The organism is Staphylococcus sp. 11262D007BW, assembly GCF_053547815.1.
This window is the reverse complement of sequence record NZ_JBPWPJ010000001.1, coordinates 1,845,491-1,960,833: the sequence shown is the minus strand read 5'-3', so window position 1 is coordinate 1,960,833 and position 115,343 is coordinate 1,845,491. Positions and strand designations below refer to the sequence as shown.

At 36.9% G+C, this 115,343-nt stretch carries 87 protein-coding genes, 1 pseudogene and 2 riboswitches (2 of these 90 running past the window's edge); of the genes and pseudogenes, 61 read left to right on the top strand and 27 right to left on the bottom strand.

Annotation, left to right across the window (positions count from 1 at the left end; genetic code table 11):
* The 6 genes from ptsG to ACEE93_RS09505 all read left to right on the top strand — a co-directional run.
* A protein-coding gene (gene ptsG / locus ACEE93_RS09530; RefSeq protein WP_449154373.1) for a glucose-specific PTS transporter subunit IIBC crosses the window boundary here: on the top strand, positions 1–1,139 show its 3' portion. The gene continues 922 nt to the left of window position 1, outside the view; the window shows 1,139 of its 2,061 coding nt (coding positions 923–2,061); the start codon falls outside the window, past its left edge; the stop codon is at positions 1,137–1,139.
* 647 nt (positions 1,140–1,786) lie between these two features.
* The gene (locus tag ACEE93_RS09525) at positions 1,787–2,248 is read left to right on the top strand and encodes a nucleoside deaminase (RefSeq protein WP_449154372.1); all 462 of its coding nucleotides are present in this window, start codon (positions 1,787–1,789) and stop codon (positions 2,246–2,248) included.
* Between the two features lie 198 nt (positions 2,249–2,446).
* On the top strand, positions 2,447–3,352 hold the full coding sequence (rocF, locus tag ACEE93_RS09520) for an arginase (RefSeq protein ID WP_449154371.1): 906 nt from the start codon (positions 2,447–2,449) through the stop codon (positions 3,350–3,352).
* A gap of 181 nt (positions 3,353–3,533) precedes the next feature.
* The gene (locus ACEE93_RS09515) at positions 3,534–5,321 is read left to right on the top strand and encodes a cation:proton antiporter (protein ID WP_449154370.1); all 1,788 of its coding nucleotides are present in this window, start codon (positions 3,534–3,536) and stop codon (positions 5,319–5,321) included.
* A 551-nt stretch (positions 5,322–5,872) separates the two neighbouring features.
* On the top strand, positions 5,873–9,874 hold the full coding sequence (locus tag ACEE93_RS09510) for an SdrD B-like domain-containing protein (RefSeq protein ID WP_449156528.1): 4,002 nt from the start codon (positions 5,873–5,875) through the stop codon (positions 9,872–9,874).
* 146 nt (positions 9,875–10,020) lie between these two features.
* Positions 10,021–11,601, top strand: coding sequence for a poly(glycerol-phosphate) alpha-glucosyltransferase (locus ACEE93_RS09505; protein ID WP_449156527.1), 1,581 nt, complete (start codon positions 10,021–10,023; stop codon positions 11,599–11,601).
* Positions 11,602–11,799: 198 nt separating this feature from the next.
* On the opposite strand, the gene ACEE93_RS09500 is transcribed toward ACEE93_RS09505, so the two are convergent.
* Positions 11,800–12,741 carry a ketopantoate reductase family protein gene (locus ACEE93_RS09500; RefSeq protein ID WP_449154368.1) on the bottom strand — a complete coding sequence of 314 codons (942 nt, stop codon included), beginning with the start codon at positions 12,739–12,741 and terminating at the stop codon, positions 11,800–11,802.
* A 381-nt stretch (positions 12,742–13,122) separates the two neighbouring features.
* Here ACEE93_RS09500 and ACEE93_RS09495 point away from each other — a divergent pair, with 381 nt between their 5' ends.
* From ACEE93_RS09495 to ACEE93_RS09480, 4 genes are all read left to right on the top strand, one after another.
* Positions 13,123–15,414 (top strand): CDP-glycerol glycerophosphotransferase family protein, encoded by a 2,292-nt coding sequence (locus ACEE93_RS09495; protein WP_449154367.1) that lies wholly within the window; start codon positions 13,123–13,125, stop codon positions 15,412–15,414.
* Positions 15,415–15,546: 132 nt separating this feature from the next.
* Positions 15,547–17,127 carry an acyl-CoA synthetase MbcS gene (mbcS, locus tag ACEE93_RS09490; protein ID WP_449154366.1) on the top strand — a complete coding sequence of 527 codons (1,581 nt, stop codon included), beginning with the start codon at positions 15,547–15,549 and terminating at the stop codon, positions 17,125–17,127.
* 801 nt (positions 17,128–17,928) lie between these two features.
* Positions 17,929–21,870 (top strand): SdrD B-like domain-containing protein, encoded by a 3,942-nt coding sequence (locus tag ACEE93_RS09485; protein WP_449156526.1) that lies wholly within the window; start codon positions 17,929–17,931, stop codon positions 21,868–21,870.
* A gap of 147 nt (positions 21,871–22,017) precedes the next feature.
* Complete coding sequence (locus ACEE93_RS09480) at positions 22,018–22,545, top strand: YfiT family bacillithiol transferase (protein ID WP_449154364.1); 528 nt, start codon at positions 22,018–22,020, stop codon at positions 22,543–22,545.
* A 107-nt stretch (positions 22,546–22,652) separates the two neighbouring features.
* Here ACEE93_RS09480 and ACEE93_RS09475 read toward each other — a convergent pair whose 3' ends face one another.
* Entirely contained in the window at positions 22,653–23,279 is a 627-nt protein-coding gene (locus ACEE93_RS09475) for an FMN-dependent NADH-azoreductase (protein ID WP_449154363.1), read from the bottom strand.
* Between the two features lie 305 nt (positions 23,280–23,584).
* On the opposite strand from ACEE93_RS09475, the gene ACEE93_RS09470 reads away from it, so the two are divergent.
* Positions 23,585–24,607: a M23 family metallopeptidase gene (locus tag ACEE93_RS09470; protein ID WP_449154362.1), complete on the top strand. Its 1,023-nt coding sequence runs from the start codon at positions 23,585–23,587 to the stop codon at positions 24,605–24,607.
* 138 nt (positions 24,608–24,745) lie between these two features.
* Here the strand turns inward: ACEE93_RS09470 and ACEE93_RS09465 are convergent, their stop codons facing one another.
* Positions 24,746–25,282, bottom strand: coding sequence for a DoxX family protein (locus tag ACEE93_RS09465; protein ID WP_449154361.1), 537 nt, complete (start codon positions 25,280–25,282; stop codon positions 24,746–24,748).
* A gap of 574 nt (positions 25,283–25,856) precedes the next feature.
* On the opposite strand from ACEE93_RS09465, the gene ACEE93_RS09460 reads away from it, so the two are divergent.
* Positions 25,857–27,287 (top strand): MDR family MFS transporter, encoded by a 1,431-nt coding sequence (locus ACEE93_RS09460; protein WP_449154360.1) that lies wholly within the window; start codon positions 25,857–25,859, stop codon positions 27,285–27,287.
* 183 nt (positions 27,288–27,470) lie between these two features.
* Here the strand turns inward: ACEE93_RS09460 and ACEE93_RS09455 are convergent, their stop codons facing one another.
* The 4 genes from ACEE93_RS09455 to ACEE93_RS09440 all read right to left on the bottom strand — a co-directional run bounded on the left by ACEE93_RS09455 (position 27,471) and on the right by ACEE93_RS09440 (position 30,009).
* Positions 27,471–27,911 (bottom strand): hypothetical protein, encoded by a 441-nt coding sequence (locus tag ACEE93_RS09455; protein WP_449156298.1) that lies wholly within the window; start codon positions 27,909–27,911, stop codon positions 27,471–27,473.
* An 83-nt stretch (positions 27,912–27,994) separates the two neighbouring features.
* Positions 27,995–28,582 (bottom strand): methylhydroquinone degradation carboxylesterase MhqD, encoded by a 588-nt coding sequence (mhqD, locus tag ACEE93_RS09450; protein ID WP_449156299.1) that lies wholly within the window; start codon positions 28,580–28,582, stop codon positions 27,995–27,997.
* Positions 28,583–29,557, bottom strand: a complete 975-nt coding sequence (gene mhqE / locus ACEE93_RS09445; protein WP_449156300.1) for a ring-cleaving dioxygenase MhqE — start codon at positions 29,555–29,557, stop codon at positions 28,583–28,585.
* 26 nt (positions 29,558–29,583) lie between these two features.
* A complete protein-coding gene (locus ACEE93_RS09440) occupies positions 29,584–30,009 on the bottom strand; it encodes a MarR family winged helix-turn-helix transcriptional regulator (RefSeq protein ID WP_449156301.1) in 426 nt (141 codons plus the stop codon).
* A 147-nt stretch (positions 30,010–30,156) separates the two neighbouring features.
* On the opposite strand from ACEE93_RS09440, the gene ACEE93_RS09435 reads away from it, so the two are divergent.
* Positions 30,157–30,435: a GNAT family N-acetyltransferase gene (locus tag ACEE93_RS09435; protein ID WP_449156302.1), complete on the top strand. Its 279-nt coding sequence runs from the start codon at positions 30,157–30,159 to the stop codon at positions 30,433–30,435.
* A 166-nt stretch (positions 30,436–30,601) separates the two neighbouring features.
* Here ACEE93_RS09435 and ACEE93_RS09430 read toward each other — a convergent pair whose 3' ends face one another.
* Both ACEE93_RS09430 and ACEE93_RS09425 read right to left on the bottom strand, forming a co-directional pair.
* Positions 30,602–31,513, bottom strand: coding sequence for a DUF5996 family protein (locus tag ACEE93_RS09430; protein WP_449156303.1), 912 nt, complete (start codon positions 31,511–31,513; stop codon positions 30,602–30,604).
* A gap of 203 nt (positions 31,514–31,716) precedes the next feature.
* A complete protein-coding gene (locus tag ACEE93_RS09425) occupies positions 31,717–32,232 on the bottom strand; it encodes a YceI family protein (protein WP_449156304.1) in 516 nt (171 codons plus the stop codon).
* A 349-nt stretch (positions 32,233–32,581) separates the two neighbouring features.
* Here ACEE93_RS09425 and ACEE93_RS09420 point away from each other — a divergent pair, with 349 nt between their 5' ends.
* From ACEE93_RS09420 to ACEE93_RS09380, 9 genes are all read left to right on the top strand, one after another.
* Positions 32,582–33,025, top strand: coding sequence for a Dps family protein (locus tag ACEE93_RS09420; protein WP_449156305.1), 444 nt, complete (start codon positions 32,582–32,584; stop codon positions 33,023–33,025).
* A 777-nt stretch (positions 33,026–33,802) separates the two neighbouring features.
* Positions 33,803–40,948, top strand: a complete 7,146-nt coding sequence (gene ausA / locus ACEE93_RS09415) for an aureusimine non-ribosomal peptide synthetase AusA (protein WP_449156306.1) — start codon at positions 33,803–33,805, stop codon at positions 40,946–40,948.
* A gap of 149 nt (positions 40,949–41,097) precedes the next feature.
* Positions 41,098–41,577 carry a 4'-phosphopantetheinyl transferase family protein gene (locus ACEE93_RS09410; RefSeq protein ID WP_449156525.1) on the top strand — a complete coding sequence of 160 codons (480 nt, stop codon included), beginning with the start codon at positions 41,098–41,100 and terminating at the stop codon, positions 41,575–41,577.
* 143 nt (positions 41,578–41,720) lie between these two features.
* Positions 41,721–42,770: an ABC transporter permease gene (locus ACEE93_RS09405; protein ID WP_449156308.1), complete on the top strand. Its 1,050-nt coding sequence runs from the start codon at positions 41,721–41,723 to the stop codon at positions 42,768–42,770.
* A gap of 9 nt (positions 42,771–42,779) precedes the next feature.
* Positions 42,780–43,445, top strand: a complete 666-nt coding sequence (locus ACEE93_RS09400; protein ID WP_449156309.1) for an ABC transporter ATP-binding protein — start codon at positions 42,780–42,782, stop codon at positions 43,443–43,445.
* Positions 43,446–43,551: 106 nt separating this feature from the next.
* Positions 43,552–44,337 carry an arylamine N-acetyltransferase gene (locus tag ACEE93_RS09395; RefSeq protein WP_449156310.1) on the top strand — a complete coding sequence of 262 codons (786 nt, stop codon included), beginning with the start codon at positions 43,552–43,554 and terminating at the stop codon, positions 44,335–44,337.
* A 14-nt stretch (positions 44,338–44,351) separates the two neighbouring features.
* Entirely contained in the window at positions 44,352–44,933 is a 582-nt protein-coding gene (locus tag ACEE93_RS09390) for a TetR/AcrR family transcriptional regulator (RefSeq protein ID WP_449156311.1), read from the top strand.
* 750 nt (positions 44,934–45,683) lie between these two features.
* A complete protein-coding gene (locus tag ACEE93_RS09385) occupies positions 45,684–46,241 on the top strand; it encodes an isochorismatase family protein (protein ID WP_449156312.1) in 558 nt (185 codons plus the stop codon).
* 351 nt (positions 46,242–46,592) lie between these two features.
* A complete protein-coding gene (locus ACEE93_RS09380; protein WP_449156524.1) occupies positions 46,593–51,338 on the top strand; it encodes a YPDG domain-containing protein in 4,746 nt (1,581 codons plus the stop codon).
* A gap of 90 nt (positions 51,339–51,428) precedes the next feature.
* Here the strand turns inward: ACEE93_RS09380 and ACEE93_RS09375 are convergent, their stop codons facing one another.
* Positions 51,429–51,665 carry a hypothetical protein gene (locus ACEE93_RS09375; RefSeq protein ID WP_449156314.1) on the bottom strand — a complete coding sequence of 79 codons (237 nt, stop codon included), beginning with the start codon at positions 51,663–51,665 and terminating at the stop codon, positions 51,429–51,431.
* Between the two features lie 235 nt (positions 51,666–51,900).
* Here ACEE93_RS09375 and ACEE93_RS09370 point away from each other — a divergent pair, with 235 nt between their 5' ends.
* Complete coding sequence (locus ACEE93_RS09370) at positions 51,901–52,488, top strand: hypothetical protein (protein ID WP_449156523.1); 588 nt, start codon at positions 51,901–51,903, stop codon at positions 52,486–52,488.
* 43 nt (positions 52,489–52,531) lie between these two features.
* On the opposite strand, the gene ACEE93_RS09365 is transcribed toward ACEE93_RS09370, so the two are convergent.
* Together ACEE93_RS09365 and lqo are read right to left on the bottom strand one after the other, a co-directional pair.
* Positions 52,532–52,633: an SE2200 family small protein gene (locus tag ACEE93_RS09365; protein ID WP_449155202.1), complete on the bottom strand. Its 102-nt coding sequence runs from the start codon at positions 52,631–52,633 to the stop codon at positions 52,532–52,534.
* A gap of 14 nt (positions 52,634–52,647) precedes the next feature.
* Complete coding sequence (lqo, locus tag ACEE93_RS09360; protein WP_449155203.1) at positions 52,648–54,141, bottom strand: L-lactate dehydrogenase (quinone); 1,494 nt, start codon at positions 54,139–54,141, stop codon at positions 52,648–52,650.
* 281 nt (positions 54,142–54,422) lie between these two features.
* On the opposite strand from lqo, the gene ACEE93_RS09355 reads away from it, so the two are divergent.
* Positions 54,423–55,049 carry a DNA-3-methyladenine glycosylase family protein gene (locus tag ACEE93_RS09355; protein WP_449155204.1) on the top strand — a complete coding sequence of 209 codons (627 nt, stop codon included), beginning with the start codon at positions 54,423–54,425 and terminating at the stop codon, positions 55,047–55,049.
* Between the two features lie 565 nt (positions 55,050–55,614).
* Here ACEE93_RS09355 and ACEE93_RS09350 read toward each other — a convergent pair.
* The 6 genes from ACEE93_RS09350 to ACEE93_RS09325 all read right to left on the bottom strand — a co-directional run bounded on the left by ACEE93_RS09350 (position 55,615) and on the right by ACEE93_RS09325 (position 60,714).
* Positions 55,615–56,370, bottom strand: a complete 756-nt coding sequence (locus ACEE93_RS09350) for a sulfite exporter TauE/SafE family protein (protein ID WP_449155339.1) — start codon at positions 56,368–56,370, stop codon at positions 55,615–55,617.
* 188 nt (positions 56,371–56,558) lie between these two features.
* Positions 56,559–57,605: an acyl-CoA dehydrogenase gene (locus ACEE93_RS09345; protein WP_449155205.1), complete on the bottom strand. Its 1,047-nt coding sequence runs from the start codon at positions 57,603–57,605 to the stop codon at positions 56,559–56,561.
* A 6-nt stretch (positions 57,606–57,611) separates the two neighbouring features.
* Entirely contained in the window at positions 57,612–58,373 is a 762-nt protein-coding gene (locus tag ACEE93_RS09340) for an ABC transporter permease (protein WP_449155206.1), read from the bottom strand.
* A gap of 1 nt (position 58,374) precedes the next feature.
* On the bottom strand, positions 58,375–59,313 hold the full coding sequence (locus ACEE93_RS09335; protein WP_449155207.1) for an ABC transporter substrate-binding protein: 939 nt from the start codon (positions 59,311–59,313) through the stop codon (positions 58,375–58,377).
* Between the two features lie 12 nt (positions 59,314–59,325).
* Positions 59,326–60,066 carry an ABC transporter ATP-binding protein gene (locus ACEE93_RS09330; protein WP_449155208.1) on the bottom strand — a complete coding sequence of 247 codons (741 nt, stop codon included), beginning with the start codon at positions 60,064–60,066 and terminating at the stop codon, positions 59,326–59,328.
* A 135-nt stretch (positions 60,067–60,201) separates the two neighbouring features.
* Positions 60,202–60,714, bottom strand: coding sequence for a DUF4242 domain-containing protein (locus ACEE93_RS09325; RefSeq protein ID WP_449155209.1), 513 nt, complete (start codon positions 60,712–60,714; stop codon positions 60,202–60,204).
* A 169-nt stretch (positions 60,715–60,883) separates the two neighbouring features.
* Between ACEE93_RS09325 and ACEE93_RS09320 the strand changes: the two genes are divergently transcribed.
* Entirely contained in the window at positions 60,884–61,348 is a 465-nt protein-coding gene (locus tag ACEE93_RS09320; protein WP_449155210.1) for a peptide-methionine (S)-S-oxide reductase, read from the top strand.
* Positions 61,349–61,355: 7 nt separating this feature from the next.
* Here the strand turns inward: ACEE93_RS09320 and arsB are convergent, their stop codons facing one another.
* Positions 61,356–62,645, bottom strand: coding sequence for an arsenite efflux transporter membrane subunit ArsB (gene arsB / locus ACEE93_RS09315; protein ID WP_449155211.1), 1,290 nt, complete (start codon positions 62,643–62,645; stop codon positions 61,356–61,358).
* Positions 62,646–63,514: 869 nt separating this feature from the next.
* Between arsB and ACEE93_RS09310 the strand changes: the two genes are divergently transcribed.
* The 11 genes from ACEE93_RS09310 (at position 63,515) to ltrA (ending at position 74,946) form a co-directional block, all read left to right on the top strand.
* Entirely contained in the window at positions 63,515–63,982 is a 468-nt protein-coding gene (locus tag ACEE93_RS09310; protein ID WP_449156522.1) for a DM13 domain-containing protein, read from the top strand.
* 93 nt (positions 63,983–64,075) lie between these two features.
* Complete coding sequence (locus ACEE93_RS09305) at positions 64,076–64,537, top strand: DoxX family membrane protein (RefSeq protein ID WP_449155213.1); 462 nt, start codon at positions 64,076–64,078, stop codon at positions 64,535–64,537.
* Positions 64,512–65,201 (top strand): response regulator transcription factor, encoded by a 690-nt coding sequence (locus ACEE93_RS09300; protein WP_449155214.1) that lies wholly within the window; start codon positions 64,512–64,514, stop codon positions 65,199–65,201. Before ACEE93_RS09305 ends, ACEE93_RS09300 begins: the two co-directional genes overlap by 26 nt.
* On the top strand, positions 65,198–66,229 hold the full coding sequence (locus tag ACEE93_RS09295) for a sensor histidine kinase (protein ID WP_449155215.1): 1,032 nt from the start codon (positions 65,198–65,200) through the stop codon (positions 66,227–66,229). Before ACEE93_RS09300 ends, ACEE93_RS09295 begins: the two co-directional genes overlap by 4 nt.
* Before the next feature lie 209 nt (positions 66,230–66,438).
* Positions 66,439–68,289 (top strand): anaerobic ribonucleoside-triphosphate reductase, encoded by a 1,851-nt coding sequence (nrdD, locus tag ACEE93_RS09290; protein ID WP_449155216.1) that lies wholly within the window; start codon positions 66,439–66,441, stop codon positions 68,287–68,289.
* The gene (nrdG, locus tag ACEE93_RS09285; RefSeq protein ID WP_449155217.1) at positions 68,286–68,822 is read left to right on the top strand and encodes an anaerobic ribonucleoside-triphosphate reductase activating protein; all 537 of its coding nucleotides are present in this window, start codon (positions 68,286–68,288) and stop codon (positions 68,820–68,822) included. The genes nrdD and nrdG overlap by 4 nt, the downstream gene beginning before the upstream one ends.
* A gap of 707 nt (positions 68,823–69,529) precedes the next feature.
* Positions 69,530–69,627: riboswitch (SAM riboswitch) on the top strand.
* Between the two features lie 62 nt (positions 69,628–69,689).
* Entirely contained in the window at positions 69,690–70,973 is a 1,284-nt protein-coding gene (locus ACEE93_RS09280) for an O-acetylhomoserine aminocarboxypropyltransferase/cysteine synthase family protein (protein WP_449156521.1), read from the top strand.
* Positions 70,974–70,980: 7 nt separating this feature from the next.
* A complete protein-coding gene (locus ACEE93_RS09275; RefSeq protein WP_449155219.1) occupies positions 70,981–71,145 on the top strand; it encodes a hypothetical protein in 165 nt (54 codons plus the stop codon).
* Between the two features lie 55 nt (positions 71,146–71,200).
* On the top strand, positions 71,201–71,887 hold the full coding sequence (locus tag ACEE93_RS09270; protein ID WP_449155220.1) for a type 1 glutamine amidotransferase domain-containing protein: 687 nt from the start codon (positions 71,201–71,203) through the stop codon (positions 71,885–71,887).
* Positions 71,888–72,048: 161 nt separating this feature from the next.
* Entirely contained in the window at positions 72,049–73,068 is a 1,020-nt protein-coding gene (locus tag ACEE93_RS09265) for a metal ABC transporter solute-binding protein, Zn/Mn family (RefSeq protein ID WP_449155221.1), read from the top strand.
* A gap of 591 nt (positions 73,069–73,659) precedes the next feature.
* A complete protein-coding gene (gene ltrA / locus ACEE93_RS09260) occupies positions 73,660–74,946 on the top strand; it encodes a group II intron reverse transcriptase/maturase (RefSeq protein ID WP_449156580.1) in 1,287 nt (428 codons plus the stop codon).
* Positions 74,947–75,297: 351 nt separating this feature from the next.
* Here ltrA and ACEE93_RS09255 read toward each other — a convergent pair whose 3' ends face one another.
* The 3 genes from ACEE93_RS09255 to ACEE93_RS09245 form a co-directional block, all read right to left on the bottom strand.
* Positions 75,298–76,230, bottom strand: coding sequence for a hypothetical protein (locus ACEE93_RS09255; RefSeq protein ID WP_449155223.1), 933 nt, complete (start codon positions 76,228–76,230; stop codon positions 75,298–75,300).
* Between the two features lie 229 nt (positions 76,231–76,459).
* Positions 76,460–77,632, bottom strand: coding sequence for a peptidoglycan DD-metalloendopeptidase family protein (locus tag ACEE93_RS09250; protein ID WP_449155224.1), 1,173 nt, complete (start codon positions 77,630–77,632; stop codon positions 76,460–76,462).
* A gap of 282 nt (positions 77,633–77,914) precedes the next feature.
* Positions 77,915–78,811 (bottom strand): fructose bisphosphate aldolase, encoded by an 897-nt coding sequence (locus ACEE93_RS09245; RefSeq protein ID WP_449155225.1) that lies wholly within the window; start codon positions 78,809–78,811, stop codon positions 77,915–77,917.
* Between the two features lie 445 nt (positions 78,812–79,256).
* Here ACEE93_RS09245 and ACEE93_RS09240 point away from each other — a divergent pair, with 445 nt between their 5' ends.
* The 5 genes from ACEE93_RS09240 to ACEE93_RS09220 all read left to right on the top strand — a co-directional run bounded on the left by ACEE93_RS09240 (position 79,257) and on the right by ACEE93_RS09220 (position 85,871).
* Positions 79,257–82,046: a type I restriction endonuclease subunit R gene (locus tag ACEE93_RS09240; protein WP_449155226.1), complete on the top strand. Its 2,790-nt coding sequence runs from the start codon at positions 79,257–79,259 to the stop codon at positions 82,044–82,046.
* A 91-nt stretch (positions 82,047–82,137) separates the two neighbouring features.
* Complete coding sequence (locus tag ACEE93_RS09235) at positions 82,138–82,719, top strand: restriction endonuclease subunit S (protein WP_449155227.1); 582 nt, start codon at positions 82,138–82,140, stop codon at positions 82,717–82,719.
* A complete protein-coding gene (locus tag ACEE93_RS09230) occupies positions 82,719–84,275 on the top strand; it encodes a type I restriction-modification system subunit M (protein WP_449155228.1) in 1,557 nt (518 codons plus the stop codon). Before ACEE93_RS09235 ends, ACEE93_RS09230 begins: the two co-directional genes overlap by 1 nt.
* Entirely contained in the window at positions 84,268–85,521 is a 1,254-nt protein-coding gene (locus tag ACEE93_RS09225) for a restriction endonuclease subunit S (RefSeq protein ID WP_449155229.1), read from the top strand. The genes ACEE93_RS09230 and ACEE93_RS09225 overlap by 8 nt, the downstream gene beginning before the upstream one ends.
* A 161-nt stretch (positions 85,522–85,682) precedes the next feature.
* Positions 85,683–85,871 (top strand): hypothetical protein, encoded by a 189-nt coding sequence (locus tag ACEE93_RS09220; RefSeq protein ID WP_449155230.1) that lies wholly within the window; start codon positions 85,683–85,685, stop codon positions 85,869–85,871.
* Between the two features lie 544 nt (positions 85,872–86,415).
* Here the strand turns inward: ACEE93_RS09220 and ACEE93_RS09215 are convergent.
* Positions 86,416–86,649 carry a hypothetical protein gene (locus ACEE93_RS09215; protein WP_449155231.1) on the bottom strand — a complete coding sequence of 78 codons (234 nt, stop codon included), beginning with the start codon at positions 86,647–86,649 and terminating at the stop codon, positions 86,416–86,418.
* Between the two features lie 428 nt (positions 86,650–87,077).
* Here ACEE93_RS09215 and ACEE93_RS09210 point away from each other — a divergent pair, with 428 nt between their 5' ends.
* Positions 87,078–87,545: a pyrimidine dimer DNA glycosylase/endonuclease V gene (locus tag ACEE93_RS09210; RefSeq protein ID WP_449155232.1), complete on the top strand. Its 468-nt coding sequence runs from the start codon at positions 87,078–87,080 to the stop codon at positions 87,543–87,545.
* Between the two features lie 70 nt (positions 87,546–87,615).
* Here the strand turns inward: ACEE93_RS09210 and ACEE93_RS09205 are convergent, their stop codons facing one another.
* Positions 87,616–88,569, bottom strand: a complete 954-nt coding sequence (locus ACEE93_RS09205; protein WP_449155233.1) for a ketopantoate reductase family protein — start codon at positions 88,567–88,569, stop codon at positions 87,616–87,618.
* Positions 88,570–88,885: 316 nt separating this feature from the next.
* On the opposite strand from ACEE93_RS09205, the gene ACEE93_RS09200 reads away from it, so the two are divergent.
* The 4 genes and pseudogenes from ACEE93_RS09200 (at position 88,886) to ACEE93_RS09185 (ending at position 92,852) form a co-directional block, all read left to right on the top strand.
* The gene (locus ACEE93_RS09200; protein ID WP_449155234.1) at positions 88,886–90,118 is read left to right on the top strand and encodes an ArgE/DapE family deacylase; all 1,233 of its coding nucleotides are present in this window, start codon (positions 88,886–88,888) and stop codon (positions 90,116–90,118) included.
* A 211-nt stretch (positions 90,119–90,329) separates the two neighbouring features.
* Positions 90,330–91,730 (top strand): MFS transporter, encoded by a 1,401-nt coding sequence (locus ACEE93_RS09195; RefSeq protein ID WP_449156520.1) that lies wholly within the window; start codon positions 90,330–90,332, stop codon positions 91,728–91,730.
* Between the two features lie 139 nt (positions 91,731–91,869).
* Positions 91,870–92,487, top strand: coding sequence for a CadD family cadmium resistance transporter (locus tag ACEE93_RS09190; RefSeq protein WP_449155236.1), 618 nt, complete (start codon positions 91,870–91,872; stop codon positions 92,485–92,487).
* Positions 92,488–92,505: 18 nt separating this feature from the next.
* Positions 92,506–92,852, top strand: a pseudogene (locus ACEE93_RS09185) (ArsR/SmtB family transcription factor).
* Positions 92,853–92,915: 63 nt separating this feature from the next.
* Here ACEE93_RS09185 and ACEE93_RS09180 read toward each other — a convergent pair.
* A complete protein-coding gene (locus tag ACEE93_RS09180) occupies positions 92,916–94,262 on the bottom strand; it encodes an alanine/glycine:cation symporter family protein (RefSeq protein WP_449155238.1) in 1,347 nt (448 codons plus the stop codon).
* Positions 94,263–94,473: 211 nt separating this feature from the next.
* Between ACEE93_RS09180 and ACEE93_RS09175 the strand changes: the two genes are divergently transcribed.
* From ACEE93_RS09175 to ACEE93_RS09160, 4 genes are all read left to right on the top strand, one after another.
* Complete coding sequence (locus ACEE93_RS09175) at positions 94,474–95,778, top strand: anaerobic C4-dicarboxylate transporter family protein (protein WP_449155239.1); 1,305 nt, start codon at positions 94,474–94,476, stop codon at positions 95,776–95,778.
* Between the two features lie 280 nt (positions 95,779–96,058).
* Positions 96,059–97,663: a xylulokinase gene (locus ACEE93_RS09170; RefSeq protein WP_449156519.1), complete on the top strand. Its 1,605-nt coding sequence runs from the start codon at positions 96,059–96,061 to the stop codon at positions 97,661–97,663.
* A 102-nt stretch (positions 97,664–97,765) separates the two neighbouring features.
* Positions 97,766–98,452, top strand: coding sequence for a 2,3-diphosphoglycerate-dependent phosphoglycerate mutase (locus ACEE93_RS09165; RefSeq protein ID WP_449155241.1), 687 nt, complete (start codon positions 97,766–97,768; stop codon positions 98,450–98,452).
* 422 nt (positions 98,453–98,874) lie between these two features.
* Positions 98,875–99,822 (top strand): mechanosensitive ion channel, encoded by a 948-nt coding sequence (locus tag ACEE93_RS09160; RefSeq protein WP_449155242.1) that lies wholly within the window; start codon positions 98,875–98,877, stop codon positions 99,820–99,822.
* A gap of 478 nt (positions 99,823–100,300) precedes the next feature.
* Here the strand turns inward: ACEE93_RS09160 and ACEE93_RS09155 are convergent, their stop codons facing one another.
* Positions 100,301–101,239: a nucleoside hydrolase gene (locus tag ACEE93_RS09155; protein WP_449155243.1), complete on the bottom strand. Its 939-nt coding sequence runs from the start codon at positions 101,237–101,239 to the stop codon at positions 100,301–100,303.
* Between the two features lie 129 nt (positions 101,240–101,368).
* Here ACEE93_RS09155 and cls point away from each other — a divergent pair, with 129 nt between their 5' ends.
* From cls to ACEE93_RS09120, 7 genes are all read left to right on the top strand, one after another.
* Positions 101,369–102,856, top strand: a complete 1,488-nt coding sequence (cls, locus tag ACEE93_RS09150; protein ID WP_449155244.1) for a cardiolipin synthase — start codon at positions 101,369–101,371, stop codon at positions 102,854–102,856.
* Between the two features lie 56 nt (positions 102,857–102,912).
* Positions 102,913–103,015: riboswitch (TPP riboswitch) on the top strand.
* A 216-nt stretch (positions 103,016–103,231) separates the two neighbouring features.
* Positions 103,232–104,968 (top strand): phosphomethylpyrimidine synthase ThiC, encoded by a 1,737-nt coding sequence (gene thiC / locus ACEE93_RS09145; RefSeq protein WP_449156518.1) that lies wholly within the window; start codon positions 103,232–103,234, stop codon positions 104,966–104,968.
* 138 nt (positions 104,969–105,106) lie between these two features.
* On the top strand, positions 105,107–106,300 hold the full coding sequence (locus ACEE93_RS09140) for a DUF418 domain-containing protein (protein WP_449156517.1): 1,194 nt from the start codon (positions 105,107–105,109) through the stop codon (positions 106,298–106,300).
* 181 nt (positions 106,301–106,481) lie between these two features.
* Entirely contained in the window at positions 106,482–107,072 is a 591-nt protein-coding gene (gene lepB, locus ACEE93_RS09135) for a signal peptidase I (RefSeq protein ID WP_449155247.1), read from the top strand.
* 190 nt (positions 107,073–107,262) lie between these two features.
* Positions 107,263–107,640, top strand: coding sequence for a hypothetical protein (locus ACEE93_RS09130; protein ID WP_449155248.1), 378 nt, complete (start codon positions 107,263–107,265; stop codon positions 107,638–107,640).
* A gap of 251 nt (positions 107,641–107,891) precedes the next feature.
* Positions 107,892–109,319 carry an alkaline phosphatase gene (locus tag ACEE93_RS09125; protein WP_449155249.1) on the top strand — a complete coding sequence of 476 codons (1,428 nt, stop codon included), beginning with the start codon at positions 107,892–107,894 and terminating at the stop codon, positions 109,317–109,319.
* Between the two features lie 287 nt (positions 109,320–109,606).
* Entirely contained in the window at positions 109,607–109,795 is a 189-nt protein-coding gene (locus ACEE93_RS09120) for a hypothetical protein (RefSeq protein WP_449155250.1), read from the top strand.
* 358 nt (positions 109,796–110,153) lie between these two features.
* Here the strand turns inward: ACEE93_RS09120 and budA are convergent, their stop codons facing one another.
* On the bottom strand, positions 110,154–110,861 hold the full coding sequence (gene budA, locus ACEE93_RS09115) for an acetolactate decarboxylase (protein ID WP_449155252.1): 708 nt from the start codon (positions 110,859–110,861) through the stop codon (positions 110,154–110,156).
* A 145-nt stretch (positions 110,862–111,006) separates the two neighbouring features.
* Between budA and ACEE93_RS09110 the strand changes: the two genes are divergently transcribed.
* The 4 genes from ACEE93_RS09110 to ACEE93_RS09095 all read left to right on the top strand — a co-directional run.
* Positions 111,007–111,399, top strand: coding sequence for a (deoxy)nucleoside triphosphate pyrophosphohydrolase (locus ACEE93_RS09110; protein WP_449155253.1), 393 nt, complete (start codon positions 111,007–111,009; stop codon positions 111,397–111,399).
* A gap of 2 nt (positions 111,400–111,401) precedes the next feature.
* Positions 111,402–114,272, top strand: coding sequence for a DUF3427 domain-containing protein (locus ACEE93_RS09105; RefSeq protein ID WP_449155254.1), 2,871 nt, complete (start codon positions 111,402–111,404; stop codon positions 114,270–114,272).
* A gap of 14 nt (positions 114,273–114,286) precedes the next feature.
* Positions 114,287–114,985, top strand: coding sequence for an MOSC domain-containing protein (locus tag ACEE93_RS09100; protein ID WP_449155255.1), 699 nt, complete (start codon positions 114,287–114,289; stop codon positions 114,983–114,985).
* A gap of 336 nt (positions 114,986–115,321) precedes the next feature.
* On the top strand, positions 115,322–115,343 hold the 5' end (the start) of the coding sequence (locus ACEE93_RS09095; RefSeq protein WP_449155256.1) for a BCCT family transporter. Its footprint extends 1,604 nt past the window's final position; the window shows 22 of its 1,626 coding nt (coding positions 1–22); it begins with the start codon at positions 115,322–115,324; the stop codon falls past the right edge of the window.

Here is a 115,343-nt window from a genome sequence, read left to right as displayed (position 1 = left end):
CACGTCCAGAACGTAAAAAAGTAGTCGCTGGTTTAATGTTATCAGCAGGTTTAACGTCATTTTTAACAGGTATTACTGAGCCATTAGAATTCTCATTTTTATTTGTGGCACCAATTTTATATGCAGTACACGTATTATTAGCCGGGTCATCATTCTTAATCATGCATTTATTAGATGTAAAGATTGGGATGACATTCTCAGGCGGATTCATTGATTATGTATTATATGGCATACTCAACTGGGATCGCACGCACGCTTTATTAGTCATTCCAGTTGGTATCGTTTACGCAGTCATTTATTATTTTGTATTTACTTTCTTAATTAAACGTATGAACTTAAAAACACCAGGTCGTGAAGATAAAACATCAGAAACACGTGATACGTCAGTACAACGCTTACCATTTGATGTATTAGAAGCAATGGGTGGTAAAGAAAATATTAAACATTTAGATGCATGTATTACGCGCTTACGTGTCGAAGTCAATGACAAATCAGCAGTGGATGTAGAAGGATTAAAAGCGTTAGGTGCTGCAGGAGTCCTGGAAGTCGGAAACAATATGCAAGCTATTTTTGGACCGAAGTCAGATCAAATTAAACATGATATGGCACGTATTATGTCAGGTGAGATTACAAAACCGAGTGAAACAACGACAGATTTAGAATCAGATATTGTAGAAACAGATACAATCAAAGCAGTGACAATTGCTGCACCTGGAAACGGAGAAATGATTCCGTTAACAGACGTACCAGACGATGTCTTCTCAGGTAAACTGATGGGAGATGGCGTAGGATTTATTCCGCATGACGGACAGATTGTAGCTCCATTTAATGGTGTCGTAAAATCAATCTTCCCAACAAAACATGCGATTGGTTTAGAATCAACAGACGGTACAGAATTATTAATTCACATCGGTATCGATACAGTGAAATTAAACGGAGAAGGATTTGAAAGTCTCGTTAACGTTGATGACGAAGTAGTAGAAGGCCAACCATTAATGAACATCGACTTAGACTACATCAAAGCCAACGCACCAAGCACAGTCACACCATTAATCATAACCAACCTAGGAGACCAAACCATCGAAACCGAAACATACGGCCAAGTCACAAAAGGCCAAAAACTATTCGTAGTAAAATAACAAAGTGCGGACAATTGCGGTTAGGGTTCGAAGTAATACCTAGGGAGAAGCGAAAATCGCTCTTTGATTTTTGCGCGTCACGTAGTATTATCGAGAACCCTGCAATTGGGAGCCGGATTATACAAAGTGCGGACGATTACGTACACTTCGAACGAAAGTGAGTTAGTGTACGTTATGCATGCGAGTGCTAGCGAGCAGGCGAACCTTCATTTACTTCGAACGAAAGTGAGTTAGTGTACGTTATGCATGCGAATCTTCAAAGTGTGGAGTGCTGCGGTCAGAACTCGAGCAAAATCGAGAGTCGAACTCCAACCGGTTTTTGGTTTTAGTGAGGCGACTCATTTTGTTGAGAGTTTTGCAGCGCGAAACCGGATTATTCTAATTTGGGGAGTAATAGAAACAAAAATAGCGAGCAGGTGAACTTTATTAAACGTCTTTAAAATTCATGATGAGATGAATTTTAAGGGCGTTTTTTTATAGAAAAGACGTTATATCAGGACACACCCCGCAGGTTAGTATTCGGGATGTGTGTCCGGTAGTCTAAAGGGTGTCTAAATTCCCTGATTAAATGACGTTGTTTCTTTTGAAAAGTGATGCAAAATCTGTACTATAAGAGGTAATCAATCTTAAGTAAAAGGAGTATGACGATGTCTGAAAAATTTTTAGAACGTGCCGTTACTTTAGCTGAAACAGCATTAAAAGAAGGCAATGAGCCATTTGGTTCGTTGTTAGTAGATGCAGAAGGCAATATATTATACGAAGATTATAATCGGATTAATGACGTCAATGAGATGTATCACCCTGAAATCGCAATTTGCAAGTGGGCAGCGGACCATTTGTCACCAGAAGACCGTCAACAAACGGCAGTATATACATCAGGGGAGCATTGTCCAATGTGTGCTACCGCTCATGCACTGGTGGGGCTTGGTAAAATTGTGTATGCTTCATCTTCTGAACAACTTGCGTCCTGGTTAGATGCTATGGAAGTGCCAGCGCCGCCTTTTAATAGTTTACCTATTACTTCTGTAACTCGAGGCATTGAAACAGAAGGGCCTTTTGAACCCTATGCATCTCAAGTGAAGAAGTTACATGAAGCGTATCATCGTTAATTTTTTTAAATGTATGAAAAAGAGGTTGTTTATACGAAATATAATTGACGATGACGATAACCCGATAATAAATATTCAACAATCGTTATAACTCTACGCACAGACGTAAAGGCGTAAAATAACATTGCTTGCTTTGCCTCATCGTTATATTTAATCTAAAACTAGATTGTAAGAAAAAGGTAGCATGAGGAGGGCAACATGAAGAAAAAGATAGAGATTATTGGAGCACCTACAACATTTGGACAAAAGAAATTAGGGGTTGATTTTGGACCAGATGCGATTCGTTATGCAGGTGCGGTTGAACGTTTAAAACGCATTGGGCATGAAGTGATTGATAGTGGTAACATTCCAACACCTAAAGTAGACTTGGAGAAGTTTTATTCGCAACAAGAGGGATTACAAAATTACGAGGAAATTTTAACTTTTTCACATACATTAAAAGACAAAGTATCTGAAACGATTCAAAATAATCATTTTCCGGTAGTCTTAGGTGGTGATCATTCACTTGCGATTGGTTCTATTTCAGGCGTGGCTGAACATTATCAAGAATTAGGGGTCATTTGGTATGATGCACACGGTGATTTGAATTTACCTGAAGAATCACCTTCTGGCAATGTCCATGGGATGCCTCTGCGGATGCTTGCAGGCGAGGGTGATGATCAGTTAGTGAACCTCGGTGGTTTTGCGCCCAAAGTTAAACCTGAAAATATTGTATTAATCGGTATGCGTGACCTTGACTATGGTGAACGAGAATTTATTAAACAACATGGTATAAAAACATATACAATGGCCGATATTGACGATAAAGGTATTGGCCAAGTCATTCAAGAGACCATTGATTACTTAAAACCACGCACAGATGGCATCCATTTATCGTTTGATGTAGATGCGCTAGATCCTGTTGAAACACCAGGCACAGGAACAAAGGTGTTAGGTGGTTTAACCTATCGAGAAAGTCATTATGCGTTAGAGTTACTACAAAAATCTGGTTTAATTACGTCCTTAGATTTGGTCGAAGTGAATCCATTGTTAGACCAAGGAAATCGGACAGCAGAACAAGCTGTTGCAATTTTAGGCTCTTTCTTTGGCGAGTCGTTACTTTAATCATTCATCACACAACACGCGTTAGCTTAACTAGTGATAAAACTTTGTTAAGTTAACGCGTGTTTCACGTTGAACATTTTAATTTAATAATTCTTTTGATTGTTAATGCTCTACATCTATTTCTAATATTGATATAATATGTTTCATATTAATTTAACGAAAGTGAGGTCGCACGGTTCACATGGAATTGCCATTAACGTTAACGGTTGTCTTATTCCTAGCGCTTGGCATTTTAAGCCAGTGGGTGGCGAATTTATTAAAATGGCCAGCGATTGTCGTCATGGCTATCGTCGGTTTACTTGTGGGTCCAATTTTAGGCATCGTCAATCCAGAAGTAAGCCTTGGCGGAGACGTATTCGACACTATTGTCTCATTAGCTGTTGCTGTTATATTATTCGAAGGAAGTAGTAACCTTGATTTTAGAGAATTAAAAGGTGTGTCTAAAGCCCTTGTACGTATTTTATCTATTGGTGCAGCCATTTCTTGGTTTTTAGGCATGTTAGCCTTGCATTACATTTTAAACTTCCCATTGTCGATTTCTGCAATTTTGGCAGGTTTGTTTTTAATTTCAGGTCCTACTGTTATCCAACCATTATTAAAACAAACGAAAGTTAAAAACAGTGTGGATACCTTATTAAGATGGGAAAGTATTATTTTGGATCCTGTTGGTCCTATGGTTGCATTAGGTATGTTCTTTATTGTGTTTATCTTTAAAGAAGATGCAGGTTTTCAAATTATTTTTATTTTCCTTTTAAAATTAATCAGTTCGGCACTAATTGGTGGCGTCGCTGCATTTATATTTAAAAAACTCATTGAAAAGAATAAGATATCCCAGAATTTAGTAGCACCTCTTCAACTTATTAGCATATTATTGATTTTTGCTATTAGTGATTTTATTTTACCAGAATCTGGCTTACTCGCAGTCACAGTATTTGGTTTAGGTATGGCTATCTTTAAACGTGGCGATTTTATTTATAGTGAACCCGACCACTTCATCGAGCATATGTCGATGATTCTAGTGTCTACGGTATTCATTTTAATTACATCTTCCTTGACGATGGATGTCTTAAAAGAAACGTTTACTTGGTCACTATTGATATTCTGTATTGTGATGATTGTGTTAGTACGACCAATTTCTATCTTTTTAGCTACTATTAACACAGGTATGCCTCTGAACGAACGCGGCTTTTTAAGTGGTGTGATGCCAAGAGGTATTGTGGTATTATCAGTGGCTGAATTCTTTTCAAGTTTATTAATGAAAACAGATATTCCGGATGTTCAATACATTACACCAGTGACATTTGGTTTCGTATTTATTACCGTTGTCTTTTATGGTTTCGGTTTTAAATCAATCGCGAAAGGTTTAAGAGTATCTAGTAAGGAACCACCAGGTGTGCTATTGGTTGGAGAAAATAACTTTTCCAATCATTTAGGGTCAACACTTAAACAACACGGTATTCCGATTATGATGTTTTTACAAAAAGAGCAAAGTCGTAGTCGAGTAGAAGAATTAGGCTTTGAAACGTTTGATGGCAATTTATTCTCAAGTCAAGAACGTGTTTACATCGACTTGACCCGTTATGATTTTAGTTTATTACTTAATTCGTCGTTAATGATTAATGTCTATGCATTTACAGAGTTGATTGAAGAATTTGGATTAAAAAGTGTCTTTATGATTGATAGTCCAAGCAATCAACGAAATTTAAAATATAGTGTAGGTAGACAAATTTCAAATCACGTATTATTTAAAGAAGGCGTGTCTTATCACGATTTAAATCACTTTGTGGATCATCACGAGATTACAGAAATTGAAGCTGCAGAAGAAAATCAAATTACAGATGACGATTTAGTGTTATACCATATCAATGATTCTGGTACGGTTGAGTTTCAAACCGTTAATAACCACGTGTTAGGTAAAGAAGAAGGTATTTATGGTGTTTTAAAAGATTTTCATCAATTTATTAATTAAATACCAACATTTGTTTTACTGATAGAAAAAATAAGTAATTAATAAAATAGATAAATATATGAAATGAATGGCCGGTTTTGTTATAACGCAGAATCGGTCATTTTAATGTCTGTTGTTCGTAATAAAACCTTAATAACTGTATTTACTTATTTAATTTTAATCATTCTATTATATCAATTCATAGTTTTCTACTTCTTATTATTTCAATCTGAAGGGTAGAATATCACCTTCTATTTTAACCAATATTTTATATTAATATTACCTTTTAAATTAGTGTATTTTTAATAACTCCCCCATTTTTTAAGCATATCTTTAATCTATCGTAAAATAACATAATTATAAAATGTCAGATTGATATTAAGCTAATATTTATAGTTAATATCTCGATGAAAAGTATATTATATTTATTATAGTAAATTGCAAACATAGAAGTGCATGTCGTATGAAAAAATATTATGATATAACTATAAATTATGTTGACTAATATGTAATAAATGGTAAAATTCATTTGTAGCAAAACATTGTTTTGTACTAAAAACCGAGGTGATTTTATGAGTGAAAAAAGGAAATCTAAAAATCGACGTTTAGACTTTTTGCCTAATAGACAGAATAAATATTCTATTAGAAAGTTTACAATAGGGACTGCGTCAATCTTAGTGGGGGCAACTTTGATATTTGGTGCTCATAGTGAAGAAGCTAAAGCAGCAGAAAATACAGAAGTTGATATGAAAAATGATGAAAGTAATAAAACACCAGGCGTACCAGTAGAAACAACAAATGAAGAGAAGGCGGTTGAGCCAGAAGCAACAGTAGGTGCTCCAGCAGAAGAAGTAGGAGAAGAGAAGACTGTTGAGCCAGAAGCAACAGTAGGTGCTCCAGCAGAAGAAGTAGGAGAAGAAAAGGCTGTTGAACCAGAAGCAGCAAGTGCTCCGACAGAAGAAGTAAAAGAAGAGAAGGTTGTTGAACCAGAAGCAGCAAGTGCTCCGACAGAAGAAGTAAAAGAAGAGAAGGCTGTTGAACCAGAAGCAGCAAGTGCTCCGACAGAAGAAGTAAAAGAAGAGAAGGTTGTTGAACCAGAAGCAGCAGATGCTTCAACAGAAAAAGTAAGAGAAGAGAAGGCTATTGAGACAAAAGAAGTTGCAGAAGTAGTAGATAAAAACAATGAAGAAAATAAATTAAATGAAACTAATAACTATACAGCTAGTGAAGAAAAAGTTCAACCGGCAAGTGTAAACAATGTTTTTCGTGCAGCAGGCGATAATACAACTAGTGAAGAGCCGTTGTTAGTTAATGATCAAATACAAGTTAGAGACTTTATTCTTGAGAATAGTGGTTTTGATCCAAACAATAGTGAAAATGCAAGTTTTAAAGTGGACTTTCAAGTTGATGGAATAGTTAGAGAAAATGATTATTTTACTTTTGTTTTACCTGAATATCTTACTGTGGATGGGGATATTGATTTTAAAAATTTAAACTATACGTCAAAAATCCCAGATTTAGTAAATAGTACAGGTCAAGTAGTTGCCACTGGTAGCTATAATACAGAAAGTAAAATAGGTACTTATAAATTTACAAATTTTGTAAATAATAAAGAAAACATTTCGGGAAGTTTTAATCTACCAGTCTTTACTGATCGTAAAACAGCTCAGAAGTCTGGACGTTATCCTGTACAATTTAATATAGCAGGAGAATCGTTTGAGTCGGAAGTAAATCTTGATTATTTTAGTCCAATTCAAGGTATGCCTGGACCAGATGGTGCTAATATTTCTTCGTTTATTACTGAAATTGATGTATTTTCTGGAGCGAATGAATACGAACAATCTATTTATGTTAACCCTAAGGGACATGACTTGAGTAATACAATTGTTACTTTAGAAGGGTATCACGAGGACCCAGCAGCAAGTAGTACAGTATTAAACGCTGAAAGTACTAAACTAAAAATTTATAAAGTTCTTGATAATTCTAAACTAACAGATAGTTACTATATTGACACTAATAACCCTAATTATGTTGATATTACAAATGAATTTCAAGATTTCATTAAATATAATAATAATAATACTATCAGTTTGAACTTCGGAAATATAAATGAAACATACGTTGTAACTGTGGATGGTCATTATGATGATAGTAATAATAACGTAAAAACTCGTGTATATTTAGAAAATACAGATAAATCAGGATTTAATCGTAGTTCTTTCTTCTGGGATAATGAAAATGATATTGAAAATGGTTCAGGTCAAGCTGATGGTGATAATATCCGTAGATATATGATCGGTGACTATGTGTGGGAAGACGTAGATAAAGACGGTCTACAAAATACGCACAAAGATGAAAAACCGATTAAGAATGTAACTGTTTTATTGAAAGATAAAGATGGAACAGAAATCGGAAGAACAACGACAAATGAAGTAGGTTATTATGAGTTTACAGGTTTAACGAATGGTGACTATGTGGTTGAATTTGAAACGCCAGAAGGTTATGAAGAAACACCTGTAGGAAGAGGCTTTGATGGAAGTGTTGACTCAAATGCTAGTCGAGTAAATGTTCGAATCAATAATGCAAATAATACAACAATTGACAAAGGATATTATAAACCAACATACAAATTAGAAGACTATGTATGGGAAGACGTGGATAAAGATGGTGTCCAAGGAACAGACGAGAACGAAACACCGATCGCAGGAGTAACGGTAACGTTGAAAAATGCGAACGGAGAAGTTCTTGGAACAATAATGACAGATGACAAAGGATACTACGAGTTCACAGGTTTAGAAAACGGAGACTACGTAGTAGAATTTGAAGCACCAGAAGGATACGAAGAAACACCAGTAGGTCAAGGCGAGGATGAAGGAAAAGACTCGAATGAAAAAGTAGTCAATGTGAAGATCCAAGATGCAGATAACATGACAATTGACAAAGGATACTTCAAACCAGCAGAACCAGCGCCAACATACAAACTAGGAGACTATGTATGGGAAGACGTGGATAAAGATGGTGTCCAAGGAACAGACGAGAACGAAACACCGATCGCAGGAGTAACGGTAACGTTGAAAAATGCGAACGGAGAAGTTCTTGGAACAACAATGACAGATGACAAAGGATACTACGAGTTCACAGGTTTAGAAAATGGAGACTACGTAGTAGAATTTGAAGCACCAGAAGGTTATGAAGAAACACCAGTAGGTCAAGGCGAGGATGAAGGAAAAGACTCGAATGAAAAAGTAGTCAATGTGAAGATCCAAGATGCAGATAACATGACAATTGACAAAGGATACTTCAAACCAGCAGAACCAGCGCCAACATACAAACTAGGAGACTATGTATGGGAAGACGTGGATAAAGATGGTGTCCAAGGAACAGACGAGAACGAAACACCGATCGCAGGAGTAACGGTAACGTTGAAAAATGCGAACGGAGAAGTTCTTGGAACAACAATGACAGATGACAAAGGATACTACGAGTTCACAGGTTTAGAAAATGGAGACTACGTAGTAGAATTTGAAGCACCAGAAGGTTATGAAGAAACACCAGTAGGTCAAGGCGAGGATGAAGGAAAAGACTCGAATGAAAAAGTAGTCAATGTGAAGATCCAAGATGCGGATAACATGACAATCGACAAAGGGTACTTCAAACCAGCAGAACCAGCGCCAACATACAAACTAGGAGACTATGTATGGGAAGACGTGGATAAAGATGGTGTCCAAGGAACAGATGAGAACGAAACACCGATCGCCGGAGTAAAAGTAACATTGAAAAATGCGAACGGAGAAGTTCTTGGAACAACAATGACAGATGACAAAGGATACTACGAGTTCACAGGTTTAGAAAATGGAGACTACGTAGTAGAATTTGAAGCACCAGAAGGATACGAAGAAACACCAGTACATCAAGGCGAAGATGAAGGAAAAGATTCGAATGAAAAAATAGTCAATGTGAAGATTCAAGATGAAGATAATATGACAATAGACAAAGGATATTATTTAGAAGTGGATGAATCAGATGCAGACGCGGATGCGGATGCCGATGCCGATGCAGATGCGGATGCAGACGCGGATGCCGACGCCGACGCAGATGCCGATGCGGATGCCGACGCCGACGCAGATGCGGATGCTGATGCGGATGCCGACGCCGACGCGGATGCCGATGGAGATGCTGACGCCGATGCGGATGCGGATGCGGATGCAGACGCAGATGCCGATGCCGATGCAGATGCGGATGCAGACGCTGATGCCGACGCGGATGCGGATGCCGACGCAGATGCGGATGCCGACGCAGATGCGGATGCCGACGCTGATGCCGATGCGGATGCGGATGCTGACGCTGATGCGGATGCTGACGCCGATGCAGATGCAGATGCGGATGCCGACGCAGATGCCGACGCAGATGCCGACGCGGATGCGGATGCTGACGCCGATAATGATAAACATATGGATGAACTACCAGATACTGGTGGTAACAATAATGGAGAGAATAAAACTTTACTTGGTTCATTATTTGCTGCATTAGGGCTATCTTTCTTAGTAAGACGTCGTCGCAAAGAAGATCAATAATATAGATTGATTATCATATAAAATTAGGAGAGTAATCAGACCTATCGAGGGTCTGGTTACCCTCTTTTTATACATAAAATAAATCATAAAATAGTAGGAAGGTGATTAAAATAAATATACTGGATAATTTATATAAAAATTTAAATATGCTAAAAAAACATGAAAATTTCTCACACATATTTGTTAGTCTAGGAAAGGTTAATATTAAAGCAAAAGTTAAAAGTTTTAAAAATGGTAACTATCTTAATGAAAATATTGAGAAATATATTCAACAGTTTCATCAAAAATCAGGACAGTTACCTCAATGGATAAAAATAGACATTGTTACTCAGTCGCAAACTATATTATTTAAAGATTTAATTACAATAATGGAAAATAAACGACGTAACTATATTGATTTTGGATTTTCTTTGGATAAAAGTTATAACTTTAGTTTTTTACCAGAGGAAATTAATGCAAATGCATTTTTAAAGCCAGACAAAAATAAAAAAAATGCACGTTGTTTTTCAGATTCCAATGTTACTCATTATTTAAAGAATTATAAAAAGTATCGAAAAAAATTTCGATCTGATGTATATGCTAATAAAACAGTTTTTCAATTTTGGACAAAGTCCTATTTTTTTGAAGCTGGAAAATGGATACCATTAGGAGAAGAAGGAGGTAGAAAAGGGTTACGTCATATAGATAATTTAACTACGGAAATTGATAAAATGATAGAAACTAGTACTCACTATTTAAAAAATGAAATACAACCCAATGGACAGTTTCAATATGGTTACTTTCCGCATTTTGACCGTAAAATTCAATTTTATAATATTTTACGGCATTGCTCTTCAACGTATGCCTTAACTGAAGGGTTATCTTATTTAAAGGAAGACATGTCACCTGTTCGTCGAGCTTTACAATATATCACAGATCATTCGTTGTTATTTAAAGGAGACATTGCTTATATTTATGATGATACGAAAGGTATAAATGAAATAAAATTAGGTCAAAATGCTGCTTTTATTTTTGCAGTGTGTGAGTACGTTAAATATCATCCTAATGAAGAAAAATTATTAAAAGTAGCCCAAGCTGTAGCAAAAGGGATTTTAACAATGATTAATCACAATACAATGGAAACGACACATGTTTTAAATTATCCAGATTTATCAATAAAAGAATCCTTTCGTATTATTTATTATGATGGAGAAGCGACACTTGCTTTATTAAGGTTGTATCAGATTGACCAATGTGAAGAATGGCTACATACTGTCAAATGCCTAATGGAACGATTCATTAATGAGAAATATTGGAAATATCACGATCATTGGCTTGCTTATTGTACAAACGAACTAGTTCAAATTGAACCCGAAGAACATTATTTTGAATTAGGAATACGAAATGCATCAAGTTATTTAGAATATATATATCAGCGTGAAACGACTTTCCCAACATTTTTAGAAATGTTAATGGCGACTTACCATCTTGTGCAGAAGGCTAAGCAAGAAGGGTTTAAAGAAATGATAGACGATTTAATTGACGAAGAGATGCTTATTAAAACAATTCATGAACGTGCGGATTATCAACGAACGGGATACTTCTACCCAGAATATGCTATGTATTTTAAAAATCCTAAGCGTATTTTAGGAAGTTTTTTTATCAAACACCATGGATATCGTGTACGTATTGACGATATTGAACATTATCTTTCAGGATATATTCAATATCAGAAAGTATTTAAATAATATAAATAAAGGAGGTGACGATATGACAAAAAATACAGGTAAAATTTCGGGAAAAGTAACTGAAACAATTGATAAAAAAATCAAAGGTACAGTTAAAGAATTAGATAAACAGCGTCCCAAAAAATAAATAATAAATGGTTGGTTTTGTATAGTACAAAATCAACCATTTATTATTTATATTTAATTCTCAAAAACCTACTATTTAATTGCTTTGTTTTTCATCTCTAATTGATGAATTTGATGCGTTAACATGTCATTAATTGGTGTAGGAATATTTAAATCTTTACCATATTTAGAAATTTGACCATTCAAATAATCAATTTCAGTGAGGCGACCTTTTGAATAATCTTGATGCATTGAAGGGTAATGAAGACCCTGTGCTTCTTTTGGATAAGCAGCCTCTACTTTTTGTATTAATTGATCCGTGTTCAAATGAACGTCGCGCGCTTCAGCGACTGTCACAATTTCTTGAATTAATGGCGCAATCATTGCGCGTGCTTGGGTATATGCCCCAAATTCATAAATAGTTTTATCTAAGATGGTACACAGTGGATTTAGGACACTATTTAATGTCGCTTTTGACCAAATTGTTTCAAAAACATTATCGCTGATTGTCGCATTTAAGTTGGCTTTATTAAAAGCATTTAAAATATCTGTTGCGCGTTCGTCTTTGACACCATCTGCACGTTGAAAATCGATTGTACCCGTACCTTCAAGAAGTAATTGCCCTGGACCGCGTAACCCAGCTGTCCACATTGTCACTGCTAGATAGATTTGTGATTTAGGCACAAATTGACTTAATGTTTCTTCGTGACCTAATCCGTTCATCATCGTTAACAAAACCGTATCATTAGTGATCGCTCCTGCTTGTTGAAGTTCCGATAACATCGTCGTTGCGTCCATCGATTTAGTTAGTACGATAATTAAATCAAATGTATCGGATACCTCTTGCGGTGACGTTGCTGGTATATCGACCGTATAGGTTTCGTCCTCCGTCTGAATTTCTACGCCATTCGTATTAATAGCGTCAAGATGCGCTTGCCATCGGTCAATTAAAGTCACCTCATATCCTGCTTGGTGTAAAGCAACACCAACTCTACCTCCCATTGCACCTGCACCCGCAATTGCGATTGTTTTCATATTCCCCACTCCCTTTGAAAATTTCATAAAAGCCATCGTTAGTTGAATTTAATCTATGGCACTAATACTACATATTAAATTCTGAATATTGTTAATTATTCTAACTTTTATAAACTAGGTTGTCAACGTCACGAAAATAATGATGGAGAGAGGGGGATGATTTATGAGAAATTTTTTATAAATGTGATAGTTATAAAAATATAAATGGAATAAGAAGTATTAATTTTTTACTGTATTTGTAACTTAAAAACTATTGACTAAAGCTTTTTGAGTGGTATATTTAAAAATAGTATTAAACATAATGTAATGTATAAAATAAAAATAATGTTCAAAAATAATCGTCTGATGGATATTGAATGATGTTGGAAGGATGTATTCGGTGTGAGAGTTAATATTCTAGGATTTAATATATTCGCAAAAGGTGGCACCTCAAGAAGTAATATTAATTTAATTAAAAGTATGCTAGCAGAAGGGCACGAAGTTGTGTATTTCAATTATCAACCCTTTAATGAAGATGACATTGTTAAATTCATGGTTCATGAAAATATTATCAATGATAAGTTTACTGTATGTCCCTTTGATAATGAGAAAGCCTTATCAAAAGGTGATTATGCCATCATTACACGGGAATCTTTTTTTAAATACGCACAAAATATCAAACATTTTAATAAAACAATCACAGTGGTAGGCGAAATTCATGGGCCTTTAACCTACTTACCAACTGATTTTGAGAAAGAGCTTAAATGGATTGATGCGATACGTGTGAGTACACCAGCGATCAAAAAGACATTTGAAGAACAATATAACGTAGAAAATGTTTTCTCAATGTATGTGAATGCAGAACATATTCATATGTCAGATAAGCCGTCAAATACACGACGCAATATTTTAATCAAATCACGGTTTGAGGATAATATTAAAGATATTTCTTATGCGATTCGTTTGATGAACTATATTGTACAAAATTATCAAGACTTGGATGTGCAGTTATACATAGAAGGCTATGGCCCCTCAAGTATGATGTATCAAAATTTGGTACGTTATTATCAATTGGAAAACAATGTACATATCAATCAAAAACATCCACAAAACTATATTTATATGTCCACCTCTCCATATGAGACATTAGGATATTCGATACTTGAAGCGATTGGAGAAGGAAATCAAGCATTAATATATAGAGGCGATGACCATGTCATGGAAGAAATATATAGTACGTTGAATGGTGTCGCGTTTTTAACGAAAGATTTAGTAGAAGATGCCCAAACCCTGATTCATTGCCTTGATCATAAGTATACACGTGAGATGAGGGCTGAAGACATAGAATTATTACACACATCATTTCTGATGCCGCACTATGCTACAGTATTTTTGGCTAAAGTAGATGAGTGTGTGATGACTCATAAAGGTAAATCGAAAGTGAGACGGGTAAGAAAGCGTAAAAATTTAGATAAAGTTGATGGTTATTATCTATTTTATGAGAAGTTAAAAGAAAAATTCATATTTCGTCAATTGTTGAAAAATAAAGCGGTTAAAAAACTTCTTAAACGTATGTATCATAAAGTATTAACTCAAAAAGTCGAAGTGGATGATAAAACTGTATTTATCGAATCCTTTCATGGTAGTAATTTTAGTGGAGATCCTAAATATATTGCGTTAGCTATAAAAGAGTATCTACCTGATATGACGATATTTGTAAGTTCAAAAAATTCCTTAGTTGATATGGAAATACGTCATTTTGGTTTGATACCTGTACGTTTTGGAAGTCCTCAATATATGGAAGCTTTTAAAATGTCTAAATATATATTTGTGAATGGCAATACATGGGATAAAGTAGGCAAACATCCTGAACAAATCATTGTCCAAACATGGCATGGCTTTCCGTTAAAGAAAATGGTAGGCACATTAAATGATGTAAAAGAACGAGAAAAACAACTCAATGTATTTTTACCTAGAATGATGAAATGGGATTATATACTTACATCCTCTAAAATGAATAAAATGCTTTTAAAGTCAGCTTTTAAAATGGATAAAAATCAAAAATTAGCATGCTTATCGAGTGGGGCACCAAGAAATAGTTACCTTATTACTCATAATACTTCAACAGAACGTTTGAAAATACAGCTTAAATATTTTAATAAGTGTGATGAAACGATTCGTTACATATTATTCTGTCCGACTTGGAGAACTAATAAGCGTAAAAGTGTTTCTAACATAGATTTGAAAAAGTTAATGGCTTATTTACCAGAAAATATTCATGTTATCGTCAAACTCCACCCTAACGAAAGCTACTTAAGAACGAAATATAATCACTTAGACGAAAGAATTCATAGCTTTTATAATGAACTCGTGGATATACAAGAGTTATATATCATTTCAGATTGGATGATTACCGATTACTCTTCAACAATATTTGATTATGCGCATTTGAATAGACCGATCTTTCTATTGACGGAAGATGATGAAACATATAATGAAAGTATTGGCTTTAACTTTGATATTCATCAATTAGGTCATTTTCCTGTTGCGCCTAAAAATGAAGCAACCTTAGCGAAACAAATTTTAATGATTCAAGAGATTGATTACACTAATGTGATTCAAAGATTGATGAATTTTGATCGCAAAGATAGCGATAAAGTCGTTATGGACCATGTTATTACGGATGCACAATAAACAAAATGAAATGATGTCATTATTTAATCGGTGTGTAATTATACATTGTGCATAGGGTTTTTCCTTTTCAACTTTTGACATGCTTTGCTATCATTGTTACATGGTGAGCTGAGTTGAAAGGAAGTTTAAGGGATGAAAAAAACAGATCTACTAGCACCTGAGACATACAATATTATTTCAGAAGTTGAAAAACATGCAGAGTCTGCTGACAAGAAAGCGTTAATTTTTAGAAATGATGAAGGCGACGTCACAACAGTTACGTATCAAGACTTAGTGCGACGTGCGAATCGTGTAGGTCATGTCCTTCAAAATCATGGTTTGAAAATGGGCGACCGTGTTCTAATTATGATGCAGCGTTCAATTGAAACTTACGAGACATACATAGCTGCTTTGAAATTAGGATTAACGATTATTCCAAGTTCAGAGATGCTTCGAACAAAAGATTTACAATACCGTATTACACACGGCGAAGTAGATGCAGTGATTACACTACCTCAATATATTGACGAATTTGAAGGTGTCAAAGAATATCAAACGCTCACAAAATTATTAGTTACAGGTACTGCACCTGATTGGATTTCAATTGAAACTGAGAAAAAAGAACAAAGAGAAGAACTGGAGATCGTCGAAACGCCACGTGACCATTTAGCAATTTTATCGTATACATCTGGTACAACAGGTAATCCAAAAGCGGTCATGCATTCCCATGGTTGGGGATATGCGCATATGCAAATGGCTCCTAAACATTGGCTGGGTATTAAAGAAGACGATATTGTATGGGCCACAGCTGCGCCTGGTTGGCAAAAATGGGTATGGAGTCCATTTTTATCAATAATGGGATCTGGTGCGACAGCTTTTGTATTTAATGGTCGTTTCAATCCAACATTGTATTTAGAGCTATTACAAGACTTCAAAATTAATGTATTGTGTTGTACACCAACAGAATACCGTATGATGTCCAAACTTCAAAATTTAGAGGAATATGATTTATCTCATTTACACAGTGCTGTTTCTGCTGGGGAACCACTTAACAGAGATGTCGTTGAGAAGTTCCAACGTCATTTTGATCTTACTGTGCGAGATGGTTATGGCCAAACTGAAAGTACATTATTAATCGGTTTCCTAAAAGAGACACCATCACGTATCGGCTCAATGGGTAAAGCCATCCCAGGTAGTGGCGTAACGATTGTAGATGATGATGGAGAAGAAGTTGCTGTGAATACGAAAGGTAATATTGCAGTGCCCGTAGACTTACCTGCACTATTTAAAGGCTATTTAAAAGATGAAGAACGAACAGAACAAGCTAAAGTGAATGGCTATTTCTTAACAGGCGATTTAGCCCATCAAGATGAAGATGGTTATTTCTGGTTTGAGGGACGTAATGACGATATTATCATCAGCTCAGGCTATACAATTGGACCATTTGAAGTAGAAGATTCATTGACGAACCATGAAGCGGTCAAAGAATGTGCGGTTGTAGCAAGTCCACATCCTGACCGTGGTAATATTGTGAAAGCGTTCGTTATTTTACAAGATGGTTATGAAGGCAATGAAGATCTAGTTAAAGATTTACAACGATTTGTTAAAAGTGATGTGGCACCGTATAAATATCCACGTGCCATCGAATTTGTAGAAGATTTACCAAAAACTAATTCAGGTAAAATTCGTCGTGTTGAATTACGTGAATTAGAACAACAACGACATAATCAATAAATAAATTAAGGGATTGAGACAAAAGTGTTTAGGATACTGTTAATTAGTTTCTAGCGTATTAATACTTTATGTCTCAATCTTTTTTATTGAGGGAGGACCAATACTATTGAAAACAAAATGTAGTTTTAAAACATTTATGTTTAGGCGCATTAGCTACCCAGGCACACTAACTTTAAATAATGGTCATTTAAACTTTGAATCTGAAAGTGTTTATGGTGGCGAGGTAATAATAGAACGTTTATCTATAAATAATATTAGAGAGGTTAAATTAAAAAATAGATGCTTCAACAAATCGCTTTGTATTTTATATGATAATGAGTGGTATATTTTTCACAAGTTTCAAGATGAAAATTACATAGAAATGGTAAAATGTTTAAAAAACTATAAGTATAAAAAGTAATAACATACTATTTATTAGATATTAAAGCCAATCTGTGTTCTTATACTAGGAGAATTTATAATAATTTTAATGACCTTAAATTAAACCCTGGATGCTTTCAAACATCTAGGGTTATTTATATGGATATAAAGCTTAAAGCTTATAATACTGCGCTAAACCCCCTTTATAGACTGTGAGTTAAAAGATTAAGTAGACGTATTTATTAGAGTAGAATAGATATTATTCTACTTGGGATATAGCTAGTTTTTATACTATCTAATTATAAAAGTTATTCTATTTTATTCTAAAAAGGGTTATCTATTTTATATTTGGGTAAATAAAAATTTTTAGTACCAATATTTACAGGAATGTTATATAATCATATTCCATTTAATTTTTTATATTAAAAGCGTAGGGTTTTTATGAAAGGAAAGTTAGATTTTATACCAAACAAATTAAACAAATATTCTATTAGACGCTTTAGTGTGGGAACAGCATCTATTTTAGTAGGGGCAACGTTACTATTTGGAGCTGCTCACGAAGCAAAAGCGGAAGAAACGACAAAAACGAGTGAATTAAGCAGTGGTGAAGCAACTACACCAGAAGATCCGTCAACTAATACTCAATCACCACAAAATGAAACAATTGATGCACCAGCTGAAGCACAAGCGGTGAATACAAATCAAACAGAAGAAAGTACAGATAATGTACAACCACAACCTGAAGGAACTGTAGACCAAGAGAAAGACGTATCTAATGAAAAACAAGAGACATTAACTCCAGAAACAGCTTCAGAAACAAGTAGTCAAGATGTAGAAATGAAACAAGAAGATCCATCTTCTGCCGAAACACAACCGGCATCTACACCTCAAAAAGATGAGCAATCATCTGGTCAAGAAATACCGGAAGCATCTTCTCCTCAAGAAAATTCGGAAGAGACTACCATTTTAGAGGATCCAAACCAACCAAAAACAGATGAAATTTTAAAACAAAACACAGAAAATGACGGTACTACACAAAAAGAAACACAAACTGCAACAACACAACCACAAACAGACAAGAATGGATCAGCTGAAGCAACGAATGATGTAAAGCCACAAAATAATGAGACAACTTTACAACAAAAGACGGAAACTGACGGTACTGAGGAAACAAAAGCATCAATGCCTGCACCACTTGAAATGAATACAGATGATGCGAACGCACCAACAGGTGAAAAAGACACAACGGCAACTGATGCCAATGCAACAACTGATGAAGCAGATACAACTGATGTAAACTCACAAAATAATACATCCTTATTTGCTGCAGCACCACAAGATGCAACAGCAGCGGATGATACATCAGCGCCAGATTCACAAGTTCGCGACGCAAATGAACCAACTGGAGCATTAGTAAATGATAAAGTGGAATTTAAGAATTTTGCGTTAAATAACGACGGTTTTAACCCTAATAACAGTGGTAATACACGTTTATCTTCAGAATTCCAAGTACAAGGTACAGTCCGTGAAGGCGATTATTTCACATTTATGTTACCTGAAAATTTAACGGGTGATGGCGATGTTGATTATTCTAATGTGAATAACACAATGGTATTACCTGATTTACTTAATGGTTCTGGACAAGTTGTAGCGACAGGTGATTACAATACAGAAAATAAAACAGGTACTTATGTGTTCACAGATTATGTAAACGATAAAGACAATGTCAGTGGTCGTTTTGATTTATCATTATTTACAGATCGTAAAAATACACCTAATAGTGGCACATATCCAGTAGAATTTGATTTAGCAGGTGAAAAATTTAACGCAGATCTTAACATCGATTACGGAAATCCTGCACAAGGTGATGATGGTTTTGATGGTGCAAATGTTACTTCATTCATCACAGATATTGATTTAGATTCTGGTAAAAATGAATATAAACAAACGATTTATGTTAACCCTAAAGGTAATGAATTATATGACTCTACAGTAACATTATTAGGTCATCATGGAGACCCTACAACAAGTAGTACATTAGTAGATTCTGATAATACAAACCTTAGAATTTATGAAGTACAAGATAATTCGAAATTAACAGATAGCTATTATGTTGATCCAAATGATTCAAATTATGTTGATGTTACGAATGATTTCACAAACTGGATCAATGATAATGGTAATAACTCAATGACAATTGATTTTGGTAACATTAATAAATCATATGTTGTATTAGTTGATGGTCATTATGATAATAGTGGTAAAAATGTTCAAACACGAGTGTTTGAAGAGAACTATAGAGAAAACGGTGACTACACTTCATATTACTGGGACAATGAAAACTTCTTAGAACAAGGTTCAGGTTCAGCAGATGGTGACAATCGTCCTAAATACAAATTAGGTGACTATGTATGGGAAGATGTCGATCAAGATGGTATTCAAGGATCAGATGAGCGTGAACAACCACTCTCAGGTGTAAACGTGACATTAAAAAATGCAAATGGTGAATTTATCAGTTCAACTCAAACAGATGAAGAAGGTCGCTATGTATTTGAAGACTTAGACAACGGAGATTATATTGTTGAATTTGAAACACCAGAAGGCTACGAAGAAACACCAGTAGGTCGAGGTACTGATGGCAGTGTAGACTCTAACGCAAAACAAGTCACTGTAAGCATTCAAGATGCTGACGATATGACAATTGACAAAGGTTTCTATAAACCTACACCAGAAGCAGCGCCTACATATAAATTAGGTGACTATGTATGGGAAGATGTCGATCAAGATGGTATTCAAGGTACAGATGAAAAAGAACAGCCACTCTCAGGTGTCACTGTGACATTAAAAAATAATAATGGCGAAGTAATTGGCACGACAACTACAAATGAAGAAGGCCACTATGAATTTACTGGTTTAGCGAATGGAGACTATACAGTAGAATTCGAAACACCAGAGGGCTACGAAGAAACGCCAACAGGCCAAGGTACTGACGAAGGTAAAGACTCAAACGAAAAAGTTGTTAATGTTACTATTCAAGATGCTGATAACATGACAATCGATAAAGGCTTCCACAAACCAACATACAAATTAGGCGACTACGTATGGGAAGACGTTGACCAAGACGGTATCCAAGGTACAGATGATAACGAAAAACCAATTCCAGGTGTAACAGTAACATTAAAAGATGCGAATGGCGTACCTGTTAATAAAACAACAACAGATGATAAAGGCTATTATGAATTCACAGGTTTAACGAATGGAGACTACACAGTAGAGTTCGAAACACCAGAAGGCTATGAAGAAACACCAACAGGTCAAGGTACTGACAAAGGTAAAGACTCAAACGAAAAAGTGGTTAACGTTACAATTAATGGTAAAGACGACGTAACAATCGATAAAGGCTTCTATAAACCAACATACAAATTAGGTGACTATGTATGGGAAGACGTTGACCAAGATGGTATCCAAGGTACAGATGATAATGAAAAACCAATGTCAGGTGTTACTGTGACATTGAAAAATAATAACGGTGAAGTCATCGGTACAACAACAACAGATGACAAAGGTTATTATGAATTCACAGGCTTAGAAAACGGAGACTACACAGTAGAATTCGACACACCAGAAGGTTATCAAGAAACACCAACAGGTCAAGGTACTGACGAAGGTAAAGACTCAAACGAAAAAGTGGTTAATGTTACTATTCAAGATGCTGATAACATGACAATCGATAAAGGCTTCTTCAAAGAAGAACCAACAACGCCAGAAGAACCAGGTACGCCGGATGAGCCAAATACACCACCGACAACACCAGAAGAGCCAGGTACACCGGATGAACCGAACACACCACCGACAACACCAGAAGAACCAGGTACACCGGATGAGCCGAATACACCACCGACAACACCAGAAGAGCCAGGTACACCGGATGATCCAAATACACCACCAACAACACCAGAAGAGCCAGGTACACCGGATGAGCCGAATACACCACCAACAACACCAGAAGAACCAGGTACACCGGATGAGCCAAACACACCACCGACAACACCAGAAGAACCAGGCACACCGGATGAACCAAATACACCACCGACAACGCCAGAAGAACCAGGTACACCGGATGAGCCGAATACACCATCAACAACACCAGAAGAACCAGGTACACCAGGTGATCCAAATACACCAGTAACAACTTCAGGTGAACCAAATCAACCAGGTGTTGAAGGTCAAACACCATCAACAGATGAATCAGGTGACAAAGAAGACGCTTTACCTGAAACAGGTAGCGATAGTACTAGCAAAAATACAACACTATTTGGTGCGTTATTTGCTGGTTTAGGTTCATTACTATTATTTGGTAGAAGAAAACGTAGAAAAGAATAATTCGTTTTAGATTTAGAGCAGGACAGAAATCAATGGATTTCAAGGTCCTGCTCTTTTTTAATGAATAGATAAAGCGAAAAGTGCATAGGGTTTGAGCGATTAGCAAAACGTGAATAATTGATATAAAAGACAAAGGAGGCGTCACAAATGGATGTAAGATTTCCAATAGGTCAATTACAAGTACCAGACAATATTACTACTACTGAAATATCACAATGGTTAGAAGAGATTAACAATTATGCTGATCAGTTAAAACAAGGCGTATCTCATTTGAATGAACATGAATTGCAACAAACTTATCGCGAAGGAGCATGGACAGTGCGACAACTTGTTCATCACATTGCAGATTCACAAATTAATATGTATCAACGATTGAAATTAGCATTAACGGATGATGGTGTGACTGTTCCGGAATTCAATCAGGAATTGTGGGTCGACTTACCTGATAATGAAGCGCCAATTGAGGAATCTATTCATTTATTAGCAGCACTCAATGCACGTATTGTCGCTTTAGGTCGAGGATTGACTGAAAAAGATTTAACCAAATCTTTCAAATTACAAGGTACAGATGTGGTCACAGTAGGAGAGACGATAGCTAAATTGTCATGGCATGAAAAACATCATTTGGCACATATCCAAATAGCATTGGATAAACAAGTTACTGTGGAACAATAATAAGGAAGAAAAAAGGTTCAATCCTTTCTTATCATTCATAAATGAGCAATAAAAAAAGCGAAATGGGCACATTTGAGTTGAACCCATTTCGCTTTAATTGATTTATTTTAGAATTCTTGGCCGACTTTAGCAGCTTCTTCAACTGCATTTTGTTTAATTTCTTCTGCTTTTTCAGGGTTAGCGTTGTGACCTTCAACGATAACTGAATTGTAATCTGTGATGCCATAGAAACCTAAGATTGATTTTAAGAATGCATCGCCATGTTCTAATTCAGCAGTAGGGCCTTCGCTGTAATATCCGCCACGTGCTTGGATATGAAGGGCTTTTTTATCACCTAATAAGCCAACTGGACCTTCTGCAGTATATTTGAATGTTTTACCCGCAACAGATACTGCGTCGATGAATGCTTTTAATACTGGAGGGAAAGCTAAGTTCCACATTGGCGTAACGAATACGTATTTATCTGCATCAACGAATTGTTCTACAAGTTCATTTAAACGGTTTACTTTTTTGCTTTCTTCTTCTGTTAATTCTTCACCGTTACCTAATTTGCCCCAGCCAGAGAATACTTCAGCATCGATTTGAGGGATATATTCTTTAAATAAGTCGATGTGAACGACTTCATCTTCAGGGTTTGTTTCTTTGTATGAATCTAAAAATGATTTACCAGCAGCCATAGAAGCTGATACTAATTCATCTAGAGGGTGAGCTGTAATATAAAGTAATTTTGCCATCTTAAAAATTCCTTTCTTTGCTTTTGTTTAATTTCTTAACGGTACCTATTATAACAAGTATACTAATTATATCAACGAAAAAGTTCGAATTCGTACTAAAATACTCCAAATGGCCGATAATCTATATTCAGAAAATTAAAAACTAGATAACATTTCAAATTAAGTTGTGATATTGATAAACGTTTACGAAGTTTACAGAGATATTACAAAAAAGGGTTAAGTTATTTACATAAGAACTTTCAGCGGATAAATATGCTAGAATTTGTTTAGTTAATATTGCAATACATTTTGGGAGGACTTATTTTATGAAAAAGCTTACAACAGCTACAATCGCTACTTTTGGTTTAGTTACTGCTGGTATTGCTATTCAAGGTGAAGCAGATGCTGCAGAACAACCGCAAATGATTACATCTTACAACACAACTTACTCAGAAATGTCACACGATTACGTTACTATAGATAATTTAGGCAACCGTCACCACACTTTAGATGGTAACTGGACGCCAGCAATGTTCGAAAATCAAGAATATACAACTTCATATGTTGATGAAGCAGGCTATACACACTACATCTACTATTCAACAGATAACGATTATTCACATAATCAATCTCATGAATCAATCCAAGAAAATGGATACCAAGGTTATGTAGGTTCAGCGGCTACTGTTAACAATGTAGAGGCTTCAGACAACACAATAACTTACAACATGAATACAAACAGTGACGCAAATTGGTCAGCAAATAATACAGATCAAACAGGTTATGCGTATCAAGGTGGTTCAAACTACTACAATGAGTCAACATCAGCAACTCAATCAACACAAGCGACTCAAGCACCATCAGCAACACAAGCACCAACTGTATCAGCACCAACAGAAGCTTCAACAACTAACAACGCATCAAGCGAAGTTCAATCTGCACAAGGTCAATCAACAGGTTCAGCAGGTTGGTTAAACAAATACCCTCAATGGCAACCATTCGGTCAATATCATGGCGGTGGCGCACACTACGGTGTTGACTACGGTATGCCAGTAGGTACACCAGTTTACTCTTTCACAAACGGTAAAGTATTAGATAGTGGTTGGAGTAATTATGGTGGCGGTAACCAAATTACAATCCAAGAAGCAGGTACTAACAACTATCAATGGTACATGCACTTAAGCCAATTAAATGTAAGAAAAGGTGACACAGTTACTGAAGGTCAACAAATTGGTTTATCTGGTAGCACAGGTAATTCAACAGGCCCTCACTTACACTTCCAACGTATGTCTGGTGGCGTAGGTAACCAATATGCTGTAGACCCAACAGGTTATTTAGCATCAAAATAAGCAATTCATTAAAGCTATGGAGTTAGGCTCCATAGCTTTTTAATGATATATACTCAAAATTAAAACCTCGAGGGAGGTGAGGTAACAATTTTAGATGTTTGTTATCTTACAACCACTCGAGGTTATTTTTTATATTATTTAAAATTTTTCGATTTTGGTATCTTCAAATTTTGAAAGTTTAGGGTAATAGTTGAAGAATTGGAATATTTTAACAGATAAAAGAGATTTCATAAAGTAATCGATACCAATTTTTCCGCTATTATAACCACCCATGAAAATGAAAATTGCGATTAAAATGTAAAGTGGGTTTACAGAAACTGTTCCTGCAAATAAGAACATAAAGTTTAATCCTAATCCAATAAATGCACCAATTGTTGTAAATAAACCAAGAATTAATGTAATACCTGCTACTACTTCTAGTACTGGAACAAGAATATTAATTAAAGGTGTCATCGGTAAAACAATTGTATCTAAAAACCAAGTGAAAATCGGATACTGTACTCCAGTCTCAGACATTACCGGATTTTCAATTGCATTTTGTAAGTAACCTCCCGCATCGAAACCGCCGCTCATAAACTTACCAATTCCAGATTTTAACCATCCGAATCCCAAGTATAAGCGTAATAATAAGAGAATAACGTTCGCAATTTTGCTTTGTTGTAACCATTTAACCATAATATAGGCCTCCCAATATATTTATCTAACCTCTATAATGAGTATATTTATTATATTTCCTTACATGCTTATTATACTAACTTGTGAATTAAATCACAATACTATTTGGTAAATGTCACAAGATGGACACAATTATATTACGCTCCACAGTGTGTAGATAAATCTTACTTAATATAAAACTAAGAGTGGTCATAGAATATGTAGTGTATGTATAATTTATACACCTATTTAGAGTAGGGAAATAATACATTAAAAGCGTAATAAAGTGTTAGATAAAATATCGAATAAAATAAAAAGGTTAAAAGGTTTTGTGGCGAAAAATGAAGGATAAATAAGTTAATATAAAAAGGTTAACCCTTGATGTGCGTGTCTTTTTCATGGATACAAAAAATTACCATATACACGCTTTTATTCATAATAAAATTCCGTCCAATCAATTAAAAAATTATCATTTCGTGTTTATAATCGATAATATAAAAATTTAACGAAAAAACGATGTAAATCAGTTGAATGTTGAAATTGATAAGCGTAAACTGTCTTAACGTGAAAAAAGAATAAGGTTAGGAGGATTCAATTGAGTGAACAAGTAATGACACCCAAAAAACGAAATATCATCGTTTCGATTATGTTACTAAGTGCATTCGTCGCAATGCTGAATCAAACGATTTTAAATACTGCATTACCTGCTATTATTTCTGATTTAGGCGTTAGTGAAACAATAGCACAATGGCTTATTACAGGTTTTATGCTTGTCAGTGGTATTATGATTCCACTTACAGCGTTTTTGATTGATCGTTATACAACGAGACAATTATATATTTTTTCGATGGTTTCCTTTTTAATAGGTTCCATTATTGCAGCTGCTGCACCGACATTTTCAATATTACTGATTGGCCGTTTAATTCAAGCGGTCGGCGCAGGTATTTTATTACCACTTATGCAATTTATTGTATTTATGGTCTTCCCACAAGATAAAAAAGGATTTGCGATGGGACTGACAGGGGTTGTTGCCCAATCCGCACCTGCGATTGGTCCAACCTTAACAGGTATGCTTATTGATTTTTCAAGTTGGCATTTACCATTTATTATCATTGTTGTCATTTCAATCATCGCATTTGCTGTAGGTATTTTTGCTGTGGACAATGTTGGTACTACAAAAGCAACAACGCTTGATAAACGTTCAGTTGTTTATTCTACAATAGGTTTCGGTTTAATGCTTTATGCTTTCAGTATTTTAGGACAAACTGGACCACTTTCTCCATTATTTATCATTAGTTTAATTTTAGGTATTGTGATTGTCGTAGTATTCACAAGACGTCAATTGCATATCGACAAACCTTTACTAGAAATGCGCGTCTTCAAAAATAAAACATTCACACTTTCAGCTATAGCTTCAGTGATGATCTATATTGGTATCGTTGGTCCTGCACTATTGATTCCAATTTATGTTCAAACAGGCTTAGGCTTATCAGCATTTTTATCAGGTCTCGTTATTTTACCTGGGGCAGTTGTGAATGCCTTCATGTCAATTTATACTGGTAAAATTTATGACAAATATGGTATGAAAGTACTTGTCATTCCTGGATTTACGTTATTAACAATTATGACAATTTTACACGTCTTCTTAACAAAAGATACACCATTCTGGTATGTCGTGTTAATTTATGCAGTGCGTATGTTCTCTGTAGCACTTGTGATGATGCCGATGAATACAGCAGGCTTAAACGCATTAGCTCCAAAAAATGTATCACACGGTAACGCGATTATGAACTCATTACGTATCGTTGCTGGTGCAATGGGTACAGCGTTAAGTATTACGATACTTTCTATGATATCTCGTCAGTTTATTGCTGCTAATGGTGCTTCAGAAATGGTATTAAGAGAAGCAACAATCAAAGGTGTTAACGGTGCCTTTGTCTTTACAACAGTCTTAATTGTGATTGGCTTTATCGTGTCATTAGGTATACGTGAATCACAAGCTAGAAATAACAATAACACCCAATAAGTTATAAAAAAGTGGTAAGACAGTCTATATGAGGATAGAGTGTCTTACCACTTTTTATATGTAGAAACTATTTTATAGAAACGTTCGTCTGCTCGCTATTTGCTCGCATGCATAACGTGCACTCGCTCATAGTGCACGTAATCACATCGAACTCTGACCGCAGCACTCCGCACTTTTACTTTGTTATATACTTAATTCTTTTAAGCTGACGATGGATTTTTTGTCTTGGATGCGGCCTTTTTGGTCAACTTCATAGGTTAATGGTGTGGTTTTGATGAATAGTGATTCTGGGTTTACGGATGTGATGATGTGCGCGTTTTTAAGATGTGGATGTTGTTGAATGAAAGCATCGACATCTTTTTTTGAATTTTTAAAGACAAGATATAGATTGGGTATGGCTGCGCGATTGTTTAATTCTTTAAAAATACGCTGACATACGGTGCAGTTTGTGCTGACGATCATCATGTAATTTTTGGATGCATTTAATTTAACGGATGATGGGACAGGAAATGTGCTTGAAATAGGTAAACCGCTCATTTCACGGCGTGTTTTATTAAGTTTGTTATTTAAAAAGAGTTGGATGATGATTACGATAATCAATAAAATAATCATTACTATAAGCATGGATGGACCTCCTTAATATGCGTACATTATAGCACAGCAAAAAAGGGACAAAAATCGATTTGATGTTTGTCCCTTTAGCGTGTTTAAAGTACTTTTTTAGCAGCGTTTAATGCGTCTGCATTAATTTCATGACTGTTCACCCAATGTGTTGTCAGTGCTGCGCCATGGTTTTTAAATAAATCAACGACATGTTCACTTTGATCGAGTGTAACGATTGGATCATTTTCACCCATCGATAAAAAGATTTCTTTACCAGATAAATCAAGGTCATCTGATACTGATAATGGGTAAAGCGGTGCGAATAATAGTCCTTTTTGGTAAGGCATGTTGTCATCTAACAATAAGCTAATTGCGATATTAGCCCCGTTAGAAAATCCAACTAAAATCACATTTTCAAGGTCGAATTGATATTGTTTTGAAGCATCTTGTAAAAACTCATGCAGTTCTTGTGTGCGATATTTCAAATCTTCTACGTCATATTGGCCTTCACCGTGACGTTTGAAGAAACGATTCATTCCATTTTCTGAGACATTTCCACGGACCCCTAGCACATTATAAGTTGGGTCGAGGTATTCCGCGACAGGTAATAAATCGCGCTCTGTGCCACCTGTACCATGTAACAAAACAAAAGTAGGTTGTGATGGGTCACCTTGTTGAAAGATGTGTTCCATTTATGATTCCTCCTCTGAAGTGTTGCGTTGTGTATTAAATGGTCGTATTTCTGATTCGATATAGTCACGGCGTTCTTCTAAAAATGGTGGTAATGATAAAGACTCACCAAGTGTTTCGTATGGTTCATCTTCCATAAAACCAGGGCCATCAGTGGATAATTCAATTAAAATGTGACCGATACGTGCGTATAATGCTTTGAAATAAAAACGCTCAACAATGCCTGAACTTCTTAAACCGACATTATTATATTTTTCAAACCATGATTCAAGCGCTTCAAGGTCATCTACACGGAAAGAAACATGGTGAACTTCGCCATAACCTTGACGGCTTTCAACACCTGTATCTTTACGTAAAATCACTTGGCCACCATTACCGCCATCTCCTACTTCGAGTATAGTGACATCATCTGCTTCTTCAGCAATTTGCATGTTATAAAGTTCCATTAATGTTTGTTTGAATTCTTCATAATAGCTGACTGTGATTTCGATAGGGCCTAAACCATAAATCGCTTTGTCTGTTGGCACTGGTCCATTTTGCCAAGGTGTACCAGGTGCGACACCTGTATTATTTTCATCAGAAATTAATTGATATTTTTGGCCATCTTCTTCTTCAAAACGTAATACTTTTTTACCAAATAGTTCGTCGATGTCGTCATGTTTCACATCGAATGAGTCAAAACGGTCTTTATAATACTCAAGCGCAGCATCGTTAGGAACGCGGAAGGAAGGGCGGCTAATAGAGTTTGTGCCAGCGCGTCCTTTAGGCGCATTAGGAAAATCGAAAAATGTCATATCTGTACCGGCATGACCGACATCATCTGCAAAAAATGTGTGATATGTGTAAATGTCATCTTGGTTTACTGTTTTTTTAACAAGGCGCATGCCTAAGATATCTGTGAAAAAGTGATAGTTTCGTTCAGCATCGTCTGTCATCGCTGTAACATGGTGGATACCTTTTAATGGATATTGAGTCATCAATAACACTCCTTTAAATGAATTTTTTATGAACGTGTGTGCAATGTTTTTAATGTTTGTTGAAGCGTTTGTAGCGCTTCATCGGATAATGACGAAAAGGCAGATGCGATTGTGTCAGCATGTTGTGGGAAAATATCTTCCATTAAAGATTGGCCTTTTTCAGTTAATGATGCATAACTGACGCGTTTGTCATCTTTAGACTGGCGACGTTGTATAAACCCTTTATCTTCTAAGTTTTTAATGACATAAGATGTACTGCTACTAGCAATTAAAATGCGTTCTTGAATGCGTTGAATTGTGTGTTCACCTTTGTTGTAGAGTAGTTCAAGAACAGCAAATTCGGTAACATTTAATCCATATGATTTTACATCTTGGCTGACAAGTTTATCTAATTGATCATTAATGCGTTTTAAACCGATAAATGTTTTAAGTGCGGTTTCTGTTCGATCCAAACGAATCACCTACCCTTTCAATTTATTTCGAATTCGAGATAATTATAACGTGAGCGATAGGTCATGTAAAGTTTTTAGTTTATTTTTTATATCGATGTGGAAAAGAGAAGTAAGTACGATATCAAATTAACAAAGGAGAGAGTAGATATGGCAGAGATTAAACATGGTGACAATAAGTTTTATGTTGGTGAAAATGAAGATAACGTTGATGCATTAATGACGTATGTGCCAACTGGGAATAGCATCATTATTATTGACCATACAGAAGTAGGGGAATCACTACGAGGTCAAGGTGTAGGTAAACAACTTGTTGAAGCGGCTGTAGATTACGCGCGTAAAGAAGGTATTAAAATTCATGCGACATGCCCATTTGCTAAAGGGGTATTAGAAGAAAACGAAGCATATCATGACGTATTTGAACAATAAAGTATAGAGCCCCTTAGCTTGAGCTATTTACGCTCAAACTAAGGGGATTTTTTGAGGGTTAAATCAGTAGTAACATGTTACATGTAACAATGAATCATTAGAAAAATATCAAAAGTTTTTTGCTAACTACCTCAAAAAACCACCCATATTAGGGGTGGTTTTCTGATTAATACGGTTTTTGTTGAATTTGATTGTCTTTCATTTTAAGTGGAATTTCGTAATAATGACAGTTTTGCCAAGATAAATGATCTTTAAAGATATGGAAGCCTTGATTGAAAAATGTATTAAGTGTGTCCACTGCTTGAGGTGTCATGTCTTTTAACTCATAAATCAGTTCGGTTAATTGCGTGTCGAAATAAGCGTCCTCGACAAGCGGTTGATTAAAGGTGAAATCACTATCCACAAACGGGTACGGTAAGACGAAAAATGTTGGACCCTCAAATTGTGCATCTCCAAACCAGAAGCCAAACTCAATAAAATGCTCATCAAACGCTGCATATTCAATCGTTTGAGACGGTTTAAACATTTCATGAAGTGTGTTGTAGTTAATAATCGCTGAAATATCAAACGTTCCCCAGAATAGACCGGGTTTCACTTTACGCGCACGAAATGGCGCTACAAAATGCTCGAGTGCACGTGTCGCAAAAGTCATTAACTCAAGTGCTTTTTGACTGATAGTAGGTTGATAATGGTGGTGCTTAGTATCTTGATCAAATGGCGTCTGGTCTTCCACCTCTTGAGGTGTGGTATTGATAGTGACCGGAATACCAAATTGATTAAGCGTATCTTGAATGGCATGATAATAATCTTGCACACTCGTACCATCTTTTAACGGAATTTCTTCGATATGTTGCGCTGTTTCAATGATAATAAGGTGACGCACAAGGTCTACACTGAGGCTGTAAGTGTTTTGTTTATAATACAACATACCTGTCGTAAAGCCACGTGGTGTTACTGTTAATGTAACGTGTGCCCACTGAGGTTCTTGAAATGCACTTTCTAATTTATGTTTACCGAGAATTTGAGCTAAACGATGTAACGTATCTTTTTCATTTTGCCACTCTGCTATTTTTAACATAATAGAGCACTCCTTTATAGATTAATTGAATATTACCATAATAATTGAGAGAATTTTCAACCTTCTTAGCTTCACTTTATCATAATGATAATAAAAAGAGAATTTAAAAACGACTAGCGAGATTGTCTCACTAGCCGTTGCAAATGGGATATTAATTTTAGATTGTAATTAAAGCTTTTTAGAACTCAGTTTGATACTAATCTCTATTCTTCAATAGCGAATTCGCCGTTAAATTCGAAATTAACGTTGCGGCTTAATAATACGCCACCAGTTTCTAATTTTTGGTTGAAACTCATACCATATTTTTCACGGTCGATTTGGCCTTTTACAGTGAAACCTGCTACTTTACCACCGCTTAATGGGTTATCGCTAATACCTAAGTATTCAAAGTCAAACGTTTCTTCGTGTGTTTGACCAGCAAGTGTTAATTCACCTGTAATGCTGTTTTCATCTGCTTTAGTTGTTTTGAATACAATTTGTTTATTTTCTTCAACATTAAAGAAGTCAGCTGATTTTAAATGAGCGTCACGATCAGCGTTACCAGTGTCGATAGAATCTACATTAATAGTAGTAACTGATTGTAAAGAAGATAGATCATCTAAGTCACCTGTTACTTCAACATCATAATCCTTGAATGTTCCTTTAACTTTAGAAACCATTAAATGTTTTACTGAAAATTCTAATGTACTGTGTACTGGATCAAATTTTAAATTAGTCATAGATTCATACCTCCGAATAATTATTTGAAATTATAGTAACATGATATAAAAAATATATCACATCATCTGTTTTGTGCAAAGGGCTTTGCTTATAGAAAAGGTAAGAATGTATATTTTATATACCTCGGCGGATAATCATTAAACATAATGGGATATGACGAGCAACATCATTATCATTTATTAGTTTGTAAATGATAATAGAGAAAAGTTTGACAAATTTGTTAAAAATAAGTAAATAGGATTAGAAAACCGGGAAAGTGGATAAATATATAGTAAGTTGAAAGATAGTCTTTACAAATTAGAATTATTCTAATATAATAATGACTATAAATAGTTGGAGGTATGTAATATGACTAATCAAACAGAAGTAGTAAAAGTTTTAAACGAACAAGTATCAAACTGGACAGTATTATTTACTAAATTGCATAATTTCCATTGGTATGTAAAAGGACCTAACTTCTTCTCATTACATGAAAAATTTGAAGAATTATATACTGAAGCAAGCCAATATGTAGATGACTTAGCTGAACGTATTTTAGCAATTGGCGGTAATCCAGTTGCAACATTAAAAGAATCTTTAGAGATCTCAATCATTGAAGAAGCTGAAGGTAGCTATTCAGCAAAAGAAATGGTTGATGCATTATCAAAAGACTTCGTAAAAGTGTCAGAACAACTTGAAAACGCAATCGAAGTCGCAGGCAAAGCAGAAGACGATGTTACAGAAGACATGTTCATCGGCATGAAAACAGACATCGACAAACACAACTGGATGTTACAATCATATTTAGCATAAAAGTGTGGGCAATTGCGTTCAGGATTCGAAGTAATACCTAGGGACAAGCGAAAATCGCTCTTTGATTTTAGCGCGTCACGTAGTATTATCGAGAATCCTGCAATTGGAAACCGGATTAAATAAAAGTGTGAAGTGCTGCGGTCAGAACTCGAGCAAAATCGAGCGTCGAACTCAAACCGGTTTTTGGTTTTAGTGAGGCGACTCATTTTGTCGAGAGTTTTGCAGCACGGAGCCGGATTAAAACAAAGTGCGGAAGAAAGCGGTTTGGCCCCGAGCAAAATCGCCCAGGAAGCAGAATTAGAAACACTTTGAACTTAGTGAATTAGCGTTTCTTATGCATGCGAGCGTTAGCGAGCAGGCGAACCTTTGTAACGATGCGCCCTGGGCTTTTTGTTGAGGGGACAGCTTTCTGGAGCCGGATTATTCTAATTTGGAGAACAATAGAAACAGTAATAGTGAGCAGGCGAACCTTTTCACACGAGTAAAATCGCCCACGTAAATCTTTCTTATAAAAGGAAACATTCAAACTGATGTGTATCAGTCTCAGTTAAGGAATAGGTAAATAGTAGTATTGTTTGGGTCAAGGTACAACAAAACGTTGTAACCTTGACTTTTTTTATCGGAATAAAATGATATTCGTTCTAATTTTTCAGTAATTTTAAATTTATATAAATATTATTGATATAAATTGAAGTTGATATAGTTAGGGCGTATGATAGTGGGTAGATTTTGAGATGAACATTTTGGTAGTTTAAATTTTTTAGGAAGAAGGTTTTTATGACTATGTTCAATCATCCATCTGTTATACAACAGTACTACTATCAACTCGCGCAACAAGATCAATTATCGCTACATTGTTATGCTATGCCGTTACCTTCAACGGTCAATGATGAACGTTTGATGCTTGCTTTAACACAACTTGTTCAACAACAGCCTGCTTTACGTTGTTCGTTTGAGGAGGTTCAATCTAATGTCTATTACAACGTGCATCAATTCGTGCCGTTTATTGAAGTAATCGACACAAATATAGACTCCGCTTCAACCGATTTAGACGAAGCGTTTCATTCTTACTTTACATTATCTCGCTTAACTACGTATACACTTTGCCAATTTAAAATTATCCATTATATAGATACAGCTTATTTATTGTTGGCGTTTAGTCCATTAGTATGTGATGGCCTATCCATGCCTACTATATTAGACCAATTGAATCAACTTTATGACAATCCGCTTCGATCGATGGCTTTGACTGAGTCATTAACGGCAGTTTTACGCCATCATTATCACTATCGTCAATCAGCTGATCACCGCGATGCACTCAATCAGTGGCGACATGATTACAGTGATTTACAAACACCTCATCACTATATGCCAGTGCGGTACTATACACCCTCAACGCAACTCGAGTGGAAAGAGGTTGTGCTTGAAGAGGAAAATCTGACACTCGATGACATCTACAGCAGTATTATTTTGGCGAATCATATCATCGGGCGTTCATCAGAGGTACTCGTAGGTGTAACCACACCAATATTAGGAGAAGTGCCGCCTTCTTTAGTAATGCCAAGATTGGGTATTTTACCACTTCAAATAGACGTAGAGGCCACAGCTTCATTCGAAACGTTGCGCCACCAATTATCCACACAAGTAGCCAATATGCATCATCTAGCGCATATCAACTTGTCGGATTTGGTTGCTCAAAGTGAAGGATTCCCGTTTGAAACAGTGATTCACACTGAAGAGACCCAGTTTGTCGGTACGTTAGCAAATCAACCATGTGAAGTCACTTTACTTAAACCAACTACAACACTGGCAGATATTGATATTTACTGCCAGTCGCAGGACGAAGGTTATGCGATTAAAGTACTGTATGATACTCAACAGTTTGATGCATTGACGATCAATACATATATGTCATTAATGCAAACGTTATGTCTCCAAGGCGTCAATCAACCAGAGCGTCAGATTGATGAGATGACTTTACAAACGTCAGACCACGAAGCGGAAGTATATGCACGACTTAATAAAGTGCAAGATGTGCCATTGCATACAGTCACAGCATTGTTTGAAACACAAGTGCAGCAACATGCGGATCGCACAGCACTACGGTTTGGCGATCAAACACTGACGTACCAAGCATTGGATGAATGTACCAATCAAATTGCACGCCAATTAAGACAAAAAGGCGTCCAGCCGAATGAATATGTTGCGATTATGGCGGAGCGTAGTTTAGAAATGGTGATTGGGATATTGGGCATTATTAAAGCAGGTGCGGCTTATGTGCCGATCGATACCAATTACCCAGAGTCACGGATTCACTATATTATAGAAGATTGTCAGCCATCACTCATGCTCGTTCATGAGGTAGAAGTCGATACTTCCATACCAACGATGCCGATTCGTGATTTAATGCACGGCGATGCGATGCCATTGTCAGATATTAATACAATAGAAGATGATGTCTACATGATTTATACATCAGGTACGACAGGTAAACCTAAAGGCACACGGATCATGCATAAAAGTATCGATCGACTTGTAAAACATGCTGATTATGTACCATTAAATGAACGTACGGTGATTGCTTTATCGGGGTCTATTGCGTTCGATGCCGTCACATTTGAGATTTACGGCGCATTATTGAATGGTGGCGAGTTGGTTATCACGTCTAAAGAGGATTTACTTCAGCCGATGAAATTAAAACACACTATTGAGCGCTATCATATTAATACCATGTGGTTAACCGCTTCATTATTCAATCAAATTGTCAGTGAACAGGTGGAAGCACTCGAATCATTGTCTTACTTATTAATTGGGGGAGAAGCTTTAACACCAAAATGGGTCGATATTCTGAATCAACGTCCGCATCACCCACAAATTATTAATGGCTATGGCCCAACGGAAAGTACGACTTTTACGACGACGTATGCGATTCCTGAGCAATTGCCACAGCGTATTCCAATTGGTGAACCGATTCCTCAGACTTCCGTTTATGTTATGCAAGGCATGAGACGTTGTGGTATTGGTGTACCAGGTGAATTATGTATTGGTGGCGATGGACTTGCGAAAGGCTATTTAAATCACCCAGAAATGACAGCAGAACGCTTTATCGATAATCCATTTGGGGCAGGACGTCTGTATCGCAGTGGGGATTTAGTGAGACTGCAAGCAGATGGCCAAATTGATTATTTAGGTCGTATCGATGACCAAGTTAAAATTCGTGGTTTCCGCATCGAACTATCAGAAATTGAACGCGTCATGACCCACATCAATGGTATTAATAAAGCGATTGTAGTCGTGCAAGAAAGAGACGGTGATAAAGTATTAAATGCCTATTATGAAGGGCCTCAAGCACTGTCCAGTCGTGCATTAAAAGAGACATTAGGAGAACAGTTGCCAAGTTATATGATTCCGGTGCATTTTAAACATATTCATCAAATGCCAACGACAGTGAACGGTAAGATTGATCGTCGCGCGCTACCGACTATTGATATGGCAGACCATCAACATTATGTAGCCCCAACGACAGAGGTAGAACGTCAGCTTTGCCAAATCTTTGAAGATATTTTACATGTGGAACAAGTTGGTATTACTGATAACTTTTTCGAATTAGGCGGACACTCATTAAAGGCCACACGTGTGGTGAATCGTATTGAACAAGTGCTACATAAAACACTTAAAGTGAGAGATATCATGAAATCTCCGACAGTCCAACAACTGGCAGATATTGTAGCCCATCAAAGTGAAGAGGGAATTGCGCCGATTCCTAAAGCAACACCACAACCTAATCATCATTATCCTGTCAGTGTCGTGCAAAGAGGGATGTATTTAGTGTGGCAATTGAATCCTAATGAGAGGGTGTATAATGTGCCGTTTATATGGAAATTAAGTGCGCCACTAGATGTAGAGCGGTTATATCAAGCGTGTCGTCAATTGATTGAACGCCATGAAATCTTACGCACACAATTTCATATGGTAGAGGACCGTTTGTATCAAGTGATTCAAGATGACGTAGAGCCAGATTTTAAAGAAATCTCAGTGAAGATGACATCTGAACAGGATTTAATTCAACAACTAACTGTCCCATTTGATTTAGAAAATGACCGATTAATGCGGGTTCGATATGTGCGTACGCAAGCAGGCCCTTATTTGTTTATAGATACACACCATAGTATCAATGATGGGATGAGTCAGACGTTGCTCATTCATGAACTAAATATGTTGTATCAACATAAGACATTGCCACTTGCGACGCATCAATACAAAGATTATAGCGAATGGATGAATACGAAAGATATGACGCAAGATCAGGCTTATTGGAAAGCGTTATTAAGCGATGACTTACCTATTTTGGACTTACCAACAGATTTTCCAAGACCTCGTGTTAAAAGTGCTGAAGGGGGTATGGTTCACTTTCCGTTGAGCGAGACGATGACGTCACACATTAAAGCATATATCCAACGTCATGATGTAACGGATTTTATGTTTTTTATGAGTAGTGTGATGGTGTTATTGAGTAAATATAGTCGTCAAGAAGATATCGTGATGGGGAGTGTCATGAGTGCACGGACGCATCCAGATACTGAAAAAATGTTAGGGATGTTTGCGAATAGTCTTGTTTTTCGTGGCCAACCTCAAGCGAATAAGTCATGGTTAACGTTTTTAAATGAAATGAAAACGATGAGTTTATCGGCATATGAACATCAAGATTATCCATTTGCGGAATTAGTAGAAGATTTGGTGACAGAGCGAGATGCATCGCGCCATCCTTTATTTGATGTAATGTTAGTGCGTCAAAATAACGAAGTCAATCATGCGCATTTTGGTCATAGTCAATTGACGCATATTTCACCGATGAGTACGACGGCTAAGTTTGATTTGTCCTTTATTATTGAAGAGGATGCCAATCATTTTATTTTTAACGTGGAATACCGCACAGACCTATTTAAATCAAGTACTGTGGAACGGATGTGTCGTCAGTTGGAAGGTATCATGGAAGCGGTAATGTCTGTAGAAGATATGGCTATTGCAGAGATACCAACTGCGTCAAATACTATGTTGGAATGGGTTAAGACGCATGTGTCACAAGATTATGTAGATTACCCGCGTGACGTTACAATTCCAGACATGTTACGTCGAAGTGTTGATAAGGCACCGGATGCGACTGCGTTAGTCTGTGATAATAAACGTTATACTTTCCAAACAGTGTACAATCATGCCTCTATGATTGCGCGTGATTTAATGAAACAAGGGCTGCGTAAAGGGGATCGCGTGGCCATTATGATGCACAGAGGTCACGACATGATAGAAGCTATGTTAGGCGCAGCGTTGCTCGGCTGTCCTTATGTGCCGATTGACCCGTCTTATCCGTCGCAAAGAATCGACTTTATATTAAAAGATGCAGAAGTCAAAGCTGTGTTGACCACAGGAATAGAGATTGAAAGGACGTATGTACAACTTAATGTTAAAGAAATCCTATCAGATAGTACTCAAGAGGAAATAGAAGCGATCTATCCTCATATTGATGCGCATGATGTGCTGTACGTCATCTATACGTCGGGGACAACAGGGCAACCTAAAGGGGTTCAAGTCACACATCGCAATGTGATGCGTTTGGTTGAAAGTTGGTCTGAGGTGCTGCAGCTTCAACCAGAGGATGTGATTTTGCATTATGAAAATATCGTATTTGATGCATCGGTTTGGTCGATGTATTGTGCGTTATTCAAACAGGTGCCATTGGTCATTGCTACTGATGCAGAGCGACTGGATGTAGGTGCTTTAGAATCGTTAATGGCGCAACAAAATGTGACGATTGCGTCGATTCCGGTCCAAGTTTGTATGTTGATGGAAAACTATCATTTAAGATGTTTAGTCACTGGAGGTTCAGTCAGCACCCCTGCATTGTTAGAACGCGTACTGCCACATGTTGAACAATACTTTAATGCGTATGGACCGACTGAAACAACGGTCATTGCGACAGCTTGGCCTTATGTAGAACAGGAACATATGACTACTGTGCCTATCGGACGGCCTTTACCAAACGTTGAAGCGTATGTAATGGCAAATGGTCAATTGTGTGGCGTAGGTGTGCCTGGAGAATTGTGTATTGCAGGAGATACAGTCTCGAAAGGCTATTTAAAACGCCCCGACTTAAACCAAAGCGCATTTGTAGCGAATCCATTTGGGCCAGGAAAGATGTATCGTACCGGCGATTTGGTGCGCTATCTTGAAAATGGAGATATTGCCTATTTAGGCCGTATTGATCAACAGCAAAAAGTGAATGGTTACCGTATTGAATTAGACGAAATTACGAACACGATGAACCGTGTGTCAGGTGTGGTTGATAGTGCAATTAAAGTGGATCGCACAGGTGACTCGGAACAATTAATGGCCTATTACGTAGCTGATACAGAAATGGCGGATGTATTACGGGAAACATTGGGTCATCAATTACCACATTACATGGTACCGAACATATGGTACCGTTTAGAAGCGCTCCCGTTAACACCGAATGGTAAGTTAGATGTAGCACAACTGCCTACACAATCTATGCCAGAAAGACAAGTGACTGCACCGCGCAATGAGACAGAGCGGCACTTTGTAGAAGCATTTGAACAAGTACTGAATCTGTCTCCAATTGGAATTGACGATGACTTTTTTGAACTAGGTGGGACGTCTCTTGCAACGATGAAAGTCGTGACGTTATTAAAAGACATGGGTGAACGCTGTACAATGCAAATGCTGTACCAACATAAAACGATTCGTCATATTATGGCGCATCATCACGTGCCGGAATTCAATGTCCCGGGAAATATTGAGCGATTAAATGAGACGATTCGTCATAATCAATTACCGTTACCTTCTATACAACAAACTGATTTAGGTAATGTGTTATTGACCGGGGCAACGGGCTTTTTAGGTGCCTATTTAATACACGCTATGAGCCGTTATGCGCAAGAGATATACTGTATCGTCCGTGATAAGGATGAAAATGAGGCACGCCAACGTCTACGAAATAACTTACAATGTTATTTTGAAGCTCCGACGCTGGAACATTTAATGTCAAAAGTGACGATATTGGAAGGTGCGTTCGAACAACCACTGGACCATCTGACGCAAACGATCGACACGGTCATTCATGCCGGTGCTCGCACAGATCACTTCGGGGAAGAGGCGGACTTTTATAAAGCAAATGTTGAAAGTACGGAACATCTGATTCATTTTGCGCAACAGGCAAATGCTAAGTTGATTTACATTTCGACGATGAGTGTAGGGACATCTTTTGTGGAAGGTGCGTCAGATGTAACATTTTCTGAAAAGGATAGCTATAAAGGCCAGTTACTGACATCGCCTTATACACGCAGTAAATTGTATGCTGAATTTAAAGTGTTAGAAGCGGTGCGTGCAGGTTTGGATGCGAAAATCATGCGTATCGGTAATTTAACAAGCAGTCGTCATGGCCACGTAGCGATGAAACAAATGAAGACGAATCGTTTTTCAATCGTTATGCATGGGTTAACACAACTACAGGTCATCAGTCAGAGTTTGGCCAAAGCACCAGTGAACTTTTCTTTTGTGGATGAAGCGGCGGAAACTGTCGTTCAATGTGCACGCATTCAATCCTCGACGGTGAATGTATTTCATGTGACCAACCCACATGAGTATACGATGAAAGAAGTTGTGGAACGTGCGACAGGTCATACATTGAACGTAGTGGATGATGCGACCTTTGAAAGTGCGGTACGTGAGCATCATTTATATGCTTTGGATGGACTGATTGAAACCGAAACATATGAACAACCAGCTGAAGTAGCTCAAGCCTACACATTAGCCGTAATGGAGACATTCAACCTTCACTGGTCAACGCCATCTACAGACTGGCTTATACAATGGTCTCAATTAATGAAAGACGTGTTTGAGGATTGATTCTTTATTGTAAAATAGATGAGACAGTGAAACCGCACTTACAGCGACTCATTGAAAGTGACTTTCCTTTTAAGCGACAGCTACCGCCTTATCGTCTGGAAAGTGATCGCCTGAAACATAGGCTAGGAGAGGTGCTCATTCATTATGGATTGGCAACTTATTTTCATCTGACTACAGAGGATTGGCATTTTAACATAGGCACATACGGCAAACCTTATATCGTTTCGGAAACGCCAGTGTATGTCAGTTTATCTTATAGTGAAGAGGTTGTGGCTTGTGCATTGAGTAGGTCGCCTATCGGTCTTGATATTGAAAAGTTAGCACCGATTGAATGGTTAGAGTTAAAGTACCAATTCGCAAAAGATGAGCGTAAGTGGATCACTTCTTTGGAAGACTTTTATACGATTTGGACACGCAAAGAAGCATACAGTAAATTGACCGGAGAAGGATTAACACATGACATTGGTAGATGGAGCGTGTTAGCGCCTCGGGAGTTTGAAGGTCAATCTGTTGCGTTTCATGCATTCGAAAAGAATGATGTGCTGTTCCAAATAGCAGCAGTCGATCAGTTTAAGAAAGTTGATCTACAACTGATTACGATAGCTCAGTGTCTAGAGCTATATAAGTGATGAGAAAGAGGCCGAAGTAGCATCGACGATAATACCGTTGAATGTTACTTCGACTTCTTTTATGAATATATATCTTCATACATATTTGAAATGCTAAAGGGTATATAAAGGCTAAAGACATATCATAGAGAAAGGATGCAGCTATGTTTTTAGCATGGAATGAAATTAGACGAAATAAATTAAAATTTAGTTTAATTATTGGTGTGTTAATCCTCATTAGCTATTTATTGTTTTTATTATCCGGCTTAGCAAAGGGATTAATCAATATGAATACAGAAGGCATCGAGCAATGGGATGCGGATGCGATTGTGCTGAATAAAGATGCTAATCAAACTGTCACTCAATCATTATTTGATAAGGATTTGGTCGCCAATCAATTTGATCAACAAGCGACTTTAAAACAAGCACCGGTAATTGTGTCGAATGGTACCAATGAAGAGAATGCATTACTGTTTGGGACGCAAGCGGACTCCTTTCTGGTTCCTCAATTAATAGAGGGTGACCTGTTTAAAGAAGATAACGACGTTGTAGCCGATCAAACGTTAAAGGATAAGGGCTTTAAAGTGGGCGATACATTAACAATGTCTCAATCTGATGAAAAGTTGAAGATTGTAGGCTTTTCTGAGTCGGCAAAATATAACGCGTCTCCTGTATTATTCGGTAGTGATGAAACAATGGCGAAAGTCAATCCAATGTTAACCGACGATCAAACCAATGCGGTTGTTGTCAAAGATGATCAATGGCGCAATGCCACACTCGATTCGGATTTAGAAGTCATTGCGATCGATGACTTTGTAGAGGGACTGCCTGGTTATCAAGCTCAAAATTTAACGTTAAACTTTATGATTACATTTTTATTTGTTATTTCAGCGACGGTCATTGGCGTCTTTTTATATGTAATTACGTTACAAAAACGTGAGTTATTCGGTGTATTAAAAGCGCAAGGCTTCACAAATGGCTTTCTCGCAAAAGTCGTTGTCGCTCAAACGTTCATTTTAGCACTGATAGGGACATTAATTGGTTTAGCACTCACACTGATGACAGGTACCTTTTTACCGAATGCGGTACCGATTAAATTTGAACCGATAATTTTAATTATCTTTGGTGTCGTACTCATTATCGTCTCGTTATTAGGTAGTTTATTCTCGATTTTAACCATTCGAAAAATTGATCCGTTAAAGGCAATAGGGTAGGTGATAGGTTTGTTAACTTTTGATGCAGTAACAAAACAATTCAAAGACGGAGACCATATGATTGAAGCGGTACATGAAACCTCCTTGCAGTTTGAAGCAGGAGACATTATTGCGATTGTGGGTCCATCAGGTTCGGGGAAAAGTACATTTTTAACGATGGCGGGCGCACTACAAACGCCGTCATCAGGTGCGATATTGATTGATGATGAAGATATTACGACCATGAATCAAAAAGTATTATCCCGTTTACGTATGGAGAAAATTGGTTTCATCTTACAAGCGTCTAACTTAGTGCCATTTTTAACAGTGAAGCAACAATTTGAATTGCTCGCAAAACATAAAAAAGATGTGCTGAGTGAAGCGGACTTTGAAAAATTAATGCAGCAATTAGGATTGGATGCAGTGCAGAACCAATTACCAAGTGAAATCTCTGGCGGTCAGAAGCAACGCGTCGCAATTGCGAAAGCACTCTATACTAATCCTTCCATTATTTTAGCGGATGAACCGACAGCCTCATTAGATACAGATAATGCATTAGCAGTGATGGAAATATTAAAAGAACAAAGTAAATCACGTCAAAAAATATGTATTATTGTGACACATGATGAACGACTCACATCGTATTGTGACAAAGTGTATCATATGAAAGACGGTACTCTTACACAACAAGCGTAATAATCGGGTTATAACGCCTCCTTGAATAAATGGAATGCATTCCGCTTGTAAAAAAAGACCACGTCATCTAATATAGAATAGTATTTGATGATTGAGGAGGTTAATTATGAACTTTAAAGAACTAGAAGAAAAGTTGAACATTAATCATGCGCCAACCTTTAATAATAAAGTAGAAGAAATAGATTATTATGTAAAACAATTTATGTTAACAATCCCATTTGAAAATATCGATGTTCAGAACGGGGTACCTATCTCTTTAGAAATAGAGGATTTATACGATAAAATCGTCCACCGTCATCGTGGCGGCTATTGCTATGAATTAAATGTCTTTTTTAAAGCATTTATTGAACATCATGGATTTAATTCTGTCATGGCTGCGGCAACAATCCATACACCAAGCGGAGGTCGTAGTTTAAATGGGTCTCACATGGCACTAATTACTACAATTGATGACGACAAATATGTCACAGACGTTGGGTTTGGAGATTTACCAACGAAAGCAATGCCTATTACTGAATCAGGCGATGCGACGGTTACAGATGTAAACGGCACATATCGTGCAGTATTGGAAGATGAATATGTATTCGTTCAAAAATATGAACCCGAACAAGAAGAATGGGATACAAAATATCATTTAGAATATAAAGCGCGCACGTTAGATGATTTTTCTTACAATATTTATTACAATCAACATGACCCTAATTCTACATTTGTAAAACGTTTATTGGTCACAATGCCAACAGAAGATGGTCGCATCACAATGTCACAAGACCATTTTACAAAACAAACAAAAGGCAATAAGGAAAAAATTGATGTTACAGCAGACAATTATCGCGACATATTAAGAGAGCACTTCGGAATTGATGAGCGAATAGATCGTATCGAAAAATAAGAAGGTAATATAATATGACTAAACAAGAAAAAACAAAACGTAAAGATGCACAACGCAATGAACAAATCATATTGAAAACAACGAAAGAAATGATTCAGGACAATGATGACATTCTTGCATTAAGTATGGCAGAAGTAGCAAAACGTGCAAACGTTGGTGTAGGGACGTTATATCGTCATTTTGAAAGCAAATCTAAGCTATGCCAAGCTGTCATTGACCATCAAGTTGAAGCAATGTTTAGTGATATTAACAACTTCCTCGAAAAGCATCCTGAGGAATCACTATATAACAGAATATATGGCATATTACGTCATTTGTTAGAACTGAAAGATAATAATTTAAAATTATTACATTTCATTGAAAAACACGGACTGAAATCAAACTCCTTCCTTGGCGTGCCATTTTATAACGAACTACACCAACTCATTTTAGAAGAAATTGACAAAGAAGGCACCCATCAGGACAGCGTATTCCAAGTAGACATGTTACTAAACTGCTTCTCATCAGACATCTACGAATACGAACGATTCACACGAAACTATTCAGTCGAAACCTATATCAAAACACTATTAGATATATTTTTACGTGCACTTTGAACGAAGTGAATTAGTGCACGTTATGCATGCGAACGAAAGTGAGCAGGCGAACCTTAAACCACTTTGAACGAAGTGAGTTAGTGTTCGTTATGCATGCGAATCTTCAAAGTGTGGAGTGCTGCGTTCAGAACTCGAGCAAAATCGAGCGCTGAACTCAAACCGATCTTTGGTTTTAGTGAAGCGTCTCATTTTGTTGAGAGTTTTGCAGCACGAAACCGAATTATTCTAATTTGGGGAGCAATAGAAGTAGAAATAGCGAGCAGGCGAACCTTAAGCCACTTTGAACGAAGTGAGTTAGTGTTCGTTATGGTAAAAAAGTGCGAACAATTGCGTTTATGATTCGAAGTAATACCTAGGGACAAGCGGAAATTGTTTTTTAATTTTTGCGCGTCACGTAGTATTATCGAGAATCCTGCAATTGGTAGCCGGATTAAAAAAGTGTGGATGCTTACGAACAATTCGAACCTAAGTGAGTTAGTGTTCGTTATGCATGCGAGCGAGAGCGAGCAGGCGAACATTTCTTTATGAGCAAAATCGAGCGCTGAACTCAAACCGTTCTTTGGTTTTAGTGAAGCGTCTCATTTTGTTGAGAGTTTTGCAGCATGAAACCGGATTATTCTAATTTGGAGAGCAATAGAAGTAAAAATAGCAAGCAGGCGAACCTTAAGCCACTTTGAACGAAGTGAATTAGAGTTTTAGCCCCGAGCTTAAACTAAGTAAATGAGTTTTTTAAATAAAAGGAGGATAAGTATGATTGATTACCAACGTACAGCCCTTGTGTTAGTGGTTTTACAAAAAGGAATTGTCGGATTAGAAGGACAACCTCATTCAACAGATAAAGTGGTCGATAATGCCAATCAATTAATCAAAGCTTTTCGCGACAATGACGGTTTTATCGCATTTGTTCATGTTAAATTTCATGATGGCCAAGACAAATTAAATCCTAATGCGATGGTGGAATTACCAGATAATGATGATCCATCATTCTCAGATTTTGCAGATCAATTAGATTATCGCGAAGGTGATTATGTAGTAGACAAACGCCATTTTAGTGGCTTCTTTGGTACAGATTTAGATTTACAATTACGTCGTCGCGGTATCGATACAGTGATTATTGGCGGTATTTCAACACATATCGGTGTAGATACGACAGCACGAGATGCTTACCAATATGGATATAATCAATATTTTGTGACTGATATGATGACAGCACCTGCTGAACACTTACATGAGTTTGCGGTTAACAATGTTTTCCCTGTAATGGGTCAAACAATCACAACAGAAGAAATGCTAAAACAACTAAAATAAACGATTATCACTGAAAATAGTCATAAATATAAACATTAAACCATTAAAATGCTAATAATAGCGTGTTAATGGTTTTTTTAATCTTTAATATAAATAGAGCAATCAAACGGAATTAAAAAATGTTTATTTTTCATTCCAAAAGTAGTTATTTTTTAATAAAACGGAAAGGTTAAATTACACAATAGGGCTAACTGTTGACTAATAGGTATAAAATCATCTTTTTTAAGTGAAACCCATATAAATATATTTTCCAATTTACGAATAAATTTTGTTGACTAAGACACAATACGTGGTAAAATTCAATTACTACAAACAATTGTTTTGTACTAACTATATTTATGAGGTGATTTTATGCGTGACAAAAAGAAGCCTAGTTCAAGACGACTAGACTTTCTCCCTAATAGATTTAATCAGTATTCTATTAGGAAGTTTACTGTTGGCACAGCATCTATTTTAATTGGTGCGACATTAATTTTTGGTATTAATACTGAAGATGCCAAAGCAGCAGAACAAGATACTGCAGATGTTGCAAGTTCAGGTGAGACAGGAGAGACAGAAAACACTGACCCGACAGCAGCAGATGTAACCAATACAAGTGATTTAAACGAAAACGATCCAGTTCTATCTGATGAGTTACCACAAGCGGCTCCTTCAGAAGTATCTAATACTACACAACTTGAGGCAGAGGGCTCAAATGAAAGTGTATCGCCAGATTTAGAGGAAGAGAAAACTACTCAATCAGGAGTCTCAACTGAAGAAGAAATAAAAGCAGATGTGCCTACAGAACCAATTCAAGAGGAACAAAGCACACCTCAACCAGATATTGAACCAGCTCAAGATAAATTAAACAATCAACAACCAGAATCAGAGTCAACTTCAAAAGAGATTACGCCTACTGACGGCTCAGATCATACACCGTTAAACAGCGAGGAGAAGAAAGAGGAAAATTCATCTCAAATTGTTAGCGACGAAACACCAAAAACAGGTTCGGATCAATCAGGTACAGTAACAGACGTAAATAACACGGAGGAACCAAAAACTTTAACAAATCCTGTAACACAAGAAGAGGTTTCAGGTGTTCCTGAAGTTAAATCAACATCTTCAGCTGTTACAACAGCAGCGAAGCAGTTAAATGTATCAGAGCAAATATTAGAAGAAGTTGTTAAAGCATCGAATATAGACATCACTCAATTATCAGAAGAAGATGCAAAAGATGAAGTGATTGCTGCTTACTTAGCAACACTTGCTACAGAAAAAGAGAAATATCAACCAAAAGCAACATTACGTCATTATGGTGATACGAATGAGTTAAATAGTCCGTTCCGAATCACACCAGATGATTACTATTTAAAAGAGATTGTTGGTTTAAATGAAATTAACAAATTTAACCAGTACGGTACTATTGAAAATACAATGTACGATACAGCTTTCTTAAATGATAATGGTCAAGGGTATAAGCAAGAACCAGCGCTTAAGTTAACACCTAATACTTCTCGTAATGGTGTTTTAGAGTTAAAAACACAACAATTTGATTTTACTAAAGATTTTGAATTGAGATTTAAAGTAGCGAATTTTGCTACTGGTAAAACAAATAATGCAGATGGTTTTGCTTTTCTTTTCACTCAAGCTTCTGGACAGGAAGTATATAACCAAGGCTCTATTTTAAATAATACGGGTGTACCTAACTCAGGTGGATTTAAAATTGACACAAGTCATACAACTGGCGGACCAGATGGGACTATTTTAAAAGGATCTAACAACGAGGGATATGCTTCTTTTGTAAAAAGTGATGCTTCAGGGACTTCTGTACTTGTAGGGGATAACCCAGATTATTTAAATAAACGATTAAATAACCTACCAGATAAACGCTTTCCAATATTTCAAGCGTCTACTGTTAATAATGAGTCAACTGGTCAACGCTTAATTCCAGTTATTATAAATTACGATGCAACAAATCAAGAATTCACTGCTGAATATCAAAAGAAATCATATATCGTATCATTAAGTGATTTAGGTTTAATTCAAGGCCAAGCTTATAATTTCGATATTGCTTCAACGGTTGATGTGAATGGAGCAGGAGAACGTAAAGCAGGAGAAAGTATTATACAGGTTACAAGTATTGCTATAAATGGGGAGCAAGCAGACGACCATACTCCAAATTATGATAATGGTCGTACTATTCCAGGCAAACCAGTAACAATGCTACAAACAGGTGATAATACGTTACCAACTGAGACTGGTTTTAGTATTCCAGAAGGCGGAGTACCAGCTGGTTGGACAGCAACAATTGATCCAAATAATGGAACGTTGGTAGTAACGCCACCAGCAGACGCTCAACCAGGAGATAAAGCGGATATTCCAGTAACGGTGACATATCCAGATGGCTCAGTGGACAACTTATTACCAAATGTTACTGTTGTAGCGAACAATGCACAAGATAATACACCAAGTTATAACGGTGGAAATACTAAGCCAAATACTCCGGTAGAGATTCCACAAACAGGTGATACAGATGTACCTGACGGGACACAATATGAGGTACCAAATACACCTAACGGCTGGACAGTTAATGTAAATCCGGATAACGGAACAGTAACAGCAACGCCACCAGCGGATGCGACTCCAGGAACAGAAGTTGACATTCCTGTTAAAGTAACATATCCAGACGGTTCGACAGAAGATACAACAGTAAAAGTAACTGTAACGCCGAATGATGCACAAGATAATACACCAGGATACAATGATGGAAGTACAAAACCAAATGTGCCGGTCGAAATTCCACAAACAGGAGACACTGACGTACCAGGAGGTACGAAGTATGAAGTACCGAATACGCCAGACGGCTGGACAGTTAATGTAAATCCAGACAATGGAACAGTAATAGCAATACCACCGGCAGACGCAGAACCAGGAACAGAAGTGGATATTCCAGTTAAGGTAACGTATCCAGATGGATCAACGGAAGATACAACTGTGAAAGTAACTGTAACGCCGAATGATGCGCAGGATAATACACCGGGTTACAACGATGGAAACACAAAACCGAATGTACCGGTAGAAATTCCGCAAACGGGAGACACGGACGTACCAGGAGGTACGAAGTATGAAGTGCCAAATACGCCAGACGGATGGACAGTAGAAGTAAATCCGGATAACGGAACAGTAACGGCAACGCCACCGGCAGACGCAGAACCAGGAACAGAAGTGGATATTCCGGTAAAAGTAACATATCCAGATGGATCAACGGAAGACACAACAGTTAAAGTGACAGTAACACCGAATGACGCCCAAGATAATACGCCAGGATACAACGATGGAAGTACGAAGCCAAATGTACCAGTAGAAATCCCACAAACAGGAGATGCAGATGTGCCGCCAGGAACAAAATACGAAGTCCCTGAGGAAGTACCGACTGGATGGACAGTAGAAGTGAATCCGGATAACGGCACAGTAACAGCAACACCACCAGCGGACGCGATACCAGGAACAGAAGTGGATATTCCGGTTAAAGTGACATATCCAGATGGATCAACAGAAACACCATCAGTGAAAGTAACTGTAACGCCGAATGATGCGCAGGACAATACGCCAGGATACAACGATGGAAGCACAAAACCAAACGTGCCAGTCGAAATCCCACAAACAGGAGATATTGACGTACCAGGAGGTACGAAGTATGAAGTGCCGAACACACCAGACGGATGGACAGTAGAAGTGAATCCAGATAACGGAACAGTAACAGCGACGCCACCGGCAGACGCAGAACCAGGAACAGAAGTGGACATTCCGGTTAAAGTAACATATCCAGACGGTTCAACAGAAGGTACAACTGTAAAAGTGACAGTAACACCGAATGACGCCCAAGATAATACGCCAGGTTACAATGATGGAAGTACGAAGCCGAATGTACTGGTAGAAATTCCACAAACAGGAGATACAGATGTGCCGCCAGGAACAAAATACGAAGTTCCTGAGGAAGTACCGACTGGATGGACAGTGGAAGTAAATCCAGATAACGGAACAGTAACAGTTACACCACCGGCAGACGCAGAACCAGGAACAGAAGTGGATATTCCGGTTAAAGTGACATATCCAGATGGATCAACGGAAGACACAACTGTAAAAGTGACAGTAACACCGAATGACGCCCAAGATAATACGCCAGGATATGACAATGGAAGTACAAAACCAAATGTACCAGTAGAAATCCCACAAACAGGGGACACGGATGTTCCGACAGGAACTCAATATGAAATTCCTGAGGAAGTACCGACTGGATGGACAGTAGAAGTGAATCCGGATAACGGCACAGTAACAGCAACACCACCAGCGGACGCGACACCAGGCACGGAAGTAGATATTCCTGTTAAAGTGACGTATCCAGATGGATCAACAGAAACCCCATCAGTGAAAGTTACAGTAGATCCAAAAGAGGAAGAGCCGAGCGAACCAGAAATGCCGGAAGAGCCAGGCAAAGAGGAGCCGAATGAGCCACAAATGCCAGAAGAACCAGGCAAAGAGGAGCCAAGCGAGCCAGAAATGCCGGAAGAGCCAGGCAAAGAAGAGCCAAGTGAGCCGCAAATGCCAGAAGAAAATACACCAAGCACAGATGAACACGAAAATAATGTTCCAAATAATAATGATAAAGGTGATTCTAACAACATTGATATGAATACACCAAGTGATGATGAACATCATACAACACCATCTATCACTATCGATATGCCACAAATCGGAAATACTCGTGTACCATCAGGTGTTACTTGTGAAGTACCTTCATCAAACTTACCACAAGGTTGGGATGTTGAAGTACAACAAGACCGTGGTGTACTTGTGGTTACACCACCAGCAGAGACGCCATCAGGTACAGTGTGTGAATTCCCTGTAAAAATGACTTATCCAAACGGTATGACAGTGGAAACACCTGTTAAAGTAGTGGTTGACGCACCAGTTAAAGACGATGCAACACAAAATGAGACGCAAGAAATGTTACCGGAAACAGGTCATGAGAGCCAAAATACAACATTATTAGGTTCATTATTAGCAGGTTTAGGATTAACTTATTTCTTCAGACGTCGTCGCAAAGAAGATAAATAATATGTTTTATCATGCAAATTAAGAAAGCTTCGGAGTCTATTTAGGCTCTGAAGCTTCTTTTTGATTAGATAGGGTTCTTCAATTACACTTTTAATGATTTTCTGTTTGATAAGGGTTACGTATTTCGAGTATGATTTCTTTTGTTTCTGCATTAATCCAAAAATCACTTCCATAATTGACATGGCTAATTTTCATAAACCCTTCTAAATATTTTAATGCTAAGGCCACATCGTATTCTTCATCAACAATGATGAGTGTATCATCATTAGTGACCACTTCATGCTTACCGTCGTATTTAATTGTAATTTTCCAACCGTTAAAATGCATTTATGATTCCTCCAAAGTAAGATTGATTATAAATAGATCATATCAATATTTTAAATAAAAAGTCATTTCACGACTGATGTATCTAATTTATTAAAAATGAGCTTATGCAATATTGTTAAAAACGACTTAATTGTTTAACAGTTAGGCACTTAATCATATGAGTTGGGCAACGTGTACTTACTTTTTTATGTTTTGTGATAAAGTAAGTTGCATTAAAAATATGGAGGTTTCAAATATGTTTAAAAGTAAAACAGTTAAATGTTTAGGTGCAGCATCAGTATTATTGATGGCAGGTACGTTTGCTTCTACTGCGCATGCAGCGGAGGAAGATAATGCAATTCATACAACAGAAGATGGTTTTCAATATGCGGTAGGTGAGCCATTATATCAATATCCTGAAGAAGATATGATTGATCCAGGATTTTCTATAGTTGATACAACAGAAGATGGTTTTCAATATGCGGTAGGTGAGCCATTATATCAATATCCTGAAGAAGATATGATTGATCCAGGATTTTCTATAGTTGATACAACAGAAGATGGTTTTCAATATGCGGTAGGTGAGCCATTATATCAATATCCCGAAGAAGGTATGATTGATCCGGAATTTTCTGTAGTTGATACAACAGAAGATGATTTTCAATATGCGGTAGGTGAGCCATTATATCAATATCCTGAAGAAGGTATGATTGATCCGGAATTTTCTGTAGTTGATACAACAGAAGAAGACTTCCAATATGAAGTGGGTGATCCATTATTTCAAGATGGAGAAGAGGATATGGTTGATTCAGCGTTTTCAGTAGTAGATCGTACTGAAGCCTAATAATAAAAACCGGTTGCAATATGAGCGCAACCGGTTTTTTGCTTTAATATTCAATGTTTGGCATTTTATTAACGTGTTGTTGATAGCGTTTGAATGCGATATAGCCTCCAACAATAATGAATCCCGCAATTAACCATTTTTTCATGATTAAAAACTCCTTTATTTATAATAATTTAACTCAAGATCTTTAGAAGTTTGTTGACGTGTTTGCTTCATTAATTTTTCGTCGTGAATTAATGATTGACCATATGAAGGAATCATTTTTTGGATTTTTGATTTCCATTCACCGATTTGTTCAGGGAAATTGCGTTCTAATACTTCAAGTGCAACTGATACAGATGTTGAAGCCCCTGGTGATTCACCTAATAATGCGATAACTGAATGATCTTCAGAGTTCACTACTTCTGTACCAAATTGAATGAAGCCTTTTCCTTCTTCTTCTGTATCTTTAATGACTTGAACACGTTTACCAGCTGTGTAAAGTCTCCAGTCTTCATCACGTGCTTCTGGATAGAATGTACGAAGGTGGTTCATGCAACCTTCTTTAGTCATGATGATTTGATCAATTGAGTATTTAATTAATGGCAAGTTTTTCACAGCTGCCGCAAGTAATGTTGTAATATTATATGGTTTCACAGATTTGATTAAATCAAGGTTTGAACCATATTTTAAGAATTTAGGACCGATATTCGCAAATGGTCCAAAAAGTAATGTTTGTTTACCATTGATATAACGTGTATCTAAATGTGGTACAGTCATTGGTGGTGTGCCAGGTGGCTCTTTGCCGTATACTTTCACGCCGTGTTCTTCAATAACATTAGGGTTTGTACACTCTAAAAATTGACCTGTAATTGGGAAACCACCTAAATGTTTACTTTCAGGGATACCTGTTTTTTGTAATAAAGGAATTGCGCCACCGCCGGCACCAATAAAGACATAATCTGCTTCAATAACTTCAGATTGGCCATTTTCACGGTTAACAATAGTTGCTTCCCATTTACCATTGTCAAGACGGTTGAAGTCTTTAACTTCATGGTTGTAATGAATTGAAGCATGGTCATGTTTTTCAATGCCTTTAGCCATCTTACGTGTTAATTCACCGTAATTGACGTCAGTTCCTTCATCGATTTTACTTGCAGCCATAATGTCATCTGCACTGCGGCCTTTCATCATGAGTGGCATCCATTTTCTCATTACTTCGATATCTTCAGTGTACTCAATGTTTTCGAACATTGGGAATGCCTTCATTGCTTCGTAACGGTCTTTTAAGAATTTGCGGTTGTTTTTACCACGAACAAAGCTAATGTGTGGTAATGGACGAATAAATTCTTTTGGATCGCCAATGTTATGTTGTTTAACTAAATGACTCCAAAATTGTTTTGAAATCTCAAATTCTTCATTAATTGTTTTTGCTTTTTCGATATCAATAGAACCATCAGGTTGTTGCACAGTGTAGTTTAATTCACATAGCGCTGCGTGACCTGTGCCGGCATTATAACGTTCATTTGAACTTTCTTCACCTGGTTGACCTAAGCGTTCATAAATTTTAAGGTTCCAGTTGGGTTCTAATTCTTTAATCATTGATGCAAATGTCGTACTTAATACACCTGCACCAACGATAAGGATGTCTTTTTGTGCAGTCTTGTTTGACATACTTATCACCTTTCATTCCGTTATTTTTGGGAATAGTATTACAGTAAAGACAATGAATAGTGTATAAGGTCATATAGTCATCAGATGACTTAGGGCATAGTAAGCCATATGATATGGTTGGTTATACCGTTATTATCTTTATTTGTAACAATCTTCACTATTTATTATAGTACAAGTACTTCACATATCACAATCCTTCTACTTAATAAAGTGAAAATTTTGTTACAAAAAGTAAAAATAACTTTGTATGATGCATTTTCAATATTGAAAGGGAGAGACAAATGACAGAGGCAATATGGCATATCGATAAAGAAAGTGAGTGCGTACAGACGTTAATCGAAAATGATGCCCAGTTGGCAAAATATATTGAAGAGATTGGATCAATCGACGTACAAATAAGAACACATCCACTTGCTTCTTTAGTACGTTCGATTGTGGGCCAACAAATCAGTGTATCCGCAGCATTGGCTATTTACGGACGCTTATCCGAAGCAATCAATGACGAATGGACACCTGAAAATTTACGTGCACTAACAGAGGCACAAATGAAAACCATTGGATTAACGCAAAGAAAACAAACTTATATTCATGATTTGGCTGATTCGTTATTGTCAGGAGAACTAGACTTTGAAGCATTAGAGAAGTTAGACAATGAGTCGGTGATCGAGACATTAACGAAAGTCAAAGGTATTGGACGTTGGACTGCGGAAGTCTTTTTAATATTAACGCTTAAAAGACATGGTGTGTTGCCGTTAAAAGATGTGGGGTTACAACGTGCTGCACAATGGATACGAGGTGGAGACATGGATCGTATGGACGCATTAATGGCATGTAAAGACCTTTGGGGGAACTGTAGTACCATCGGAGCATTATACTTATGGGAAATTAAACAACATTATAAATTGTAAAGTGAGGTTTAATGGAAACCTCACTTTAACAAAAGCCCAGGGCGCATTGTTAGTAAATGTTCGCCTGCTCGCTATTTCTACTTCTATTACTCACCAAATTAGAATAATCCGGTTTCGTGCTGCAAAACTCTCAACAAAATGAGACGCTTTACTAAAACCAAAGAACGGTTTGAGTTCAGCGCTCGATTTTGCTCGAGTTCTGAACGCAGCACTCCACACTTTGAAGGTTCGCATGCATAAGAAACACTAATTCACTAAGTTCAAAGTGTTTCTAATTCTGCTTCCTGGGCGATTTTGCTCGGGGCCAAACCGCTTTCTTCCACACTTTGTTTAATCCGGTTTCGCGTTGCAAAACTCTCAACAAAATGAGACGCCTCACTAAAACCAAAGAACGGTTTGAGTTCGACGCTCGATTTTGCTCGAGTTCTGACCGCAACGCTTCACACTTTTATAATCCGGTTTCAGAAAGCTGTCCCCTCAACAAAAAGCCCAGGGCGCATAAATTTGAAAACCAATTTCTGCTTCCTGGGCGATTTTGCTCGGGGCCAAACCGCTTTCTTCCACACTATAATATTAATTGTATGACGGCGATGATGATGATGAGGCAGATGATGTTTTTTTGGATGATGTTTGGGACTTTTTTGCCTACTTTAAAGCCGATTGGTGAAAAGATGATGCTGCCGATGATGAGAAAGATTGCGCTACTGATTGGCACGTAACCTTGTATTAGTTTGACAGTAAAAGCACCGATGGATGATAAAAATGCGATGACGATGCTGTTTGCGACAACAGTGTTCATAGACAATTTAAAGAATACAAGTAAGACAGGGATGATAATAAAAGCCCCACCTGCACCAACGACACCTGAGAAAAGGCCAATCACTAAGCCTACAATAAATAACAGTAGTTTATTGTAATTAGGATGACCCTCACGAGGTGTTACTTTATAAAATAATAAAACTAAAGCGATGATGGCTAAAGCAATATAGACGGTATTCACAAAGGTTTCGCTTAAAAATTGGGCCACGGTCGCGCCAATAGTACTCCCAATTAACATCCCGACACCCATATTGATGACGAGTTGAGGTGAAAAGTCAGGTTCTTTACGTGCGCGCAATGAGCCGCTAAGTGTACTAAAAAATACTTGACTAGAGGTTAAACCTGAAGCGATATATGCGCTATATGAAGGCGCACCAAATAAAGGTGGTAAAAGGAGGATGGCGGGATAAATAATAATCGATCCTCCAATACCAACCATTCCAGAAATAAATCCACCACCGATTCCGACAATTAACATGACGATGATGTCAACAATATCAATCATTTTGTGCATCTCCTATCGTTCCAAAGAGAGAGTAGGGACATAAAGCGATGTAATCGTGATGTCTCGAACTCATCCCTATGTTTCTCATATTAATTCTAGTATATACTCTTTGAACGATTATGGGAACGGTCGTAATGGATGTCGTGATGAAGGTTTAATGATGAGATTGCACGATGATGCATTGGTTATGAGCCGCTGAGTTCTGTTTCTAATTTGCCTAAATGACGTAAGGTTGGTGTGAGTGCCGCAAAGAAGAAGCCTTCTTTTAACTTACGTGTTTGAACAGAAGTCGGTGAATAAGCACGTGATCCACCGCTCACCATAGACGCTTGATTGATATTTAACAACAAGTAACCAAGTTCTTTCTTAAGACGAATAATCTCTAAGAAATGATCATCTAATTGAGAGACATCTTGTTGAATAATTTGATCATAGCGCTCCTTCAATGTTTCAAAGCGTTGTTGATATGTCTGAACATCATATTCTAAATAAGCATTGATTCCATTTTGAGCTCCTGATTGTTGTTCGATTAAGTCTAAAGAAGAACGTATCGCGCCAAGTGCTATCGGAATTTGTAGGGCGACAAATTGCGGACGAATGTTTTGTGCAAATGTGCGTGCATCTTTAGTCAATACGTAGTCTTCAGGGATATGTACGTCTTCAAAAGTAATCGTATATGTCGCTGAACCATTTACCCCTAAAAATTGAGACATTTCTTTAAGCGTAATGCCTGGCGTATTCGCTTGTACGATAAACATCACAAGTTCGTCATGATCTTGATGTTTTGAAATAGCACCAAAATAATGGTCAGGGCCAATATTACTTACAGCAGGAAGGCGCCCATTAACGATCAGTTGTTCACCGTCGTAATGGTGAGACAAGTTAAATGTCTCTAAATCATTAAATGACTTCATTGGATTAGATAGGCCTGTTGCGCCAAGTGCTTGTCCAGATAAAATACGATGTTGTAATGTTTGGTTAAGCGCTTTATGATCCGATTGCTTTAAATATGTTGAAAAGGCCAGCTGACACCATAAGCAAAAAGCAGTAGTAAGGCAGTGTTCGGCTACTGTTTCAATCGCTTGGGCATTTTGATAAAGGTCTGTTTTCGAAAAATAACCATCCTCTAAAAGGTGTTGAATAAAGGTTTCAGCGTAATAGTCGCCATTATCAATTTCTACAAGATGTGGCTTAAGTTCGTTATTAATACGTTCGTTAATAGTCAATGTCATCACTCCTTAATGCGTTTCTCCAAAGTGTTTTAAAATTATTGCTTCGAGCATGCTAATCAGTCTATCAATTAAAAATCCGAAAAGTCCGATAAAAAAGATAGCAGCAAGCACATCTTCAAGATTTAACATGTTTCTAGAATCCACTATTAAAAATCCGAGGCCTGACTGGGCTCCAATCATTTCTCCAGAGACTAAGAAAATCCAACTTGTCCCCACTGCGATATGAATACCGGACATCATATGCTTAAAGGCCCCGGGAAAAATGATATTTTTGTATAGTGATAAAGGTGTTAAGTTCAAGTTTTGCGCGATTTTGAGGTAATGTCCGTCAATAGTGCGTACGCCTTTAATCGTATTGAAAACAATCGGAAAGAATGCCGCAATGAATATAATGACGATAGCGGGCAAACTACCAATCCCAAACCACAAGACGATAAAAGGTGACCACGCTATTGGGGAAATCGGGCGAATTAACTGTAGTAAAGGCTCAATACTGTGATACAGCAACTGATTTCGACCTAACACAATTCCTAAAGGCACCGCAATCACAGTGGCCAAAATAAATCCCACAGCGAAACGAAATAAACTAATGCCTAAATGAACAAAAATTTCCCCGGTAATAATAAATGTCCAAATATGTTGAGCAACAAGGACCGGGCCAGGTAGCAAGATTGGTTGATAGTCACCAATCCAAATAATACTTTGCCAAATTAAAAGCAATAAGATGAAAGCTAAGAGAGGGAATAATGTTTTTTTATACGTTGTCATCTTAACCCTCCTTATATAAAGTATGATCTACAAATGATGCATATGATGGTGCATCAAATAAGTGATGTGATTCCACTAATGACGCAATGTCGTCATAACCGGATTGTTTTAGAGATAAATCTCCATATGATGTCCACGCGGCTGATCGTTCAAGGACATCTCGGTCTTGTTTATAGGCTTTTGCCATTAAATCGACGCTACGTTCTGTATCGGTCATAAGGTGGCCTGCTTTTTTGTAATCTGTAACGAATTGTTGCGCGATCTCGTGATCTTGATCAATTAAATCTTCTTGTAAAACAAGCACGCAGCAATAAGCGTCATCAATGATGTCATGTCCATGACTCAATAAATCACCTGCACCTAACGATTCACCTAACGCCCCAAATGGTTCAGCGACAGAATAGCCTGAAATGCGTTCTTCATTCAGGGCTGCCGGCATTTCGGCAGGTGCCATTTCGTTGTAATGAAAATGACCGTTCTCTATATGTAATTGTTCGCGCATCGTTTCCAATAATAAATAATGGGTGGAATAACGATGAGGAATCGCAAAATGATACGCTTCATGATTATTAAAGTCCGATAATTGTTGCCCCTTTTGACCTAAGATGACATTGCCTTCATGATGCCCTAACGCAACGGCTTTTATAGCGGAGCCTTTTGATTTGGATTTCATAGCCAGTTCAATCAATGTAGAAGCACCGTCAATTCGACCGCTGTTTAACGCATCCATTAAATCGGGCCAATTATTAAATTGAACCAACTCAATTTGGTAAGGGCTCTGTTTATTATGCTCATTAACCTCTTTCGTCATCATCAAATTAGCAGCATGCGTGATGGGAAGATAGCCGATTTTAAGTGTTTTAGGTTGTTGCGCTTGTTGAGGCGCACATCCAGCTAAAATAATCACTAAACTGATGAGCAGTGCATAGTATTTTTTCATAGGCCTCCTCCTCTAAATATGATATTCCGGATCTGCCATATGATGATTTAAGGCAAAATCTTCCATAATTTGATTACGTATTGCCAATAATTGGCTAGAATTACGATGACGTGGGTGAGTGTAGGGAATCGTGTAATGATTTATGACTGTACACCCTTCATCTAATAAAATAATGTCATCTGATAAATAAATCGCTTCATCGATGTCGTGAGTGACAAGTAATAACGTCGCATTTGTCTGGTCACGTAGCGTAATCAATTGATCTTGTAATTTATATCGTGTAAAGGCATCGAGCGCACCAAGTGGTTCATCCAATAATACGACATCAGGTTGATGAATAAGCGCACGACAAATGGCTACACGTTGTTTCATCCCACCAGATAAAGCATCTGGAAAGGCATCTCCTTGGTTGGCTAATCCTACTATAGATAAATAGTCGTTAATCGTTTCATTGGAAATATCATTTTTTAAACCGAGACGTAAGTTATCGTTGATGTTTTTCCATGGTAATAAATTATGATGTTGAAAAAGCATCAAACAATCCGATGAAGGTGCTCGTTTAATGTGTTCATTGATTGTGATTTCACCAGAAGAAGGCATCAGAAAGCCACCAATAATATTCAATAAAGTGGATTTGCCACATCCACTTTTGCCAATAAACGTCACAATTTTATTTTGTTCTATGGTTAAGTTAAAGTTTTGAATCACGTGATGCGCTCCAAAATAGTGATTGACGTCTTTGATGGTAATCATATCGCACCTCCAATATTCTTATTGATTTAGTAGGAATTAACTATAAAGGAAAGACGGACAGCGAGTAGAACGTAAAGTGTGATGTTTTACTCTGCATTGCCCGTCTTTATAGGTTATCTTAGTGCATCAAAGCAATTAAATTTTCTCGATGTCATCGATTGGTGTATCAACGGCTTCTCTAGCACGACGAACAGCATCCTCATCTGGCGCATTGTATAGACAAACGCATTTTGTCATGTCTTCACATACGTAAGTTCGTTGGAATTGAACTTCTGGCACTTCTTCATAGTGTACAGAATTTTTCTTTTTGCGCTCTAAATATTGATCCATTGTGATGCCTTCTGGAATATTCCAAGTCACAAGATAGTCGATGTTGACGTCGCCTTGTTTGACCTCCTCTAAAGATTTTCCTACTAAGCGTACTTCTTTGGCTAAACTCACTTGAATATCATGATCTTCTAATAATGAGCGTGCTTCTTCTTCGCTAGACGCTTCAACAATGAAGTAACCATGCGTAAAGTCTTCTGTTACTTGTACTTCGATTAATTCAGGTGTTTCTGTTTGAGATAATGTTTCTACTTTGTCTTCAAATTCAGTTTGATTTTTAGCAAAAGAAAGATCTTGAGTTTCTAATAAATATAATGACATTAAAAATGCCTCCTCTAATTTGTAAGTAGTTATAAGCATAATATAATAATCCTTATCAGAATACAAGGATATTTTGAGATTAAATCGAAATTTTCAGATAAAATTAGCGAGAAATTTGTAAGCGTATTAAACAGACATGTTACGATAAGGAAAAAAGGAGAGAAGATGTGTGGAAACGATTTATTTAGCAGGTGGCTGTTTATGGGGTGTTCAAGCTTACGTTAAAACAATACCAGGTGTAGTAGATACAGAAGCGGGGCGAGCGAACGGTAATACAGATACGTTAGAAGGTCCATATGATGGCTACGTAGAATGTGTCAAAACGACTTTTGACCCTAAAGAAATCAGCGTCAGTCAACTCGTCTCTTATTTATTGGAAGCGATTGACCCATATAGTGTCAATCAACAAGGGGAAGATGTCGGGCCGAAATATCGGACTGGTGTATATAGCACCTCTGAACAACACCTTGAAGAAGCGAAGGGCTATATTCAATCAAGACCAGACGCGCATCGTATTGTGACAGAAGTACGTCCATTAACACAATATCTTCCGAGTGCACCCGAACATCAAGATTATTTAGATCGCCACCCTAACGATTATTGTCATATTCCAAAATCTTTATTTAAAAATTAAATGCGCATTAGAATAAAAAGAAAGTAAAATATAATGCTAAAAGTGTGACGAACAGAACAGGTATTGTGACGACAATGCCTGTTTTAAAATAAGTTCCCCATGAAATTTTGACACCTTTTTGAGTTAATACATGTAACCATAGTAATGTGGCTAGAGAGCCAATAGGTGTAATCTTAGGTCCTAAATCTGATCCAACGACATTGGCGTAAACCATACCTTCTTTAATGAGTGCGGCTGTATGTGCTTGGCCAATTGCGATTGCATCGATTAATACAGTTGGCATATTGTTCATAACTGATGATAAAAATGCTGAGATGAAGCCCATTCCCATCACACTGCTGAATAAGCCATAATGTGAAATAACCGTTATCGCCTGTGCTAATAAAGTAGTGATGCCTACATTTTTTAGACCAAAAACTACGATATACATCCCAATTGAAAACAGGACAATATTCCAAGGCGCTTCTTTGATGACTTGTTTCGTATGCACTGCTGGAGATTTTCGAGCTAAAAGGACAAAAACGAGCGCAATCGCACCAGCAATGAGTGAGACAGGGACGTGAATGACTTCGCTCATGAGATAACCTATTAACAATAACGTTAAAATGACCCAAGACAAGTGGAATAACCGCACATCTTTAATCGCTTGATGCGGTGAAATGAGTGCTGTCGTACTAAATGTGGTTGGAATAGATTTTCTAAAATAGAACCATAATACAACGATACTCGCGATCAGAGAAGCGATATTAGGTATTATCATACGGCTTAAATATGCCACAAATCCAATATCGAAGTAATCAGCAGAAATAATATTGACTAAATTACTTACAGTTAAGGGAAGGGAAGTCGCATCTGCTATAAAACCACTTGCGATTACAAATGGGAAAACGGCTTTCATATTAAATCCTAAGTGACGCACCATAGCAAGCACGATTGGCGTTAAAATAAGAGCCGCGCCATCATTAGCAAAAAAGGCTGCAACAAGACTGCCTAATAACATCATCAAAATAAACATTTTTAAGCCATTGCCTTTTGATGCACGTGCCATATGTATCGCAGACCATTCGAAAAAGCCAATCTCATCTAAAATTAAAGAAATTAACACGATAGCTACAAAAGTTAATGTCGCATTCCATACGATGCTAGTTACTTCTAACACATCTGAAAAACTCACAACCCCTGTAATTATCGCAACAATTGCGCCAATGATGGCAGTGATACCAATGTCTAAATTTTTAGGTTGCCATATGACAAAAACCAAAGTAATCACAAAAATAGCGATAGCCAAAAAAGTCAATTTGATGCGCCTCCTTTATACATTAATCTTCAATAACCTTAATAGCATAACACGATGAATCGATTGAATACAAAATCAGTATAAACAGCTAAATTTTAACTCATTATGAGATTACTATTAGGATAAGGTTTATATGAAGTTTAAAATTTATTTCAAAAGATATGTTATCTTATGCTTGGGAGTGTTTTGATTGGGAGCAAATCTTGATAAAGGAATTTCTTACAACGAAAATTATAAGCTATTACATTAATCATCTTATAATTGAGAGGTATCTTTAATGGCGCCGCATATATTTATGTTTTTAATAACAATTTCAGTTATATCTTACATTATTTACTCCATTATAAAGAATAAAGCTGTAATAAACGTTTTCATAGCTGTAATTATACAATCAATTTTATTATTTATAATTAGGTTTTTTTGGTTGAAACAATCATTTAGTGATTCATTTGCTTCCTCTTTTGATTTATTAACTATAATTATATTGATTATATACTGTATTTATAAACTTACTAAAAAGAATAAACATAATTAACGGATGGCTACTGACGCATCATTGTGTTAAATATCCGAAGAAAGAAGGACGATTTTCAAAAATAAAGTTGAAAATCGTTCTTTTTATATGAACCTGAGAACTCTTAATAAAATCCAAGAGCGATTTTCTTTTTAAGAAAAAGGTTCGCCTACTCGCATGCATACGTGCACTAATTTACTTCGCTCATAGTGCACGTAATCACATCGAATCCTAACCGCAGCACTCCACACTTTATTTAATATTTTATTAAGAATTGTTAAGGGATGGTTTATGTTATTTCGATTGGATTGGTTTTATGATTAGGGTGTAAATTAAATCGAAAGAAGGAATGACAATGAAGGTTAAGATGACGTTATTAGCGAGTACTTTGGCGACGGCTATGGTATTAGGTGCGTGTGGTAATGATGCTATGAAAGAATCGAAAGAAGATACGAATTCAAAAATGGAAATGAAAGATCAGAAAGAAATGAAAGATCAAAAAATGGATGAAAACTCTAGTGATGGCATGATGAAAATGGGCATGTTCAAAGGCGACAATGAAATGGAAGTGAAAGGAAAAGCGGAAATTAAAGATAACAAATTAATGTTAACGGATTTCTCATCTTCTAAAGGTCCAGATTTACATGTCTACTTAACAAATGATAATGATATTGAAAAAGGTATGAAAGTAGCGCCGGTTAAATACGATGAAGCAACACAAACGTTTGATTTAAAAGATATTAATCCTGAAGACTACAATACTGTCACAATTTATTGCGACAAGGCACATGTTGTGTTTGGTTCTGCAGCTTTAGATCAGTAATTCAAAATAAAATGAAGGGAACGTGGCATTCGGAAGTGACTAAAGCACATGAGTCATCACAATGTCACGTTTTTTTAGACAGAGAGAGCGGTGTTGAAAATGATATATAAAATAATGATTTTATTGTTACGCGTTGGTGCAGGATTTTATATTTTAATGCAAGGTTATGAAAAATTAACAGGTGGCTTTGCGATTGATGGATTGGTTTCTGTCATTCGAGACAATCAGGATTCACCGGCATGGTACAAAGCATTATTTGAAACAGTGATTGCTCATAACCTTGAATTATTTAAATGGGCCGTACAATTAGGAGAGATTGCCATCGGACTCGGTTTAATTTTAGGGATTATGTCCTACACGGCAAGTGCTTTTGGTGTGTTCATTATGGTAAATTATATTTTAGCTGATATGATTTTTACTTATCCACTTCAACTTGTTGTGTTTGTCATTTTGCTGATGAATCGACGGACGTTAGAGCAAATAAGTTTGAATCATTTCATCAAGCGTAAAACGATAAGGAATGATAACAATGGCACATATTCTCATAGTGGATGATGAACAAGACATTCGAGAGATTTGTAAAACGTATTTTGAGTATGAAGGATTTCAAGTCACTATAGCAAATAATGGACAACAAGCTTTGGAAGCACTCGACACACATATTGATGTTATGGTCATAGATATTATGATGCCTGAAGTGGACGGGTATACAGTTGTAAAAACGATGAAAGAACGTGGGTTAGATATTCCCTATATGTATTTAACAGCCAAAACGAGTGAACATGATACAATTTACGGCTTAATGTTAGGGGCGGATGATTATATTAAAAAACCATTTAGCCCGAGAGAACTAGTGATACGCGTTAAAAATTTACTACATCGTGTGAATACGGTCACTGTCGCACCTAAAGCGGTTATTCAATGTGGTCGGTTAACCCTCAACAACTCAACAAAAGAGGTAATGGTAGGAGAACAGCCAATTGCATTTCGAATTAAAGAATTCGAACTATTGTGGCATTTTGCCTCACACGAATCTGAAGCATTATCTAAAACAGATCTTCTTGAACAAGTGTGGGGATATGATTATTTTGAAGATATGAATACACTTAATGTTCACATTCATCGTATCCGTGAAAAGTTAGAACAACATCATTATGACGACTATCGCATTGAAACGGTGTGGGGGTTAGGCTACAAGTTTCAGAAGGTGAGCTCATGACATTACGTAAACAACTCGTCGTTTCGTTCATTGTAACGATTAGTCTCACAACGGTTTTATTTTATATTTTGTATAAATTGATGTGGTTTGATGGTCGTTTTGCGATATTTCTAACGCTTTGTTCGTTATTATCAGCAATGGTGACGCTCGTGCTTGGCTTGTTTTTTACTGTGCCCACCATTAAAAAGATTGAACGATTAAATGACCAAACGCAAAAGGTGGCAGAAGGGCATTTCGATGTGACTGGTTTAAATATTCGAAGTCCGAGAGAAATTCAAGAACTGAGTATGTCGTTTGATCAAATGGTTACAAAAATTCAAAAACAAATGGCTATGATTAAAGAGGAACAAGAAGAAAAAATACAGCTTATTCAAAATTTAGCCCATGATTTGAAGACACCTTTGGCCAGTATCAAGTCTTATTCAGAAGGGTTAAAAGATGGCATTATTCATGGAGACCAAGCGACGCAAAAAGCATATGGTGTGTTGATTGAACAAGCTGATCGATTATCACAAATGTTTGATGAGCTAACGGATGTGATGACTATTAATCACTCAATGCATACCTCCACGCTGATTCATATGGATCAACTGTTGTTGCCTATTTTAGAATCCTATGCACAACGTTTACAACAAGAACAGCGCACGTTGAATGTGGATATTGATAAACATATTGCGCCATTTCATCAAAATCAACAAGCGCTTGAACGTATTTTAATGAACATTATGGATAATGCATTAAAGTTTTCAGAAGCGGGAACGTCAATTGATATTCGGGTAACGCAAACAGAGGATCACGATATTGCGATTGCGATAACAGATCAGGGCATCGGTATTGCCGAAACAGATTTACCTCGCATTTTTGAGCGTACTTATCGCGTAGAACAGTCTCGCCATAAAACAACAGGTGGCTCAGGTTTAGGCTTGTATATTGCGAAAACACTTAGTGAACAACTAGAAGGCAATATCAAAGTGGATAGTGAACTTGGCCACGGCACGACGATGACCGTTTATGTGCCCACGAAATAACGTCAATAAAAACAGTTGAACCTAGGTCTCAAATAGTATTTTTGAAATATAACATTACATTATTCAACCATTTAAATGTTGTGCTATTTTATGTTCACATAATGTTTGAAAAGAAATGACAAATTGGTTAACGGGCTTATTTTAATTTGAATGTACTATATATAGTGTCTAGTATTAAAATTAGATACTATATGTAGGAGAGATGTGAGATGAAGCAATTAGAAAAAGCACTAGAAGGTCTCATGACTAAAGATCCTAAAGTGGTCAACGAAAATGCGAATAAAGACAGCGCTACGTTCTCGACAATGAGAGATTTAACCGCTGGCGTTGTATCTAAAGTGTATGCGCTCGATCAGTTGTTACCTAAACATGTTGCAGAGGCACATCAATCGGGTGATATACACTTTCATGATTTAGATTATCATCCATTTCAACCACTAACGAATTGTTGTTTAATCGACGCTGAAGGAATGCTTGCGAACGGGTTTCAAATTGGTAACGCCCAAGTAACCTCTCCAAAGTCAATACAAACAGCGACAGCCCAATTAGTACAAATCATCGCCAATGTGTCTAGTAGTCAATACGGCGGCTGTACCATTGACCGTGTCGATGAATTACTCAGTACATATGCACGTTATAATCAAGAAAAACATACACAAACAGCAGCTCAATTTGTGGCCCCTGATCAACGTGAAACGTATATTGATCAACAAGTAACGGCTGACATTCAAGACGCAATCGAAAGTTTAGAATATGAAATTAATACGTTGTATACATCAAATGGCCAAACGCCTTTTGTAACGTTAGGATTTGGGCTAGGAGAAGATGAATTAAGTCGTAAAATTCAACAAGCGATTTTACAAACCCGCATTAAAGGACTAGGGAAAGATAGGATTACTGCTATTTTCCCAAAACTGGTCTTTTCGATTAAAAAAGGGACTAATTTTGCACCGGAAGATCCCAATTATGATATAAAACAATTGGCTTTAAAATGTTCAATGAAACGCATGTATCCTGATATTTTAAATTATGATAAAACGGTAGAATTACTTGGTGATTTTAAAGCACCGATGGGATGTCGTTCTTTTTTACCGGCATGGCACAATGACCAAGGAGCGCATGAGAATAATGGGCGATGCAATTTAGGTGTAGTGACCTTAAATTTACCTAGAATCGCAATAGAATCTGAGGGTGATAAAGCACGATTTTGGACGATTTTTCATAAACGGATGCAGGTGCTACATGATGCATTAGTGTACCGTATTACACGTGTACGACAAGCCACACCTGATAATGCACCAATTTTATATCAAAGTGGCGCTTTTAAGCATCGATTAGACCCAACAGAAGACGTCTTTTCATTATTTAAGGAAAAACGTGCGACGATTTCGATGGGGTATATCGGTTTATATGAAACAGCGACTGTGTTTTATGGGGCAGATTGGGAAACAAACCCTGAAGCGAAACAATTTACATTGGAAATTTTAAAAGAAATGCAAACCTACCAATATCAATGGACAGAGGAAGAAGATGTATGGTTCAGTATCTATAGTACGCCAAGTGAGTCCTTGACCGATCGTTTCTGTCGTTTAGATTATGACCGTTTTGGTGAGATACCTAATATAACGGATAAAGGATATTATCAAAACTCTTTCCATTACGATGTACGTAAAGACGTGACGCCATTTGAAAAGCTCGATTTTGAAAAAGATTATCCTTATTATGCGAGTGGCGGTTATATTCATTATTGTGAATATCCAAAATTGGATCATAATGTGAAAGCGCTAGAGGCTGTATGGGATTATGCGTATGATCGTGTTAGTTATCTAGGTACCAACATTCCGATTGATCGTTGTTATGAGTGTGGGTTTGAAGGTGATTTTGATACAACCCCTCATGGCTATCAATGTCCAAATTGTGGTAATGATGATCCATCGACAGTCGATGTGGTAAAACGGACATGTGGTTATTTAGGCAACCCAGTGCAACGTCCAACTATTGAGGGGCGTCATAAAGAAATGTGCGCACGTGTTAAACATATGAAGGTGCCTAAATCATGATCGCTGAAGCCATTCGACAAGGTTCTGGTTATATTGCCAAAATTGAACATCATAGTTTTGTAGATGGAGAAGGCGTACGGTGTAGTGTGTATGTATCAGGTTGTCCATTTCAATGTCCAGGATGTTATAACGTGGCAGCGCAACATTTTCGATATGGCGCACCTTTTGTCGATGAAATGATTGACGATATTTTGGAAGCATGTGCACCAGATTATATTAGCGGATTGAGTATTTTAGGTGGCGAACCATTTTGTAATTTAAAGGTAACGAGCGCGTTAATTGAAGCGTTTCGTGAGCGATTTGGTAAGACAAAATCTATTTGGGTATGGTCAGGTTTCCAATTCGAGTGGCTATGGCGTGATAGCCAACGACGTCCACTTTTAGAAAAAGTAGATGTCCTCGTTGATGGAATGTTTATTCAACATTTATATCGGCCGAACCTTCCATATAAAGGTTCGCTCAATCAACGGGTCATTCATATCCCTACATACCGCCGAACCCATAACCTATCAAAAGCAATATATATTGAGTAGAGGAAGTAATGATAAAGGGGAAATGATTAGATATATTTAAAGTTATTAACACCTTTATGACTCGTATTTCTCAGTGATTAAAGTAATAGTGATTGCACCTTTACGCCTCGCGTTTCTAGGCGCCTCACCTCAACTAATTTTGTCTTTTATAGAATGTTAAATAAGAAGACAAAATGGATTTTCGGTTTCGGCTCTATGCCAAAGAAGTCTCGGCTAAGGTTGCAATCAGTGGAAAGCACCTCGAAATCAAAAGTGCACCATAACCACTCAAATGTTTCTCTATGTTACTGAGCAATTATTTTAAATGGTTTCGGTTGCGAGACTCCTGACAGATCACGCCGAAGTGAGAAATCCTAAAGGATGATTTATGAACATAGTGAATTACGTCATCCTTACACATACGAACGTTAGTGAGTAGGTGAACCTTGATTTTTCCTTAAAGTATTATGAAGGTTTGATTAGTTCGAGCGAGGCCTGTAGGAACGCGAGCAATATAGAAACCATTTAAACTAGCAATTTCCTTATGCTTAAGAAATGTTAATTCACTTGCATTTTAAAATGTTTTTAATACGGTTGAGTGGGTTTTGTTTGAAACAAAATGGTTACCGCTAAACTTTCGCATTATAATAAAAATTCAGATAAATCATTGACTTTCGAGTGTGTGTGCTATACAATGACGTTATTCTTATTTAAAACAAATGAATCATGACTTATCGCGATTGGCGGAGGGATAGGCCCGACGAAGCCAGGCAACCTATTAAGTTAGGTGCTAATTCCTACAGGTAATGAACCTGAGAGATAAGATGTCTATTTTTTAAAGTCTATCTTTTCAGGATAGGCTTTATTTTTTGTTAAGGGGGAATAGGGATGACAGATTATCAATTTGAAACGTTACAATTACACGCTGGCCAAGCAGTAGACGAACAAACCAACTCCAGAGCGTTACCAATCTATCAAACGACATCATATACGTTTGATGACACAGCACATGCGGCGGATTTATTTAGTTTACAAGAACCGGGGAATATTTATACACGGTTAATGAATCCAACGACTACGGTATTAGAGACACGTCTTGCTGAACTTGAAGGAGGCGTGGCTGGTGTAGCTGTTGCTTCTGGTATGGCGGCGATTACATATGCGATTCAATCTGTGGCACAAAGTGGCGAACATATTGTTGCGAGTGAGACTTTGTATGGTGGCACGCACACATTGTTTACGCATACATTGCCGAAATATGGTATTGAGGTCACTTTGGTTAATACAAAAGATGTTAATGATGTAAAAGAAGCTATACAGGAGAATACAAGAGGTGTATTTGTTGAAACAATAGGTAATCCTGAAGGTAATGTAGAAGATTTAGAATCACTTGCACAAATTACACAAGAAGCGGGTATACCATTAATAGTAGATAATACTTTTGCGACACCATACTTATGCCGACCGATTGAGCACGGTGCAAACATTGTCGTTCATTCTGCGACGAAGTTTATCGGCGGCCACGGTACCACAATGGGTGGTGTCATTATTGATGGGGGTAACTTTAATTGGCAAAATGGGAAGTTCCCAGCGCTGAGTGAACCAGATCCATCTTATCATGGCATCATTTTTGCAGAAGCGTTTCAAGAAGCGGCACTTGCTTTTAAAATTCGTACAACACTATTACGTGATACAGGTGCAGCATTATCACCATTTAATGCTTTTTTACTAACGCAAGGGTTAGAAACATTGTCGCTTCGTATGGAACGACATGTGGACAATGCTGAAAAAGTGGCACGTTATCTTGAACAACATCCACTTGTCACTTGGGTAAAATATGCAGGACTAGAATCAAGTGACTACTATCCATTAAAAGAACGTTATCTACCAAAAGGGGCTGGCTCTATTTTTACATTTGGTGTGAAAGGTGGCTATGAAGCAGGTCGCCAATGGATTGAAAACTTGGAATTATTTTCGTTATTAGCCAACGTAGGTGATGCGAAGTCGCTCGTGATTCATCCAGCTTCTACGACACACCAACAGCTCACTATAGAAGAACAAAAAGCAGCAGGTATCGAACCGGAAACCATCCGTTTATCGATTGGACTTGAACATATAGATGATATTATTAACGATTTAGAAAAAGCATTTAAAGCAATTGACAAGGAGTGAACTAGAAATGAATGACGCCCCAGTTAATCAAGATAATCATCTTGAACAGTTATTAACACAACGCCAAGAATGGGAAGACTACGTGCCAATTAACCAAGCCGCACAATTTTTAAAAGAAGAACAATTAGCGCACATTACACAATCGATTGATTCATTACAAGATGAAACATAAAGATGAGCAAAATGGGTAAACATAAGCAACACACTTTTAGAGAGGAAGGCTTGCTATGAAAAAGATAATGATTGTTAATACAAGTCATGATCAGTTTGATGGTTTTGATAAACCAACAGGATTGTGGTTGAGCGAACTTGTGCACTTTTATGATGTATTTAAAGATGATGCGAATTATCAAGTTGATATTTTTAATATTAATGGTGGCGCAACGCCGCTTGATCCGGTCAGTTTAAATGCTGTGACACTAGATAGTATATCTAAGGCTTATTATGATGACTCACAATTTATGAATCTTTTGCAACACTCTAAATCAATTAGTGAAGCGGATCCATCTCAATATGACGTGATTTATTTTACAGGTGGACACGGTGTCATGTTTGATTTCCCAGGTAATCCTCATATTGAAAAGGCGATTAATACCATTTATGACCGTGGAGGCATTGTCTCAACAGTTTGTCACGGTGCTTGTGCATTATTAGAAGTGAAACAGGCCAACCATCATTTCTTTATCGATGGCAAAACGTTAACCGGTTTTTCAAATGCAGAAGAAGTGCTCGCCAATCGTAAAAAGTATGTGCCATTTGCTTTAGAAACGGAATTAAAAACAAAAGATGCAACTTATCGCAAATCTAAAGTACCCATGAAAGGGCACGTAGAAGTGGATGGTCGTCTAGTGACTGGTCAAAATCCAGCTTCTGCTAAACTTGTAGCTCAAGAAGTAAAAAACTTATTATCTTAGAATAGAAACCCTTAACCATTTGAACGCCCAATGTGTTAAGGGTTTTTTATGAATATCATAAAATATGAAATAAATCTCCAAAAGACATTGCGCTTTAATAGAATATCCTTTATAATTTTAAATCGTAATGATTACTAAATGAAACTAAAGGAGAAGGACACATGATTAAAAAAGGTATAAAGTTTATGGCAACTGCAGTGTTAGCAAGTGTTGTACTCGTTGCATGTGGACAAGATAATGAACAATCATCAAGTAGCACTAAAGGCAGCTCTGATGAGGCTTTAAAAGTGACAACAACCGTTTTCCCACTGCAATCGTTTGTGGAACAGATTGGCGGAGATCATGTGGAAGTCAATTCGATCTATCCAACAGGTGCAGATTTGCATAGTTATGAGCCGTCTCAAAAAGATATTATGGATGCCAGCAAATCTGATTTATTCGTCTATACTGGGGACGATTTAGATCCTGTGGCGAAAAAAGTAGCCGGCGCAATTAAAGAAGACGATCACAAATTATCGCTTGAAGATCAAGTAGATCAATCTTCGTTATTAGCAGACGAACATGATCATGAGCACGAAGGAGAAGATCATGAAGAAGCGCATGAACATTCACATGGCGCATACGATCCACATGTATGGTTAGATCCTAAATTAGATGAAACATTTGTTAAAGAAATTCGAGATCAATTAAGCGAAAAAGATCCTGAACATAAAGAGGAATATCAAAAAAATGCCGATAACGTCTTAAAAGATTTAAAAGGATTAGACCAAGATATGAAGAAAGCAACAGAAGGTCATGAAGGTCACGCGGTATTCATTTCTCATGAATCATTAGGTTATCTTGCGAACCGTTATGGTTTCGTACAAAAAGGGGTACAAGGTTTAAATTCTGAAGACCCATCTCAAAAAGAACTAACAAATATCATTAAAGAGATTAATGACACAGGTGCGAAATACATTTTATATGAAGAAAACGTGTCTAATAAAGTGACAGATACGATTCGTAAAGAAACAGAAGCAGAGCCATTGAAATTCAATAATATGGAAGCTGTAACGAAAGATCAAAGCAAAGATGAAACTTTCCAAACATTAATGAAAGAAAACATTAAAAACATCAATAAAGCTTTAGATGAAAAAATCGAAGCAGAAGATGAGCATGACGAACACGACCATGCTCATTAAAAAAGACAGTGACCCTCGCTTGTCTTAAGAATTAAAGGTAAAATCCACGTGGATTGAGCAATCAATCACGTGGATTTTTTGTAGTGCGCCCGGCATGGGTAACATCTTGACGGTGAAAGTCCGTTACAGGCTTGGTAGTAGGAACTGTTAGCGAAGGACAAGGGTGTCCACTGCGAAGTGGAATCTGAAGGAAGTCGGACGCAAACACTCGCACTGACGAACAGAAACATCATACTAAGGCTATGTAGAATGGATGAATCTGCTATACAAGATAAAGTCCTATACTACCCGAGTTCTATATAGTAAATGATGTGGTGACATGAGTGGAAAGAGGTTACACCTTACCCGGGGAGGTCTCATAAGCGATTCGTAGAATCGTAGTAACAACGAATTATGAGAAATCAGCAGAAGTCATAGTAGGTATAAACATATCGAAGGACTGAACAATATTAAATACAAAGTAAAGAATGGAGGTTATAGATTTACGGTGTGCAGAAAACGGTTTATACCGGCAACTTATAGAAAGATAAGTAGTGGAACGAAAAAAGGATATATAAGTGTGTACAGTAAATCTTAGGTGAAATGAAAGAAATGTATCGTGAGTCTCCATCTTTGATGGAACTTGTTGTAAGACCAAACAACATTGAAAAAGCAATTAAGAAAGTGAGAAAGAACAAAGGTGCACCTGGAATTGATGGTATGAGTGTTAGTGACTTGAATAGGCACTTCTCGCAGTACTTTCCTCAAATTCGAAAGAAACTGCTTGATGGTACATACAAACCACAAGCAGTAAGGAAAGTTGAAATCCCAAAATCAAATGGGAAAAAACGAGTGTTGGGTATTCCTGTCGCAAGAGATAGAGTTATCCAACAAGCCATTAAACAAGTCATTGAACCTAAAATTGACCGTACATTTTCAAATCACAGTCATGGTTTCAGACCAAATCGTAGTACAGGTACTGCATTGAAGCAATGTGCATTATACTATGAAGAAGGTTATTCAGTCGCAGTCGACTGCGACTTAAAACAATGTTTTGATATGTTAAATCATGACAAGTTAATATATCTATTTGAGCGTCATATCCAGGATAAAACTATTTCTAAGTTCATTCGTAGAAGTCTACAAGTTGGTGCCATTGACCTCAATGGTAACTACAAGAATAAAGAAATCGGTGCACCGCAAGGTGGCGTTATATCGCCGCTATTATGTAACATCTATCTGCATGAATTAGATAAAGAACTGGAAAAACGTGGACATCGTTTTATTCGCTACGCTGATGACTTCGTCATCTTTGTGCGTTCAAAACGAGCAGGCCAACGTGTTATGGAGAGTGTGACAAAATTCATCGAAAAGGATCTTAAACTTATTGTAAATAAGGAAAAGAGCAAGGTAGGTGCAGTCACACGTTTAAAGTTCTTGAGTTGTCTAATGACCAAAGTAAATGGCATTTATCGTTTCAGACCGACTATGGAAGCAAAAAGAAGTTTAAAACGCTCCTTAAGACGCCTAACGAAACGAAATAGACCAGGTACCTTCAGACAGATTATAACAGAAATCAATCAAGTGACTCGAGGGTGGATAAATTATTTTGGTAGAGGGTTTATTAAAGGCTTTTTAACAAAAGTACAATCATGGCTAAACCGTCGTATTAGACAACTGATTCTTAAAAGATGGAAGAAAACGAAAACAAAATACAAAATGTTACGTAAATATGGACTTGACCATGATAGCGCAATGAGAGTTTCACAATCACGTAAGAAGTATTGGCGACTCTCAAGTGTAAAAGAAGTCCATCGTGCGCTTACAACAAAACAACTCTACGAGTGGGGACTAATACCTTTAGTCCACCTCGCAGAGCTGGCTTACGCAAGATATTGAACCGCCGTGTACGGAACCGTACGCACGGTGGTGTGAGAGGACGAATAACCAAATAATGGTTATTCTCCTACTCGATTCTGAAGCAAATAAAAATAAAACAAAGAATATAAAAGGAATAATACCAAACGACCGAACCCAAATATGATTATGACCTGTAATTTCAGGAAGGAGAAAATGAATCAAAGCGGTGACAATGAGTAGTATTAAATAAAAGACCTTTTTCTTGTTCATAAAGTGATCCTCATTTCTTTAACGGTAATTCACTATTTCTCAAGATATTTCCAATGTATCAGTTTTCTACCACTTTGTCCCAAACTTTTGGATGGAAACTAAATGATTTTGATTGATGAATTAGTCGTTTGGGTTTGTTGCTTCATCTGATGTTGCTTCACTGTTTTTTTGTGTTTGAGGCTCTGGTTTTTCCATTTTTCCTTGCGTTTGAGGCGCTGGTTCCTCAGATTGTTCCTGAGTATTGTCTGCTTCTGGTGATGCTACTTCTGATGCTACTTCTGATGAAGTTGTTGCTTCTGTCTCTGGCTCATTTTGTGTTTCGCTATCATCGGCTTGTGGTTCGGTTTCTTGGTCTGTGTCATTATCTTCGTTTGGTGAAGGTGCTGCACTATGACCAGATCCTAGTATTTGATTAACTAAACGCTGATTAGCTAGGCCGTCATTTTCTGAAAAAGCATTTGGATGTTCTTGTTCATATTGTGCTAACTTATTGTAAGCTTTGGGTTGATACTCTTTAATCAACGGTGTATCTAATTTATTTACAATTAGCGGACTGTTTAAATAACCCTTAGCTCTTGTTCTTTTTTGTTCTTCAGTTTCATTATTGTAGTAGTCTAAAATTTCACCTGAATACGCATCAACAATCGCTTGCGTGGGGACAGGCGTAACATTACCTTTACTTGTAAAATCAACCGCTATTTTGTCGTCAGTGCTTTGTTGTGCATTGTATTTAATATCATACATTGCGCTACTAGTATTATTTTTTACAATTTCCTCAGCTTGTTCAGGTGTGATTTTACTTTGTTGGGTAGTTCTGTTTTGATAACCCGTGTTAGCTTGCTGGTTGTTATTATCATTTATTGTCTTTTCTTTGTTATTTTGATTACTATTATTATTTGCCGTTTCTTCTGTATTATTTTGATTGCTATTATTATTTGCCATTTCTTCTTTGTTATTTTGATCACTATCATTATCGCTGTTTGTATCATTGTTGAAACTACAAGCACTTAGCAATAATACTGTCGTAAGTGATAATGTCAAAAATTTGTTCATTATACATTCTCCTTAAATACATTTAAAAAATACCTTTCAAACAATATTATACTAGATTTTACTTTAATTAAAAACATTGTAAAGTTATTGTTATACAGAAAATGGATGACAATTATTTTAAAAATAGATGTATTTTCGTATGTCTCATACCATCAGAATAATAAATGAATGCACAAAAAAATCCCCAAAATCAATGAAATGATTTTGGGGATATTAATAAAATTAAATATTATCCTTGTTGATTAATATATGGGTTAGGGTCAACTGAGTATTCGTTACCAATACCACCGCTCATACGTTGGAAGTGAAGGTGTGGGCCAGTTGAGTTACCAGTACTACCTGATAATCCGATTTGGTCACCAGCTTGAACTTGGTCACCTTCTTGAACGTTTAATGAGTTCATGTGCATATACCATTGATATTTGTCACTGTTTTCTTCTTGAATTGTAACTTGGTTACCGCCGCCGTAGTTGCTCCAACCACTTTGTACGACTGTACCATCAGTTAATGAATAAACAGGTGTATTTTCAGGCATTGCATAGTCTACACCGTAGTGAGCGCCACCGCCATTGTATTGACCATATGGTTGAACTTGGTCATAGTTTGATAACCAGTTTGATGATGCAGTTTGGTTATCGTTAGATGATTGTGTTGCAGCTTGGTCGTTAGTTGACGCTTGTGATGAAGATTGTGCTTCACTTGAAGTTTGTGTTGTTTCTTGAGTGTTATTTGACGCTTGAACATTGTTTGATGAAGCGTTAGTTGTATTTGTTGAGTTCACTTCAGGTGCTTGAGTTGCTGTTGGTTGTGCTTGTGCTGTTTGATCTGTTGTATTATTAGTCATTGCACCTTGATTTGCTGTATTTTGAGCTACTTCACCAGTTGATGCTGTATTTTGTGTAGCTTGAGTTGTATTGTCTTGAGCTGGTGTAGCTTGTTGTGCATTGTTATTACCTGATTGTTCATTGTTGTACATGTGGCTTTGGTTTACTTCAGGATTGTAACCATGTGCTTGAACATCTTGGTGTGATTGGTTTGCAGCGTAGCTATTATCTTCATATTGTGAATGTTGTTGGTTATTCACAACTGCAGCACCTTGGTTACCATAGTTTTGAATTGGGAAATAGAAATAATGTGTATGTCCTTCGTTGTCAATAAGATAGAAATAATATTCTTGATTGTCGAACATATCTTGTGTCCAGTTTCCATCTAATGTGTGGTGATAGTCACCATTTATATCTGTAGTAATTTCACCGTAATGAAATAAGTCGTTCATGTTTTGTGTAGCGATTTGTGCGTAAGCAGGTTGTTCAGTTTGTTCACTTGCATTAGCATCTTGAGCGATGAAACCTGCAGCACCTAATGATAAAGCGATTGTTGAGACGCTTAATAATTTTTTCATTCTTAAAGTCCTCCTCGTTTTTATCTGTTTAGTACTCTAACATCTTTTAACGCGAGAAAGAACCTTTCAGATATGATTTTAATCACTCAGTAAAATTTTAATCGTTTCTGTAATATTTCCGACAATTTGATAATGCGCTTGGTTGAGAGGGTGAAAAGGGGTACAACTGTTCGGCTAAATGTGAAATTGTAATGTTTTGATACATAATAAAGGTTTTAATGTAAAAAAAGACTAGGACAACAAAAAAGAACCCGAGACAGTTTGCCTCGGGTTAATGTCGTATTATGCATCTACTTTATTAACAGACGCATCGTAAATTGAATCGATTGTATCACCTAAGATTTTATCGAATTCTTCATCTGATTGACTTACACGTAAGTCATTGATTAATGCGCGTGAGAAGCTTGCGATGATGTTTTTATTTGTTTTAAGTACTTCGTTTGCATGTTCGCGGCTATAACCACCTGATAATGCTACAACGCGTACTACATTTGGATGATCAGCAAGTTCCTCGTATTGGTTAGCATTTGTAGGAATTGTTAATTTAAGCATGACATATTGATCATCTTTTAACTCATCTAAATGCGCTTTAATTTGTTCTGTTAAATATTCTTCAATTTCAGCTTTGTTTTCAGCTTCAATATTCACTTCTGGTTCGATAATTGGTACTAAATCACGTGCAATGATTTGTTTAGCGATATCGAATTGTTGTTCAACGACTTTGTCGATACCTTCTTTATTGAATTCAAGAATGTTTGAACGCATTTTTGTACCGAAGATTTTGTGGTCATTCGCACGTACAAGTAATTCATCTAAATCTGGAATAGGTTTCATTAATTGAACACCGTTTTGTTGTTCAGCTAAGCCTTTGTCAATTTTTAAGAAAGGTACAATACCTTTGTCTGCTAAATAATCACCTGTATGCTTACCTTCAACTTCACGATCCATTGTTTGTTCGAAAAGAATCGCGCCAATAATTTTATCAGATGAGAATGATGGAGATGTCACAATACGTGTACGCATTTCGTGTACTAAGTTGAACATTTCATCATCATTTTGATATTGATCTTCTTCAACGCCGTAACCACGTAGCGCTTTAGGAGTACTACCACCACTTTGGTCTAGAGCTGCAATAAAACCTTTGCCGTTTTTGACTTTATCAAATTGTTCTTGATTCATAATTTCACTCCTCAATTTTAGTTACCTACAACCTTAGTATGCCTAAAATAAAGGCATCATTCAAATAATTTAGATAGAATGTGAAAAAATTATAAAGATTAAGAGATGAGTGATAAATCATTCAACTTTAATGTAGAAATACAATGAGTAAGGACTTATAATTAAGAAAAGTATGGAAATGTGGAGGGTATTTGATGGGAATATTTCGAAACAAAAAGAAGAAAAAAGACTCTAAATTACTCGAAAGAATTGATATTACGCTCTCCATGCCGGATATACTAATCTCTTTGGTGAGAGGGATAAAAAATCTATTTTAATGAGGCTCAATTTTTAAATAGATAAATTGAATGAACCTATGATTGAAAAAACTGTTTTATGTTATATTTATATTGTGAACGTTCAAGTGATACATAGTAATGAGATAAAGAAATAAAGGGGAATAATGATGGCTAAGCAAAGTGAATATGCACTTGAGAATGAAGTGCTACAACAATTAGAAAGTTTAGGGTATGAACGTGTGACCCTTCATGATGTTGAGGCTTTGTATGATAATTTAAGAACAATTATTAATGAACGTCATATGGATAAGTTAGAGGGGAAACCTTTAACAGATAATGAGTTTCAACGATTATTAACAGATATTAATGGAAAATCTGTATTCGATAGTGCGATGCAACTGCGAGATCGTTATATTCTTCGTAGGGATGATGAGACGGTTGTTTCGATTGAGTTAATGAACACGAAAAAATGGTGTCAAAATAAGTTTCAAGTGACGAATCAAATTAGTGTGAAAGATAAATATAAAAGTCGTTATGATGTGACGATTTTAATTAATGGCTTGCCAGTGACGCAAATAGAATTAAAGCGTAGTGGCGTGGCGATTTCTGAAGCATTTAACCAAATTGAGCGATACCGTAAACAAAATTTTACGGGACTCTTCCGCTATCTGCAGCTATTTGTGGTTAGTAATAAAGTAGAAACACGTTATTATGCGAATAGTGACCGTGAAATTTTGAAAGCACACATGTTTTATTGGACAAATGAGAAGAATGAACGTATCAATTACCTTAAAGATTTTATTGATGACTTTTTAGAACCATGTCATCTTGCGAAAATGATTAGCCGTTATATGATTGTTAATGAAACAGATAAGATATTGATGGCATTGCGCCCATATCAGGTCTATGCGGTTGAGGCGATTCTTAATCGAGCGTTAGAGACGAATAATAATGGATATATATGGCATACGACAGGAAGCGGTAAGACGTTAACGTCGTTTAAAGCGAGTCAATTGTTATCGCAAGAGGAAGACATTAAAAAAGTGATTTTCCTCGTGGACCGTAAAGACTTAGACAGCCAAACCTTGGCAGAATTTAATAAGTTCCAGGAAGATTCGGTGGATTTTACCGATAATACGAAAAAGTTACTCAAACAATTAGGGGATCCTTCACAACATCTTATTGTGACCACGATTCAAAAGATGTCGAATGCGGTGAAGTCTGGCCAAGATGTAATGGAACGTTATAAACAAGATAAAGTGGTGTTTATCATCGATGAGTGTCACCGAACGCAATTTGGAGATATGCACCGTGCTATTAAGCTACACTTCCAAAATGCGCAGTACTTTGGTTTTACAGGGACACCGCGTTTTGAAGAAAACAAAAGTCAGGATGGCCGTGCGACTGCGGATATTTTTGATAAATGTTTACATCACTACCTAATTAAAGATGCGATACGCGATGGTAACGTGCTTGGATTCTCTGTTGAATACAATCAGACGTTTAATACTAAAGAAGAGATAGATGAAGATTATGTCGATAAAATTAATACGGCAGAAGTGTGGATGGAACCGCAGCGTCTTCAACTTGTGGCAGAACACATTGCTGCGAACTATTCGAAAAAGACGCATCAAGGTAAGTATACGACGATGTTTACAGTTCAAAGTATTCCAATGGCTGTAGCGTATTATGATATTTTCCAAAAGTTCAAACAAGAAGGTAAACATGATTTGAATGTCACAACGATCTTTACGTATCAAGCGAATGAAGATACGCATGAAGAGGAGCATTTCGAACATTCTCGTGAGATACTCGATCGTGTAATGAAAGATTATAATGAAGCATTTGGTACAAATTATGATACGGATCATTTTGATGGTTATTTCTCAGATGTTTCAAAACGCATGAAAGCAGTGGTACCTGGCGAGAAAATAGACATTCTAATTGTAGTGAATATGTTCCTCACAGGGTTCGATAGTAAAAAGTTGAATACATTATATGTTGATCGTAACTTAAAGCATCACGACTTGATTCAAGCATATTCTAGAACGAATCGTATTGAAAAAGAAACAAAACCTTATGGGAATGTAGTGTGCTATCGCGATTTGAAAAAACAAACCGATGAAGCGATTGAGATTTTCTCACAAACTGATAATACCGATACGGTACTCAGCTTGTCGTACGAAGAGTATTTAGCTGCGTTCAAAGAGATTTTACAACACGTTTATCAACTTGCGCCGACACCGTTTGATGTTGATCAATTAGAATCCGAAGAAGATCAAAAGTCATTTGTTGAATGGTTTAGAGAATTGTCGAATACACTTGTGAAGCTTAAAACCTTTGATGCATTTGAGTTTACGGAAGAGATGTTGAATATTTCGGAACAAACGTACGAAGATTATAAAGGTAAATATCTTGCTATCTATGAACAAGTGGTACGTCGTGATCGGAATACAGATAAGGGTACGTCCATTTTGGATGATATCGACTTTAAAATTGAATTGATGCGTAACGATGTTATTAATGTGAAATATATTATGGATTTAATTGGCCAAATCAACCTCTCTAACAAAGCAGAACGAGATGAAAAACGTCGCCAAATCCATCAATTATTAGATAAAGCTGATGATGAACAATTACGCTTAAAAGCAGATTTAATTCGTCAATTTATTGATAATGTCGTGCCATCACTACAAAAAGATGCAGACATTAATGAAGCTTACTACGATTATGAAGAACAAGAAAAACAAAAAGAAATTGATCAATTTGCGGATCATCAGGCGTTGTCACCATTGTTAGTCAATGACATCGTCAATGAATATGAATATAGTGGTAATATTGACCGTAGACAAGTTCGAAACAACATCAAAGGGAACTTGATCCAACGTAAGAAAACAACAGATAAAGTCGTGCAATTTGTAGAAGATACCGCAGAAAAATATAGTTACGTGGAATAATTTTCGAAAAACTCTTGTATTTTTACTTTACTACAAGAGTTTTTTGGTATACAATACATTTGTAGTAAATAAAAAATACAAAGAGGGGGCTATGACGATTGACAGTTTAGTCACTTATACCAATGGGTCGTTATTGAAGCGCCTGGAAGCTGAAGCTACACCGGATGGGATACCTGTTCCCATTTATGACCATACGATGATGTTGCACGATAAGGGACAATTTCAACCGACACCACATGAACCTAAGTACATACAACTACCTGAAACGCACAAAGGAAAAATAGTCCACGCAGGTCAAATTGTGATGAATATGATGACCAGTGAGTGTGTCATCGTTAGCGAAGCGCATAGTGGCAGTCTATTACCGTATAATTATACGTTAATTGAAGTGGATGAAACGCGACTAGATCGCCACTACCTTGTTTACTGGTTCAATGCGTCACCTTCAGCACGTGCGCAATTTAAACAATTTATGCAAGGCGGCTCACTTGTTAAAAAACTGACGCTTAGCCATTTGAAACAAATCAAAATTCAAGTACCATCACTTGAAAAACAACGACGCATTGGCCAACTTGCAGCGTATCGCCAACGTCAACACTATTTATATGAGAAGAAATATTATTTAATGAATCAATTATTAGCCGAACAATTACTAGGGGAGGAAGATGAATAATGTCAACAACTGAAAAACAGCGCGAACAACAAGCGGAACTACAAAAGAAACTATGGAGCATTGCCAATGATTTACGAGGTAATATGGATGCGAGTGAATTTAGAAATTATATTCTAGGATTAATATTCTATCGCTTTTTGTCCGAAAAGACCGAACAAGAGGTAGCCGACCTTTTAAGTGAAGATGACATTTCATACGAAGAAGCATGGGAAGATGAGGAATATCAAGAAGCGATTAGCGAAGAGTTAATTCAATCAATCGGGTTTATCGTTAAACCAGACGAATTATTTAGCCATTTAATACGTAAAATTGAAAACCAAACCTTCGACATTGAAGACTTACATCGTGCAGTAAACCATATTGAAGAATCAACACGTGGGGAAGAGAGTGAAGATGACTTTAACCATCTATTTGCTGACATGGACTTACACTCAACGCGATTAGGTAATACCAATGCGGCACGTACTAAGTTGATTGCGAAAGTGATGATGAATATTAGCACATTACCATTTGTGCATAGTGATATGGAAATCGACATGTTAGGCGATGCATACGAATATTTAATCGGTCAATTTGCGGCGAATGCAGGTAAAAAGGCGGGCGAATTCTATACACCACAACAAGTGTCAAAAATTCTCGCAAAAATTGTGACAACAGGTCGTCAAGATTTGAAAAATGTATATGACCCAACTTGTGGTTCAGGCTCACTGTTATTACGTGTCGGACGTGAAGCGAATGTGCGTCACTATTATGGACAAGAATACAACAACACAACATTCAACCTTGCACGTATGAACATGTTATTACACAACGTGAACTACCAACAATTCACAATCGATAATGGTGATACATTAGAAGATCCAGCCGTGAAAGATGAACGATTTGAAGCGGTCGTTGCTAATCCACCATATAGTGCCAAATGGAGCGCTGACCCTTCATTTATGGACGATGAACGTTTCAGTAATTATGGTAAATTAGCACCAAAATCTAAAGCTGACTTTGCCTTTATTCAACATATGATTTATCACCTAGACGATAACGGCACAATGGCAGTTGTGTTACCGCATGGTGTTTTATTCCGTGGGGCAGCAGAAGGTAAAATTCGTCGTTACTTAATTGAAGAAAAGAATTATCTTGATGCTATCATTGGTTTACCAGCGAACCTTTTCTTTGGGACAAGCATTCCAACAAGTATTTTAGTATTTAAAAAATGTCGTCAAGAGGACGATAGCGTGCTATTTATCGACGCATCTCAATCCTTCGAAAAAGGTAAAAATCAAAACCATTTATCCGATGAAGACGTTGATAAAATTGTCGATACGTATCGTAATCGTGAAACAGTTGATAAATTTAGCTACAATGCCTCACTTAAAGAAATTGAAGACAATGATTACAATCTTAATATTCCAAGATACGTTGATACCTTTGAAGAAGAGGAACCTGTAGATCTCGACCAAGTGCAACAAGATCTTAAAGACATTGATAAAGAAATTGAAGAAGTTGAAGCTGAAATCAACGACTACCTGAAAGAGTTAGAGGTGTTGAAGCATGAGTGAGCCGAAAACAAACGTTCCTGAACTACGTTTCCCAGAATTCACAGGAGAATGGGAAGAGAAAAAGTTGGGGGATATTAGTAATCGTGTAAAAAGAAAAAATTTAAATTTAGAGTCTAAAAAACCATTAACTATTTCAGGTCAATTAGGGTTAATAGATCAAATAGAATATTTTAGTAAATCGGTGTCGTCCAAAAATTTAAGTAATTATACTTTATTGAAAAAAGGAGAGTTCGCATACAATAAAAGTTACTCTAATGGATATCCCTTAGGTGCGATAAAACAATTAACAAGGTATGATCAGGGAGTATTATCTTCTTTGTATATATGTTTTGACTTTATAAATGAAGTTAACAAAAGCATGATGAGACAATATTTTGAAACTAATAAATGGCATAAAGGGGTTTCAAGTATTGCAGTTGAAGGAGCTAGAAATCATGGTTTATTAAATATTCCAGTAAATGATTTTTTTAGTATTAAATTATCTATACCTAGTAATTCAAATGAACAAGAGAAGATTGGTGCGTTTTTCTCTAAGTTAGATAAACAGATTGAGCTTGAAGAGCAGAAACTTGAATTGTTAGAGCAACAAAAGAAGGGATATATGCAAAAGATTTTCTCTCAAGCATTGCGATTCAAAGATGAAAATGGTAATGACTATCCAGAGTGGGAAGAGAAGAAATTAGGAGAAATAGGAGATACTTATACTGGACTATCTGGTAAAACAAAGAAAGATTTTGGTTATGGAAATTCATATTTTATAACTTATAAGAATGTTTTTAAAAACACGATTGCTGAACCAGATATGATTGAACAGGTTAATATCGATAAAAACGAAAAGCAAAATGAAGTACATTATAAAGACATATTTTTTACTACTTCTTCTGAAATACCAGAAGAAACAGGTATGAGTTCGATATGGCTTTATAAACAAAAAAATATTTATTTAAACAGTTTTTGTTTTGGTTTTCGTGTGACATTTAAGGATGTTGAGCCAATTTATTTAGCTAGGTTTTTGAGAAATGAAGAAATGAGAAGAAGGATAACCATTCTTTCACAGGGATCAACAAGGTTTAATGTTTCTAAAAAGGAAATTATAAAGTTGAAAATTAAGATACCCACTTTAGAAGAACAAATTAAAATAACAAAGTTATTTAATCGTATAGATTCTCTTATTGAAAAACAAGCTTCTAAAATTCAACATCTCAAACAACGTAAACAAGGGTTGCTTCAAAAGATGTTTATATAATGACTAAGTGGATGGGGAGTGTGCCTCATCCATTTTTTAATAACTTATCACTTCTTCTACACTTAAGTATAATAGATCTTCATTTAGGAACTGATACACGCAACAAAGAAGAGCTTTGTTATAGTGAGGAAAGAATAACGACTCGTGTGAGAGGTGTTCATATGGAAAATTCGCTTTTATGGAAGGCTAAGTTTATTCCTGTTTACTTTATCGTAGCGCTGTTAAATATCGTAATATTTAAATTTTACATTCAAACTGACAATATCGCAGTGTATTATATATCCGTATTCTGTGCAGCGATGGGTATAGCGTCTATCATTTATAATGCAAAGTTCCGTCATAAATCGTGATGGATATGTATAAGATGTTACTTATTAAAATAAGTGTATACTGTATAATAGAGAGCCTTCACCTCGGTCAAAGGGAAGGCTCTTTTCGGTGACATCACTACCGAATTCAATAAAAAAATACCTCAGGATGCATAATGGAACAGTAAAGGGAAGCTCCATTATGCAAATTGTACTTTATGAGCGAACGAGTCAGTTGTTAAGTGTCTTAGAGGTTAGATATAGTGCGCACTATGAGAGGCTCACTGAACATGGCTGTAGACTGACGGTCGTTCGTGATGGAAAGCCTTAACCATCATGATGATAGATTAGACATCAATGAACACTGACTTACAATCATTTAATGTACTACATTCAGAAGGTAAAATATGAATTAAATGTTTGTAATACCTGATTTGGCCTATTTTTATTCGTATTTTAATTTGGTTCATTGATAATACATCTATCATCAGTTGATGTTGCAAAAGTACAAACGCAGCGCATCAATAATTTATATTAAATGAGTAGTATAGGGCTCATTATACGTACTCAATTAATTCACGAGTGACTAAGAAGATGCTTTAATCTTAATTGAGACATCATTTTCGCTTTTGAGTAAAAATCCTACATCCATATGAGGGTTGATTTGATTTTGTTTCATATACGAAAAGTAATCGATGAGTGGGACGTCGAATTGTGTATCTTTATCGAGTAGACGTTTCATTTCATATGTGTTCAATGAAGGTTTAATCATCAATCTTGGATAAAAGAGTGAGGGTAAAGCAGGGTAAATAAGTTTCATGATGTCGTCCTCCTAGATGTTTACTAAAATCAAAATTAAATTGAAATCCAAATTTGCCATACAAGATAATAGAGTTACTATGATGAAAAGATATTAAATAACTTTTGATATGTTTATTATATACTATGTGTAAAAAAATGCAACAACTTTTTCTGAAAAATCTAAAATAGTTCAATAGAAGTTACAAATGTTATTAATTTTTACTGTTTATGTTGTTTTTTTACAGATAAAGGTTGTGATATAAAGTATTAATGCTCTGGGAAATCGATGAACGGTGTCCCAAAAGCAGGATTTTCGGCAGAAAGTTCACGATTCGCCAAAATTTGAAAAACAATTTTAGCTTTTCGTTCACTTCTGCTCAAATCCTGAACGCTTTTGTCCCAACCTTGTATAGATATGCAAGGGGATTGAATAAGGAGGAATGATTAATGCAATTATTTAGAGTGAGTTCGGATCATGAAGTGAGTGCGCGTTTTTTAGATAATCGTCGCTTGTCAAAGCAAGTATTGGAGTTATATCAAATTATTCGAGTCTGTTTAGCGGAAATGGGCGTAATTGAGGGAAATACGCGTTATTTGTCTCATCCAATTGTGAAACATGCTTATAATGATGGGCAGCCTTATTTATTGGATATGATGCGTTTATTAACTGTTATGGATCGTGAACATTTGAGACGCGGGGGACAACGTTCGGATACATTTAAAGCAGACTTGGCAGAGTTGAGACATATTGTTTTAGGCTTGAATGACATTAATACACAGCCATTGCCACCTTATTTTGTATATGGCAAAGAAAAGATTGAAGGGGAGGCGGCTTATGAGCGTTATCGAATGCTGTTATATGATAAATGGCAACAGGACAAAATAGCGCCGCGCTGTGGATGGAGAGCCTCATAAAAATAAAAAAGATAGGAACAGTGATTGACCAACTGTCCCTATCCTTATGAGCCTTTTTTCTAACCTCTGATTAAGTAATAGGTTGATCGTATTCGATATGACCCATTTCAAATTGATGCATTAAAAGAGTATATGCACTGTTATGTGGCGATGATATGCCAGCTTCATGGGCATATGCTGCAACTTGGCCGTTAAGATAATCAACTTCTGTATAGCGCTTGCTTTGAAGATCTTGATGCATAGACGGATAGTGCGCGCCTTGTTGTTCGATTGAATATGCATTTTCGATATTTTGAATAATCGTCTCACCATTTAGATGAACACCTTTTGTTTTCGCAATTTCAACGTTTTCTTCTACGAGTGCTTTTACTAGTTTAGGTGCAACTGAATTAAGACTAAATTCGTGAATGGTTTTGTTAAATAATGCACATAATGGATTTAACACACAGTCCAATGTGACTTTAGACCATACTGTTTGCATAATGTCAGTACTTACCTTTGCATTAAGTTGTGCATCGTTAAATATATGGACTAAGTCGAATGCACGTTGGTCTAAAACATTATCTGCGCGTTGTAAAATGATGTTTCCATCTCCGGATAATTGGACTGCTCCAGGTTTCGTTAGTTGCGCAGTCCACATAGTTACACCTAAGAAGATGTTTTCAAGTGGAATGATTTGAGATAGTCGTTCTTCGTGACCTAAGCCGTTCATGACAGATAACACCATTGTCTCTTTACCTATAGCGTTGTTGTCATGTAGTGTTTGAACCATTTTTTCAGCGTCCATTGCTTTCGTTGCAAGGATGATGATGTCATAAGGTTCATGTGCGGCATTAGGTGTGGTAATTTGAAGAGTCAACGTCGTTGTTTGATTGTCCTCATGTACCACGAGCCCATTTTGACGAATAGCGCTAATATGCGGTTCCCAGTCATCCACCAATGTAATAGAATAATTTGCGCGTGTAAGATGGAGTGCAATACGGCAGCCAATAGCACCTGCACCGGCGATTAAAATTGTTTTCATAACTAACTCCTTGATTTTAGGCCAAATCAGGTGATCAAATTATAAGTTAAATAAAATATTAGGTCAAGAAAAACTTTTAAAATGTGTCATTTTTCTGCTAAATGGCTATTTTCTTACGAATGCAATTAGTATGCTAAGCTAACTGAAAATGCTATAATAAACGGTGGCATTTCATATAAAAATATAATTTCAGAAGAATTTGTGTTTCATTTATAAAATGAGAAGGGTACATAAATTTTGAAGGCTCTAGATAGTCATTTAAAGACGACCTAACCTCAAATCATTGAACACAAATTGAAAGAAAGGATGGGGACAGATGAGTGTATTTACAGATGAAGACAAGATTAAAATTTTAGAAGACCTTGTTGGTATGAAAACTGTAAACGATAATGAAATTGAAGTATGTCATTATTTACAAGATTTATTCAAACAGCATGGTATTGAATCACAGATTGACCCTATTAATGACACACGTGCAAATTTAATTGCGACAATTGGTGAAGGGAAACCGGTATTAGGTATTTCTGGTCATATGGATGTCGTATCAGAAGGTGACAAAGAGGATTGGACATACGACCCATTTACATTAACAGAAGATGATGGTTACCTTTACGGTCGTGGTTCAGGAGACATGAAATCTGGACTTGCGGCACTTGCTATTTCATTAATCGAAATTAAAGAAAGTGGCCAATTAAAACAAGGTACAATCAAGTTCATGGCAACATCTGGCGAAGAAATGGAACAAAAAGGTTCAGAACAATTGTACAATAAAGGTTATATGGACGAAGTAGATGCATTAGTAATCGCAGAACCTTCAGAAACAACAATTGTGTATGCACACAAAGGTTCAATGGACTTCTGCATTACATCAAAAGGTATTTCTTCACATAGTTCAATGCCTGTATTTGGCCGCAACAGTATTATTCCACTCGTTCAATTTATCCAAAATATTGATAAAGAATATAGTGACATCATCGAAAACACAACTTATGAAAAATTAGACTTTGACAGTTTCTGTAAAGCATTAGGAGAACAATTCCCTGATATTCCTAACTTTGAACAAGCTAAGAAAGTATTAGCAGGTTTAGTGATCAACAACACTTTAATTAGTGGTGGCGACCAAGTTAACTCAGTGCCTGCTAAAGCGAAAGCAGACTTTAACATCCGCACTGTACCTGAGTACAATAACGATGATGTTAAAGCGTTATTCCAAAAACATCTAGATAAAATCAATGATCAAGGTTATGACTTATCATCAGATATTTATTTAGATTTAGAACCTGTCTTAACAACAGGTGACAACAGCTTAATCAAAATGGCACATGAACTTGCTAAAGAAAAATTAGAAAACAGTGTCATTATTTCACCTACAGTCGGTGTTACAGACGCATCTAACTTATTACGAGATAAAGGTGAAGACTTCCCACTTATGGTATTTGGTCCAGGTGAACGTCCACACCAAGTTGATGAACGCGTGAAAAAAGATTCATACTTCACATTCATTGACTTATACCAAACATTATTCACAAATTATCTTAATGAAGCATAAACTGTAAAAATAAAATATCAATAAACCAAGATTTAACGTCAGTGAATGACTTAATGGATGCTTGAGCGATGAACGTTGATTGGAAGCATTTATCTTCCGACAGCGATTCATTGTTCGCATCCCTTTTTAAATTTACTAAAGGGTGCTTTTATAACATATAAATAAAGCGCTTTCTTAAAAAATCTAGAGAAAAAGAAGGCAATGATTAAAAATGAAAGCAAATCGTTTTGAAGGTAATGGAAAGTTATTAATAGGGATTGTATTTGGGGTTATTACATTTTGGTTGTTTGCGCAATCCTTAGTCAACGTTGTTCCAACTTTAACGAGTGAATTTGATGCGAATTATGGGTTAATTAATGTTGCGGTCAGTGTGACGGCACTCTTCGCAGGGATGTTTGTAGTTGGTGCTGGTGGTCTAGCTGATAAATATGGCCATGTTAAAATGACCTACTTAGGTTTGAGTTTGAGTATTTTAGGTTCGCTAATTGTGATGATTTGGCCGAACATCTACTTATTTATTATCGGGCGCATGATTCAAGGGCTATCAGCTGCATTTGTTATGCCAGCCACATTATCAATTATTAAAGCGTATTATCATGGCAGAAAACGCCAAGCTGCACTGAGCTATTGGTCTATTGGTTCATGGGGCGGCGGTGGTGTTGCCTCATTCTTTGGCGGAATGACAGAGACATTTCTTGGATGGCGTTGGATTTTTGTTATTTCTATTATTGTGGCCATTATTGCGATGCTCTTAATTAAAGGAACGCCTGAAGTGCCTAGACAAAAATCTACCATTTTCCAACATTTTGATCTCATCGGTTTAATTTTATTTTTAGTGGCTGTACTTTCAATTAATATTGTGATTACACAAAGTTCAGAGTACGGTTTATTCTCACCATTTATTTTGACATTTATTGGTTTGTGTATCCTTAGTGTGATAGGATTTATCATTTTAGAACGACACCGGACCAGTCCACTCGTGGATTTTGAAATTTTTAAAGATAAAGGGTATACCGGAGCGACGGTTTCTAACTTTTTAATGAACGGTGTTGCCGGTACCTTAATTGTAGGTAATACCTTTGTACAAGAGGCGATGGGATTTTCTTCAGCACAAGCGGGACTGCTTACTGTTACATACCTCGTTACGGTGCTTGCGACGATTCGCGTCGGCGAGAAAATCTTGCAACATCTTGGTGCTGGTAAACCAATGATGATTGGTACCGCACTCAACATGATCGGTATTTTACTGATTTCTTGTGCCTTTTTACCATCATTTTGGTATGTGATTGCGTGTGTCGTTGGCTATTTTATTTACGGTATCGGTTTAGGCTTTTATGCGACGCCTTCAATGGATACCGCCATTGCCAATACGCCTGACGAAAAGGTGGGCATGGCATCTGGTGTATATAAAATGTCCTCTTCACTAGGTAATGCCTTTGGTGTGGCGTTATCTACGACGCTCTATGCAATCGGTAAAGCTTCCTTCAATATGGAAGTCGGTGCAATGTTTGGGTTATGGCTTAACGTATTAATGGCACTGATTGCCTTTGTGATTGTGATGATAACGATTCCTAAAAACCAAGGTATGATGCCTAATGATGGTCAATCATAACATAACATGATAACAATTAAGCTCAATTGCTCACGAATCTGTGAGTGATTGGGCTTAATTTGTGTCATCTCGATGTAAGGGTTAGTTAAGAGGAATTATGATATAATACATTCAAAAATACTTTTGAATGAGGTGCGCTATGTTTCAAACGATTATCACTGCTGCGATCCTTTATATTGCAACGGCAGTTGATTTGTTAGTCATTTTGTTAATCTTTTTTGCTAGAGCGAAAACGACCAAAGCGTATAGAGACATTTATATCGGACAGTATGTCGGGTCTATTACGTTAATTCTGATTAGTTTATTTTTTGCTTTCGTCCTTAATTATGTACCTGAAAAATGGATTTTAGGTTTACTAGGGTTAATTCCCATTTATTTTGGGTTAAAAGTAGCCATTTACGATGATTGTGAAGGGGAAGAAAGAGCCAAGAAGGAATTAAACAAAAAAGGACTGTCGAAATTAGTAGGCACAGTTGCTTTAGTGACCATCGCAAGTTGCGGTGCGGACAATATCGGGTTATTTGTTCCTTATTTTGTGACTTTAAATGTATCTGAATTGATTGTGACTCTCCTTGTGTTTCTCGTGTTAATTTTTGTTTTAGTGTTTACAGCACAACAATTATCTGCCATTCCTGGCGTAGGAGAGGTGGTTGAAAGGTTCAGTCGCTGGATTATGGCTATTGTCTACATTGGATTAGGGTTATTCATTATTATTGAAAATAACACCATTCAAACAATCATCGGATTTTTATTTTAGATTGAGGAGGGATGGGCTGTGAGTGATAAAACGACATGTGATGTCATTTGTGTGCATGAAGATAAAGTGCATCGTGCTTTGAATTATTTGAATGAAGAGACGTCTCAACAGTTGATGGAGCTATTGCTAACCATTAATGACAAACATAAACTTAAAATTATGATGGCGTTAATGAAGGAAGAGGAACTATGTGTCTGTGATTTATCTGCTATATTGGGGATGAGTATTGCCTCGACCTCGCATCATCTACGCCTTTTGTATAAAAGGAAGTCCTAGATTTTTGTAGAAAGGGTAAGATGACGTATTACTCGATTAAAAATCATCATGTCGCGGCATTGCTGACACAATGCATGGCATCTCTTTAGATATAAAAATTGGGACACCAGCGAAGCGCCTTTGCGTCGAGGGTGTCCCAATTGCTTATTTAATTAGAGATAGTTTTTAAAGAAGTCACGAGTAAGTTGTTTTACTTTTGGTGCTAAAATGAGCACGGCAATAATGTTTGGAATGAGTACAATCGCAAGAGCTAGGTCTAATAAGTTCCATAATTGTGTGCCAACACCTACGGCACCAACGACAATCGCAATAATATAAATGGCTTTCATAATATGGCCTGCCGTTAATCCGAAAATAAATTCTGCCATTCTTGAACCATAAAAGATAATGACAATAATGGTTGAGAAGACGAAGAAAATCATAGCGATAGAAACAATCGCACTGCCTAAAGGACCGAATGACTCTTCAAACGCACGCGCTGTTAATGCGGCGGATTGTGCTTTAGCGTCAGGTTCTTCCCATACACCAGAAACAAGGACAACAAATGCAGTTGTTGTACAAATAACGAGTGTATCTACAATAATTTCACTAATGGCCCAAAAGGCTTGGCGCACTGGATGGTCTGTCTTGGCAGCCGCATGTGCAATGGGAGATGTACCTAAACCAGCCTCATTTGAATAAATCCCACGCGCAAAGCCCCAACGCACCGTCGTCGCAAGTGCTGCACCGAAACTACCACCAAGTGCCGCATCAGGACGAAATGCTTTTTCAAAAATCAGACCAATGACACTCGGTAGATGTTGAATATTCAGAATTATAATGACGAATCCTAATATTAAGTAAATACCGACCATAATCGGCACAATCATTTCTGTAAAGTTAGCGATACGTTTCACACCGCCAAAAACAACGAGTGCGGCGATAATCGCAATGACAACACCTGTGATGGTTGTGTTGACGTTAAACGTATCATGTACCGTAGTAGCTACAGAGTTCCCTTGAACCATGACACTCGGCACAATCTCTAACGCTAAAGCAAAAGCGAAAATAAGAGAGAAGATCATACCTAATTTGGCGTTTTTGAATCCTTTTTTCATATAATATGTAGGGCCGCCCACAAATTCTCCATCTTTATTTTGCTCACGATAATGCACACCTAATACATTTTCGCTATATTTTAACGCCATCCCGAAAAAGGCGATGACAATCATCCAAAAGACAGCACCCGGGCCACCCATCATAATGGCAGTCGGTACCCCCACAATATTCGCAGCCCCCACTGTAGAAGAAAGTGCTGACGTTAAGGCTTGTCTTGGTGTAATCGTTCCTTCTCCTTTAGGTTTGCGATTCACACTGCCAAAGGTTTGTTTCATAATCAAACCAAAATGGCGAAACTGCACGCCTTTTAAGTAAAACGTTAAAAATAAACTAGAACATAACAATAGTAGTACGAGCGGATACCCCCATAGCCAATCCGTAAATGCCACAATATAATCCATTCAATCATCTCCCTTTAGTATGTATTTTTATTCATTATAATGCAAAATAATGTATACTATCAATGATACAGGAAAATTGATTAAAAGAACAGAGATGTTCTTGCTTTAAAGGATTAACAAATTAGACATAAACAGTGAATAATGATGGATGAAAACGGGGAAAGAGTTATGTTAAAATATTCACATTAATAAATTGGAAAGAGGAAGAACAATGCTCCTGTTTATTTTGGAAATTATTCTAATGATCCTCGCAATTGTACTCGGTCTACGCACTGCGGGGGCATTAGGTTGTGGTATATTTGCGTTAGTCGCGCAACTCGTAATGATTTTTGGTTTTGGGTTACCTCCAGGGTCAGCACCTGTCACAGCCGTATTAATTATTTTGGCGATTGGTATTGCAGGGGGTACACTTCAAGCAACAGGTGGCATTGACTACCTGGTGCATATTGCGTCCAAAATTATTGAACGTTTTCCGAAGTCTATTATTTTTATAGCACCTTTTATTGTATTTATTTTTGTATTCGGTATTGGTACAGCCAATATCACATTGTCATTAGAACCAATTATTGCTAAAACAGCCATCAAAGCAAGAATCAGACCGAAAAAACCGTTAGTTGCATCTGTGTTGACGGCTAACTTAGCGTTACTTTGTAGTCCGGCTGCTTCAGCAACAGCATACATGATTTCAGAGTTTGCAGGCTTAGGATTTACATTAGGTCAATATTTATCCGTGGTCTTACCGACTGCCATTATTACGACCGTCTTATTAAGTTGCTTCATTACATTAGTGGGTCAGACTAAAATGACACCTCACGAAGCACAAACAATGAGTGTTCAAATCGAACAACCTGAAGAAAGACAAACTTCATTTCCAGTTCGTGTCAAAATTGGGGTGGCTTCTTTTATTGTGGCCGTGTTATGTATTTTAACGTTTGGTATTTTTCCAGACCTCAGCCCATCCTTCCAAGTAGATGGCGAAACGGTCACATTACAAATGACAGAATTAGTTCAATTATTTATGTACATGAGTGCGATGGTTAACTTATTATTGATCAAAGTAAAACCCAATCAAATTCTGTCATCTCATATTACACAAGCAGCGATTGGTGCCTTATTTGCGGTACTTGGACCAGGCTGGCTAGGTGCGACCATATTTAATGCGCCATCTAACCAGTCCATCATGGAAAATCAGATCGGTAGTCTTATCGACGCAGTACCATGGCTCATTATTATATTAGTTTCTTGTGTCACTATGATTGTTATTTCGCAATCTGCAACGGCATCTATTATGATTCCGATTATGTTATCGCTTGGTATTTCGCCAGCCTTTATTATGGGAATGGTGCAAACATTCAACGTGAACTTCGTTATTCCAGCACAACCAACCATTTTATTTGCTGTAGATGTGGACGAGACGAAATCCACACGCACGACAAGCTTTCTATTACCAGGCTTTTTCGGTATTGCAACTTCAGTCATTGTCGGCATGAGCATCAAAACACTATTAGGATTATAACTTGTCATACACAGAGTTGAGACAAGAGGTTGGGACAAAAGCGTTCAGGATTTGAGCAGAAGCGAGCGAAGAGCTAAAATTGTTTCTCAAATTTTGGCGAATCGTGAACTTTCTGCCGAAAATCCTGCTTTTGGGACACCGTTAATCGGTTTCCCAGAGCATTAATGCTTTATGTCCCAGCTCCTTATGTCTCAACTTTTTTTACGTCCATAAATTGCGAGGGCGAGTGTACTATATTATGATGAAATCAATGATGTGCGTATTAGAGGAGGGGATGGACATGAATACAGAAGCGATTGAAACATGGATTGAAAAGGGCCAAATAACAGTAGGTATTGAAATAGGATCGACGCGCATTAAAACCGTAGCAATCACGCCAGAGTGCCAAACAATCGCTACGGGTATCTTTGAATGGGAAAACCAATTTAAAAATGGTTACTGGACTTATGATTTAGATGAAATGTGGCACGGTATCCAACAAAGTTATGCAGACATGGCTAGAAATATAACAAAAACTTACCATCTCACATTAACACGTATCGCGTCGCTCGGGATTAGTGGCATGATGCACGGTTATCTTGTTTTTGATCAGGCAGGGACGTTGTTAGCGCCTTTTCGAACATGGCGAAACAATAATGCGAACCATGCTGCCGAACAGTTACGGACACTGTTTGAAGTGAATATTCCTGAACGTTGGAGTATTGCGCAACTTTATCAATCTATCTTAGATCAAGAGACGCATGTAAAAGATATTGATTTTATGACGACACTAGCAGGGTATGTTCATTGGCGTTTAACTGGCAAACGAGTGCTAGGCATTGGTGATGCATCGGGCATGTTTCCAATTGATAATACGACACATACCTATCGCAGTGATTTATGTGACACATTTAATCAACTGCTCAATCAGGCGGGCTATGCACAACATATCGAGGCAATATTGCCAGAAGTCTGTGTTGCAGGCGTCGAAGCAGGACAGTTAACCGAAGCGGGAGCACGGGCGCTTGACCCCACAGGACATTTATTAGCTGGTTGTCCATTATGTCCCCCGGAAGGAGACGCACAAACTGGAATGGTGGCCACAGATAGTACAGCACCTCGTAGTGGTAACGTGTCGGTGGGCACAAGTATTTTTGCGATGCTTGTACTCGAGCGTCCATTAAGTCAGATGTATCCAGATGTCGATATTGTCACGACCCCAGACGGCAATAACGTGGCAATGATTCATGCGAATAATGGCACATCTGAATTGGATCAATGGATGTCGCTATTTGGAGAAGTTTTCGATACGATGGGCATTACTTATCAAAAAGAAGCTCTTTTCACTAAATTATTAGAACGGTCATTAGAGGACACAACAGCGTTACCTCAATGGTTATCGTATGGTTATATTTCTGGAGAATTTATTACAGATGTGCCAACGGGTTATCCTGCGATGCTGCGTACACGTGAAGGGCATTTGAGTTTAACGGAGTTTATGCAAACACATTTAATGAGTTTATTCAGCACGTTGAAGATAGGCGTCGATCTTTTAGTCGATCAAGAAGACGTTCAATTAAATACGATTGTCGGTCACGGCGGATTATTTAAAACCCCAAACGTAGCACAATTTTACTTGGCCAACGCGTTAGAAAGTCCAGTACGCGTGATTGATACAGCAAGTGAAGGCGGCGCATGGGGCATTGCGGTATTAGCACGTTACCTTTTTGAAAGTGATCAGATTGATTTAACCACTTATCTTCATGAGCAAGTTTTTCAACAACAACGCGGGCATGTATATACGCCGAAAAAAGAAGATATTCAACACTTTCGAAAGTATGTCGAACGATTTAAAGCAGGATTGCCGATTCAACAAATGGCAAATGCCGCTTTTAAGGGAGATTAAACGTTAATAATATGATTAGTTTAAAGCGGTTCAGCAAAGTGGTAAACTACAATTGATATTACAAATGCAGATTGACTACATATAGAGAAAGGAAGTTGTATCATGCCAAAACTAATATTATGTCGCCACGGTCAAAGTGAATGGAATGCGAAAAATTTATTTACAGGATGGGCTGATGTTGATTTATCAGAACAAGGTATTGAAGAAGCCATTCAATCAGGACAAAAGTTAAAAGCGCAAGGGATACACATCGATGTTGCATTTACGTCATTACTCAAACGTTCTATTAAAACAACTTACCATTTATTAAATGAATCTGATCAATTATGGGTGCCAGTGCATAAAACTTGGCGCTTAAATGAAAGACACTATGGTGGGTTACAAGGGTTAAACAAAAAGGAAACGGCCGAGCAATACGGAGAAGACCAAGTTAAAATTTGGCGCCGCTCTTACGACGAACGTCCACCTGAACAAAGCGAAGAACAACGCCAAGCTTATTTAAAAGATCGCAAATATGAATTGTTAGATCGTCGCATCATGCCAGAAGGGGAAAGTTTAAAAGACACATTAAGCCGTGTCATCCCATATTGGAATGACCAAATTTCCCAATATTTATTAGACGGTCAAACCGTCTTAGTCTCAGCACACGGCAACTCCTTACGCGCACTCATCAAATTTTTAGAAAACATCTCAGACGAAGACATCGCCGACTATGAAATCAAAACAGGCGCACCACTCATATTCGAACTCGACAACCAACTCAAAGTCGAAAAAAGCTATTATGCATAATAAAGTGCGGACAATTGCGGTCAGGATTCGATGTGATTACGTGCACTTCGAACATAGTGAGATTGGTGCACGTTATGCATGCGAGCGAAGAGCGAGCAGGCGAACCATGATTATAAAAACTGTTAGTTTTAAATGGTTTCGTTATTGCTCGCGTTCCTACAGGCCTCTCATGCTCAAAATCATTTTAATTGATATGATCTCCTTAGCGTGAAGTATAGAGGGGGACGTTACGCTCTATACATTTAATACCTAAAGTGTAATGATTCGTTTAATCTGAAACGTTTAATTACAAACTATTTCGATATTGAAGTTAAACATAAAAGTTTTTCTAAAAAATTGTCGAGAATTTTTTAGATTAATGATTATACTAGTGCAACTCGGGTATGGAATATACCAAGTCATTAATTTAGGAGGTCAAACTAATGGGGAATATTATAAATTCTTTAATGGATGCATTAAATAGCATCATCGGATTTATTCCAAATTTAATTAGTGCGATTATTCTTTTATTAATTGCTTGGATTATTGCAGCGATCATTAAAAAAGTAATTGTTAAAGGTTTAGGCGCGCTAGGTTTCGAATCATGGTTACAAAAGAAAGGCTTAGTCGATCGAAATGATGGTCAATCTGAATCAGATGGCTTAATTAAAACTTTCGGAAAACTAGCTTATTTCTTAGTGTTCTTACTATTCTTACCAGCTATTTTTGATGCTCTAAAAATGGAGTCAGTTTCAAATCCTATTAGAAGCATGATGCAAAGCATTTTAAACTTTGCACCAAGAATTATTGTTGCGGTTATCATTTTAGTAATTGGTTTATTCATTGCTAAAATGTTAGGTACTTTAGTGAAAAACTTACTACAAAGTATCAATTTAAGCCGTTACAACCATTATGTGAACTTTGGTTCAGATAAAAACAGTATCGATTTACCAGTTGCAATTGGTTGGGTTATTTCAACAATTATTGGTTTATTCTTCTTTGTTCAAGCATTAAATACAGTGAACTTATCAGTATTAAACCAAATCGGTTCAGCAATTATCGGATACTTACCATTAATCATCTCAGCAGCAATTATTTTAGCTCTAGGTTTAATTGGCGGTAATTTACTTGCTAAATTCATCCGTAAATCTACAGGCAACAATATGCTAGCTGAAGTTGTAAGATTCGTATTAATCATTGTTGCTGTATTTATGACATTAGATCAATTAAACTTTGCACAAAGCATTGTTAACGTTGCTTTCTTATTAATTTTAGGTGCAGTTGCAGTAGCATTTGCAATCGCATTTGGTGTTGGCGGTAAAGAATTCGCTAAAAAACAAATGGAAAAATTATCTAATAAAATTGAGAAAGAAAACAACTCAAACCATTAATAATTAAGATGATATAAATTAGAGAATCGAGGTAAGGTGGTCCTTATCTCGATTCTTTTAATGTGATTACAAAATGTGAAGCAAAGCACTTTGGTTCCAGTAAAGTTGAGTAGCATAAAAAATAGCGGTTGTGACTTAGAGGTTGGTCGATTATCACAACTCTCTAAGCACACTGCTATGTTATATTCACTGGTCATCGTCTTTACGGGACGGTTGCTGGTCTATCCAGTGCTTAAACCATACAACCGTACAACCGACAACAATCGGACCGACTAGTTGATCGATTACATAAGAGAACAATCATGCTCCCTCCCAACATCATAAGTTTCACAGACGATGACAGTAGTTTACTAATGGTGTTGTAAAAAAGGTAGTATCCTTTCAAATCAAAATAAGTAGAAACCGTTTATAAAACAGTCATTTCACTGAATATGAGTCATTAATTTGATTGAAATGAAAAAATCTAGCACTTTTCAACCTATTTTACTTTTTTAGCTAAGCCCGTCATATAATCAAAAAATGCATCATGGTTTACATCATTAATCACATTAAGTGGACGGCCATCAACATCATCTAAATGTGTACGTCCTTGACCTGGCCCTTCTGTAATAACTGAAGCGTAAACTGTTTCTTTGCGTACTAAATCTGGCTGGCCAACGTAAGCTGTCGTTAACACATCCCATAGAAAATAAGTTGAGTTCGTTTGAAAGTGATTGAGTGGTGGCACGGCTGCATAGCTTACGCCTAAAAAGTCCACACCTGCATAGTGACGCTCATCAGCCCACATTTGACGGATAGCTAGTGTGAGGGGAACCTGATTGGTACTTTCTAAAGCGACCATATCGATTTGAATGTCTGTCTCAAAAACGCGTTTAACAGCGTCAGGATCCCAAAAAGCATTCCATTCTGCGGTGCCATCGTGTTCTGGTTCTTCTACATTACCGCGTTCTAAAAAGGTACCGCCCATCCAAACGAGTCGCTCAATATGTTGTGTGATGGTTGGATCAACTTCAAGTGCTTTAGCTAAATCTGTTAGTGGACCAGTAAATAATAGCGTGACTGGTGAAGAAGCCTGATTAAGTTTAGTAATAATGTCTTGATAAGCAGGGATTTTAAGCAATGTTGATTGACTCGATACACGCTCATTCAATATGGGTAATGCATCCATAAAAAAGGCATGCATACGCCATTCTTTAGGAAATGGATTTTTGCCGCGTTCGTTAGAAATAGCGACATCTATCGGATAGCTTGAAAAACGATTAATGATTTTACGAGAGGCACTCTCAGAAGGTTCGACATAACAGTCTGCACCTATCGTACTGACACCAATCAGATTGACATCATCCATTTGTAGTAATAAAAATAAGGAAATTAAATCATCGACACCACCGTCGTGATTAAAATAAATTTGTTTCACTTTATTCTCTCCTTTTGTTGTATTCTATTTTTATTATAATTGAAAACAATGAAAAAAGGGTAGAATTCATGTAAAATGCTAGGGTGAATATTAAGTTAAAAATGAACCAATTTAAAAGGAGGTACTGACATGCAACTTATTTTTGATCCTAATGTCGCTACAACTTATCGGATTATTTTAGGCGGTTTTTTTGTCATTAATGTGATTTTAGCATTGATTATTATATTTATGGAAAGAGACCGTCGAGAGGCGACATCAACATGGGCATGGCTATTGCTATTATTTATAATGCCTGTGTTTGGTTTCTTCTTCTATTTATTCTTTGGACGTGCTGTACGACTCAAACAACAAGAAGTCAGTGGTAAAGAAATTGATGATGCGAAAGAGCGTGTGAAGTCGCAAAAAGAAAGTTTTGAAAACAACAATTTCACCTCGAATAATGATGTCGTGAAAAAACATTCTGATTTAGTTCAATCATTGTTAGTCAGAGAGAATAACTTTTTAAGTGAAAATAACCATGTGAAGGTTTTTACAGACGGACATCGCTTATTTGATCAAATGAAAGAAGATTTACGTAATGCAAAGAAATACATTCATATAGAATACTATATTTTAAATATGGATGGGCTTGGGACAGAAATTTTAAATATTTTAGAAGAGAAAGCCCGAGAAGGTTTAGAAGTGAAGTTACTTTATGATGCAGTGGGCTCTAAACAATTGCGTAAGTCAAGACTTAAAGGATTACTCAATGCAGGGGCAAAAGCTGAACCATTTTTCCATGCGAAAATCATTCCATTTATCAACTTTAGGGTCAACAACCGAAACCACCGCAAGACGTTAGTGATCGATGGTGATTTAGGCTACGTGGGTGGCTTTAATATTGGTGATGAATACTTAGGACTTGATGAAAAATTAGGTTACTGGCGAGATACGCACTTACGTATTCAAGGTGATGGCGTGGATGCGCTGCAATTAAGCTTTATCCATGATTGGAACGCCCAAGTTTCAAAAGATGATGCTTTAGAATATGATAAACGTTATTTCCCAGACAATGCGCGTAAAGATGGCAATGTAGCTATGCAAATCGGTTTAAGTGGTCCAAACCGTACTTGGCCACAACTTGAGTTTGCTTACCTCAAAATGATTATGAATGCGAAAGACTCAATCTACATTCATACGCCTTATTTCGTGCCAGATATTGGCTTTATTAATGCGTTACGTATTGCGGCACAATCGGGTGTTGATGTGCATGTTATTGTGCCGAATAAACCAGATAAACCATTTGTACATTGGGCCACATTAACCGTGGTCGCACAATTAATGTATGATGGTGTTAATGTATATACTTACGCAAATGGCTTTATTCACTCTAAAATGATGGTCATTGATGGAGAAGTGGCTTCTGTAGGTTCTGCTAATATGGATGCGCGTAGTTTCAGATTAAACTTTGAAATCAACGGTATTATTTACAACGAAGATATTGCGCAATATTTAATTAAAGCCTTTAACGAAGATCTTAAAGTATCCGATCGTTTAACACCCGAACGTTACGAAAATCGCTCAAAATGGGTTAAATTTAAACAATCTATTGCTAAACTTGTGTCACCAATTTTATAAGTCAGTTTGTCATAAACAGACTTTAATGCTAGAATGTAATTTGTAACATTTAAATATAAGACTGCTAGGGGTGCTTGTGTAAGCTGAAAGAGGTTTGGACCTCAACCCTTTGTACCTGATCTAGATAATACTAGCGTAGGGAAGCAAAGATGAACGAATACAAAATGTGAAACACTGTATATTGGAGTGTGTGTGGCGTATGCCATTTTCCATGACAAGTACAGTGTGTCATTCAAATAGATATGTTCGTGTAGGTATCGGATCGGGACGACAGTCAGTCTGAGAGAGCGTTTGAACGCTTTAATCTCAATGACTTGTGTCCCGATTTTTTTCGTTCAGCTACATAGGTCTCTTAGCACACTAAGGAGGCCAATTATGAAACAAGAACAAATTGAATTAAAAAAGAATTTTCCAGCCAGTCGACGTATTTATAAGCAAGGTGCTGATGAGGATATTCGCGTACCATTTCGCGAAATTGAATTATCGGACACTGTGACAGAACAAGGTACAACGCATAATGAGCCAGTAGTTGTCTATGATACAGCCGGTCCTTATCATGATGAAACGTATGAAGTGGACGTCACTCGAGGACTGCCACAAATTCGTACGCAATGGATTGATGATCGTCATGATACGGAACGTTACGAAGGCCGTCGCATTCAGTCTATCGATAACGGCTTTAAATCAGAAGATCATCGCAATCTTGTGACGCATCCATTTGATTATGAACCAAGACGTGCCCAAGAAGGTAAGAACGTAACTCAAATGCATTATGCGAAACAAGGCATGATCACTAAAGAAATGAAGTATATCGCGACGCGTGAAAATGTGTCAGCGGAATTTGTACGTGAGGAAGTGGCAAGAGGTCGCGCGATTATCCCTAATAACATTAACCACCCTGAATCAGAACCGATGATTATCGGAAAGAACTTCCAAGTTAAAATCAATGCGAATATTGGTAATTCAGCCGTGTCATCTTCTATTGAAAATGAAATTGAAAAAATGGTGTGGGCCACGCACTGGGGAGCAGATACGATGATGGATTTATCAACAGGTAAAAATATCCATGCGACACGAGAATATCTCATTCGTAATGCGCCTGTGCCAGTCGGAACGGTACCCATTTATCAAGCTTTAGAAAAAGTAGACGGTGTGGCTGAAGATTTAACATGGGAAATTTTTAGAGATACGCTAATAGAGCAAGCTGAACAAGGTGTGGATTATTTTACAATTCATGCTGGGGTGCGTTTACATTATATTCCGATGACAGTCGATCGATTAACAGGTATTGTCTCTCGTGGTGGTTCAATCATGGCACAATGGTGTCTTGCGCATCACGAAGAAAGCTTCTTATATGAACATTTTGATGATATTTGCCAAATTTTAAAACAATACGATATTGCGATTTCACTAGGAGATGGTTTACGCCCTGGTTCAATTTATGACGCGAATGATGAGAGCCAATTTGCGGAATTAAAAACATTAGGAGAATTAACAGATATCGCATGGCAACATGATGTACAAGTGATGATTGAAGGACCAGGTCATATTCCAATGCATAAAATTAAAGAAAACCAAGACCTTGCAGATTATTATTGTAAAGAAGCGCCATTCTATACGTTAGGGCCACTTACAACAGATATTGCACCAGCTTATGATCACATTACATCTGCGATTGGTGCGGCACAAATCGCAAGCCATGGTACAGCGATGTTGTGTTACGTTACACCTAAAGAGCACCTTGGTTTACCAAACAAAGAAGACGTACGTGAAGGCGTCGTGACTTATAAAATTGCTGCGCATGCGGCTGACCTAGCAAAAGGTTTACCTGGAGCGACAGAACGTGATGATGCTATCAGTAAAGCACGTTTTGAATTTCGTTGGATAGATCAATTTAATTTATCCCTTGATCCAGACAAAGCACGTGCTTTCCATGACGAAACGTTACCAGCAGAATCGGCTAAAGTAGCTCATTTCTGTAGTATGTGCGGACCAAAATTCTGTTCAATGCGTATTTCTCATGATATACGTGGTAAGCACCAAGAACAGCTTAAAGGTATGCAAGAAATGGCTGAAACGTTTAAAGAACAAGGTAGTAAAATTTATCATTAATACAATGCGAAAAGATTGGGATGTTGGGAATGATCTAACATCCTAATCTTTTTATTAATTATAAAATGTATATTGTAGTGACTCTGTATTTTATTTATAATAAGTGATATAAAATCTAAGCAAAGGATACATAATACAATGAAACGAATACATACGGCAGATGCGTTAAGGGGTTTTTCTTTATTTGGTATTTTTCTAGCTAACTTATTGATATTTCAATATGGGTTAACAGGGCAAGATTATTTAGAATATATGAATATCGGTCCATTTTCCGAAGGGTTAGCGGTGGTCATTAAAGTATTAATTGTGCATAGTTTTATGCCGATTTTTGGTATTTTATTTGGCTTTTCAATCGACAAGCTATACCAATCCATGAAAAATAAAGACGTAAAAGCGAAACGGTTTAAGTTATTCTTGCGTGCCATAGGGTTATTAATTCTTGGGTCGCTTCATGCTAACTATATTTGGGAAGGCGACATTTTAAGTACATATAGTATTGGCATGTTTATTTTAATTATATTTATAGGGTTTCGTACAGCTTTCTTTAAATGGTGTCTTTGGATTATACTTGCTTTTGCTATTTTTAGTGGTGTAATGGGTGGTATGGATCAATCCTCATTCATGGAAGTGGATGATCATAAAATGAAAGACTATTTACACCAAACAACATCTATCTATCAACATGGCGATTATAACGACATTCATACTAAACTACCGGAAATTGAGGATCCTACTTTTGAAACTCTAGGTTTGTCTAAGGGAGAAACGGCGGTTTTTATGTTATTAATAATGCCTTATACAACGTTGCCGCTATTTATCATAGGGGTGTATATCTCCCGAACAAATTGGTTTTCGAAAGGGACGAGTCAATTTTGGAGATATCGCTTATGGCTCATATTAATACCAATTAGTATGATGGTTAAGTTAATGACGATACTGTTTCCAAACGTTAGTTGGTTTACAAGCTTTAGTATGATTTTTGATGTGACGTTAGCCATTGGATATATGGTGCTATTTAAACTGTTATATGAACGCTTTCAGTCAAGTGCTGTGATGCGTGGCTTTCAATCGATGGGGAAAATGTCCTTAACAATGTACATTACACAAAGTGTATTTGGTACGTTGATCTTTTACGGTTATGGCCTACAATGGTTTAACACTAACCGTTTATGGCTCGCAGTCCCTATGTTTATCCTCTTCTATTGTTTACAAGTCGTGGTCGCACATTTCTATATGAAACATTGGCGATACGGTCCGTTAGAATATATATTAAGAGTAGTGACTTATTTAAAACTGAATCCTAAAAAATCAGCACCAATTCAAGACAAATAAGCATTATTATAGGGAGGTCAGACTACCGGGAACCCTACCGGAAGTCTGACTTCTTTCTGTTCTGGGGCATGAAATCTCATTAATTAGTGATAAGTAGTGGACTATGCTAAAATAATAATCAAACTAAAGCGTCGCACTTATAGTATTTGTGGCAAGGAATAGAACGGAAAGGGATAAATCAATGAGGAAAGAAGCGAAAGACTGGATAGTGAGTATTGGTATCGCAATCGTTGTGGTTTTAATGGTCAATTGGTTAATCATCACCCCTTATACTGTTCAAGGTCGTTCAATGGCCCCGACGTTTGAACAAGGTGATAAGGTTTTAGTCAGCAAACTATCAAAAACATTCTCTCGCATTCAAGAAGGGGATGTCATCGTATTTCATGAAGATGATCAAAGAGATTTTATCAAACGTGTCATTGGCAAACCTGGTGACACTGTGTCATATCAGAAAGACCAACTGTATGTGAATGGTAAAAAAGTGGCAGAACCTTATTTAAAGGAAAATAAAGAACGACGAAAATCTGAGTTTTTAACAGAAAATTTTAATGTTACAGATATAGAAGGTGCAAAGGAAAATAAACAAATCCCGGAATCACGTTATTTAGTGTTAGGGGATAACCGTTTAAATAGTATGGATAGTCGTAATCCTAATGTCGGTTTTGTAAGTGAAGACGAAATTGTAGGCGAAGTGGTCATGAGATTTTGGCCATTTAATCGCATCGCTTTCCAGTTCCATCCAGATACTTTTAATAAAGTGAATGAGTCGTAAGATGAATGTAGTGTTTCAGAAGCGTGTTAAACAACCTTGTTTAAACGAACTGAAATGCTACATTTTTATATGAAGAAATTAAAATATGCGGGAGATTTCTTACAAAACAGTGAATTCAAACTATAAATGTTGGATTTTTCAGATATTTTAGGTAATATAAGTGTAATCCTATACAAAAGAAGGTGATGAGATGACGAGAAAAGACTTACAACCCTTCAAAAATAAAAACGTGGTTGTAACAGGTGTGGTGGCGCATGTATGTTGGAAAAACCCACTAGATATTGATAAAGAATGGAAACGAAACGTCAAGATTCTCCTCAAAGAAGTGATGATTTCAGGTGTAGAAGTTGATCACATTTGGTTGTTTGAACGCAAAAAACAATTCGATTCAAGCAAGGCGATGATAGGAGAAACAGTTAAGTTTAAAGCTAAAGTCACACCTTATGTGAAACAAAGAGACGGTATATACGTCGAAGATTACGGCATTGAACGGTCCAGTAAACTCGTATTAAAATCTGTATATGATACAGAACCTAATGTAGCCTATAGTCATAGACAATACAATTAATGAGGTCGTGAATGCCATGAAATTTGAATGCTTTTAAAAATACATTATCTATCCACGTAACAAAACGTAGAAGATAATGTATTTTTTGTTTCATGTGAAACGGTAGATGGTTGTGTAAGCATATGAAGGGGTGTTAAAGCACACTGTCATCGTCATATCTTTACGTTTTCTTAATATTCACCTAACTTTAAATTGATATTCCTTTTTTATAATGAGTGTGTATTGATTATTGAGGTAGAGGGGTTATACATATGAAAATGAATCGTCAATTAGCTAAAGTTTCACTCGCGAGCTCGCTTGTGGCGGCAACGTTACTTGGTGCTGCACAGCCGACTTTTGCGTCAGGGTCTAGTAATGGTCAAGAGGCAAAATCCAATGATGACGTTGCAATGTACGGGAATACTGAAGATCCTAAGAATGTTATTTTTATGGTGGGCGATGGTATGGGACCATCTTATAACGCAGCATATCGTTATTTCAAAGATAATCCAGATACAAAAGAAATGGAAAAAACAGCTTTTGATGATTATCTTGTAGGGACACAACGTACTAATCCGAGCGATCCAGAAGAAAATGTAACTGACTCAGCAGCCAGTGCCACAGCTTTTAGTTCTGGACATAAAACGTACAATGGCGCAGTTGGGGTAGATGAAAACAAACAACCTGTTGATACTGTGTTAGAACGTGCTAAAGAACTTGGTAAATCAACTGGGTTGGTGTCAACTGCAGAGGTGACAGACGCGACACCTGCTGTTTATGCCAGCCACGTTGATGATCGTGATAAAAAAGATGAGATTGCGCAACAATTTTATGATGATCGCATTAATAACGAACATAAAGTAGACGTTATTTTAGGTGGCGGTGAAAAATATTTCGGTTCTGAAAATGGCAATATTGATAAAAAGTTTAAAAAAGATGGCTACGATGTCGTGAATACGAAAGAAGAACTTGAAAATGCTAAGGGTGACCAAGTATTAGGTTTATTCTCGGATAAAAATATGCCACTTCAAATCGATGCACCTGATGATGATCCACGTTTATCAGATATGCAAAGTGCTGCCCTTGATCGTTTATCAAAAAATGACAAAGGTTTCTTCTTAATGGTAGAAGGTGCGTCTATTGATAAATCAGGTCATGCAAACGACGTGACAGGTGTCATGTCAGAAATGGATGGCTTTGAAACAGCATTTGAAGATGCGATGGCGTATGCGAACCAACATGAGGATACGTTAGTGGTTGCTACTGCTGACCATTCTACAGGCGGTATGACGATTGCTAAAGGAAAAGACTACGAGTGGAATCCTGAAGCAATTCAAAATATGAAACATTCTGGTAAATGGATGACAGAACAAATTGCTGAAGGTAAAGATGTAGATGAAACCATCAATGCAGGTTATGGTAAAGCGTTACCTAAAGCAACAATGAAAGCCATTAATAAAGAAGCACAAAAACTCTCTAAAATGAATGAAGAAGATGAGGGTTATGACGATCAATTTCAAAAATTACAAGATGCGATTCAAAAACCAATTAATGATGAATCACATACAGGTTGGACAACATATGGTCACACAGGTGAAGATGTGAATACGTATGCATTTGGTCCAGGTGAAAAAGATTTCCACGGAAATATTGATAATACTCAAAATGCTAAAAACATCTTTGGTTATTTTGCACAGTAATTAAAGGTGAAGAGGTTGGGACACAAGCGTTCAGGATTTGAGCAGAAATGAACTTTCTGCCGAAAATCCTACTTTTGGGACACCGTTAATCGGTTTCTCAGAGCACGAATGCTTTACGTCTCACCTTTTTTTGATTTTAATACACATCCCATAATATTTATTTACTTCCTCAAATCAATACATCATTCCCACTAATGATTAACGTTCAATATATTGTTAATGAATATTGTGTATAATAGGCATTAGAAACAATGGATGGAATCGTTTTTTCATTAAAGGGGGATTGTATGACTCAAAAACAGAAATATCTTTTAATAGACGGTGGCTTTCTTATATTAAGTTTAAGTGTGAGTATCTGGTCTTTTATGAGTGAGTCTTACGCAACGTGTGCGATTATGGCTATTTTCGCTATTAGATGCATTTACCGCATTTATAAAACGTTAACTGGAAAAGAAATCGAGGAAGATAGTAAATAAACAAAGGGGAGTCAAAATGAAAAGAAATGAAATATTAGTAGGGGTTATTATCTTACTATTAATGATGTGTAGTCTCTTACTAAATATCATTAATATCCCTGCAAAAGCGAATATCATCTATTCAATAACTGCACTCATTATCATTATTTTATTATTTATTATGCTTACTAAAAATAATAAACGAGGCTAATTATTGAATTTAAAACACTTTCGTAACCATCATACGAAAGTGTTTTAACATATCACGAGACAACTGCTTGCTATGGCATAACGCGCTTTTCTCAAAAATGAAGGGCACATTTTGTGATCAAAGCTTGTTACGCTACGCAAGCTAAACGCCTTTCTCCTGTTTTCTTTGTTATTCGGCTTCTTCGATGTCTTTGCGTATGTTTTGATAGTCGAAGTTTTTGTTGAGATAGGATGGGTCTGTTGGAAGGTGTTGATGAAAGTTATAACAGTTTTGAATTTGAACGTGTCCTTTTGTTAGTGTGAAGTCCAAAATATGTCCCATGGATTGTTTGTCTTTAGATAAAAAGTGGGCATGAAAGCCAGCTGAGCCGATACCGTGAAATAGTTCAGGTGTAAAAATTGCGACGACGGTACCTTCAATATCATCATAGTGATATTCTGGTTGTTTTCGTGCAGATTCTACTAACCGTGTATAAGGGGGCTCTTGTTTAGGCATGACACGAAAATGCATGTGACGGAACACCCCTGTAATTTTAACAACAACAAAGACATTGTCGCTTAACATTTCTTTGCGTATCGCATGATACACTTGTGCTTGATCTGCGTTGTGGATATCAAAAGACGTTTCTGGTTCAAAGCGCGACACGGTTGCGTAAGGTGTCTGTTCATCTCCTTGTAGTAAAGTAACTGCTTCAGTATCAGCATCTGCGTGATAAGCTTTACCATCAACAAAGATGACTTCACCATTTGAACCAGTTAACGTAGCAATACCGTGATCGCCTTCTTTTAAAATTTCTTCAATTGTCGCCGTTCCCTCTAGAGCACCTGCCATTAATGTGCCCAATGTACCATGTTGATATAAACTATTATTTGGCATACGTTCGTCACTCCTAAATTGATATCAAGACATTTTTTACCATTATTATTGTAATGTTAATGTTTTTAAGTCACAAGTTTAAAGATATTGTGAGATCGTTTATAATAACCGTAATACATAGTTTTGAAATAAGGAGCTGCATTCAATGAAGAAAGTGATAGAAGTTGTTGGTGCTGTGATTTTTGATCAACATAAAGTATTATGTGCACAACGTAGCGAATCAATGAGCTTACCACTGATGTGGGAATTTCCTGGAGGTAAAATTGAAAAAGGGGAATCTGGCGTTGAAGCATTAAAAAGAGAGATTCGCGAAGAAATGAAGTGCGATTTGGAAGTTGGCGATAAGGTAACGACGACAACGTATGAGTATGACTTTGCGACGATTCAGTTAACAACATATCGTTGTACTTTAATGTCACAATTACCAACTTTAACTGAACATAAAGCGATTGAATGGTTAGATGTAGAGGATTTACATACATTAGAGTGGGCGCCAGCAGATGTGCCTGCTGTCGATATACTTGTAAATGAGGGATAGAGATGGAGCATATTATTCGTGATATCACGCAATCTTTGCACACAGGTTTTATCGATCGAACTTCTGAGCATCTTGGCAATTTTATGCCGAAGCTATTAATTAATAATCGTGATGAAAATGTGCTTGCGACGGTGATTGATGAATTACATAAATGTCAAAGCTTTGCTATTTCAGTAGCATTTATTACAGAAAGTGGACTGGCTAGTTTAAAAGCACATCTATATGAATTGAAACAAAGAGGGGTTACTGGACGTATTTTAACGTCGAATTATTTAGCGTTTAATAGTCCTAAAATGTATCAAGAGTTATTAAAGCTAGAAAATGTAGAAGTTCGTGTGACAAATGTAAGTGGCTTTCATGCGAAAGGTTATATTTTTGATCATCCTCATCACACTTCTTTAATTATTGGAAGTTCTAATTTAACGTCTAATGCTTTAAAAGTGAATTATGAGCACAATATTTTATTATCTTCGCATCGTAATGGCGATATCGTTTACAAGGTGAAAAAGCAGTTTGATGAATTATGGGAAGCTAGCGATTCTTTAACGACAGAGTGGATTGCTACGTATCAAGAAACCTACCAACCACGTCCTTTTAAACAATTGCTCAAAGTTGAAAAAGAACAATTGGCATTACAACAAAAAATTCAAAATGCCCAAGCGATTGTACCGAATTTAATGCAACGAGAAGCTTTAAAATCTTTGGACGAAATAAGAGCACGAGGTGAAGAACGTGCTTTAATTATTTCAGCTACTGGTACAGGTAAAACCATCATGTCTGCGCTTGATGTACGTGCGTATCAGCCTGAGCGATTTTTATTTGTAGTTCATAACGAAGGTATTTTGCGGAGAGCGATGGAAGATTATCAAAAAGTATTAGGAGATGAACCGGCGTCTGCATTCGGGCTGTTAACAGGAAATCAAAAATCTTTAGAGTCAAAGTACATATTTGCGACGATTCAAACCATTTCAAAGCCTGACGTTTATGAGCAAATTGATCCGTCACATTTTGACTATATTGTATTTGATGAAGCGCACCGTGCAGCAGCGGGCTCATATCAACGTGTATTTGACTATTTTACACCTCAATTTATGTTAGGGATGACGGCAACGCCTGAACGTAACGACACCCTCAACGTGTTTGAAGTCTTCCATTATAATGTGGCGTATGAAATTCGTTTACAAGAAGCGTTGGAAAGTGATATTTTATGTCCATTTCATTATTTCGGAGTGACCGATTATATCGCTGATGGTATGAGGGTAGATGATACAGATGCTTTGCAACAGTTAACCTCTGATTCACGACTTGAACACATTCTGGAAAAGACAGCTTATTATGGTTATTCCGGAGATTCGTTAAAAGGATTGATTTTTGTCAGTCAGAAAAAGGAAGCCTATGAACTTGCTTCAAAATTAACTGAGCGAGGCATTCCATCTAAAGCATTAACAGGTGAAGATAAACAATCAACACGGTTAGATGTTATTCAACAATTAAAAGATGGCCAGATTCACTATATCATCACAGTTGATTTATTTAATGAAGGTATTGATATTCCTGAAGTCAATCAAGTGATTATGTTAAGGGCAACGGCATCAAGTATTATCTTTGTCCAACAATTAGGAAGAGGCCTTCGCAAAAGTAGTAATAAAGATTATGTGACGGTAATCGATTTTATTGGTAATTATAAAAATAATTACCTTATTCCTATCGCTTTATCAGGAAATCAGTCTCAAAATAAAGATACTTATCGTAAGTTTTTAACAGATTCAGCAGTATTGAACGGTGTTTCAACGATTAATTTTGAAGAAATAGCCAAAAAGAAAATTTATGATTCGTTAAATGACGCCAAACTCAATGCGATGACTAATTTGAAAGAAGCTTATTATAATGTGAAGCAGCGTATCGGAAGAGTCCCGTTAATGATGGATTTTATTGATCAAAATTCAATCGATCCTTTAGTTATTACTTCAAATGCTAACATTAAAAACTATCATCTGTTTTTGCATAAACTTAAGGAAACGGATGTCACTTTATCAGATAATGCTTCCAAAAACTTAGTGTTTCTGACTAGAGAAGTCGCTCCTGGTTTAAAAAGTGCAGAACATTATGTGTTAACTAGGCTGATAGAAGGCGAAGCACGTAAGCAAGAATTGTTAGATTTTGTAGCTGAATATGATGAGTCAGTCGCTATGGCAGATATTACGACGGCATTGCGCATTTTAGATTTCAGTTTCTTTAATAAAACGATTGAAAAAACATATGGTACGCCTCTAATTGAGGTTAAAGGTGAGGTCGTTGATTTAACGGAGACATTTAAAAGCCAACTAGACAATGAGAGTTATCGAGATTATGTAGAAGATATTTTGCGACTTGCTCAGTACAATAATGAAGTACATTATGATGGGCAAAGTGATTTGATTATTTATCAAAAGTATTCGCGTAAAGATTTCTTAAAAATAAAAAACTTTAAAAACGATGAATCTTCAACGGTGTATGGGTATAAAGTAAAAGACGATATGGTGCCGATTTTTGTGACATATCACAAACAAGATGATATTAGTGAAACAACGCAATATGAAGATGAATTTTTAAGTCAAAATGAGATGAAATGGTTTACTAGAGCGAATCGGCATTTGAGAACGGAAGAAGTTCAAAAAATCTTACATCATCAGGCTGCCAATCGAATAATTTATCTTTTTGTGAAGAAAGAAGATGCAGAAGGTACTCAATTTTATTATTTAGGTACGGCTCATGTAATCAAAGATACAGAGGTAGAAACAACAATGACGAATGGTGCACCTGTTGTGACAATGCATTTATCGTTGGATAGACCTGTACGTGATGATATTTATCGTTATTTAGTAAAACAGTAAAAAGGGGCGAGGTTATGACACCTAAAGTTGAGAAAGTATTTATTGGTGGCGTGAAACATTTAGGTGATACGAATGCGGAGAATAAGTTAGATCAACCGTGGTCAACGGCAGCGTATAAAGAAGAAACAGAAGAAGCGGTCTATCTCACAAAAGAAGGTCTTGAGGGTGATGCTGTGGCAGATACGCGCTATCACGGTGGTACAGAAAAGGCATTATTTGCGTATAGCGTTCATCATTATGCGACTTTTAGTGAGATGTTTCATCAAAACGTGCCCGTTGGTAGTAATGGCGAAAATGTCGCGCTCAGTGATATTGATGAAAGCACGGTATGTATCGGGGACGTGTATCAAATCGGTGAAGCACTCGTGGAGGTATCTCAACCTCGTCGTCCGTGTTGGAAACCTGGGCGTCGCATTCGTGTGATTGAGTTTGGTAAACAATTGCAAGAGACGGGTTATACTGGATGGTATTTTCGTGTATTGAAAGAAGGCACCATTCAAGCTGGCAATACACTTGAATTACAACAACGTCCGTACCCTGATTGGTCTATTCAACGCATTAATGAGTGTTTATATCATGAACAACCGCAAAGTGTGTTAGAAGCACTCCTTCATGCGCCTTTTTTACCAACCTCTTGGCAAGCTACAATTGAAAAGAAAATTAATCGTATACCTGAAGCGGAAGATAGCCGGTTATACGGTCCTAATGTGTAAAGTGGAGCAGTATGTCTTCACTTTTTTTATTTGTCATTTTTCTTCTAAAACGACTGTTTCAGCTAAGATTTTAAAATAATTATTTATACATTTATAGAGGATAAATATGCAATATTAAGATTGTTAAATATATAATTAACGTTATTAATCTAATTTATTAAAGCGTTTTGCGGATACTTCCATAATTAAAAGGTTATATATATTCAAAACAGCCTTTTTGTTGTTCTGTATGCGATTTGCATTAAAATTCGATTTTAGATAATGTATCTTATGTGCAAAACCGCGATTTATTACGTAAAGGGATTTAAAAATTAACTTAATGAGGGGTGCTTTATCGTGCAAAAAAAGTCTCAACGAA

Excerpts from the sequence above, each read along its gene's own strand:
- ACEE93_RS09525 (WP_449154372.1), top strand. The coding sequence starts at position 1,787 with ATGTCTGAAAAATTTTTAGAACGTGCCGTTACTTTAGCTGAAACAGCA.
- rocF (WP_449154371.1), top strand. The coding sequence starts at position 2,447 with ATGAAGAAAAAGATAGAGATTATTGGAGCACCTACAACATTTGGACAA.
- ACEE93_RS09515 (WP_449154370.1), top strand. The coding sequence starts at position 3,534 with ATGGAATTGCCATTAACGTTAACGGTTGTCTTATTCCTAGCGCTTGGC.
- ACEE93_RS09510 (WP_449156528.1), top strand. The coding sequence starts at position 5,873 with ATGAGTGAAAAAAGGAAATCTAAAAATCGACGTTTAGACTTTTTGCCT.
- ACEE93_RS09505 (WP_449156527.1), top strand. The coding sequence starts at position 10,021 with ATGCTAAAAAAACATGAAAATTTCTCACACATATTTGTTAGTCTAGGA.
- ACEE93_RS09500 (WP_449154368.1), bottom strand. The coding sequence starts at position 12,741 with ATGAAAACAATCGCAATTGCGGGTGCAGGTGCAATGGGAGGTAGAGTT.
- mbcS (WP_449154366.1), top strand. The coding sequence starts at position 15,547 with ATGAAAAAAACAGATCTACTAGCACCTGAGACATACAATATTATTTCA.
- ACEE93_RS09485 (WP_449156526.1), top strand. The coding sequence starts at position 17,929 with ATGAAAGGAAAGTTAGATTTTATACCAAACAAATTAAACAAATATTCT.
- ACEE93_RS09480 (WP_449154364.1), top strand. The coding sequence starts at position 22,018 with ATGGATGTAAGATTTCCAATAGGTCAATTACAAGTACCAGACAATATT.
- ACEE93_RS09475 (WP_449154363.1), bottom strand. The coding sequence starts at position 23,279 with ATGGCAAAATTACTTTATATTACAGCTCACCCTCTAGATGAATTAGTA.
- ACEE93_RS09470 (WP_449154362.1), top strand. The coding sequence starts at position 23,585 with ATGAAAAAGCTTACAACAGCTACAATCGCTACTTTTGGTTTAGTTACT.
- ACEE93_RS09465 (WP_449154361.1), bottom strand. The coding sequence starts at position 25,282 with ATGGTTAAATGGTTACAACAAAGCAAAATTGCGAACGTTATTCTCTTA.
- ACEE93_RS09455 (WP_449156298.1), bottom strand. The coding sequence starts at position 27,911 with ATGCTTATAGTAATGATTATTTTATTGATTATCGTAATCATCATCCAA.
- mhqD (WP_449156299.1), bottom strand. The coding sequence starts at position 28,582 with ATGGAACACATCTTTCAACAAGGTGACCCATCACAACCTACTTTTGTT.
- mhqE (WP_449156300.1), bottom strand. The coding sequence starts at position 29,557 with ATGACTCAATATCCATTAAAAGGTATCCACCATGTTACAGCGATGACA.
- ACEE93_RS09435 (WP_449156302.1), top strand. The coding sequence starts at position 30,157 with ATGGCAGAGATTAAACATGGTGACAATAAGTTTTATGTTGGTGAAAAT.
- ACEE93_RS09430 (WP_449156303.1), bottom strand. The coding sequence starts at position 31,513 with ATGTTAAAAATAGCAGAGTGGCAAAATGAAAAAGATACGTTACATCGT.
- ACEE93_RS09425 (WP_449156304.1), bottom strand. The coding sequence starts at position 32,232 with ATGACTAATTTAAAATTTGATCCAGTACACAGTACATTAGAATTTTCA.
- ACEE93_RS09420 (WP_449156305.1), top strand. The coding sequence starts at position 32,582 with ATGACTAATCAAACAGAAGTAGTAAAAGTTTTAAACGAACAAGTATCA.
- ausA (WP_449156306.1), top strand. The coding sequence starts at position 33,803 with ATGACTATGTTCAATCATCCATCTGTTATACAACAGTACTACTATCAA.
- ACEE93_RS09405 (WP_449156308.1), top strand. The coding sequence starts at position 41,721 with ATGTTTTTAGCATGGAATGAAATTAGACGAAATAAATTAAAATTTAGT.
- ACEE93_RS09395 (WP_449156310.1), top strand. The coding sequence starts at position 43,552 with ATGAACTTTAAAGAACTAGAAGAAAAGTTGAACATTAATCATGCGCCA.
- ACEE93_RS09390 (WP_449156311.1), top strand. The coding sequence starts at position 44,352 with ATGACTAAACAAGAAAAAACAAAACGTAAAGATGCACAACGCAATGAA.
- ACEE93_RS09385 (WP_449156312.1), top strand. The coding sequence starts at position 45,684 with ATGATTGATTACCAACGTACAGCCCTTGTGTTAGTGGTTTTACAAAAA.
- ACEE93_RS09380 (WP_449156524.1), top strand. The coding sequence starts at position 46,593 with ATGCGTGACAAAAAGAAGCCTAGTTCAAGACGACTAGACTTTCTCCCT.
- ACEE93_RS09375 (WP_449156314.1), bottom strand. The coding sequence starts at position 51,665 with ATGCATTTTAACGGTTGGAAAATTACAATTAAATACGACGGTAAGCAT.
- ACEE93_RS09370 (WP_449156523.1), top strand. The coding sequence starts at position 51,901 with ATGTTTAAAAGTAAAACAGTTAAATGTTTAGGTGCAGCATCAGTATTA.
- ACEE93_RS09365 (WP_449155202.1), bottom strand. The coding sequence starts at position 52,633 with ATGAAAAAATGGTTAATTGCGGGATTCATTATTGTTGGAGGCTATATC.
- lqo (WP_449155203.1), bottom strand. The coding sequence starts at position 54,141 with ATGTCAAACAAGACTGCACAAAAAGACATCCTTATCGTTGGTGCAGGT.
- ACEE93_RS09355 (WP_449155204.1), top strand. The coding sequence starts at position 54,423 with ATGACAGAGGCAATATGGCATATCGATAAAGAAAGTGAGTGCGTACAG.
- ACEE93_RS09345 (WP_449155205.1), bottom strand. The coding sequence starts at position 57,605 with ATGACATTGACTATTAACGAACGTATTAATAACGAACTTAAGCCACAT.
- ACEE93_RS09340 (WP_449155206.1), bottom strand. The coding sequence starts at position 58,373 with ATGACAACGTATAAAAAAACATTATTCCCTCTCTTAGCTTTCATCTTA.
- ACEE93_RS09335 (WP_449155207.1), bottom strand. The coding sequence starts at position 59,313 with ATGAAAAAATACTATGCACTGCTCATCAGTTTAGTGATTATTTTAGCT.
- ACEE93_RS09330 (WP_449155208.1), bottom strand. The coding sequence starts at position 60,066 with ATGATTACCATCAAAGACGTCAATCACTATTTTGGAGCGCATCACGTG.
- ACEE93_RS09325 (WP_449155209.1), bottom strand. The coding sequence starts at position 60,714 with ATGTCATTATATTTATTAGAAACTCAAGATCTTTCTTTTGCTAAAAAT.
- ACEE93_RS09310 (WP_449156522.1), top strand. The coding sequence starts at position 63,515 with ATGAAGGTTAAGATGACGTTATTAGCGAGTACTTTGGCGACGGCTATG.
- ACEE93_RS09300 (WP_449155214.1), top strand. The coding sequence starts at position 64,512 with ATGGCACATATTCTCATAGTGGATGATGAACAAGACATTCGAGAGATT.
- ACEE93_RS09295 (WP_449155215.1), top strand. The coding sequence starts at position 65,198 with ATGACATTACGTAAACAACTCGTCGTTTCGTTCATTGTAACGATTAGT.
- nrdD (WP_449155216.1), top strand. The coding sequence starts at position 66,439 with ATGAAGCAATTAGAAAAAGCACTAGAAGGTCTCATGACTAAAGATCCT.
- nrdG (WP_449155217.1), top strand. The coding sequence starts at position 68,286 with ATGATCGCTGAAGCCATTCGACAAGGTTCTGGTTATATTGCCAAAATT.
- ACEE93_RS09280 (WP_449156521.1), top strand. The coding sequence starts at position 69,690 with ATGACAGATTATCAATTTGAAACGTTACAATTACACGCTGGCCAAGCA.
- ACEE93_RS09275 (WP_449155219.1), top strand. The coding sequence starts at position 70,981 with ATGAATGACGCCCCAGTTAATCAAGATAATCATCTTGAACAGTTATTA.
- ACEE93_RS09270 (WP_449155220.1), top strand. The coding sequence starts at position 71,201 with ATGAAAAAGATAATGATTGTTAATACAAGTCATGATCAGTTTGATGGT.
- ACEE93_RS09265 (WP_449155221.1), top strand. The coding sequence starts at position 72,049 with ATGATTAAAAAAGGTATAAAGTTTATGGCAACTGCAGTGTTAGCAAGT.
- ltrA (WP_449156580.1), top strand. The coding sequence starts at position 73,660 with ATGTATCGTGAGTCTCCATCTTTGATGGAACTTGTTGTAAGACCAAAC.
- ACEE93_RS09255 (WP_449155223.1), bottom strand. The coding sequence starts at position 76,230 with ATGAACAAATTTTTGACATTATCACTTACGACAGTATTATTGCTAAGT.
- ACEE93_RS09250 (WP_449155224.1), bottom strand. The coding sequence starts at position 77,632 with ATGAAAAAATTATTAAGCGTCTCAACAATCGCTTTATCATTAGGTGCT.
- ACEE93_RS09245 (WP_449155225.1), bottom strand. The coding sequence starts at position 78,811 with ATGAATCAAGAACAATTTGATAAAGTCAAAAACGGCAAAGGTTTTATT.
- ACEE93_RS09240 (WP_449155226.1), top strand. The coding sequence starts at position 79,257 with ATGGCTAAGCAAAGTGAATATGCACTTGAGAATGAAGTGCTACAACAA.
- ACEE93_RS09235 (WP_449155227.1), top strand. The coding sequence starts at position 82,138 with ATGACGATTGACAGTTTAGTCACTTATACCAATGGGTCGTTATTGAAG.
- ACEE93_RS09230 (WP_449155228.1), top strand. The coding sequence starts at position 82,719 with ATGTCAACAACTGAAAAACAGCGCGAACAACAAGCGGAACTACAAAAG.
- ACEE93_RS09225 (WP_449155229.1), top strand. The coding sequence starts at position 84,268 with ATGAGTGAGCCGAAAACAAACGTTCCTGAACTACGTTTCCCAGAATTC.
- ACEE93_RS09220 (WP_449155230.1), top strand. The coding sequence starts at position 85,683 with ATGGAAAATTCGCTTTTATGGAAGGCTAAGTTTATTCCTGTTTACTTT.
- ACEE93_RS09215 (WP_449155231.1), bottom strand. The coding sequence starts at position 86,649 with ATGAAACTTATTTACCCTGCTTTACCCTCACTCTTTTATCCAAGATTG.
- ACEE93_RS09210 (WP_449155232.1), top strand. The coding sequence starts at position 87,078 with ATGCAATTATTTAGAGTGAGTTCGGATCATGAAGTGAGTGCGCGTTTT.
- ACEE93_RS09205 (WP_449155233.1), bottom strand. The coding sequence starts at position 88,569 with ATGAAAACAATTTTAATCGCCGGTGCAGGTGCTATTGGCTGCCGTATT.
- ACEE93_RS09200 (WP_449155234.1), top strand. The coding sequence starts at position 88,886 with ATGAGTGTATTTACAGATGAAGACAAGATTAAAATTTTAGAAGACCTT.
- ACEE93_RS09195 (WP_449156520.1), top strand. The coding sequence starts at position 90,330 with ATGAAAGCAAATCGTTTTGAAGGTAATGGAAAGTTATTAATAGGGATT.
- ACEE93_RS09190 (WP_449155236.1), top strand. The coding sequence starts at position 91,870 with ATGTTTCAAACGATTATCACTGCTGCGATCCTTTATATTGCAACGGCA.
- ACEE93_RS09180 (WP_449155238.1), bottom strand. The coding sequence starts at position 94,262 with ATGGATTATATTGTGGCATTTACGGATTGGCTATGGGGGTATCCGCTC.
- ACEE93_RS09175 (WP_449155239.1), top strand. The coding sequence starts at position 94,474 with ATGCTCCTGTTTATTTTGGAAATTATTCTAATGATCCTCGCAATTGTA.
- ACEE93_RS09170 (WP_449156519.1), top strand. The coding sequence starts at position 96,059 with ATGAATACAGAAGCGATTGAAACATGGATTGAAAAGGGCCAAATAACA.
- ACEE93_RS09165 (WP_449155241.1), top strand. The coding sequence starts at position 97,766 with ATGCCAAAACTAATATTATGTCGCCACGGTCAAAGTGAATGGAATGCG.
- ACEE93_RS09160 (WP_449155242.1), top strand. The coding sequence starts at position 98,875 with ATGGGGAATATTATAAATTCTTTAATGGATGCATTAAATAGCATCATC.
- cls (WP_449155244.1), top strand. The coding sequence starts at position 101,369 with ATGCAACTTATTTTTGATCCTAATGTCGCTACAACTTATCGGATTATT.
- thiC (WP_449156518.1), top strand. The coding sequence starts at position 103,232 with ATGAAACAAGAACAAATTGAATTAAAAAAGAATTTTCCAGCCAGTCGA.
- ACEE93_RS09140 (WP_449156517.1), top strand. The coding sequence starts at position 105,107 with ATGAAACGAATACATACGGCAGATGCGTTAAGGGGTTTTTCTTTATTT.
- lepB (WP_449155247.1), top strand. The coding sequence starts at position 106,482 with ATGAGGAAAGAAGCGAAAGACTGGATAGTGAGTATTGGTATCGCAATC.
- ACEE93_RS09130 (WP_449155248.1), top strand. The coding sequence starts at position 107,263 with ATGACGAGAAAAGACTTACAACCCTTCAAAAATAAAAACGTGGTTGTA.
- ACEE93_RS09125 (WP_449155249.1), top strand. The coding sequence starts at position 107,892 with ATGAAAATGAATCGTCAATTAGCTAAAGTTTCACTCGCGAGCTCGCTT.
- ACEE93_RS09120 (WP_449155250.1), top strand. The coding sequence starts at position 109,607 with ATGACTCAAAAACAGAAATATCTTTTAATAGACGGTGGCTTTCTTATA.
- budA (WP_449155252.1), bottom strand. The coding sequence starts at position 110,861 with ATGCCAAATAATAGTTTATATCAACATGGTACATTGGGCACATTAATG.
- ACEE93_RS09110 (WP_449155253.1), top strand. The coding sequence starts at position 111,007 with ATGAAGAAAGTGATAGAAGTTGTTGGTGCTGTGATTTTTGATCAACAT.
- ACEE93_RS09105 (WP_449155254.1), top strand. The coding sequence starts at position 111,402 with ATGGAGCATATTATTCGTGATATCACGCAATCTTTGCACACAGGTTTT.
- ACEE93_RS09100 (WP_449155255.1), top strand. The coding sequence starts at position 114,287 with ATGACACCTAAAGTTGAGAAAGTATTTATTGGTGGCGTGAAACATTTA.